Source organism: Apilactobacillus waqarii, assembly GCF_019061205.1.
Taxonomy (GTDB): Bacteria; Bacillota; Bacilli; order Lactobacillales; family Lactobacillaceae; genus Apilactobacillus; species Apilactobacillus waqarii.
Map to the genome: position 1 here is coordinate 1 of NZ_JAHQYH010000006.1, position 98,577 is coordinate 98,577.

Consider the following 98,577-nt stretch of genomic DNA (forward strand, 5'->3'; position numbering starts at 1 on the left):
GTTAGTTTTAGCAATGCCAATATTATTTTAGCATTCATATACTGTATTGAGTTGCCATTAATTATATTAACCATCATTTCATGGTACGAACTTGTAAAAATTGGTGAAGAAATATCAAATAAAAAAAGACGCCTATAGAGGCGTCTTTTTGTAGATATAAATATCGATTGAATAAACCGGCTAAGATCTTAGTACCAACCGTGTTGTAACCAGAATGACTTAGCGTTATCCCATGAACCGTAACGGGCAGCAACATATTGGTCAGCAACTCTTTCTTGGTTAGCAGCTGAGTAGTCACCGTGTAGCATAGCAGCACCTAGTTGGTACTTACCATAGTATTGACCGTTTGAGGCAGTGTATGAACCACCAGATTCACGGTTAGCAATCCAAGCTTTAGCAGAACTGCTTGAGCCAGTGTAGCTTGAGCTTTGTGATTGGCTGTAGTTAGTTGTGCTTTGTGTTTGAGCTTGTGGTTGACTGTAGTTGGTTGTGCTTTGTGTTTGTTGTTGCACTTGAGGTTGTGCTTGTTGTTGAGTTTGAGCTACTGATTGTTGGTTAGTAGTACTTTGGTTAGTTGTTGCTGAAGCAACAGTCTTTTGATCAGTAGATACAGTTGCACTTGAAGGTAAAGTTAGTTTTTCACCTACGTAGATTAAATCTGTGTTAACACGGTCGTTAACTGCTCTAAGTGAACTTAATGAAACGTTGTATTTTTGTGATAATCCCCATAGAGTATCACCACTTTGAACAGTCACAGTCTTCTTAACTGTTGCCTTAGCTTGTTGTTGTGGTTGTTGTGCAGATGCGTTAGCAGTTTGATCTGCGTTAGCACTTGCGCCACCAGCTACAAATAATCCAGCTACTGCGGCAGTAGCAAATAACATTGACTTCATACTATTTAATTTAACGATAATAATTCACTCCTATAAAAAATCTATAATTCTGTATTTCTGTATCGTCGAAAGTGTTAATCGATTTGATTAACTGTGATATATACTACATCGTATCCATTACATGCCTATATCATGCACGTTAAAAGATTTGGCTTTTTCGTAACATTGTCGTTACGCTGTAACAATATGACATCAAAAGCAACATATTCCCCATGGTTGAGCCTTTTTGAACGTTACATACAGCTTAAATTATTCTAAAATTGTTTCTAATCTGGCCAAAAAAGTGCTAAAAAATTTTGAAAAAAGCCTTGCAAATCTCAAATTGATCAAAAAATGGATAAAAAAAAGGCGTTGAAAGTAAAACTTTCAACGTCTCTTTTTAATACCAGTTATTGGAAACCCAATGTTGTTTGGCGTTTACCCAAGAACCATATCGGTTAGCAACATATTGTTCTGCGACACGTTCTTGATTAGCTGGTGAGTAATCACCGTTAAGGTAACTACTATCTAATTGATATCTACCATAGTAACGACCGTTTTGTGCGGTGTATGAATTAGTAGACTCATGGAAAGAAATCCATGCCTTTGCTTCGGCATTTGCTTTGTTCCATTCTGATTGAGCACTGGTTTGTGATTGATTTTGTTTCTTAGAAGTAGAATGATGTTTGTTTGACTTAGTCGAGTGTTGCTTTTGAACCTTCTTATCGTCTTTTGCATCATTATTATTATCTGGAATCACGATTTGATCGCCAGCTAATAAATCATCATCACTATACTTGCCATTAGCATGCTCTAAAACAGACATGAAAACATTGTACTTATCTGACAAGTTTTCTAGTGTATCGCCAGACTTCACAGTCACTACTGTATTCGCGTTGGTATCTACAGTAGCATTTCGGTAAATAGAAAGTAATCCCGCGAACGAGATTGCGATTACAAGAAATAAAACATGAAATTTATATCTAATAACTGAAACACTCCTATATAAAATTAAAGAATAAAAAATTGCGTTTGTTGTCTTTCAACAACGAATGCATATTCTATCTACTTAATATTACATGAGCGTTACATAAACGTTACGTTCGTTCTTTATTTTGTAATATAGTAACATTACTGTAACGTATTGAAATATAAATGAACACAATGACTAATAACACGGCTTTCTAGTTTTAATAATCGTGTACAATATATAGGCATTTTTTGATCAATTTTCGCAAAAAAATTTCGAATTTTTTTCAAAACTACTCAAATATGTTTCATTTAAAGTGATGTGCAACGTAAAAATCACAAACAAAAAACCTACCACAAATCGCTTTATGATAGGCTTTTTAACTTTTTCTTAATAGTATTAAATTATTCTAAGCATTAGTTAATCTTTATCGTGTTTAATAGCAATTCCTGTGACTGCACTTAGAATTGAGAACACTGGTGACAAGATACTTAGGAATAGGAATGGTGCAAAGTGACTTGCTGGCACACCCAATGTTGCTGAGATAAATGCTCCGGCAACACCCCATGGAATCAAGTAGTTAATTACGGTACCACCATCTTCAATCGCACGACTTAGTGCAACTGGTGCTAATCCAGCTTGGTGGAAGACCTTCTTAAATGCGTTTGCAGGTAGGATTTCTGATAGAAATTGTTCACCAACGAAGACGTTTACCCCGATGGCAGTGAAGATTACGGCGATGATTAACTTAGCATCACTGTTTAGATGCTTAGTAAGTGGTTGCACAACGGCATCGATGATACCTAGGTGCATCAATAGGCCACCAAAGGCCAAGGCAATCATGATCAATGCTAGTGTACCCATCATTGAACTGATACCCCCTCTTGATAGAAGCAGGTCAACAGACTTGTTACCAGTCTTTGATACGAAACCACTAGTGATTAGGTCGTTAATCTTTAGTAGTGAAATCTTGTGATCTTGAATTCCCATCAATCCGATTGAAACAATGATGTTAATGAATAATGTCGGAATTGTTGGAATATGACTCCATGCACAGATAAGTAGTAGTGCGATTGGAATAATTGCTAGAAATGAAATGTGGAAGTTGCTGTTCAATACGTTAACTGTCTTGTCGACGTTTGCTAGGTTGGCTTTACCATCACTGTGGTTTAAGAACACGAAGATGATGAATGAACCAATCATGGCAGGAATGGTTGACCACATCAAGTTCTTGATATGAGCAATCAAGTCGGCACCTGATACAGCAGCGGCTAGGTTAACAGTTGCTGATAGTGGTGATGACTTATCACCGAAGACAGCACCTGAGATAACGGCACCGGCAATCATGGCTGGGTTCATACCCATTGTGATACCGATTCCCATAAAGGCAATCCCTAAAGTAGAGATAACGGTGAATGCACTACCGATGAATGTACCAACTAGCGCACAAACTAGAAAGATTGATGGTAAGAACCAATTGATGTTAATCAAGTGGAAACCAAAAACCATTAGTGAAGGAATAACACCTGAGGCAATCCAAACACCAATTAATGAACCAATTAATAGGAAGATAAATAATGGAACAATTCCATTTTTGATTCCAGTGACGAATCCTTCATCGATGTCATCCCATTTGAAACCTTTAAAACGACCCCAGAATACCAAAAGCATAATTCCTGTTAGGATTGGCACTTCTGGTGAAATCCCTAAACCAATAACACCGAATGACATAATTGCCATCATTACAATTAAAATAATAATTCCCTCAGCCAGACTGACTGTCGGTTTCTTTTCTTCTTGCATAATATCTCTCCTCAAAATAACGTAATTTTTTTTCTATAATATATGTAGTCTTTTATTCATTTTGATATCGGATTAATCCTCCGCAGTTAGCAATTCTCATCTGTTCGTCTTCTTTCCATAAAAAAAGTCCCTGTTGTCTAAAACAACAGGGACGACTTATTATTATTTTTACCGTGGTACCACCCAAATTAGTAACCACACGTAGCGGTCACTCACTCTCTAGAAATAACGGCTCTAGTTACCGTTCTTGGGTAGACACTATCCAATGTATTTCATCGAGATTAGCCTGATCGGTTCGCAGCAACCACCGACTTCCTGACACCCAGCTAATTCGTTACTTAGTTTGGAATAATTGTTTTGCTTTATTTGATTAAATTAAGATTAGCACTACAGATTTAATCCGTCAACTAAAATTTACATTTCTTCTAGTTTACGGTTTAGATAATGCGCCATTTTTTCTTTTGGATATACTCCAGTTACCTTTTCGACTGCCTTACCATTTTTAAATAAAACGATGCTTGGTAATCCCATCACCTTGTATTGTTTTGCCACGTCTTCATTATTGTCGACGTTCATCTTGCCAAAGTGAATGCGGTCACCGAATTCTTCTTCCATTGCTTCAAGCACTGGATCCATAATTTTACAAGGACCACACCATGGTGCCCAGAAGTCAATGACGGTCATCTTGTTATCTGTTTCTTGTGCAAGGTTTTCCCTTGTAATTGTTGTTGCCATTAGATTACCTCTTTGATTTGCGAATAAAATGAATGATGAAGGTTACGATGAATGTAACCAATACGATTAAACCAAAGTGAAGTGGTTCAATTTCAATATCAATCATTGGAATTGAAAGGATTAGCTTCAAAGCAATCACTGCGATTAAGAAGTATGCCATTGTCTTTAACTCTGGGACCTTCTTCATCACTAACATGATAACTTCGGCGATTCCTCTCATACATAGGATTCCGATTAAACCACCCATTAAAACAATTACTGGATTTTCAGAAATTGCTAAAGCAGCTAGTACGGAATCAACGGAGAAGACAATATCCATAAATTCAATTTGTAATACTGTCATCCAAAAACGTTTACGGTTAGATTGGTTGGCAGATTGTTTGAACATGGATTTTTTCTGTTTGTCGGAATGAGCAAAGTGCGCATAGACTAAGTAGAAAAGATATAATCCACCAACAACCTTTAATTCCCAGATATGAATTAGGAATACCCCTAATCCAATAATGATAAATCTAAAGATATAAGAACCCCAAAGACCATAGAATAATGATTCTTCTTGTTCCTTCTTAGTTGGTAAAGCTTGAGCCTGCGTGGCTAACACCACCGCATTATCAACTGACAGCAAACATTCGATTAATACTAAGGATAAAATAACAATCCATGCATCCTCCGAAAAAATTACGTTATGCCAGTTATTCAAATCGAAAAACGGACCATATAATTTACTTAATAATGGTATCACCTAAAGTCTCCTCTTCTATTTTTCTACTATTATATAAGATAAATTTTTGAAAATATAGTTTTAACTATTAAATTTTTTATTTACTAATTTGATCGTCGTACTTAGCTAAATTGTATTGTTTGATTAAAGCAATTAAGTTCTTGGCATAATTAGGATCGGTTGCGTAACCGTTCTTTTGTAGCATCTTAGCTTGTTGTTCATAGCTCATAACGTTCTTTTGCTTAATGAAGTTAAGTGCTGTCACAGTACTGTGGTTTTCAACTGCATCGTAGACGCTTGGGTACTTTCTGAAAGTAGCAGGAATTGAAATCTTCTTCTTGTCACCTTCACGAACCACCTTAACACCCTTACCGACTGGAGTGTCGTTACTTACGTATTCGTCAGTGTAATATTGGATTGATTGCCCTTTGTATGTTCCTTTTACACCAAAGATATTGTATGCCTTCTTGTATAGCTCTGATTGACCCCAGTTAGATTCTTGGATAGCTTGGGCAATCACAACACTTGGTAACACAACGTGTTGTTTGTTCCATACTTGAACAGCTGGTTTGGCGATTATTTCAGCAAACTCATGGCGCTTCTTTGCCGCTTGCTCTTGTGCTTCTTCAATTCTTTGTTGATCAGATTTTTGAATTTGGTTTTCTCGGATTGTACTGTGAACTTGTTTTGCAACCTTGTATCCACCAAATAATACAATCACAATTACAACTAACCAGACAATCTTCTTGGTTAAACTCATTTTCTTTTTTCTCATCATTTATCCTTCTTTTTTATATCGACAACACGATATTTTATTTCGTCATTCTCATCAACTGAGGCATATAATATGGAAGTTTTTTCTTCATTAAAGTAACCCAAGTTGACAACTGGTTGCCCATCGATTGTCTCAACATCTTCGAAGGCATTCATCATAAACCTTCTTAGATAGCGCATCTTAGCGATGTTTTCAGAAGCTGTCGCGTTTGCAGCTGTAAGGGTGAATCCCTTATCCAAGTAATGCTTAATTAATGTTACTTTATTTAAATTTTCCATATTAAAAACACGAGATCTACTCTTATCGTCTCTAATTGAGGTAATGTAACCTTTTTGTTCCCAGTAACGAAGCTGACGTGTTGACACGTCCATCATTTTGCTGACTTCCCCGATTTTAAAAATTAGACGATTTAAATCTATTTTTTCGGGAAATAATTTCTTTAAGCCCGACATTTCAACGGTTCCTTTCGTGTAATCTACATAATAAATTTACCACAAATTTGGAACCCTTTCATTACTTTAATTGGGTACAGTAAATATTAAACACTAAAATTATAAAGATTACATTAAAATTGGAAAGTTTTAATTAATTTGAAACTACTTTGTTACATTCTTGAAATATTAATCCCTTATCATATGAAATATATTGAGATAGAGAAAAAACGAGAGAGATTTTTTATAAGAGAGAGGATTTTGAGAGATGAAAAAAATGATTACTAAAATTGCTATAACCGCAGCCGCGTTTACTTCACTACTGTTTGCAGGTGCTACTGCAAGTAACAACAACACTGCCCATGCTGATACTAATAACCAATTTACTTCAGTATACCGTGTTGCTAAGTCAAAACTAGGTGACCGTTACGTTTACGGTTCAGAAGGTTCACGTACTTTTGACTGTTCTGGTTTTACAAAATACATATACAGACACGGTCTAGGTGTTAACTTACCTAGAACTGCGCAACAACAATACCACTACTCAAAAAAGGTTGCTAAAAAACATCTTAAAAAGGGTGATTTAGTATTTATCGGTTCTTCTAAGAATAGTATTTACCACGTTGGTATGTACATCGGTGGCGGTAAGATGATTGACGCTCAAAACCGTGGTGTTATCCGTGAAAGCATCCATGCTCCATGGTGGCACGTAGTAGCTTACGGTCGAGTAGCTTAATCCTATCTCTTAAAATCCAAAAAAGACGATTACTAAACGTAATCGTCTTTTTTTATGTTCTTTTATTGAACGTTATAATCTGTAACCTTGACTTGATCATCGCTTACTTCTAGCTTAGTAAGGCTACCATTGGCAGGTGGTTCGGTGACATCGTACTTGCCTTCACCAAAACGTTCGACCAACCCCAATACAGCATTGGCATGACTGATTAGCAGAACATCATCTCCATCATGAATGTTCTTATCTTTTCTGATTAGGTCTAATCCTTGATCCCAACGTTTCCAGTATTCTTCGTTACTTTCAGCTTGGTGGAAAGGATCGGCTTCCTTTAAAAAGTCCATAGCCTTCCCCAAAGAATACTTAGATACGATATCCTTAAATGTTGGTAATCCGTGTGGAGCACCAGCTGCATACCATGATTGCTCTAAATCGCTTCCTTCATAATAACCATAAAATTCTCCTCTAAGATAACTAGATACAGTTGGTTCTTTGACTGAATCAGCGGTGTTTTTATCCAAAATAATCTTAGCAGTTTTCATAGCTCTGGTAGTATCGCTACAGTATGCAGCTGTGAAATGCATATTAGCCAATTTCTCTGCAGTTTTCTCAGCACCTGATATGCCCTTATCTGTCAAAGGTGCATCACTCCACCCTTGTAATCGATTGTAAACGTTAAAGTATGTTTGTCCGTGACGGACAACGTATAGATTAAAAGTGATAACATCCATCCCCTTTCTAATCTGATTATAATAGAATATCACTAATAAAAAAAGTTAGACAACATTCTGCCTAACTTAATTCAGTATTATAGTATTTAGACGCAATCTTGTGGTAGCGCAATTTATCTAGCGTCTTATAAATTATCATTTGTAGTTCGTGTAGTTTAATGATAGTGTAGGAACTCAATTGGACTAAGATTAATCTTTCAGTACGATTGATAATCTCTTGGTTACTAGTCAAAGCTAGCAAGTCGCTATGGACCATCTCTGGCATGAATTCAATTATTTGTCCATCACTTAACTGAACATTTAATTTTTTAGTATTACCTTTTAGCAATGCCGTCATCCTCCTACTGATTTAACTTTATTTTACAACATTTGTATAATTTTGCAACTATATATGGTGATTACCATTTTTTATTTCGCCACATATTGTGGTGATGGTTTTATGATACGAAAAAAACATGCCTTTTTGACTTCGGTCTGTTAATATTAAATATGAATTATATCAAAGGAGCTCTTCATTTTGAAAGCGATAAATTATCTGCGCTCTAAAATGTCCACTAGGTTAGGATTCTTCATTCTACTAGTTGTTTTATTTTGGGCTAAAACTATATACGCATATTTCACTGATTTCCAACTAGGACTTGCAAACCCGTTTGAATACTTCATAGCATTCATTAATCCAATCGCAACGACCATGCTATTGTTTGGACTTGCAATGTACATTAAATCAAGTCGATTGTTTTACCCTATCATTCTATTGATTGATGGGTTAAACACTTTACTACTATATTTGAACGTTATTTATTACCGTGAATTTACCGACTTCATGACAGTAAGTACCATGACCGGTTACTCAAAGGTTAACCAAGGACTTAGCGGATCATCACTAGCACTTACCATGCCACATGATGTCTTCTACTGGTTAGATATCGTTTTAGTATTACTTCTACTATTATTTAGAGTAATTCGCATCGATAACAAAAAGTTCGGTGGTAAGGGTGCATTCGCCATTACTTCGGTTGCTGTGTTAATCTTCACCGCCAACCTATCATTTGGTGAAATGGCCAGACCACAACTTCTAACTAGAACTTTCGACCGTACATACATCGTTAAGTATCTTGGTGTCGATTCATTTACAGTCTATGACGCCATCTCAACTCAACACACTAAGGACTTGCGTGCAATGGCTACCAAGTCAGAAATGAATGACGTTAGAAAGTTCATCAACAAGCATTACACTGCTCCTGAAAGATCCATGTTTGGTTTAGCCAAGGGTAAAAACGTAATCATCATTCACTTAGAAAGTTTCCAACAATTCCTAATCGATAAGAAGGTCAACGGACAAGAAGTAACTCCATTCTTGAACAGTCTCTACCATAGTAAGTCGACGATTGCCTTTTCTAATTTCTTCCATCAAGTGGGACAAGGAAAGACATCTGATGCTGAAAACATGCTAGAAACAAGTACCTATGGATTACCTCAAGGGTCAATGTTTACCCAATTTGGAAGCGACAACGTCTTCCAAGCAGCTCCTGCTATTTTGAAACAAGATAAGGGATACACTTCAGCGGTATTCCACGGAAACGTTGCTAGTTTCTGGAACCGAAACAATGTTTACAAGAACATGGGTTACCAATACTTCTTTGACGAAAGTTACTACGATACTTCCGGCGATAAAGCACTTGGTTACGGTTTGAAGGATAAACTATTATTCAGAGATTCCGTTAAATACCTTGAGAGATTACAACAACCTTTCTACGCTAAGTACATCACTGTTACTAACCACTTCCCTTACTCAATCGAAAGCGAAGATAGTAACTTTAAGACTACTAACACAGGTGACACCAAGGTTGATAACTACTTCAAGACTGCTCATTACCTAGATCAAGCCATCCAAGAGTTTTACGCATACCTACAAAAATCAGGATTGTTGAATAAATCAATCATCATGCTATATGGGGATCACTATGGTATTTCTAACTCTGAAAACTTAAGTCTTGCCAGAGCATTGGGTAAGAACCCTAATGACTGGACCGACTTTGATAACGCTCAACTTCAACGTGTTCCATTGATGTTTAACATTCCTGGCATGAAAAAGGGATACATTGACAATACCTACGGTGGTGAAATTGATGTTTTACCTACTCTACTTCACCTTTTGGGTGTCAACACCAAACAATACATTCAATTCGGGACCGATTTATTCTCCAAGAAACATGATACTATCGTTGCATTTAGAAACCGTGATTGGGTAAGTACTAAGTACACTTCAATCAGTGGTACTATTTATAGCAACAAGACCGGTAAGGTAATTCACCCTACCCCTCATCAAAGAAAAGTCTTCAATAAGATGCAAGCTCGCGTTAACACCGAGTTATCATTCTCTGATGAACTAAACGAACAAAACTTACTTCGTTTCTACACCCCTAGCGGTTTCACTCCAGTAAATCCTAAGGATTACAATTACCAAAATGGCTTTCAAAAGGAACTTGGAGCTGAAACGGAATTAGGTAAGAAGTCTACTAGTTTGTACGACAAACTTAAGAAGAAATCTACTCAATCCCTATACAAGACTGATGCACCAGAATTAAACCATTCAGGTGGATCATCTCGGATCTCCAAGAACAATAACGAAGATAACTAAAAGAAAACGACCAATCGAAAGATTGGTCGTTTTTTATTTGCTTTAAACTAACTTAAAGGTAAAATGATTATAATTGGATTAAGAGATAGAGAAAAAGTGAGTTGAAATAATGAAACAATTTAAAAATAAAACCGTCGAATTGATTTATAGTCTGTTTATTATTTTCATCGCCGTTGCATCCGTTGTGATGGTTGGTCTAGACTACTTTGGCGTCATCAACATCTACCATGGTGTTTTAGGGAATATCTACTATGGTATCTGGATCTTTTACATTATTGATTACATATCCGGCTTTCTATTGGCCAAGAACCACAAGCAATTCTTATTAGAAACATCGTTGGACTTGATTTCACTAATTCCAGCCCATCCGATTTTCGTCGTATTTCGTCTATACCGTGTGATTAGAATCGTCCGTCACTACAACCTATTCTGGAAGTTTGGTTGGGACGGTAAAGTGACTGGTGGAATTCACCGTTTCATTTACGACACTGGTTTTATCTACCTATTCTCAATCAGTATCGTGATTTTAATCTTCAGTGCGTTGATTTACTCACACTTCGAACAACATGATTTATCCACCTCATTATGGTGGGCAATTACAACCGCCACTACCGTTGGTTATGGTGATATTTCGCCGCAAACCGCTGGTGGTAAACTAATTGCCGCATTCCTAATGTTCGGTGGAATTGGTTTTATTGGTTTGTTGACATCTACTATTACCGACTTCTTCACCCATGGAGATAAGGACGAAACAGACGATAAAATCGATCAATTAACCAAACAAATCGAAGCTTTGACTAAAGAAGTTCAAAGTCTTGAAAAGACGGTCAAAAAAAATAGCACCCCATCAAAGGATGCTAAGAAAAAATAGTTTTTTATGATAATTGAGTACTGTGAATTGGTGCTCGATTTCCTGGGTATAGGTCGTTCATAATCGCATTGATTGTGATTGGAACTTCACCGAATCCAGTCGCGATGATAGTTTGTTTACCATCGTATTTAGCTTGATCACCCACGGCGTAAATGTTTTTGATATTAGTTTGAAGATTGCCATCAACCTTTGTGGCATGGTGGTCTTCTTCGATATCTACATTCCAGCCTTGCATGTCTTTATTATTAGAAATGAAGCCGTAATTTACCAGAATCTTATCAACATCAATATCGATGAATTCATCATCTGTCTTCATCTTCTTAGCGTGGACTCTAACTTGGTTGTTGTCCACGTTTTCTAATGACTTAATCAAGTAAGGAGTAACTAGTTTGACGCTTGATTGCTTCAATAAGTTAACGGTGTGTTCTAGTCCTCTAAACTCGTTTCTACGGTGCAACAAGTAGACTTCATCGGCAATATCTTCTAGCATTAATGCTTGATCGATTGCTGAATCACCACCACCTGCGACTAAAACTTTTTTATTTTTAAAGGCATCTAGGTCCGAAGCGGTGTATACTAGTTGTTGGTCTGAGATTGTTTCGACACCATCAGCGCTTAGTTTACGTGGGTTAAATGCTCCGTTACCAACCGCCACAACGATGGCTTTAGTTTTGGTAATTCCCTTATTTGTGGTAACCTTGAAAACGTCGTCGTCTTTCTCAACGTTGACTACTGTTTGATTCAACTTAATGTCACCATCCATGGTGGCAAGTTGTTTCTTCAAGTTAGCCACTAAATCACGACCTGAAATCGCAGGATAGGCTGGGATATCTAGAATCGTTTTTTCTGGATATAATGCATTTACTTGTCCCCCTAGTTCTGAAAGACTTTCGATGATTTGGAATTTGGCGGTACGTAGTCCGGCATAAAAACCGGCAAACATTCCAACGGGACCTCCTCCGATTATCGTAATATCATAGATTTCATCTGACATTTTATTTTAACTCCTTTTATTTTGGTGTTATTTAATATATTATGTATCTTATAATTATACTTTAGCAAAGGAAGAACAATTATGCACAGCAAACGCAGAAAAATTATCATTGGGATTGTTTTGATTATTGAAGCAATTGCCCTATTCATCACTACCTCATGGATTTTCAGAGGTCGTGTCCTAAATGATGTGAAGGTAGATAAGACAAGAACTGCAACTATCTTCATCCCCGGTTATGGTGGTAACGCCGTTTCAACCGATGACTTCATTAATCAATTCAACGATCATGGCATTGCTAAGCGTGCTCTTCGTATTCATATTTCTAGTAAGGGTAAGGTTACTACCATGAAGAAATATGTCAAGAAGATTTCAGCTGACAACCCATTAGTTCAATTAATCTTTGAAGACAACACTCATCCAATCAAAGAAGCTAAACAAATGAAAAACGTGATGACTTACCTATACAAGACTTATCACATTAAATCAGTTAACTTCTTAGGACATTCATCAGGTGGTCAAATCGCCTACGAATACATGGTTAGAAACCCTAACCAAAAGAACGCTCCTAAGATTAACAAGTTCGTAAGTATCGCCAACGACTACCCAGCTGGAGACAAACGTGCTAAGAACTTACCACGTAACCTAAAGATTTTTAACATCGCTGGTGAAATTTACAACGTTGGTACCGATGGTGAAGAAGCCGTTGATATCGTTAAACCAATGGGTAAACTAGTTAAGCCTTACGTTAAGAGCTACCAATTCTACCTATACCGTGGAGATCCAATTTCTGCTGAACATTCAATGTTACACGAAAACCCAACATTGGATAAAACAATTGCTGAATTCCTATTTAGAAACTAGCAACCAAATCTCGATTTCGTTTAGAAGTCGAGATTTTTTATTAACAAATTTCTAATTTTTGTTAAATTTGTTCGTATTTATATATCATTTCCTTAAAAACTTCTTAGTATCCCCTTTTATTTTGGACGAAAAGCCCATATAATTAAAGTTAATGAAAAATGTTCACGGACAAAGATCCGTGAGGGGAATTAATATTGGGAGGGTTTTTCATTATGGCAAAGCAAAAAATTATCTTAGACGTTGATACAGGTGTAGATGACGCAATGGCTATCGCCTACGCTGTCGCTGCCCCTAACGCCGATTTAGTAGGTGTTGTTAACTCATACGGAAACGTATTGGTAGAACAAGCCGCTAAGAACTCACTAGAAATTCTAGACCTATTAGGTGCTACTGACGTACCAGTATTTGAAGGTGAACCACATTCACTAGAAACTGACAGTTTCGAAGTAATGGAAGTTTCAGCTCATATTCATGGTGTTAACGGTGTTGGTGAAGTTGAATTACCAGCAAGTAGCCGCCAAGTGGAAGAACAATCTGGTGTCGACTTCATCATCGAAGCCGCTCACAAGTACGGTAAAGATTTAACAATCATCCCTACTGGTCCACTTACCAACCTAGCCTTAGCACTACGTAAGGACCCATCAATTGCCGACTTAATCGGTAACGTTACTCTAATGGGTGGTGCTTTGACTGTTCCTGGTAACGTTTCTGATGCCGCTGAAGCAAACATCAACCAAGATGCAACTGCTGCAAACGAAGTATTCAGAAGCCCACTACACGATACTATGGTTGGTCTAGACGTTACATTAAGAACTCTTCTAACTAAAAAAGAAACTCAACAATGGCGTGACTTAGGTACTGTGGCTGGTGAAAAGTTCGCTGATATCGTTGACTACTACATCGATATTTACGCTGAAATGTACCCACACCTAGGTGGTTGTTCACTACACGACCCATTAGCCGTTGGTGTTGCTTGTGACCCAAGCTTCGTTCAAACATTGGACTTAGACCTATTGGTTCACACTGGTGAATTAAACTACGGACGTACTACCGGTGATACTGCTCACCTAGACGATCCAAATCCTACTGCAAGTGTTGCTATCCAAGTAGATGAAAAGCGTTACCTAAAGACATTTATGGAATACTTGAACTACTTATTCGCAAACAACAAGTAAACAAAAAGGACTTAAACTTCTCGTTTAAGTCCTTTTTTATTTATTCATTAAAGTATTTGTGTAAGAATACTGCGACCCCATCGTCATCATGATCGACGGTCACATCTGTGGCAATCGACTTAATTTCATCGGAGGCGTTACCCATCGCAACCCCGACATTGGCAGCTTCAATCATTTCGTAATCATTTTCCGCATCACCAAATGCCATCAGGTTGGAAAAATCCATGTCTAAGTGCTTTAACAAGATATTTAAACCCGTAGCCTTACTCATGTTTAATGGCAAAAATTCCATGATTTTGGGCTGAGAACGGACGATTTTATAATGGTCAGTAATTTCTGAAGGGAAATTAGCACGCGCATTATCCAATGTCGCAATTTGTTCTGACATGATAGCCTTACTGTATGGTTTATCATCTAATTTCTTGAAATCAATTGGAACGAATTCAAGTGGTGAATTCAAGACTTCCTTATAGGTTGATTTGACCAAGTCGGTTAATTCATAAACCTTTTCAAAGTCTAAGATGTCCAATGGTAAATCGTTATCCAATGCGTATTGATGAATCAATGAAAAGTCATCTAAGGTTAGTCCCTTTTGATTTAGCACCTTTTGATCATGGTTTCTAATTACCATGCCGCCGTTGAAAGTGATCGTGTAGTCATTTTCTTCAGTTAGCCCCAGTTGTTTTACATATGGCCAAACCGCATTAATAGGACGACCGGTACATAGGACAACGGCGATTCCTTTTTTATGTAATTTTTGTAGTGTTGAAACATTTTCATCACTAATTTCTTTTGCTGAATTCAATAGTGTATTGTCTAAGTCCAGTGCAATCATTTTTATCATAATGTGACTCCTTTTGAGTGAATAAAAAAACGACATTACAAAGTAATGCCGTCACTCTAAAATATTAAGCTTCCAACTGTGATTCTAATTCTTTTAGTTCAGTTTCACGAATGGAACGGGGTAAGAAACGACGAATTTCTTCCTCATTGTACCCAACTTCCAAACGTTTGTCATCAAACACAATAGGACGTTTGATAAGGTCTGGATACTTGACAACTAAATCTACCAAATCTGATAGTGACAAGCTATCAAAATCGATGTTTAGCTTCTTGAAAATTTTGGATCTTGTTGAAATGATGTCCTCGCTCCCATTTTCAGTAAGACGTAAGATTTGTTTTACTTCGTCCGCATTCAATGGGTTAGAATTGATATTTCTTTCGCGGAAAGCAATATCGTGGCCTTTTAACCAGGCTCTGGCTTTACGACTGGATGCACTACTTGGTGCTACGTAAAGATTCAACATTTATATCACCCCTTAATCGCTTAATTTTTATAAAAACAATTATGGTTAGGTTAGTAGCACTTACTAAATGTAAATACAATTAACTGTAATTATCTTAACATACCTATAAGATAAATCAATTTAAATTTTTATTAAGAAAAGGTAAATGTTAATCAAATCTTAATTTTCCATTTTTAAAAAAGTGATAAAATATACACAACAAAAGAAACGGAAGAATCATAACAATTTAAAACGGGGGTGGCACGATGAAAATAAATCTTTTAGAGACAAGTGATACGCACGGCTTTTTGTTCCCCACTAACTATGTGAACTTAAAGGACGATAAACCCTTTGGGGTGCTTCGTTGCGCTACAGCAATCAAGGATCTTAGAACAAAGCTGGATAACGTCGTATCTATCGATAACGGAGATTTCTTGCAAGGTTCAGCATTGGCCTATTACATTGCTGAAATCAAAAAACAATCTGCCCCAAAACAAATTGACGAAGTGTTTAATGTCGTTAATTACGACTTTGGAGTATTAGGAAATCATGAGTTTAATTACGGACTATCATACTTACACAACACCATAAATGAGAGCACTCGCCATTTTCTTTGTGCCAACATTATCGATCAAGACGGTAACCACCCATTTGGTAACCCATATGAAATTAAAGATATTAATGGTGTGAAAGTCGGATTCTTAGGTCTAACCACCCAAGGCACCACTAAATGGGAAAAGAACTCCCATTTAGCCGGTCTAACCTTTCTTTCTGCCAAGGACACCGCAGCCAAATACATCCCTGAAATAGCCGAAAAAACCGATTTAAACGTCATCGTTTATCATGGCGGAATCGAACGAGATGAAGAAGGTGTCCCAACCGAAGTCTTAAACGGTGAAAACGAAACATACGACATCCTAGCGCACGTTAAAGGTGTCGATGCCATTATCACCGGTCACCAACACAGAAAGATTGCCGGTCACCTATTGGGTGTGCCAATCATTCAACCAGGTCATCGAGGCCAATACATCGGTCACATTGAATTAGATGTTCAACAAGATGACAACGGTAAATACTTTGTGCAATCAAGTGAATCTGAATTAATTCCGACTAAGAAGTACCCTGTTGATCATGAAATCGCCGATAAGTTGAACGACATTCAAGAACAAATCAACAAGTGGTTAGATGAACCAATGGCTCATATCGAGGGTTCAATGGACTTTGATAACGCCTTTGAAGCCCGTCTACACAAGACTAGTTTCATCCAGTTCATTCAAAACATTCAGATGCAAACTATGGGAGTCGATATTTCGGCAACCGCCCTATTTAATGATGAAGCTCACGGTTTTGAAAATCCGATTACAATGAGAAATATCATCACTAACTACGTTTACCCTAACAGTCTATCCGTGCTAAAGATTACCGGTGCCGAATTAAAGGCAGCCATGGAAACTAGCGCGAAGTACTTTGATTATCAAAACGGTAAGATTGGTGTGAACCATGACTACATCTTCCCTAAGCTAAAACACTATAACTACGATATGTATGAAGGTGTCGACTACGTGATTAACGTCGCTAAACCAGTTGGTCATCGCATCGAAGACTTAACCTACCATGGCAAGCCAATTGATGACGATGCCGAATTAAAAATCGTGTTAAACATCTATCGTGCCGTCGGTGGTGGAAACTACCAAATGTTCTCTCAAGATAAGATTATCAAATCTGATGATCGTATGATGAGCCAATTAATTGCTGATTACTTAAGAGAACACAAGACCATTAAGGCAGAAAACAATCATAACTTCAAGGTCATCTACAGACCATAAAAAAGAGTCCCAAAACTTCATGTTTTGGGACTCTTTTTAGTTTAACAATAATAGCATTAAGCTTCCTTAACTGTATTATGATTGCGTTTCTTATTCTTACCAACGTATTGAACAGCTTTTAGTTCACGAATGGTGGTAACCTTAATCTTACCTGGATAAGTCAATTCATCTTGAATTTGATCCTTAACGTGCTTAGTCAATAACTTACTGTTATCATCATTTAGCATTTCAGGATTTACAATAATTCTGATTTCACGTCCAGCTTGGATTGCATAACTATCACGAACACCCTTGTGTTGGTTAGCAATGTTTTCTAGGTTACGTAAACGACTGACGTATTCTTCAATTGATTCACTTCTAGCTCCCGGACGAGCACCGGAAATGGCGTCGGCAGTGGCAACTAGAATGGCGATTGGGTCAGTTGGTTCAACGTCACCGTGGTGAGAAGCAATTGAGTTAACTACGACTTCATTTTCACCAAAGGCCTCAGTTAGTTTCACCCCTAGTTCAACGTGGGTACCACCAACTTCGTGGTCAATGGCTTTACCAATATCGTGAAGTAATCCAGCGCGCTTGGCTAATTGGGTATTCAAACCTAATTCGGCAGCCAAAGCACCGGTCAATTGAGCAGTTTCAATTGAGTGGTATAAAACGTTTTGACCATAACTAGTTCTAAACTTCAACTTACCAATAATTTTCATCAAGTCAGGATGAACACGTCCAACGTGTAATGAGTGAACGACTGTTTCACCAGTTTCACGTAAAGCCGCGTTAACCTTTTGGGTAGTTGTATTAACCAGATACTCGATGTTGCTGTTGGTAAAGTGACGAGAAATGATTAAGCTTTCAATGGTTGTACGAGCAATTTCTCTTCTAATTGGATCATGAGTAACAATGTGAAGTAATAATGGGTAGTCTTCATCAAAGATTAAATCAGTTCCAGTTAGTGTTTGTAGTAGACGAACATGTTGTTCATCCTTACCAATTAACTTGGATTTGATGTCGCTACTTGGCAAGGCGATGTTTCTTTCAATGTGACTTCTAGGTTCATCCCTAGGGCCTCTTTGAATGGCTTCGATTACTAAGTCATTAGCAATCTTGTTAGCGGCAACCTTGCTTTCGGACAAGTTGTACTTAACTTCGATGTCTTTTTCACGACGAAGAGCGTTTTCGGTATGATTCAACACAGCATGACGAGCGTAGTTCTTGTCGATATGACTGATTGATTGAAGCGTCAATTCACGTTGTTGCCAAATGTCTTCGGCTTGGTGCATGACGTCATCGATATCATCTTGGACCTTAGCTTGTTCATCGCTGCGTTCATTTAAATCATTAGTATATTTAGTTAGGCGGTTCTTCATTTGTTCCAAGTACTTTTCGTGTTGGTTCAAACGGTTTTCACGAGTGATGTTTTCTTCTTTTTGAGACTCAATTTCATCGTCAGCAATCTTTTGATATTGCATGATGTCTTCTTTGTCATCGGCAATGATTTGCTTAGCCTTGATGGCAGTCTCATCAGCGGTCTTTTGAAGATGTTGTGCAGCCTTACTTTTGGCAGCGTCAACTTGACCCTTGATGCGCATATCACTAACCCAAAAACCTAATAAAGCACCAGCGATTAAAAATACTAATGCGGCTAGTTCAATCAAAAAGCGTCCTCCTTTCTGATTTTTTAGTTATTTTTTTAACGAATATTAAACGTATTGTTTGATGGTGTTATTACACACTATCTATAATAACATTTAACCCCCTATTTGATACACTGAAAGTTTTTAAAATTACGAAAAAGGCGCTAGATTCAACATCTAACGCCCTTAATATTATTTAAAATATTTGTTCAAAAATCCCTTAATTGTATCAACATACAACTTTGGATTAGTTTCATATGAAGCTGCATGGGCTGCATTTTTAACAACTAGTAGTTGTTTTGGTCCCTTACTAGCCTTGTATAGTGGGTAAACCATGCGAGTTGGTACAAACTCATCGTCAGCTCCATGGATGAATAGCATTGGACGATGGTTCTTCTTCACTTGATTTAGTGACGAAGCTTCGTACATGCTGTATCCGGCTCTAATGTGGGTAATTCCACTTAGAATTGGAACCAACGGCCAACGTGGAAATGCTGGCATGTGGTAAAGTTGACCGGCTTCATAGTTAATTTCATCAGAAACACTGGTGTAACCACAGTCTTCAATAAATGCCTTAACTTGGTGTGGAACGTCTTTTTCACCTGATACCATCATGGTAGTAGCTCCCCCCATGCTGACACCAAACATCACAATCTCTGTCTTTGGTCCTTGGTACTTGATGACTTTTTTCATCCATTTAATGTAATCTAAACGATCAGGCCAACCGTAACCAACGTAGTTACCCTCACTTTGGCCTTGGCCTCTATCATCGGGAGTTAAAACGTTGTAACCCATTTGATGGAAGATGTAGGCATAAGGAGCCATCTTTTCCTTACTTCCCATGTAACCGTGAGCAATGACTACGGTCTTGTTGGTCTTCTTATCGGCTGGAATGTAGTTAGCTACCAGCTTTAAGTTACCGGTCGCAGACTTTTGGGTCCAGTGAATCTTTTTGACGTTGTAGTACCACTTGGTACCCGCATATAGTGGTGAATTCTTCTTAATTTTATCGTTACTTAAAAATGTCTTGTGTGAAGGAACCACGGCGACGTTGTAGAAGTACATCCCCGCACTCACAAAACCAACGACCGTTAATACGATTAAAGTAATCACGGTCGCTAATAAAATTTTGGTTTTCTTTTTCAAGATAGTGCTCTCCATTTCAGTATTTAATAATTCGAGTATAGAGTTTAAATAAATAAAAAGCAACTACCCGCCAATTTGACGCATTTTCGGTTATAATATGCGTAGAGGTGTTGTAAATGTTTCCGATTCGATTAAGAGCTCTTCGTAAAGGGCAACATATCAGTATGAACCAACTTGCAAACAATCTAAACGAAAGATTTCCAGAAGATGAACACAAAAATACCCCATCACAAATTGGTAATTGGGAACGCGGGATTCGTTCACCTTCCTATGTCGAAATCAAAAAACTGGCATTGTACTTCAACGTCAGCATGGATTATTTGACAGGAAGAACTTCTGTTGAACATTTTAATCTAGGTAGCGTCTTGATGGAAAAAAATGAACTAACCTTTGGTAACCACACTTTGGATCAACAAGATCGATACGAAGTATATCAACTTATCAATGGTTATCTTCATGGCAAGGACAGTCAATACTTAGAAGACGGTGAACAACCAGAAGCATACCAAGAAGAACTTAATTTAAATTTTGATGATTATAAAATGTAAAAAACTCCAGAATATTTTCTGGAGTTTTTTGTATCTATTATTTATGAGAGTTAATCTTTTGGTAGATTTGGATTGTCTAAGTGGTTAATTTGCCCCTTAAACTCGTCTGCGTTAACTTCGATATCCTTGCTGTGATCCTTGCCAGTTTCACCATATGAAACCATGTAATCGGCAGCTTCACCATGTTCTACGATATCTAGTCCAGCCTTTTCTTCTTCTTCAGTTACACGCATTGGCATTACTAGTTTTAGTAGTGAAATAATAATGGCACAAGCAACTGCAACGAAGATGACTGTTACTAATGTAGCGATGATTTGAGTTAGGAATAACTTGAAACCACCCCCATATAATAGACCGTTATCTACAACTGAGCTGTTTACTGTCTTTGTAGCCAATAAACCAGTCATGATACTTCCGACCATTCCTGATACACCATGACAACCAAAGGCATCTAGTGTGTCATCGGCACCAACCTTGGCCTTTAGGACATTTACGTAGAAGTAACTTACTAGCGTAGCAACGATACCGATTACAAAAGCACCGGCAATAGTTACGAAACCAGCTGCTGGTGTGATACCAACAAGTCCACAAAGTGTACCAGTACAGATACCACCTAATTGTGGCTTACCAACGAAGTGCATGTCTAATAGCATCCATACCATCATTGAAGTTGCGGCAGCAACAGTTGATGTCATGGTAGCTTGCATTGCAACATTGTTCACACCTAGAGCTGATCCGGCGTTGAAACCATACCAACCAATCCAAAGAATGGTAGTACCTAGTAATACCCATGAAAGGTTGTAGTGCTTAGTTTCTTTACCGAAGTTTAGACGCTTACCTAAGTAAATTGATAATACCAACGCAGTAACCCCTGCATTAATATGTACGACAGTTCCACCAGCAAAGTCTAAAGTACCTAGCTTTGCTAAGAATCCAGTTGGTGTCCATACCATGTGTACCATTGGGTAGTAAATGATAATGGACCATAGGATTACAAACCATAATAAGAACTTGAAACGAATACGACCAACAATCGCACCAACGAATAGCGCTGGTGTAATAACCGCAAACATCATTTCAAAGATTGAGTAAATGCTTACTGGAATCTTAGTTGGCGTTAGTGATGTAAGATCAATTCCATTCATAAATGGATGAGCTAGATTTCCAATAAATCCGCCTAAATCACCTGAGAATGATAGGCTGTAACCAAAAGCCACCCAAAGAATAACTGCTAGTCCAGTCATAATGAAAACTGACATGGTAGTGTTAACAACGTTTTTCTTTGAAACTAGTCCCCCATAGAAGAATGCTAGACCTGGTGTCATAAACAGAACTAAAATACTTGAAATAAAAACAAATCCCGTACTTGCTAAATCCATCGATATCTACCTTCATTTCCTTATAATGTTATATCATGTAACATATTATAGCATTAAAATTAAATAAGTACAGGGTTAATTGTCTTTAATTTGAATTCAAATCCAAAATAACGGCATATTATGTTACATGATATAACATAATACCCACTTTTTGCATTCATATCGGTTTTCCCATAAAATAATAATTAACCATCTCAAGGGAGTTAGACAATGGATAAAAAGAAACTACTCAAGAAAATGAAGAAAAATAAAAAAATCACCCGTAAACCTTCATACATCGAAAGAATGAAGAAGTACTATGACCTATTCAGTGATTTTTCTGATATTAAATATTTAATCAATAACGTTTTAGAAGCGGACCGTTTATTGCAACAAAACCAATTACCACAGGACTTACCAGTATTATTATTACCTGACGATATTCAAGACACCATCCTCTCCTACGTGAACGAAAAATACCCAATGGGCGATCCTAAGGGAGATGCCGTCTGGAATCAATTTGTCGATCAATTACCTAAACTAGATCAAGACCTGCGCGAATTCCGTGATTATCTCGAAGAACAATACGGTATGTGGGCATACATCTCCGCCCCATTTACCAATGATATCGCCAAGTTCTTAAAGGGTAAAAAGGCGCTTGAAGTAATGGCCGGAAATGGATACATCTCAAAGGGATTACGTGAAAACGGCGCTGATGTTATTTGTACCGACAACCTGGCATGGAAAAAGGAAAATGAAACCGGAAAGCATTTAGTTACCGATGTTGAATCCTTAGACGCAATCGATGCATTCAATAAGTACAAGAACGACATCGACTACATCATCATGTGCTGGTCACCTGATGGTGTCGATATTGACTGGAAGTTACTATCAGCCATCCGTGAATCTAGCAAGGACATTCCACTAATCATCATTGGTGAAAAGTACGGTGCCACCGATTCTAAGCAATTCTGGGACAACGCTGAATTCATCGAAAACGATGATGTTAAGAACTTAAACCGTCACCACAAACCATTTGATTTAATTGAAGATGAACTATACTTAGTTAAATAAAAAAAGAGCGTAACTTCAAATGAAGTTACGCTCTTTTTGGCATCTACTAAGTAGACGGATAAGTGGTGTTCACATCACCAACATATCAGACACGCGAATTACGTCCGCATAATGTGTCCCCTTCGAAAATATCGCTTAATCACATCTTGTGAATACAACCATAGTTGCGCGATCTTCTCGACTCATCGCAACAAGTAGTATAACACATAAGAGTAATTTAGACTATTTTTTCTTAGTAGTCTTTTTAGTAGTTTTCTTCTTAGCAGCTGGATTTTTCTTATCTGTCTGTTCAGCAGCTTCTTGTTCAATCTTTTGGTTTTCTTCGATTGCAGCAAGTTGGTCATTTGCCCACGCACCTAATTTAGCGCTTAAATCAGTGTTCACCGCAAAGTCGTCTTGTGATGATAATTCATCAATACGCATTTTTGAACGGTTCACATCAGGTGATTCTACGAACATGTAGACGTTTAGTGGGCAGTTAGTTTCGTCACTCATCATCTTTGAGATATTCTTGATGTATCTGTATGGTAAGTTCACGATGTTGTTTTGTAGGTAAAAACTAATGTCTTCGCCCTTCACTTGTAGTAAAGCAGAAGCCAAACGACCGCTGTTTACTTGTTCTTCTATGAATTCCATCACTGGTTGAAACGCCTTGGCAGTATCCTTTTTTAGGTCTGCCAAAGATACTTCAGCTGAGTATGTTTCAAAGCTTTCAGCAGTTACATCATCGATAAATTTTTGTGCATCCATTTCCATATTATTAAAACACCTATCTTATTTTTTTACGTTCTTTTTCACGATTCTTACGTAGTCGCTTTTAATTTGTTTTGCGGCGATTCGATACCACAATAAGTTCACAATAATTCCTAGTACCGCAAATACAACTGCCAGTACTGAAACACCACTATGGCTTTGGGTCGCAAAGATAAATACAATTCTAATCATTGCTAAAGTATAGATACCCACAACGAATAATAGGAAGTGATAAGCTAGACGCCACTTAAGTAAACCACCTATAATTAGAAGTAGATATAATACTGTGGCAACGATAATTGTCTTGATTAGATCTTGGGCATTTTCGCCCATTAAAAAATCACATATAATAAACATTACTAGTGATAAGAGACTCCAAAGGCTGATAATCTTTTTATCCATAATGCCCTCCGGTTTAAAATTACTATTTACACCTTATCACAACTCGACTAAATATAGTAACACATTTGACTAAAAGAGGTGAAAAAATGCAAAAATGGGAATATAAACTAACCGTTTCAAGCAGTAAAGAGGAAATATCTTTGCGAGAATACCTACAGAAGCAATTATTAATCCCTAAGCACCTCATCTTTGCCTTGAGGACCAATGAACGTGTCTTGGTCAACAACAAGTATCTACCCATGAATTTCGCGATTAAAAACGGCGATGAAATCCACCTCACATTTGTTGAAGACGATTTCTCGCTACCGGTACAGAACCTAATCCCGGATAATTCAATCAAACCGGAAATCTTATATGAAGATGCAGATTTATTGGTGGTCAATAAACCCCGTGGTTTCAAAACCCATCCTAATCAACCCGGTGAAACCAACACACTATTAAACTTCTGCGAGTCCTACCTAAACCAAACCAATCAACATGCATTTATGATTCATCGCTTGGATCAATTCACGTCAGGAGCTATCATCGTCGGTAAGAATCCTGCTGTCGTCCCTATCTTAGTTCGTCTAATCAAGGATAAGATTATTCATCGAAACTACCTGGCATGGACAGATGGCATCATCACTCCACCCACTGGAACAATTGATAAACCAATTGGTTTTGACCCAGACGATAAACGCAAACGAAAAATTGATGGTATCAAACCACTTCAAGCTAAAACCGACTACATGGTGCAATCTACCACTGACAACCAATCTTTGGTCGAATTATCGCTGCATACTGGGCGCACCCATCAACTTAGGGTCCATTTAGCATCCATTGGCCACCCAATTGTGGGCGACCCTTTGTATAACCCTAATTCAGACAATGATGATATGCTACTTCATTCCTGGAAGTTAACGCTAATTAGACCTTATTATATGGATCAAATCGAGATTAAGTCGCCACTTCCCGATTCGTTTAGAAAATTTATGTAAACAAAAAGAACCGTGTCAAAAGATACGGTTCTTTTCTTTATGGTTTGACCATAAGTAAATCAGATAAATTATCTAATTACTTTAATGGTTTCCATTGCCATTCGTTAACTTCTGGTAAGTCAGTACCAACTTCACGGATGTAAGCGTTGTGCTTGTCAACCATGTCGTTCATACGTTGTACGAATGATGCACCCTTAACAGAGTATTCTGGAATGTCGTTTACAACTTCCTTAGCTAGGTCGTAACGATCTAGTTGGTTCAATACACGCATGTCGAATGGTGTAGTGATATCACCGTTTTCACGGTAACCGTGAACGTGAACGTTGTGGTTGTGACGATCGAAGAATACATCCTTAACAAGACCTTCGAATCCGTGGAATGCGAATACAACTGGCTTGTCAGTAGTGAATAGACGGTCAAATTCTTCATCAGTTAAACCACGAGGGTCAACCTTAGGTGAACGTAGTTTCAAGAAGTCAACAACGTTGATGAATCTGATCTTCATTTCTGGGAATTCGTCATGTAGTAATGAGATAGCAGCTAGTGATTCCCAAGTTGGTTCAGTACCAGCAGCAGCAATAACTACGTCAGGTTCTTGACCTTGGTCAGTTGAAGCCCAGTCGATGTAACCTAAACCATTGTTTACAAGGTTAGTAGCTTCTTCAATTGAGAACCATTGTGGACGTGGGTGTTTTGAAGTAATGATTAAGTTAATCTTTTCTTGGCTGGCGAAAGCAACGTTACCAACAGCTAATAATGTGTTAGCATCAGCTGGTAAATATTCACGAATGAATTCTGGTTTCTTTTCAGCTAAGTGAGTTAACATACCTGGATCTTGGTGAGTGTAACCATTGTGATCTTGTTGGAATACAGTTGAAGTATCAACAAAGTTCAATGATGGGTACTTCTTTCTCCATGGTTGGTCAGCAGCTTTACGTAACCACTTGAAGTGTTGAGTTAACATTGAGTCAACAACACGACCGAATGATTCGTAAGTTGCGAAGAAACCATGACGACCAGTTAATACGTAACCTTCTAGCCAACCTTCAGCTTGGTGTTCTGAAAGTTGTGAATCGATTAAACGACCTTCTGGTGCTACGTATTGGTCATTTGGTTCCATGATGTCTTCCATCCATTGACGGTTAGTTTCAGCAAACACACCGAATAAACGGTTTGACATTGATTCATCAGGACCAAATGCACGGAAGTTATCTGGGTTAGCCTTCATAACGGCACCTAACCAGTTACTCCATACAGCCATATCTTGGGCTACAGTTTCACCTGGAGTCTTAACGTCAACAGCAAATTCTTTAACGTCTGGTAAGATAAGTGGCTTAGGATCGATACCACCGTTAGTAATAGGGTTAACTGACATTCTTCTGTCACCCTTAGGTGCTAGAGCCTTAATGTCATCCTTGATAGTACCATCATCGTTAAATAGTTCTTCTGGTTTGTATGACTTCAACCAGTTAACGATTAAGTCAGCGTGTTCCATCTTGTCTGATGAAACATCAACTGGGATTTGGTGAGCACGGAATGAGTTTTCAATTGGGTTACCGTCTAAGTCAAACTTAGGACCAGTCCAACCCTTTGGAGTTCTAACAACGATAACTGGCCATACTGGTTCTTTAGCAGTGTCAGCAGTTTCGTTTTCACGTGCATTCTTTTGTACGTCTTTAATTTCTTGAACAGCTTCGTCCATAACCTTAGCCATCTTTTCGTGGTAAGCCATGTGATCATCGAAGTCTTGTTCGTTTTCAACGAAGTAAGCTTTCCAGCCCATACCCTTGAAGTAGTCAGTAATTTCTTGGTCTGACATACGAGCCATGATAGTTGGGTTAGAAATCTTGAAACCGTTTAAGTTAATGATTGGTAGAACGGCACCATCTTTAACTGGGTTGATAAACTTGTCTGAGAACCAACTTGCAGCTAGAGGACCAGTTTCTAATTCACCATCACCAATTTCAACAGCGGCAATTACATCAGGGTTATCAAAGATAGCACCAACACCGTGGGCTAGTGAGTAACCTAATTCTCCACCTTCATGAATTGAACCTGGAGTTTCAGGGGCAGCATGTGATGCAACTCCACCAGGGAATGAGAATTGTTTGAATAATTTAGCCATACCCTTTTCATCTTGTGAGATGTTTGGGTAAATGTCTGAGTAACTACCATCAATGTATGAGTTAGATACCATAACTTGGCCACCGTGACCTGAACCTTCAATGTAGAACATGTTTAGGTCATACTTGTTAATAACACGGTTTAAATGTGCGTAAATAAAGTTTTGAGATACGATAGTACCCCAGTGACCGATAGGCTTAACTTTAACATCACTTGATGTTAATTCTCTCTTTAATAATGGGTTATCTTTTAGATATAGTTGACCTACTGATAAGTAGTTAGCAGTACGCCAGTATTTATCTAATTCTTCCAAGTATTGCTTGGAATCGAAATCTTGAGCCATTAATTAACACTCCTTTTAAAATAAAAACTATTGAAATTAATAATGGAAAAATCATCAGACTACGCCCGATAATTTTAATTACAATGAATATAATAAAGACTTTTCACAAAAAGTCAACCTTTTTGCAAATTGATACGGTCCAATTTCTTCATTGCAATCAAACCATTATTACATCGTCATTATTATGAACGATTTTTTGATAATAGTCCAATGATTTTCATAACTTTTTTGTATTAAATTTCTACACCATAACGAAAGTATTGTAACGCAAATATTGATAGTGCAGACGCATGTTTGAGACCTCAAATGGAGTCCCGTCATCTAGGAAGAAAATCCCTTCCATGACACCAACTGGTTCGGTTGGTTTTAGATTAAGTAGTTCTTGATCTTGTTCATTCGATGGACTAGCCAAGATTGATAAGAATGAACGTGTGACACTCTTGTTGATCGTGTCTTCAACATAGTTAAAGATGGACTTTTCAACAATCTCTTGTGTTAGTTCAGGAGCAATCTTAATTGGAATGTATCCTGTTTCTATCATGAACGGTTTGTCATCAAACAAACGAAGTCGTTGAATTTCGTACACGAAATCTCCGTCGGCTAAGAATAAGTCTTGTTGAATTTCTTTGCTGGCAGGCACAACCTTGAAACTCAATAGCTTAATCTTTGGAACTTTTCCCTGACTCTTCATACTGTCAGTAATCCCTAGGTTAGAACCTTCATAATGAAAAATAGTCTTATTCTTCATAAATAGTGGATTAATAAAAGTCCCTGAACCACGTTTTTTGAAAATAATGCCGTCATCAGCTAACACTTTCAACGCCCGTTTCACTGAACTGCGGCTTACGTGGTATGTCTCACTTAATGTTCGCTCGTCGGGCAAGCGCTTGTTAGGAAATTTGTTATCGACTATCTTTTGCTTTAAGTCGGATGACACTCTCCTGTAAACTAAATCAGCCATTTTCTACTCCTTGCGATTAATTTTCTAAAAATCAGTATAACAGATTTATCACGTTAACTTTGCAAAATTAAAATAAATTCTTTGGATGTGGTTTACCCACCATCTCATGTTTAACGTGTTGAATCATGTCCGAAATCATCTCTACGACGTGCGGATCGTCGACACCGTATAACACGCTGGTCCCAACTTTTTCCTTACAAACAATTTGATACTTATATAGGATACCAAGTTGTTTTGAAACCACCGGTTGATCGAGTTTAGTCTCCTCACAAATCTGATTTACGCTTAATGATTTGTCCGCATCCATCAAGGAAGTAATGATTAAAATTCTGCGTTCATTACTCAATACTTTGTAGATGGCTGCGACTTCCTCAATAATTTTCATTTTATCCTGCATTTAAACATCCCCTAGAACCAAGAAATTACGTGGGCAATCAAACCACTGTCAATCAATACATAGATTCCGACACCGATGTAGACTACCTTGGTCAAAATCTCACCGTATTTTTCCATCAAATCATTAATTGGTTTGATATTACCAATCCACTTGATAATCAAAATCACTAGAATTGATAAAACGGTTAATACAGCAATCACTTCTAATATTTGAATCGCACTAATAGTAGATAGCACCGGTAAGAACAACGCTAAATTACATCCCGCACATACTGATAGGTAGGTAATTAGTGTAATCACGACTGGTGATTTGTGGTTCACCTCTTTGTCATCTTCGTCTTCATCCTTTAATGCCACGTAAATAGGTAGAATTCCTAGCAAACCTAATACCCATTCTGGTAGAAAACGGTCTAGGATTTGGCCAACACTGAAACTTAGGATTAGTAGTGTCCATAATCCAATTAGGTATCCCATCATAACTGAAGCTAATTTATGTTTCTTCAACAATAGAAGCAAAATGAAAAAGAAGTCTAGATTAACTCCTAAAAACGTAATTAAAATTAATAACCAATTCATATTATATTCCCCTTTTATCAATATACCTTTGTAGATATATATCATTTTTGGTATATAATACATTAACGTTAATCGGTTGTCAATTCTATGCTAAAATGATTACCGAGGTGATTTTGAAATGGGAAAAAAGAAGAAAAATAAAGTTCATAAGACATTAGTCGAACAAATTCTTGATAAAAATAACATTTCTTATATCCAACACCAATTCGCAACACACGACGAAAATAACGTCGCTCAACTAGAAGTCGAAGAAGACATGGATCAACACCGCATCTACAAGACATTAGTGCTTGAAGGTAAGGAAACTGGTCCAGTTGTTGGCGTGGTGCCCTTGGATCAACATTTAGACGAAAAGAGACTTGCCAAAGAATCTGGCAACAAGAAGGTCAACATGGTTCCACTAAAGGACCTATTGAAGACCACTGGGTATGTCCATGGTGCAAACACACCAGTTGGAATCTACGAAAAGTTCCACTACCCTATCTACATTGATAACGAAGCTAAGCGCCAGGGTCAAATCCTAGTATCATCTGGACAAGTTGGTCGCTCCGTTGAACTAGACGCAACTGATTTAGTTAACTTAGTTCATGGACACTTCGTTGATATCGTAAAGTAATTACGTATCTAATTAGTGAATGCCTTGCCATTCATCCTTAAATTCCCTCACAAAATCGTGCATATATTGATTACGTCTTTCTGCCATTTCTTTGGCAGCTGGCGTATTCATTAAATCAGGTAATTTGAATAACTTTTCATAAAAATGATTAATAACCGTTGTATGCTCACGATATTGACTTTTGTCCATATCATTGCGAGGCATTTGTTCGGGGTCATAGATGGTATCACCAAAATGACCTCCGAAGTACATAGCTCTAGCAACGCCAATTGCGCCAATCGCATCTAATCGATCGGCGTCTTGGACGATTTGCCCATTAATCGATAGTTCATAGTGACGTTTGAGGTTCGCACTGTAAGACATCTGCGTGATAATATCCATCACTTCATCAATTTGTGCTAAGGTGTAATCCAGTTCTTCTAACTGAGATTGCACCTCTTTTTGTTTATCGTATGTATCGTCGACTAACTTGTCGTCAATCACGTCGTGCAAGTATGCGGCAGTTAAGACAATTAATAAATCAGCGTTTTTCGTTTGTTCTCCAATAGTCTTAGCCAATGCAACTACTCTTTGAATGTGGGTGTAGTCGTGTCCAGTAGTGTCGTCACCCAGTTGTTGTTCGACGTATTCTTTTAGCTTATCGATAGTTTCCATGCCAAGTCCCCCGTTTTTTCTTATTATTATAATCTAAATAAAAAACATCCTACAAACGTAGGATGCTTTTTATTATTCATAAATCATATCTTCGAAGATTTCGTTGGCAATCAAACGGTTAACAATGGTGTCAGCGATTGAACTTAATAGTTGTTCAATTTCTGAATCGTTGTTAGCGACTGACTTACCGTCTGCGATATGGTGTAGCTTTTGAACCAACATTTCAATGAATTCATCATAGGCTTGTTTAGGAAATTGTTGCTTAGTAATTTCGTCAATTCCACGTCTGATGTCCTTAATTGAAAAGACTGGTTTCAATAAACTGATAATTATAATGTCTGCCACGTGGACAGTTTGATATTTCTTTTTAACTGGCGCAAATGTCGCCTTGTTTTTTACGTAATTATTAACCATGGACTTAGTTACTGTATCCATCCCTAGTGGTCCAATCGCCTCGTTGACAACGGCCACTAGCTGATCCATGTATAAATCAAACTTAGGAAGTTCTTCCCATTTTGGCAAAGTAACTTCTTTCATTTGGTCCTGCCACTTGGTATATTTGCTGTTCATTAGATCACCTCAATATCATTATTATACCACATCAAGTAGTTTTATATACTAGCTTAAATGGAGTCGTCGAATTTTTCTGGATTAATCTTAATCAAGATTCGACGAACAACTGATGACATCACGATAAATACTGGTACAGCGGTCACAACAACTAGTGCTGCTGGAATGAAGATTGGCATCTTGAATACATCCACCAGTGAGAATACCGATGGGAAGAATAAGAAGATGGCCGCAAATATCACGATTGATGGCACAATGATGGATAACTTCACCTTGTTGAGTGGACGCGATGCCTTAAATAAGGCAATCCAGTAAATGAATCCGGTAACCAAGACACTGATTGTCGCTCTTTGAACAAAGTTAAAGTCAAAAGCTTTTCCGATGTAGATAATCAACACGACGTAACCGACAATCGTCATCGCTGCCGGCAACGCAATGTTGTATATCTTGGTACTAAACTGATTAGTAACTCTTTGATAGTTAGGTGCTAATGCCAATAGGAACGATGGTAAACCAACCATAAAGGTGTTGATTGGTGTCAATTGAATTGGTTGGAATGGATAGCTGTGAATGCTAAACATAAACAAGATGGTTAATGACAATGAGAACATTGTCTTAATCAAGTAAAGCGAAGCCACACTTCCGATGTTATTGATAACACGGCGTCCTTCGGCTAGAACGTCGATCATTGCTGAGAAGTTTGAGTTAATCAAGACGAAGTCGGCAATTCCCTTGGTGCTTTCACTACCGGAAGCCATCGCAATTCCACAGTTAGCTTGTTTCATTGCCAACATGTCGTTAACCCCGTCTCCGGTCATTGCAACGGTATTACCGTTTAATTGATATGAACGAATGAGGCGTTTCTTTTGTTGTGGAGTCACACGACCAAAGACCGCGTTAACCTTAACCAATTCTTGGTAGTCAGCATCAAACGGAACTTCAGTCATGTCGACAATCTTGTCACTGTCCTTTAGTCCAACTCGTTTAGCAATTGCGCTAACGGTCTTAGGATCGTCACCTGAAATCACCTTCAAACTAACTCCCTGTTCAACGAAGTATTGAAGAGTACTCTTAGCGTCCGGTCTGATTTCATCACTAATAAGGATTAATCCTAGTAGTTCCGCATCGTCTAGATCTTCGGTTAAGTCTTTGTGACTTTGTAGCAATGCCAAGACACGGTAACCCTGGTTAGCATAATCGCTAATCATGTCAGAAACTTCTTGGCTCATGTTTTTGATAATAAATTGAGGCGCCCCCATGATGAAATTACCATCACTGGTGTCTACCCCACTCCATTTTTTATCGGAAGAAAAAGGAAAACTCTTAATAATCTTTGCATTCGGATTTTCGATTGCTTGTTTGATAGCAGAAGATGTTTCGTTATCATCTTCAAACGCATATACCAAGCTACCTAAGACGTGCTTTAATTCGTCTTTGGAGTGATTGTTGAAAGGCAATACATCTTCAAACTTGAGTTTACCGGATGTAATTGTCCCAGTCTTATCCAAGCAGATAGTATCAACACGTGCCAAGGTTTCAATCGCTGGTAGTTCACGTACTAAGACCTTGTGGCGTGCCAACTTCGCAGCTGAAACCGCCAATGTCACTGATGACAATAGAACAAGTCCTTCTGGAATCATTCCAATCATCGCAGCAACGGTCCCCAGCATCGCTTGGTCGATGTCATCCCCACGCATAATCTTGGTGTACAACAACAAAGCACCCAGTGGCACAATCACAAATGTTAGCCACTTAATGATCTTGTTAATGGTCTTTAACATCTTGCTGTCGGAGTCCTTCTTGGTACGACTAACTTCGAATTCCATTCTATTAACGAATGTGTCTTCACCTACTTCAGTAGCCACAATTCTGGCACTCCCACTTAAAACAACACTTCCGGATGTAACGGAGTCACCGTGATTCTTTTCAATCGAATTGGTTTCACCGGTGATTTGTGATTCATCGACTTGAAGTGAATCTGAGGTTAAGACCTTACCATCGATTGGAATTTGGTCCCCATGTCCGATTAACAAGACATCCCCTAAGACGATGTGGTCATCTTCGACTTTTTTAATTTCGCCGTCGCGCACGACTCTAATCAAACCTTGAGACAAGATTGCCATCTTATCTAGCTGGCGTTTAGATCTGATTTCTTGGATACTTCCGATGATGGTGTTAGAAACAGCAATCACTAAAAACAATAGGTTTTTATAGTCGCCGGTGTAGAAAACCATTGCTGCCAAAACGATATTTATAAAGTTAAATAATGTGAATGCATTCCCCTGTAAAATTTGTGGAATGGTCTTGGTGAAACCCTTCCGTTTGGTGTTATGCAAGCCTTGATCATATAGACGTTTGGCTTGTTTGGTAGTCAGTCCCTTTTGACTGTCAATTCGTGATTGCAAAAAGACACCCCTAACATGTAAAAAATTTGATTTATCTAGTTTTTATGGACTATCATGGTTTTGGTACTTAAATAATCAAAGGAGGCCATTATTATGCCTAACTCAATTAAAGATACCGTCAAGCTAAGAGATGGAAACCAAATGCCTGTAGAAGGATTTGGAACCTACAAACTAGCTGATCAAGATAGTATGGATGCAGCAATTAAGTCCGCATATGAAGCTGGATATCAATTATTCGATACTGCACAATTCTATAATAATGAAGAACTACTAGGTAATTCAATTAAAAAGCTACAAATTAACAGAAATGAAATATTTATCACCACTAAAATACCAGAACCAAAGCAAGGTTACCAATCAACTTTAAACGCGATTGATGAATCACTTGCAAAGCTACAAACTGACTATATCGACTTATTACTAGTTCACTGGCCAGTTCGTTCACACTTCTTTGAAACTTGGCGTGCATTTGAAGATGCTAAGAAAGATGGAAAGGTTAAGTCAATTGGGGTAAGTAACTATCACCAAACTCACTTAGATTTACTAAAGACCAAGGCAAACGAAATGCCAGTTGTAAACCAAATCGAAGTTCACCCTTACCTAAGCCAAAAATCAATGCTAAAGGCAAACGAAGACGAAGGCATCGTAACTCAAGCATGGAGTCCAATGGGCCGTGGTGCCACTCTAAACGATGACACCATCCAAGAAATCGCTAAGGCTCATGGTAAGTCCAGTGCTCAAATTATCTTGAGATGGCACTTACAAAACGGTGTCACAATCATTCCTAAGTCCAGCACTCCACAAAGAGTTGCTGAAAATGCTGACTTATATGACTTTGAATTATCAGACCACGAAATGAAGTTAATTGACGACTTAAATCAAGACTTCCGTACCGGTGACGATCCAGAGGTAGTTTACGAAATCGAACACCAATACCCTCGTCACAAGTAAAAAAATTTAGTAAGTAATTGTACTAAGTGTATAATTACTTACTAACAATACATATTAAGGAGTTTTGGTTATGGGTTATATAATTGTCGCTTTGCTAGCAATGGGAGTTTTCCTAGGATTCGGTTACGTGATTGTCTATGGTTGCCTATTCATCGTTTGGCTAATCAGCTTGTTCTTCGATCGTGATGAACGCAGAAGAGCAAATGAAGAAACAAAAAGAAGCACTGAAAGGTTTCGGCAAATGACTCAACAACTTAAAGCTGAGAACGAAGAAATGCGACAAAGAACGGAACTACTAAAAGCAGAAAACCAACGCAAACGAGAAGAAATTGCTCGCAATCAAAATAAAAATCAATAACCAACACATACACAAAAAAAGACGCCCAAATGGCGCCTTTTTTCTTTGCAATTAACTCCCCTTGATACGAACATTTTTTTGGTACTGGTTGAAAAAAGTTCAAATTTTATTGTTGACAGTCAAATTTTTTTGGTCTATTCTTAAAAGCAACTTGAAAGTAGTAATTCAAATCGACATGTTAAGCGAGTATCTGATTCAGTGAAACGAGATACCTTGTCCTTGAATGAAGGCAGTCAAGATTTATCAATTGAATCGAAATCTTAATGCGCATTAAGAACCAGAGGTATCAAGTGTGAGCTTGATATAAAACTAAGGTGGAACAGTGTTACGACGCCCTTGTACGAAAGTACAAGGGCGTTTTTTATTTACCAAAAGGAGAATGAATTATGTACGATTTTTCAAAAGAAGATCCAGAAATTTTTAAAGCGATTGAACATGAAAACAATCGCCAAGATAACGTAATTGAATTAATTGCATCAGAAAACATTGCATCCAAAGCTGTTTGCGCGGCTCAAGGTTCTGTATTAACTAATAAATACGCAGTTGGATATCCCGGCAAACGTGTCTACACCGGGAACGAAGCAATCGATGAAATCGACAAGATTGCCAAGAAACGTGCGGAAGAATTATTCCATGCAGAATATGCAAATGTTCACCCTCACTCAGGAAGCCAAGCTAACCAAGCTGTCTATGCAGCCTTCTTACAACCAGGCGATAGAATTCTTGCAATGAGCGAACATGCTGGTGGCCATTTCACTCACGGTCAAAAACATAACTTCTCCGGTCAACTTTATGAATCACATTTCTACGGCGTTGATCCTAAAACAGAATTACTAGATTTTGAAAACATTCGACAAATTGCTCTAGAAGTAAAACCAAAACTAATCATTGCTGGTGCCTCAGCATACAGTCACATCATTTACTGGGACGAATTCAGAAAGATTGCTGATGAAGTCGATGCCATCCTAATGGTCGACATGGCTCACATTGCCGGACTAGTCGCTGCTGGTGTTCACCCTAACCCTGTCGAAGTTGCTGATGTTGTCACTACCACTACCCACAAGACATTGCGTGGACCACGTGGTGGTATGATTTTAGCCAAAGCCAAGTATGCAGACAAATTAGACTATGCAGTCTTTCCTATATCACAAAGCGGTGCTTTAGAACATGTTATTGCAGCTAAAGCCGTTGCATTAGGTGAAGCATTAAAACCAGAATTCCATTACTACGCAAAAAACGTAATCAAAAACGCTAAGGCCATGGCTAAGGTATTCAATCAAGACGAAAAGATTCGTGTGGTATCTGGTGATACCGAAAACCACGAAATGACATTGGACTTAAATGCCGTTGGTCTTACCGGTGATCAAGCAGCTGAACTACTTTACTCAGTTGGTATCGCCACTAACAAAGAACTACTGCCTCTAGAAGATGGTGATACTATGGAAGGAATCCGTATCGGTACCCCTACTATCACTAGTCGAGACTTTAATGAAGAAGAAGCTGCTAAGGTAGCAACCATCATTGTGGATGTGTTAAACCACCCTGGTCATCAAAATATCTTAGACGATGCTAAGCAACAAGTGCATGACCTAGTCGTTAAACATCCCGTTACCAGATAAATATGTAAAATAAAAAAAGACCTTCTTGAGAGAGAGCGGTCTTTTTTGAGAGAGATAAGAAAATATAAATGTATTAACGAGATGAGAGGTCTCATTAATATAATAAATATGAGTTAACTGATCGCCTTTATGCGAACAACTGTTCTTATTATATATGACGATCTAAAAAAACACAAGAATTAATATAAAATAAAAATAAGGTATAAGCAAGGGTATATAACATATTTGTATAATTTTTAATTAGATATTAATTATTTACAAATATATCTCTCTTTTAAATCCAATCTAATATAAACCTAGAATAACGGTAAATCGTTGATGTCATCAATGATTTGATCACTATATTGTTCAATGCCACCGTTTTCTAATTTAACATCTTCGTCAGAAAGTAAATCAGAATCAATCCACCAGGATTTTAGTTTATCAATATCGTGTGGTTGAATTTTTTGTTCGTTATACTTCACTGTTTGTTCAAACGAATCGTTAAAATAATAAACTAATTGTTGGCTACCGAAGTCTTCAATCAATTCATGTAGCATTTCTCCATATGAATCTTTGGGTAATACCCCGTCTAAGATGACATAATGGAAATGTTTTTTACCATAGTTGACCAACTTTTGAATCATTTGAATTTGCATGTCGACATGTTCTTCAGATATATCTTGTTGGACCAACATTACGTCCGTGGTTCCTAATCTTTCTTGTAGAGATGATGCAACACTGGTCTTACCAGTCACCGCGTTTCCCCTAAGCACAATTAATACGGGATCCATGTCTTCCTCCGTTTTTAATAATTAATGTATCTATTATAAACTTTTTTCTACTATATTAATATGTAAAAAAGCAGCAGGCATTTCGCCTACTGCTTTTATTTATTTTCATATTTAGCTAAAACTTTTTTCCATTCAGCTACGTGTTCTGGTGTATCGGGCTTTGGCATTAACATGTAGTTAAACTTGATATCTTCAATATCATCAGTTGAAGTTACTTGTTCAACAAGTGGACGTAACTTCCAACCTAACATAGGATTAATCATTTTTGATGTATCCATGAAAACATCCCCCTTTGCTTTTGTCACCATTATATACGTCAAAACGTGAAAGAAAAAATATTAAGCATTCTTATTAATGATTGGTAATAATCGTTTGGCAACAAACGCAGCAATAACTGCCTTGATGACGTCTCCTGGAATAAATACCATGTTAGCAAGTAATGATTGCTTCAATGTGATGTGCATTTGCACACTGATCCATAAAATCGCAATTACGTATGAAATGATAATACTTACTATAATGGTAGATATTAAAACATTCCAGAAACTATTTTTGTCAATCACCTTGTTAAGTAGTCGGTTAAATAGTGCCATTAGCGAAGGCATTAATAACCATGATATTAGGTATCCTCCTGTAGGTCCAACGAAAGTGACGGCACCACCGTGACCACCAGTTAAAACTGGCAAACCAACAGCGACCATCACAATTAGAATGGCTACTGAAATAGTCCCCTTCTTACCACCTAATAATAATCCAGCTAACATGATTCCAAAATTTTGTAACACGATTGGCACCGGAATAATTGCAACCGGAATTGCTGGTACAAATGCCAATGCGATAATTAGCGCTGTCATAAGCGCGATTTGTGTAACATCTCTCGTTTTCATATCCCTCTCCTTATTGTTAACCATTCATTTATAATAAGTTAACAATTAAATATATTATCGATTGTTAACCAATATGTCAAATTAAGTTGTTAATAAAAACATACAAAAAAAGACGCTATCGTTGGATAGCGTCTTTTTAGATTACTTAGTTAACTTACGAACAGCTTTTCTTAGTTGAGCACGCTTAGCGATTAGGCTACGTCTGTGCTTCTTAGTTAAGTGCTTTGACTTTAATTTCTTGTTCAACTTAGCAATTGCCTTTTTGTTGGCCTTTACTTTTTTAGCAGCACGTTTTGTTAACTTCTTTTGGTGCTTTTTAGCTTTTTTAGCGACTTTCTTTGACTTCTTAGCATTTTTGTGAGACTTCTTTGAAGCTTTCTTTGACTTCTTAGTTGTCTTCTTGCTCTTCTTTGTAGACTTCTTAACAGTCTTTTTAACAGCCTTCTTCTTAGCAGGTTTTACATGGTTCTTCTTAATTTCTTTATGAAGAGCTGTTGCTTGCTTGTGAAGACGTTTTCTAGTCTTCTTAGAAATTTTCTTGCTGTGTAACTTCTTGTTAATCTTAGCAAGTTTCTTCTTGTCACGTTTTACGATGGCACGCTTAATCTTGTTCTTTAATGCGTGAATCTTCTTTAGAAGCGCCTTCTTAGCACGTTTTGTCATCTTTTTGTGCTTTAGCTTCTTGTTTAGCTTAGCAAGTGACTTCTTTGACTTCTTAATTGAAACTTTCTTAGCCTTTGAAGCCTTCTTAGCAGGTTTCTTGCCTGGCTTCTTAGGTTGACCAGCATTATTCTTGTTTGATGGGTTAACTGAAGGTTGATCAGGTTTTACATCAGGTGTAATAGTTGAATCATTGCCCTTGTCACCATCAATCTTAGTAGATGAAGCAGTATTGTCATCATTGTTCTTTTGATTGTCTGATGGTTTCTTATCATCGTTGGTCTTTTGATCATCTGATGGCTTCTTATCATCGTTGGCCTTTTGATTGTCTGATGGCTTCTTATCATCGTTGGCCTTTTGGTCGTCTGATGCCTTCTTGTCATCATTAGCCTTTTGGTCGTCTGATGCCTTCTTGTCATCATTAGCCTTTTGGTTCATATTATCTTGTAATTCAGCAATAGCTAGTGAATAATTATTTTTTAATTCCTTAAGCAATGAATTAATTTCTGAAAGTTTTTGAACATCACTAATGTCAGAATTATCATCTTTATTTGCATCATTGATTAAGTCATAAATTCCATTCAAATTATTATTCAATTCTGATGAGTTACTAAAGCTATCACTAGCACTTTGAATTAGGTCATTAGTTTCTGATCTCATTTCATTAATAATTGATAGATTCTTATTAAGTTCATCAATCTTACCGTTAACTATGCCTGATTTAGATAAAATATCGATCAAATGTTGTAGATACTTATCTTGATAATTTTCTGGAATATCTAGTTTTTGTTCAAAGATTGAATCAGATTCAGTATCAGTATTATCACCAATTCTAAATGAAAGTCCATCATTTAATGAATCATTAGTACTCTTGTTTTCTTGTTGTTCATTAATAATTCCGTTTAAGAATTGATCAAATTTTTTGTAGTTAGCTGATTTTTTCTTCTTAGATGTTGATTTTTGGGCTTTTTTAGCTGCTTTTCTAGCTGCTTTTTCAGTTTTTGCTTTGGCTTTTGCTTTTTTAGCAGCATTTTTCTTAGCTACTTTTTGTGCTTTACTTGAAGCTTTTGACAATTCATCTTGTAACTTATCTGAATTAATCATGTCTGTTACTTCTGAATTTTGTTCTTTTTCGTGGTTAAGACTATCCTTGAAGGCTTTATCTACTTCTGCCATCTTGGAGTTGGCAGCTTGTTCACTCTTATCAAATGCTGCATCTTCTGCTAATTGATCCTTCATGTTATCTGAATCAATTAGGTCCTTAACTTCTGAATTTTGTTCCTTTTCTTGCTTAAGGGCAGCATTGTAGGCTTTATCAACTTCTGCCATCTTGGCGTTGGCAGCTTGTTCACTCTTTTCAATTTCAGCATCTTCTGCCAATTGGTCCTTCATGTTGTCTGAAGCAATTAGGTCCTTAACTTCTTCGTTTTGTTCCTTTTCATGGTTAAGGGCGGCATTGTAGGCTTTGTCAACTTCGGACATTTTGGCATCGGCAGCTTGTTCACTCTTTTCGATTTCAGCGTCTTCTGCCAATTGATCCTTCATGTTGTCTGAATCAATTAAGTCCTCAACTTCTGAATTTTGTTCCTTTTCTTGTTTAAGGGCGGCATTGAAGGATTTATCTACTTCTGCCATTTTGGCATCGGCAGCCTTTTCACTCTTTTCGATTTCAGCGTCTTCTGCTAATTGATCCTTCATGTTGTCTGAATCAATTAAGTCCTTAACTTCTGAATTTTGTTCCTTTTCTTGTTTAAGGGCGGCATTGAAGGATTTATCTACTTCTGCCATTTTGGCATCGGCAGCCTTTTCACTCTTTTCGATTTCAGCATCTTCTGCCAATTGATCCTTCATGTTATCTGAAGCAATTAAGTCCTTAACTTCTGAATTTTGTTCCTTTTCTTGTTTAAGGGCGGCATTGTAAGCTTTATCTACTTCTGCCATCTTGGCATCGGCTGCCTTTTCACTCTTTTCGATTTCAGCATCTTCTGCTAATTGATCCTTCATGTTGTCTGAAGCAATTAGGTCCTTAACTTCTGAATTTTGTTCCTTTTCTTGCTTAAGGGCAGCATTGTAAGCTTTATCAACTTCCGCCATCTTGGTGTTGGCAGCTTGTTCACTCTTTTCGATTTTGGCGTCTTCTGCCAATTGATCCTTCATGTTATCTGAAGCAATTAGGTCCTTAACTTCTGAATTTTGTTCTTTTTCGTGATTAAGACTATCCTTGAAGGCTTTATCTACTTCCGCCATCTTGGCATCAGCAGCCTTTTCACTCTTTTCGATTTGAGCGTCTTCTGCCAATTTATCTTTCATGTTATCTGAAGCAATTAATTCTTTAACTTCTGAATTTTGTTCCTTTTCTTGTTTAAGAGCGGCATTGTAAGCTTTGTCAACTTCGGCCATTTTGGCGTCATTTTCTTCTTCGCTCTTATCAAATGCAGCATCTTCTTTTTCTTGCTTTAGAGCATCATTGAAAGCTTTATCTACTTCTGCCATCTTGGCATCGGCAGCCTTTTCACTCTTTTCGATTTGAGCGTCTTCTGCCAATTTATCTTTCATGTTATCTGAAGCAATTAAGTCCTTAACTTCTCCGTTTTGTTCCTTTTCGTGATTAAGAAGATCGTTTAGAACCTTTTCTGCTTTTGCATACTTGGAATTATTTTCCTTTTCACTATTTTCAAAAGCTGCTTTTTCTGCTTTTGCTTTAGCTTTTTCTTTTTGTTCTTCAGCTTTTTTAGCTGCTTTTTCTGCTTTTGCCTTTGCTTTTTCTTTTTGTTCTTCAGCTTTTTTAGCTGCTTTTTCTGCTTTTGCCTTTGCTTTTTCTTTTTGTTCTTCAGCTTTTTTTGCTGCTTTTTCTTTCTTATCCGCTACTTTTTCTTCCGCATCTTGCTTCTTTTCAGCATTAATCATGTCATTGAATTTAGAATTATTTTCTTTTTCATGTTTAATTGCTTTAGATAAACTATCATTAGCAATATTATATGAATCGTCCATCATATGTGACATTTCATTCATGGCTTCTGCTTCGTATCCATGATGATTATAAGAATCAATATTTGCTTTAGTAGACTTCACTTCATTTTTTAGTTCATTTAAATACATGTCTGTATTTTGAACATGATTATCATCATTAAGTGATTTGTTTAAACTATTCAAATCGCTTTCAACAGATGATTTTAATTTTTTAAAACTATCATTACTGTTATTTTTTAAAATTGATGAAGCCTCATTTAAAGCCTTATCAATATATTCTAAATAATTTGCTTCATTAGAAATCTCTTTTTTTAATTCATTCGTATTTTTAATATCCTTGTTTTTATCACTTAAGGTTTGTACTTTGGCTTGATTTATTTCTTTTGAAAATTCTTTTTGAACATCCACATCATAAAGAGATGCCTTTGCCAATTCTTCGATATAAGAACCTTTTACATAACCAATTGATTCATTGTAATAATCGTACAAGTAGTTTTGAATTTTATTTGCCGCTTCTAGTAAATCACGATCAGTTATTTTTTTACCCTTATCACTATCGTTGATTTTACTATTTGAAATACTAACATCAGCTTTAGAAATTGCACCAGTTGTTGTTGATAACAACATTACTGAAAGTGGAATAATGGCTAATGTCATATTTTTGAACTTTTTGTTCATTATAAAAAATCCTCCCTGAAAATATAAATGAAAATAATACGAATGATTTCATGTTAGCATGTTCCTTTTAAAAAAAATTAAGTATGTTAAATGTTTTATTATCTTTTAATAATGCTTAATTTATAATTAATACAAATAAGATTATTCGTTAATTTTCTTCTCAAACAATAAAAGATTTTTTATATAAACATAAATATTTGAAATTTCAGCCATAAAAATGAGAATAAAAAAATAACCGGCTCCATACCGGTTATCAATCCATATTATTGTTTATTTTTTCATAATTATTCCGTAATTTACGAAAGTTATTGGAATACTTGTTTAGCAACATTAAACGCTGACCATGCTTTGGGCCAACCAACATAAAAAGATAAATGTGTAATCATTTCAGAAATTTCATCTTTTGTAATGCCGTTTTGTTGTCCCATTTTAAGGTGGGCTTCCAATTGTTCAAAGTTGCCGGCCGCAATTAAACTGCTGATGGTAATCATGCTTCGTTGCTTTAAAGATAACTTGGATTCTCTGCTCCAGATTTGTCCGAATAAAACATCGTCGTTAATTTCGGCAAACTTAGAAGCGAATTCGCCTAAATTATCCCTTCCTGCTGTTTGTTTCTTCATATTAATCACGCTTTCCTTCATTATTAGCTTGGCTGTATTGTTCATCACTGACAGCTTCTAGCCATTCTGGAGTTCCTGCAGTGATTGCGACGTGTGAGAACCAACTGTCAGCAGTAGCACCATGCCAGTGTTTGACACCATCATGAGTTACCACGACATCCCCTGGTTGTAATAATCTAGCTGGTTTACCTTCTTCTTGGTACAAGCCCATTCCACCGGTCACCAATAGTAGTTGGTATCCGTCATGGTGAATGTGCCAATTGTTACGACAACCTGGTTCAAAGGTGACGTTTCCCACACCAACATTGACTTCTGATTCCGGACTAATCAATCCTTGTAGGTAGCTTTGACCAGTGAAGTATTTTGCATATGCATCATTCTTAGGTCCGCGATCAAAAATAATTCCGTTCTTTACTTCTTCGTTCATCAGCGATAACTCCTATCTAAATCGTTTAAGATATTCTTCGAAGCTTTCGTCGACCTTATGATTTAGTTTTCCATCATACCAATCGATTTTATGAGATAACACATTTAGGTGGGACTTTCGTTCGTTAATTTCCGCCAAACTTCTCTTCTTAACGAATTGCAGTAACTGCTTTCTTTGGTCAATGGTGGAATCACCCTGTTTTCGCAACTCTACATATTCTTGAATCTCAGTCATTAACATGCCAGTTCCCTTAAGGTGCAAAATGAACCCAATCCACTTTACATCATCATCGTCATAATAACGACGATCATTTACATCGCGTTTAGGGATAATTAACTTTTGTTTCTCGTAGTATCTCAATGTGTATGTGGTCAAACCGACTTTGTTGGCAAAGTCACCAATGCTGTATTTACTCATAAAAAAGTCCTTTCTACTAACTTCAAGAATAAATGTACTATTTAGAGTTAACTCTAAGTCAAGTATATAAAAAAAGGATCATCATTTCGATGATCCTTTTTGATTATGACTATTCTTTGTGAGCAGCCTTTTTGTGTGAAGATTTCTTTTCAGCCTTCTTGTGTGAAGCCTTCTTAGCATGCTTCTTAGTTGCTTTCTTTGAGTGCTTCTTTGAAGCTTTCTTTTCTGATTCTTTCTTTGAATGCTTCTTTGCATGTTTCTTAGCAGCAGCCTTCTTATGTGAAGTCTTCTTTACATGCTTCTTAGTTGCTTTCTTTGAGTGCTTCTTGGTAGCTTTCTTAGCAGCTTTCTTTTCTGCGGCCTTCTTTGCAGCAGCTTTCTTTGCAGCCTTTTTAGCTTCTTTCTTAGTTGTCTTCTTTACAACTTTCTTTGAAGCCTTCTTTGATGATTTCTTAGCTACATGTTTTTTAGCAGCTTTCTTTGCTTCTGGTTTAGCTTCTGATTTTTTAGTTTCAGTAGTTGTAGCAGTCTTGGTTGCTTCTGGTTTAGCTTCTGACTTAGTTGCTTCTGTTGAAGTAGTCTTAGTTGCTTCCGGTTTAGCTTCTGACTTAGTTGCTTCTGTTGAAGTAGTCTTAGTTGCTTCTGGTTTGGCTTCTGACTTAGTTGCTTCTGTTGAAGTAGTCTTAGTTGCTTCTGGTTTGGCTTCTGACTTAGTTGCTTCTGTTGAAGCTGTGGTTGTGTCTTTCTTAGTGTCTGTTGTTGTAGTGGTTGCATCCTTCTTTGCATCAGTTGATGTTGTGGTTGCATCCTTCTTTGTGTCAGTTGATGTAGTGGTTGCGTCCTTCTTTGCATCTGTTGATGTTGTGGTTGCATCCTTCTTTGTGTCAGTTGATGTAGCAGTCTTATCATCTGATTTTGCTGCAGTTGTGTCTGATGATTTAGCATCTGAACTCTTACTTGAATCTGATTCAGATTTTGAACTATTCTTGTTTGTATCAGTTGAATTTGATTCAGTTGTACCTTTTGATGTACCTTCTGAATTATCCTTGTTTGTATCTGATGAAGGTTGTGCTGATGCTGGTGTTGATTGAGTAGCAGCAAATGCACTTACACCAGTTGAGAAAAATAGAGTTGCGGCAGGTACTAGAGCTAGTACGGCCTTTTTAAAGTTCTTTTTCATAATAAAATCCCCCTTGGAATCCTTATTCAAGATTCATTTTTAATTTAAAAATTTCGGTAATGACGTTGTCATCATCGTGAAACAGTAAATCTAAAAACTGTATAGATGCATCATATATGTACTATACAATCAGGTGATCATTTCGGTTAAAATGAAAAATTCTAATCAAAAAATCATCTTTATTGATACAAAAAAACTAAGAATACGGTTTCCCGTATTTCAGTAAAAACAACAGACAAGGCACATATTGCAAACCAGACTAGATTATAGGTTCATAATCTATGTTTAATATATCACTAATCTTTAAAAATAGATGAATAAAATAGCGCCATATATTAGACACTGTGTATATATAGTCTTAATAAACATTGATAATATCACGTTTGAAAGTCTTAAATTTTTTTAAAGGTAATTATATATATTTCAACAATGTGTTGAATTGGTGAAAAAAAGACACCTTGTACAAGGTGTCTTTTAAAAATTCACTTTTACGACTTCACCATTATTAATTGTCGTCGATTTTCCATCAACATCTAATAACAAATGACCTTCTTTATCAATTCCGGTGACAGTTCCATCAACTGTTTCCTTGGTAGTATCAACACTGACCTGTTTACCATTTAAGAATGACATCTTTTGGTAGTCTTCGATGAAGTTAGCTTCCAAGTAGTGTGGGAACTCTTCATCAAAGCCATTCACGATATCGGCGACTAACTTATTCTTATCAATTTGTTTATCGCTGATCCATCCGACCTTATCCTTCATTTCTTCAGGAATTTCTTTGGCAGATAAACTAATGCCAACCCCGACAACGATTGCTGAAGGTTGCATTAATTCAGCATCCATCACCAATTCGGTTAGGATTCCGACTACCTTCTTGTTGTTTACATAGATATCATTGATCCATTTAACCAAGAAGTCCTCTTCTGGATAGCTCTTCTTCAATGCCTTAGCAACCACCACGGCGGTCATGGTAGTTAGCAGACCCGGGTTTAGATGTTTAGCATCATGGAATGGCACTACCATACTCATGTAGATTCCACTCTTGGCAGGAGAATAGAAACTTCTTCCCCTTCTACCGTGTCCTTGCGTTTGCTTTTCAGCAATCACTAAACGATGTTTGCCATCTGGGTTTTGATCATTAATTTGTTTGGCATATGAATTCGTAGATGTGATTTCCTTTTTGAAGATGATTTCGTAATCATTGTTTAAGTCAGATTCGATTAGTTGTGGATTGAGTTCGTCGTTTCCTATGTACTTGTAGCCTTGATTAGTCTTGCTGTCAATTTGGTGACCTTGTTCTTTAAGCTGATTAATCAATTTCCAAATCATGGTACGACTATTGTTCATTTCATTTGCTAATTGATTACCTGACACCCATTCATCTTTGTGTTCGATAAACAATTGCAATAATTGGTCTTTTTTCATCGTGAACTTCCTTTCATTACTATGTAAATCATATCATAATAAAAAAATTTTCAAAAAAGTATTTGCTTTTTTAAATTACCTGATATAGAATAATTTCCGTTAAGTAAGTTAGTACTCACTCACCTAATTATTAGGAGGCATTATTATGACAGAAAAAATCATCTCAATTAACAATTTAAAGAAAAAATACGGACAACAAGTCGTTTTAAACGACGTATCATTTGAAGTCGATTACGGGCAAATCGTTGGCCTAATCGGGCCTTCCGGAGCCGGAAAATCTACCATTATCAAGTTAACCCTAGGAATGGAAAAGGCCGACAGCGGTAACTCCGAAGTGTTCGGCATTCACATGCCTAACCGTAAAATTCTAAACAAGATGGGCTACATGGCTCAATCAGATTCACTATACAGTTCCCTATCAGCAAGAGAAAATCTAATTTTCTTTGCCAAGATGCGTGAAGTTAAGAAGGAAGATTTAGCAAGTGAAATTGACCGCGTATCTCAAGTCGTTGACTTAAAAGATCAATTAGATAAAAAGGTCGATAACTTCTCTGGTGGTATGAAACGAAGATTATCATTAGCAATCGCTTTGTTAGGTAATCCCCAACTACTAATTCTAGACGAACCAACCGTTGGAATTGACCCTGCCCTTAGAAAAAACATCTGGACTGAACTTGGTAAGCTAAGGGACAAAGGTTGCTCTATTCTAGTAACTACCCACGTTATGGATGAAGCAGAACTAACCGATCGTGTTGCTTTGCTAATTGATGGAAACATCATTGCAGACGACACTCCAAGTAACCTAAAACAACAATATGATGTAGATAGCATTGAAAATGTATTTATGAAAGCCGAAGGTGATATGTAATGAAGACACTATCAATCTCAAGTCGTATATTAAAAGAAATTTTCCGTGATAAGAAAACACTAGCAATGATTTTTATCGTACCTATCATTGTGATGGCATTGATGTCATACGTTTTTAAGTCATACAACAATACAGACATCAACATCGGTACTGTGAATGTCTCTCAACAAGTTGAAACTAACCTTACTAAGGTTAAGAACGTCAATATTAAAGAATACAAGTCAGAAAAAGATGCCGAAAACGCATTGCACGATGACCACATCGATTCCTTTATCGTATACAAAAATAATGACTACAAGATGGTTCACGCTAACATTGATGCTTCAAAGACTAGCATGACAAAAGCTGCATTATCATCTGCATTGACTCAATCAAGCATCAAGAACATGTCTTCTGCACTATCCAAGGTTTCACCAGTAAAACAAGCTCAACCTAAGATTCACCTATCCAACGAATACAAGTACGGTAGCAGCAAGACTAACTTCTTCGATAAGATGATGCCTACTCTAATGGCATTCTTTGTCTTCTTCTTCGTGTTCCTAACTTCTGGAATGGCCCTTCTAAAAGAAAGAACTTCTGGTACATTGGACCGCCTACTAGCTACCCCAGTTAAGAGATCTGAAATCATCTTTGGATACTCACTAAGCTACGGTTTAATGGCGGTATTTCAAACTGTGCTAATCGTATTATTTACCATCAAGGTATTAAACATCGAAGTTGTTGGATCCATTTGGCTAATTCTATTAACCACATTCCTACTATCACTAGTCGCAATTGCAGCTGGTCTACTTCTATCAACTTTCGTTAAATCAGAATTCCAACTAATGCAATTCATCCCACTAGTGGTAATTCCACAAATCTTCTTCTCAGGACTAATTCCACTAGATTCTCTTGATACTTGGGCAAAGGCATTATCATTTATCTTCCCAATCAAGTACGCATCAGAAGCAATTAGCAATGTCATGATGAGAGGCTTTACATTCACCGGGATTGGTATAGACTTGGTAGTAATCATATTATTCATTGTCGTTTTGACTTCCGTAAACATTATCGGATTAAAACGTTACAGAAAGGTATAATCAATGGAACAATCTAATTACACCAGTTTTAATGATTGGCTTGAAAATAGCAAGATGCCAAACGGTAAACGTAAGGTATTAAAGTCCGCTATAAAGCTATTCTCACAGAATGGATATCAATCAACTTCGACTTCATCTATCGCCAAAGATTGCGATTTAAGTGAAGCCACTGTATTCAAACACTTTAAAAACAAAAAAGAATTACTAGACACCATCATCACCCCGATTATTAACACCCTGGCACCAAGTTTCAGTCAACAATTTGTTGAATCAGTGAGTCACCACACCTTCACAATTGATGAAATGATTGAATACATTATTACCGATCGTTTCCACTTCATTGAAGAAAACCATCAAATGATTAGTATCATGGTCAGCCAATTATTGATTGATGATGAGTTAAAGGATCAACTTGAAAAAATCATGTTACCAAAACTATCCTTTGTCATCGACAAGGCTAACGAGTTAATGAAACAAGATGACAGTGTTGCCGACGATGTTTCTGCTGAAGAATTATTCAGAACCATTAGCGGACAATTGTTGGTATCAACAGTGCTTGAATTCAAGTTTCCATCAGACAACTGGGATACTGAAAAACAAATTCAATCGATGATTAAAGTCTGCAAAAAAGTAATTCATAAATAGAAAAAAGGCATCCTGAATGGATGCTTTTTTTGTTGCTATATCAACGTTGCAAAGAAACTTAGCTAACTATTTTGAATAAACTTTTATATAATACTGGTAATGAATCAAACGAAAGGAAACGATAAAAAATGAAATTTGGTGATCGTTTAAAACAACAACGCAAAATTAAAAACTTAACTCAAGACGATGTAGCAGCAAAACTCAATGTTTCTCGTCAGACCATCTCAAGTTGGGAAAATGAAAAAAGCTATCCTGACATTAAGAGTCTAACTGCTCTAAGTGATATGTACGATATTTCATTAGACACGATGCTAAAGGAAGACAGCGGGATGAAGGAATTCATCGAAAAAAATGATTTACGCAAAAATTTGGTTGGTCTACGCTGTACCACTTATTCTTTCGACATTATTATAATTTTGTTGAATCTTATTAGCTTTCACCACCATGTTTTTACAGACAACTATCAGATTATTTTATCGATACTAACCTTGTCATTCCTTTGGATTATGAATTCTTTTAATAATTTCACTGAAAAGATTGGATTTAAAAAATTCAATATCTTCCAAGAAATCTTTCATGTAAATAAAACTGGTGAAATAATTTTTGCTATTATCTTGATTGCGATGTATACCTTATCCTTAGTTATCAATAATTTAATTCCAGGAATTTTAATTTCAGTTTTGCTTGAAATTGTTATCATCATCTATTATTTCCGTAACAAATAAAAAGTTATCACAAAAAAAGTGATAACTTTTTTTGTTTTTTCTTGCATTGGAGTTAACTCCAAGGTTTATACTTTTCAATAATCAAGTCTGGAGGTAATCATATGAACATTAATGAAGTCAGCAAGAAACTAGGTATATCAAAGGATACCCTTCGTTACTGGGAGAAAATTGGCCTACTTCCTCCTGTCAAAAGAAATGCGAGTGGCTATCGTGATTACTCAGAGCGAGACGCCAACTGGGTATATTACATCAAGGCATTGCGCAATGCTGGTATGTCGATTGAAAGATTGCTGGAATTCGTTCATCTATATCTAAAAGACATTGATGATTTAGATCGTCGTAAGGAGCTATTAATCGAACAACGCAAGGAATTATTAGCTGAGATTGCCAAACGACAAGAGACTGTCGATTATCTAACCTTTAAAATCGACCATTTCGAAGAACACGTAATGAATCAAAAAGACGAAAACAAAGGAGAATAAGTATGAACAAAAGAACTTTAGCAAACAACGTTACTATCCCTACCCTCGGTTTTGGTGTTTTCCAAGTACCTAATCAAGGTGCTGCCAAACAAGCTGTCTTTGACGCCATCAAAACCGGTTACCGTTTAATCGACACCGCCGCTAGTTACGGAAATGAACGCGAAGTCGGTGAAGGAATCAAAGCAGTGATTGAAGAAGGTATCGTCAAACGCGAAGACCTATTCATCACTTCAAAACTATGGGTGCATGATGTGACTGCCACAAAGGCACCTAGTGCAATCCAAGATTCACTTGACCGCCTTCAACTAGACTACCTAGACCTATTGTTAATTCACCAACCATACAACGATGTGTTTGGGGCATGGAAAGCAATGGAAGCCGCTTATGAAAAAGGATTAGTTAAGTCAATTGGTGTTTCCAACTTCGACAATGCTCAAATTACTAACCTATCTGAATTCAATGACATCAAACCAATGGTTGCTCAAATCGAAGTGAACCCATTCTGCCAAAATATTGAAAAGGTTCAATACATGCAAGACTATGGTGTCCAAATCGAAGCATGGGCTCCTTTCGCCGAAGGTCAACATGACCTATTCAAGAATGAATTACTTCAATCAATCGGTGACAAGTACAACAAGTCTGTCGCTCAAATTGTGCTTAGATGGTTGTACCAAAGAGATATCATCCCTTTGGCCAAGTCAGTTAAGCCAGAAAGAATGCAACAAAACATCGATGTCTTAGACTTCGAACTATCAGACGAAGATATGGAACAAATCAAGACACTAGATACCAATCAAAGCCAATTCTTTGATCACCATGATCCAAAGATGATTAAATGGATGGCTGGACGTACAATCGAATACTAAAATAAAAGACCTGACGTTTGTCAGGCCTTTTTTTATTATTCATTGTCAATTGTAGAATTCTAACCGATTCATCCGTAAAAAATCAGATAATCTTAAATACTTCGGCAAATTGAGTTCTTTTTAAATTTGATATATCATGTCTAGGTAATGTTTTAACTAAGAACGGATGTGAAAACGAAATGGGATTCATTATTTTTCTACTAGTCCTTGCTGCACTTTACCTACTAGAGGTGTACGTACTAACCGATACTAAGTACTTTTGGGTTGGTGGAATTCTACCACTAATAATTGATATCTTAACCATTTTCTTAATGGTTGCTTCAAAGAGTTATTCCTTCCATGACTTCGCAATGGTATTTCTTGTCTTCTTTGGAACCCTATGTATCTGGGGATACGGTGACGATCGACACAAGAAGAAAAACGGTATTAAAAATGATAAATAAAGGACCTGACGTTTGTCAGGTCCTTTTTATTATTCTTTAGTTTCTTTCTTTTCGTTGTTTTGCTTTAGTAGTTTTGCAAAAGTAGTCATTTGACCGTATGAGTCTGCACCATCATTTGGTACAACCACCATGTTGGTGTCTGAATTAGCTAGATTACTGAATGCTTCGATGCTTTGAGCATTGAAGTACTTATCATCTGCACCTTGCAAAGCTTCTTGAATCTTGTCGATTCTGTACTTTTCAGCATCGGCCTTAGTCTTGGTAGCTTGAGCATTAGCTTCAGCAGTCGCAACTAGAGCTTCGTTTTGCGCCTTTGTACGTAATTCAACTGACTTGGCATCCCCTTCAGCACGTGAAATTTCAGCTTGGCGTTCACGGTCAGCAGTAAGTTGAGTGTTCATGGCTTCTTGAATGGCCTTACTTGGAGTTAATTCATCGATGTTAATACGATCAACGTTAATTCCATAGATATCGGTTAAATCACCGATTGCATCGGCTAGTTCTTTATTGATTTCCTTAGTAGAACCCAATACTTCGTTTAAATCCATACGACCGATGATATCTCTTAAATGACCACGAACTAATTGGACCATGGACATTACTGAATCGGTATTTTCGTATTGGTACTTAACGGGTTCAGTCACGTGGTAGTTCAGACTGACACTACCTAATACTTCAGCATTATCCTTAGTAATCAATGAATACTTTGGTAATAACTTAGGTTGCATTGCAAGACTAACGGTTCTAACGCGTTGAATTAATGGAATGTAGAAGTGCAAACCAGAACTTAAAGTGTGGCTGTACTTTCCTAATGTTTCAACTAATCCTTCGTTATTTTGACGAATGACTTTAACTCCAAATGGCATAACAAATACCTCACTTAATTTTTTGTAAATGAAGAGTATTACCTGTGTTATTCACGACCGAGTATTGCGCTTGATCATCATAGGTAGAATTGTCGGATAAATCATAACGATACCAAATACCACCAACCTGAACCAATGATTTGTCAGTCGAGAAATCGTCACTTGTAACGACCCTGCCTAAAAACATTCGATGTTCTAAATTGTCAGTCATGAAAAACACCTCCCCCTTTATTCACGTCCCATTATCCCATTGTTGTATTTACTAGTCGATATATTTTGTACAAAAATATTTTTCTTTTAAAACGTTGATATATCAACATGTCCAAGAAACTTGGCTACCAAAAATAGTATTTTTTATATAAAATAAAGTCATTATCTTAAGAGAAAAGAGACGATACATAATGCAATTTGGTGAACGTATCAAAGAACAACGTAAAATCAAAAATATGACCCAAGAAGATGTCGCAAAACACTTACATGTTTCTCGAAAAACCATCTCAAGTTGGGAAAACGAAAACAGCTATCCAGACATCAAGAGCCTAGTGAAAATTAGTGATCTCTATCAAATTTCACTAGACACCCTTTTAAACGAGGATTCAGGACTAAAAGAATATCTACAAAAGGACAAGGTACAAGATAACTTTGTAGAATTAAAATACGTAATTAATGCATTGTTTTACTTAGCAGTATTACTGGTCGTAATCCTTAAAAACTATTCATCACTATTCTTCCTTTTGGGTGTTTTCCTTCTTCGTTTAGCTTGTGATCATTTTATGAAGGAATCCAGATTATTAAACATAGACTATGATTTACCATTTCGTAATTGGAATCGAAGCTTACCGGTTAAGATATTTTTTATATCCAGTTTTGTCTTCATATTTGGTTTTGCAGGATGGGGAATCTATGCAGACTTCAATAATCTAAACACCAACTTACCTTTAATTGCGATGGGAATCTCCCTACAAGTTATGAATTTGATCTTATATATCATAGATAAATTTCACATCAGATAAAAAAAGACGCCACATAAGTGACGTCTTTTTGTTTAGTCTTGTTTTCTTCTCTTCTTAATTGCATATACTACCAATCCGATAACGATCCATAGAATGACTGCGTATGGATATAGGTTTCCAGGGAAATCCGGGATTGGGTATAGGTTAGTCCACATTGGGTAAACTAACACTAAAATTCCAAGAACTGGAATCAAGATATGTTTGATAAATGAACGCTTGATGGTATCTCTGTGTTTGTTGAAGTATAGAATTGTTCCGACACAGGCCAAAGCATATACGGTCAACATACTTAAGACACCAAGTGTTGATGAATTTGCATAGATTACTTTAGGACCATAAGGAACACCAAAAATCAGGTATGCTACTGCCATGATTAAAGTTAGTAACCAGATAGCACGAGTTGGACTGTTTAGTTTTTCGTTAAATTCACCGAAGTATTTTGGTAAATACTTCTTAACACCCATTGCATAAATCATATATGCACCAGCATTCATGATACCAAGGACTGAGCCAAAGCTACTGATTAGGATGGCAAAGTCCATGATAAGCGCCATTGGGCGACCCATGTACATCAATGAAAGGTCATTCAATGGTGATGAAGAACGCGCGAAGTCCGAAACGTGATGAATACCAAATCCGATAACTTGCATGTAACTTGCGATAACAAAGAAAATTCCAGCAAAAATAATTGTAACAATAATAGATAATGGCACTGAACGTTTTGGATTCTTTGTTCTAACAGCTACAGTGGTAACACCTTCAAAACCACAGAATGATAGGATGGCAAATACCATTCCTTGACCAATTCCAGATACACTACTGTGAGTTGGGACGAATGGTTGGGCACTGATTCCATCACGACCACCCTTGGCAAAGATGATAATGGTCAATACGACTAGGATCGCAATCGCTAAGAATTCAATCGCAATTGCTGATTTACTGGTAAGTTTCAAACCAAAGGTAAGAACTAATGCAGCAGCAATCAATAATACATAAGCAATAATCGTATCGTTAAAGTTAAATCCTAACTGAGCAAAAAATACGTGGGCAAAGTTAGCATTGGCAGCCATACATGAGACGGCCAAGTTAACGTAGGCAAACGTCAAAGTCCACCCACTGACTAATCCTAGTCGTTCACCTAAAGCTTGTTGGTTGTATGCATATACTGAACCAACATCTGAGATATGTTTTGATAATTCGGCGAAACTAATTCCAACAAATAATAATCCAATCGCACCAAGTAAGAATGCAATCGGTACGTTAATTCCAGCGAATGGAACTGCTGGCACGGCATTGAACGCAATTGAACCAGTTGGGGCAACAGCGGCAACGGCTAATGCGAACGTCTCAAATTTAGTAATCTTTTTTGACTCATCTAAATCCATTATTCATTTCACTTCCTAAGTATTATGATGTGATGTATATTCTCTCCTCCAAACAAAAAAGCCGCTGATCCCATCACTATAGGTCAGCAGCTCTTCTCAGATTAATCGTATGTATCACGACGCGATTAAATAACCAGAGGAGAAGCCGCCGGTTTACAACAATCGCACATGTACATGTTCATAAAGTTATCCATTTGTGTCTCCTCCTCCGATATATTTTCTAACGATTATATCGTATACTAAACGTTTAATTATGATAAGTCAATTAAAAATACCTAATGATTTTCTAATTCAAATTATGAAGGAATAAAAAAAGACCGACATCAGTCGATCTTTTAAATATTAATCATTAACAACAGTAGCCTTGATAGTGTTTCTTTCAGCCATGTCTTTGTATGCTTGGTTAATGTCTTCTAGTTTGTATTTACCAGTGAAAACTTTACCTGGGTGAATGGCACCAGATAATACGGCATCCAATAGTTCTTGTCTGTCGTAAGTAGTAACTGAAGCGATACCACCAGCAAGTGCAATGTTCTTACCGAATGGAGTCACAACATCTAAATTACCTGAGTGTGGTAAACCAACACGACCAACTTTAGCACCCGGACGAGCAACATCTAAAGCAGTTTGAGTTGATAGTTCAGTACCAACACATTCTAAGACAGCATCTGCACCGTTGCCGTGAGTTAGTTCCATAACCTTCTTCACAGCTTCGTCACCACGTTCAGCGATGATGTCGGTAGCACCAAATTCCTTGGCTAGCTTTTGTCTGTCTTCGTGTCTACTCATTGCGATGATTTGTTTTGCACCACGTAGTTTTGCAGAAATTACACCACATAGACCAACGGCACCATCACCGATAACTACGGCAGTGTCACCTTTTTGCACATCAGCAGTACGAGCTGCATGGTATCCAGTAGCCATAACATCTGATAGAGCTAATAGTGAATCTAACATTTCATCACTGTAGTCTTCTGGTTTACCAGGAACCTTAACTAGTGACCATTCACCGTGTTGAGCTCTTAGGTATTCAGCTTGGGCACTTTGGGTAAAGTTATCTGAATGGTTTAGACAACTTCCATCGTAACCAGCTAAACAAGCAGCACAGTGACCACAACCGTGAGTAAATGGTACGATTACGAAATCACCAGGTTGTAAAGTAGTGATGTCCTTACCGACAGTTTCAACAACACCCAATGCTTCGTGACCATTGTTGTAAGTTTTCTTTTTGTATTCGTCTAATCCACGGTATGACCATAGGTCTGATCCACAGACACAGGTACGAACTACCTTTAGGATAACGTCGTCATCTTTTTCAATCTTTGGCATGTCGACATCTTGCACTTCGACCTTACCAGGTTCAATAAATACTGCACTTTTCATAATTGAAGCCTCCCATATTTTCGATAAGTACAATTATTCCATATAAAGTGCACTTTAAGTCAAATGATAAGGCTCAAAATTTTCGATGTAAAACATTTGCATTATACGAACAAATGTTCTATTATAATTACAACATACATTTATCCATGAATTCATTCAAAAAAGACATCTTACAACGCTGCGTAAGATGTCTTTTTTATTCCCCTTCGAATCTAAGTCTAACCTGATTAACGACTAAAATTGATTCTAAAATATTTAAGAATCCTTGTCCGTAGATGATGATCGTGTATCGGTGTATATTAATCGTTAATATTACGGTTAGAAGTACAACAATCAAAGGGATTATTAACCCTGCTAATACGAAGTGTTTTCCAAATCTAACATAGTAGTGTGTGCAACATAGACCTAAAAAAAAGATAAAAAATAGTGTTTCTAACATTAAGTACTTCTCTCCTCTTGAAGTACACTTTACACCCGTTATTCTAAAAAGTCTTTAATAAATTTTCTCATAATTAAACTTTTTTTAAATTTCAGCATTTTATAAGTAATAAAAATGTTACAAAACCGCATTTTATATACAAAAAAGAAGACTCGTTTGAGTCTTCTTTTTTTAATGTTACTTGTTCTTTCTTCTTAATCCAAAGATTGCCATGATGAATCCTAATACCATTGAGATTAGACCGAAACCGAATAAGTTACGTTGGTTAGTTTCATCACCAGTTTGAGGTAACTTACCTGCTTCTTTCTTGTCAGTAACTTGGCCAAGATGACCGTTTACTTCCTTAGCTGAAGCATTCTTTTCAGTTTCTTTGTGTGATGTCTTAGTAGTCTTCTTAGAAGCAGCCTTCTTAGCGACAACCTTGATATCGCCAAGTGACTTAGTTAAGTCAATTGTTGATGGTAATTGTGATTCGTCTGCTACCTTGTAACCCTTAGAAGCCAAGTACTTAACAAATTCTGCCTTAGTCATTGTCTTCTTTGAGCTTTCTACCTTAATAGTCTTGTTTGATCCAGCAACCTTAACGTTTTGAACGTAAACTTTGTTTGCTTGGTTCTTGTCTGCATCGTTGTTGTTTGATACTTGGTTCTTATCAGCATCAGTGTTGCTTACTGATTGATCCTTGTTTGATACAAGTTCGATGTCACTTAATGGCTTAGTTAAATCAATTGTTGCTGATAGTTTTGATTCGTCTGCTACCTTGTAGCCTTTGGCAGCCAAGTACTTAACAAATTCGTCTTTTGTCATAGTCTTGTTTGCACTTTCTACCTTAACAGCATCGTTTGAGCCAGCAACCTTAACGTCTTGTGCGTAAGTTTGTGCTGCTTGATTCTTGTCAGCATCGTTGTTGTTTGATACTTGGTTCTTATCAGCATTAATGTTGCTTGCTGATTGATCCTTGTTTGATACAAGTTCGATGTCACTTAATGGCTTAGTTAAATCAATTGTTTCTGGTAGTTTTGATTCGTCTGCTACCTTGTAGCCCTTGTTGTTCAAATACTTAACAAATTCGTCTTTTGTCATAGTCTTGTTTGAGCTTTCAACCTTAACAGTATCGTTTGAACCGGCAACCTTTGCATCTTGTGCGTAAGTTTGTGCTGCTTGGTTCTTTTCAGCATCCTTGTTGTTTGCTGATTGATCCTTGTTTGATACTAGTTCGATGTCATTAAGTGGCTTAGTTAGGTCGATTGTATCTGGTAGTTTTGATTCGTCAGCTGGTTTGTAGCCCTTAGCATCCAAGTACTTAACAAATTCGTCTTTTGTCATAGTCTTGTTTTTACTTTCAACCTTAACACTATCGTTTAAACCGGAAACCTTAGCGTCTTGTGAGTAGCTAGTGTTGCTTTCATCCCTATTGCCATCAACGTTTCCGGCCTTAGCAATGATTAGTCCCTTGAAGTCGTCTGGGTTAGTCAAGTCTAGGGTATCCTTCAAAGCATCTGGGTTCATTAGCTTGTAACCATCTGCTTCAACCTTGTTGATGAAGTCTTGTTTTGAGATAGTCTTGCTGTTACCGCTCACTGAAATAGTGTCACCAGTACCAACAACACCGACGTTCATCTTGTAAGTTGTGAAACCTTCAATTAATGAAGCAACCTTCTTCATGTCATCTGAGTTAGTTAAGTTCAATACATCATTTAACTTACCAGTATCAGAAACTTCTAGTCCTTGATCCTTTAATTGCTTGATTAAATCTTGCTTAGTGATAAGTGGAGTGTCATGTTTAACTACTGCTGACTTAGTACCATCACTACTGTTTAGTGTGTTAGTGTAGCTTGATGCGTTTGGTGTAGCATCGTAAGTCTTGCCAGCACTTAGGTCAACTGATGCTGGTAGTGAATCCATATCTGAAATTGTGTAACCTTGTGCTGAAACATCATTAACAAAGTCAGACTTGTTTAGGTATGAATTTTGTGAACCAACATTTACAGTGATTTCCTTAGTAGTACCATCACTTTGTTTAACGTTTAGTTTGACAGCATGAGCAGAAGCATTTGGAATAACCACTGGGTTAACGTTATCAACTGCAACACTTAGTGGGTCGCTTAATGCTGATGGGTTAGCAACAGTGTAACCATTGTCTAGCATTGCCTTTACATATTCTGATGCTGAAAGTGTATCGTTAGCTGAAGGAACGAATACAGTCTTGTTAGTGAATGTTCCATCTTCATTTGCTACCTTCACAGTTTGTGGGTAGTTAGTAACAGCTTGTGCATTTGGTTTTACATTAATTGAGTTGTCCTTAGTTAAATCAAGTGGGTAAGTAACATCAGTGTTATCAGATAAAGCGTAACCTTGGTCTGCCAATTCCTTAGCAAGGTCGTCTTTATCGACAGTTGATGACTTAGAGTTAATGTTAACCTTAGCCTTTGTACCATCAGGAAGCACAACAGTTTGTTGGTAACTAGTTGGTGCATCAGTTGGTTGGTTTACCTTGTATGCGTTGTTAGCGTTTGTAAGATCAACAGTTGCTGGAATGTTTTCACTATTTTGAACATCATAGCCTAAAGCATTTAATGCCTTAACATAGTCGTCCTTACTCATTGTTGGAGTAGCACTTGTAATTGAAACAGTTGTTGGCTTGTAGCTACCGTCTGCTTGTTTTACATTTACAGTTTGTGGATATGCAGTTGCTTTGTTAGCATCTGCTGAAGTAGTTACTGTATAATCTGGTTTTTCATCACTTAAATCAACTGGGTTGTTACCAATAGCTTTATCAGAATCTGCTGATAAAGTAACACCTTGTGCTGCTAGTTGTTTTTTGTAATCGTCAGCACTGATTTGTTGTTTTTCACTGTTAATGTGAACAGTTACGTCGTTACCCTTGTCATCCTTTAGTGTTTGAGTGTAACTAGTTTGTGCATTAGGGTTGGCAATTACTAATGGAATAGTACTTGCACTCAAGTCTACTGGATCTGATAACTTGTTCTTTTGGTCATCAGTTAGTGTGTAGCCCTTGTCTTCTAATGCCTTAACGTAGTCATCTTTAGGCATTGTTGGGGTCTTACTGTTGATGCTTACTGATACATCATGAGTTTGGCCATTTCCATCAGTGTAAGTTAATGATTGTGGGTAACTCTTAGTTGTTGATGCGTCAGCATTTGGAGTAACTTCAATTGGGTCAGTTGAACCTAAGTTAGCGTTTTGACCTAATTTAGCTTTTTCAGCATCTGTCAAAGTGTATCCTTGGTCTGCTAAAGCTTTAGCTAAATCGTTAATGTTCATAGTTGGACTGTCACTCTTGATGTTTACAGTAGCAGTCTTAGCATTTCCATGAGCGTCAGTAAAACTAACGGTCTTAGGATATACGTTGTTTGAAGTAGTGTTAGGAGCAATTGTCAAACCAGTGTCACCATTGTTCTTAGTCAAATCAACTGGAGTGTCCCCCAACTTGTTAATATCATCTTGTGATAGTGTGTAACCTTGATCTGCTAAAGCCTTTTGTAGTTCCTTTGGAGCAATTGTTGGGTTAGCACTGTTAACAGTTAATGAGATTGGGTTGCCGTTAGCATCCTTGAACTTCATTGCGTAGCCTTCACCAGTCTTGTTCGTGTTGGCTGGTGTTGCAACTGTGCTATCAACGTAGATAGTAGCAACATGGTTACCATTACCATCATCTTGAATAGCTGGGTTTAACACGTATTGTGCTTGGAAGTTATCGTAAGTTTGTGAGTTGAATTGACTTGATAATTCTGAAAGTTCTGGAGCGTAGTTTTGGCTCTTTAATGAGTTAATCTTGTCAGCGATTGAGATGTTGTCAAAATCTGTCACGTTATCTTTTTGAAGTGAGTCAACAATCTTACCAGTACTCTTATCAACAAAGTTAATTTTTAAGTTTGAAACTGGAGCAGTAACGTTAATCTTAACTGATTGATCCTTGTAAAATGCAGGAACAGCTTGGTTTTTAACGATTGAGTTACTTGAATCTGGAGTAACACCCTTATTGGTTACAGTGTCCAAAGCATCCTTAATTGAAACCGGTTGGTTAATTGCTGAAGAAGGTAAGTTAGTTGAGTAAACAACGTTTCCATGTTGATCAACAAATGAAATTGGTAAAGAGTTCTTGATTAACTTGATGTTGTAACCAACACCGTTAGTGAAATCTACATTTCCTGAAACGTCATCAGGATTTACAAGTTGGAACCCTTGACCAGTCAAAAGCGATTTAAGACTATCCGAACTCATTGTTGAGGACTTACTAATTAATTTAGCTGATTGTCCAGTAGGTTTGTTGTTGTCATCAACGATGGTCAATACCTTTGGATAGTAAACATTGAATGTGTATACTTGACCCTCTTTTTCAGAGTTAACACCTTTAGGAACAATTCCATTTACGTAGTATGAGTAGATATCTGACTTTGAATCAACAACTGCATTTGGTGATGCTTGTTTAAATGCATTAATTGCAGATTGGATATTCATTTCATGGTCATCGGCACCTTGAAGTACAGTACTTGATACTACGTTTCCGTTACCATCATTATCAACAAATTTAATAGTCTTGTTGTATAACTTATGTGAGTCGGTAAAGTCAACAGTTGGCTGAGTTAGATCAATTGTATCAGGTAGACTACTTGCATCTGCGTTCCATGAACCCGTTAAGAATTGTAAAATAGATTGGCCACCCAAAGTAGATTCTGGAGTGTTGTCAGACAATTTTACAGAACTTCTCCCATTTGGATTAATGTAGAATGCTGCAGCATCATTATTATTGTATTTACTATGAACTGTTACTGTTACTTGCTTATTTGTATTAGCAGTGACTGGAGTTGTTACACCGCTGTTGCTATTTGATGAACTACTTTGGTCTGATGAAGCACTTGATGCGCTGCTTTGAGCTGATGAGCTGCTTGATGCACTACTTTGTGAACTTGAAGCGCTGTTTTGTTGTGCTGCTTGAGATTTTTGAGCTGCAGCAGCGGATTGTTGTTCTCTTGTTATATTTTTAACCATAAAAGTGTAACTACCTTGGGTTCCATCAATTGAAGGATTACTAATCTCTTGATTGATACTGCTTGTATCAAACTGAGAATTCAATCCGTTTAGCCTGGAAATAACACTTTGTAAGTTATAGCTTTTCTTATCACTGTTAAGATCTACAGTCCAACCTGTAACTGTAAAATCAGTACCATATTGGTCAACGACATGAACTGTAATTGTTTGAGGATACTTCTTAACAGTTGTAGTCTTTGATGCAGCCTTAGCGTCAATAGAACCATTGTCAGTATTTTGCGCTGCTTTAGCACCAGTGATTAAAACACCTGTGACGGCAGCAGCATAAATCCATTTCTTGGAAATTTTTGATTTACTTGAATATTTATTATTTCTGTCAAAATATTGTTTCATATTTTCCAACGTCCTCTCTCTTAAACAACAAAATTTAAACAATCTGTATCATTACAAATTAGATTATAAGACCAAAAATATTTAATTTGCACCCGATTTGATTGCTTTTAAATCATTCTTAAGCAACTTAATATTTAGATAAGTATTTTAATACTTTTATAAGAAAATTAAGGAAAAGTTTAGATAAATTAGAAAAGTAACTTTGATGACTTTCGTATCAATGTTTTTAAGGTTTTTTTTGCAAAATAACATTTTAAAACCAATATGCTGTAAACGTTGTTATATAAATGTTTTAGATAGGAAGTATAATTAAGCTTTCTGCTTAATTTTTTTGTATAAAAATTTAAGCACTTTTAGAAAATTACAGCTAAATACGGCATTTTTACTGGCAAAAAATGAGTTTGTGGTGAGATTTTTTTGGATAAAAAGTACAATTAATTAAATAAACTTATTGCCAATTTTAGATAATTGTTAGATGTTTTTGCCCAAAAATGCAAAAAAGACGACGAAATTACATACGTAATTTCATCGTCTTAATATTTATATAAAATTGAAACAGTTAATCTATTTGTTCTTTCTTCTTAGCCCGAAGTAAGCAAGTCCTAGACCAATTGCAATGGTAGCAACACCTAATGCGATTGCTCTAGCTTGGTTAGTGTTATCACCAGTTTGCGGTAATTTAGCACGAACGTCCTTCTTTTCTGCAACTGGAGTTTGTTTAGTTTCCTTTGCAGCAGCCTTCTTTTCTTCACCCTTGTTTGCAGGATCAGCAATGACCATTGTCTTTTCATCACTCTTCGGAGCTTGTGATGCTAATGATGAAGAATTTGATGATTGTGCTGAACTTTCAGTTGAAGTAGCAGCAGTTGATGATACATTTTCTGATGAAGCAACTGAAGAAGCAGCTTCTGATTTTACGTTTTGAGTTGCTGAGCTTGATTCCTTAGTTGATTCACTTGATTGGGCAGATGGGTTAGTAGCTTCGCTAGATTGTTCAACTGGTTTAGTTGTTTCACTAGTTGAAGCTGATGATGCACTTTCCTTCTTGTCATCACTTGATGAAGATGATTGAGCTGATGAGCTCTTTTCTGCTTCACTTGATGTGCTTGATTGTGCTGAACTCTTTACAGTTTCGTCTGAAGCACTTGATTGAACTGTAGTATCTCCAGAAGTTTGAGTGGTAGTTTCAGTAGTTGTGTTGTTTTGTTGAGTGTTTTGGTTAACAACTGTGGTAGTTGGTGCTTGTACTGGTAATGTAAAACTAGTTTGAGCTGCACTTGTGTTTAGTCCCTTTGTATCATATCCATAATTACTTGGAACATGACTAACTAAATCGTTTAAAAATTGAGAATAATCAGTTACTGTATAGTCTTTTTCGAAAATCTTATTGTGGTTTTGATCTACGATTTCAGCATGTAATGTATGAGTAGGTGCATCAGCAGTAACGGTACTATCTCCCTTACTGATATCAACTGACTTTTGGTTACTGGTTACATTTAATTGAGATAAAATACCTGTAATATCGTATTGAGCATCACTACTACTTAAATTATATGCTGCAATATCATCACCATTTTGATCTTTAAAATCAACTTTAGCACTATATTTTGCTTGTGCAGTTTCATCCGCGTGCGCTGTGTATGTAGATGCGAATTGACCTGCTTGTGTTCCAGTCAACAATACCCCTGTAATTGCTGAAACGTAAACGAACTTTTTAGTGTTCTTGAATAGTTTTGAATCTCTCTTATCGAACTTCATAATTAACCGTCTCTTTTCAATATAAAATTTTAATTACAATAAAATTAACTTCCTTTAATCATTATATATTTTTTTATGTACTTTTTGTCTTATTTTGCCTAAAAAAAGAAGACCCCACCGGGTCTTCTTTTCATATATATAGATAGATTATCTATCCTTTCTTCTTACCAAAGAATCCAAGAACAGCACCAACAATCATAGCGATGATGCCAACGCCAGCAACTGCTTGTTGATTAGTCTTATCACCAGTTTGTGGTAACTTGTTAGCTTCAGTCTTTGCGGGTTCACCGGCATTGTTACCGGCCTTTTCTTCACCTGGGTTTACAGGATCATAAATAACTGATGTCTTTTCGTTATCCTTGTTAGCTTCTGACTTCTTTTCAGCCATTGATGTTGCTACAGATGAAGCAACTGATGATTCAGCTGATGAAGTGTTAGCGGCTTCAGAGCTTTGGTTTTTAGATTGTGATGAGTTAGTTGCTTCACTTGAAGCTTCACTGCTTTGGATAGCCTTTGATGATTCCGCTGAGCTTTGTGTTGAGCTTTCTGCGCTTGATGCGTTTGAACTTTCAGCACTTGAAGCTTCGCTGGATTGACTTGAACTAGCTGCACTTGATGTTTCAGCTGATGAGCTTTCACTTGAAGTAGAACTTTCATTAGTGTTAGTTCCAGTTGAAGCAGCGGCTGATGATGTGGTAGTTGAAGCACTTTGTTTGCCTTCGTTATCGTAAGATGCGGAAGCTTGACCATGAATAGTAGTGCCACTGGCACTTGATACGTTAGCCTTTGATACTTCAACGTTGTATTGGTCTTCATAGTTGAATGGATCTGAGTAACTATAGCTGTAATCATTTGAGAATGGTTCAACTAAGTCCTTAATGTCAGTTGTACCAAAGTCGGTTACAGTATAACCCTTGGTAGCAAGAACAGCATGAGTATCCTTATCAATGACATTAACTGTCAAAGTGTGAGTTGGTTGATTCAAGGTGTAGTTGTATTCTGACTTGCTTAAATCAATGGTGTCGGGAATATCCTTGTCGTTCTTGATTTGGTCAGTAAAGTCATATGTCTTATTGTTGTAGTGCAAAGTGTATGAAAGACGTGACTTTTGGAAGTTATTGCTATCACTTGAAGCAGTCACACCACCAAGTGAGTTCTTGTTTTGATCTTGGAAGTTAATTGTTGAATTGTATTTGTATTGATGTTGAGACGTATTGTTTGTGGTATCCGCCTTAGCTAAATAGTTACTGGATGAATTAGCATATTGGGCTCCAGCAAATAATACCCCAGTCATGGCTGCGGCATATACCCATTTCTTAGTATTATTGAATTTAGTCATAATACACAGCTTCTTTCCTATTTCTTTTTACAACTCCATTTTAAGAGTTCTTTGAACGATGTGTATATTAATGCCGCGATTTTTACCATTTCTTAAAAAAAGTAACAAAATTTTTAAAGGCAAACTAAAAAGCAGGCCTATTCAGGTCTGCTTTAGTGATTATTTGTAATTTTTTACAAACTTAGTAGCTGCTTTCAATGATTTGTTAGCTTTCTTTAAAGCCTTTTGCACTTTAGCGGCATTCTTCTTGTTTGCCTTTGAATGCTTTTTCTTTAACTTCTTCATTTGTGCAGTTAATGACTTAATTTGTTTCTTATCACGGTTGATAGTTGAAATGCTCTTGAAGTACTTAGTAACCTTTTCTTCCTGTGCTTTTACTGATTTAAGTGCTTTCTTTTCAACGGCTAATTTTGTTTGAAGTTTCTTGTAAGTCGTCTTTTGTTCTTTGGTAACATGTTTTTTCATCTTTTTCTTCAAAGATTTCAATTTAGCTGTATCAGTCTTAACAGCATGTTCACTTCGTTTGTATGTCTTAGTAATCGTTTTTAATTGTGCTTTGGTTGGTTTGGCATTCTCAGTCTTAGCTTTAACAACTGGTTTGGCAGGTTGTTGCGCTGGTTTAGCTACCGGTTGTGGTGTTTTCTTTGTTTCGGGTTCTGGTGTTGATTTCGCTGTAGAAGCAACTGGAGCAGCGGTTGAGTGTGATTGAACAGCTGGATCAGCATGTTGTTCAGCTGGTACAGATGATGGTTGTGCACTACTTTTTGCTGGTTCAATTGATGGTTGTGATGCAGATGAAACTACTGCGCTGCTCTTTGCAGATTCTACAGTTGGTTGTGATGCAGATGATTGCGGATCTGCTTGTTGTGGTTGATTTGATTGTGAAGGCTGAGCAGATGAAGATGCTTGTTGTTCTGCAGCTGCTTGACTCTTTGCTGCTACACTTGATGCTTGTAGACCTGATAATGTATCCGTACTGTGGAAGGTGTATGGACCCTTGGTTAAATCAAGGAATGATGGCATATCAGTTACATTATCAAAGTCCACAAGTGAGTCATAATCATTATCATCTGGACCTAGGTCGTTAGTACTAACAAATTGAGAATCATTACTACCTAATATCAAAGAAACAATATTTTTGTTATCCGAACCAACAATATTAACAGTTGTATAGTAGGCATTCTGACTTGGATTTTGAGATCCGTTTGCGTCACTTACGCTACTTACAGTTGGACCTGAATAATCATAATTATAGGTACTAACATCATTTGGATTAGAAGGTACATTGAATGTATCAGCTGTTGTAACGTTAATAGTTGCTGATTCTTGATTATTGGCAACATAAGGTTGTCCTGGATTAATTGATATTTGTCCATCACTAAAATAATTTGAATCACTGTAAAAATTAGTGTGACCGTAGTCCGTAACTTGTCTGATTGTTTTGAATACTGTTACATTGTGTTTATTTACATAATTAATTGTCAATGAGTGTGTAGGAGCTGTAACACTGATGGTAAAAATATTATCACCATTATGTAACTCAGCAATATCATCATCATTTGTATTAGTACTTTGAGGATTAGATGTATTTGCATTAGAGCTTGAACCATATAACCTAAACTTATCTTGTTCTTGATTTAAATCACCAATAATTTTTGCATAATCCGCATTTGAATTTGGATTTAAGTCATATTCACTGCTATCAGTACTTGAATATTTAGATTCAATGTAGTTATTATTTTGATCTCTAATTTGGAATATTAATTTATTTTTACCATTAAGGTTGTTTGGCTTATTTGTTGCACCAATTGGATTCACATAAAAAGTGTTAGCATCTTGATTATCTTCTGTATTTGATGTGTTTGGTGTATATGTATCTGGAATATTTGATACATCATATCCTAAATCTTGAAGCTTAGTCTTAGTACTAATTAAATTTGATGATTGTCCAACATAACCACTAATAGTGCTAGGAAGTGCCTCACTGTGATCATTCGTATTGATAAAAGTGATTTGTACTTGATTAGATTGATTTGAGTTTTGTGTAGTATCTGCATTTGCGTGAACTGTACTTATATATTGTCCACCAACAAAAATCGCTCCAAGTACAACTGATGAGTACAGTGCTTTCTTCCAGTAGTTATAACCTTTTAAACTAGTATCCTTTGATTCCTTCATGCATACTCCCCCTAAATGTAAACCTTAAGAATTTATTAAACTATAATTGCATTATAATACATCTAATCATTTTTTAACAATTGGGTTATATTAAGGTTATTATTTTAGTATAAACATACAAAAAGCAGACCTATTTAGATCTGCTTTTTTATTACTTGTAATTCTTTACAAACTTATTTGCTGCTTTCAATGATTTGTTAGCTTTCTTTAAGGCTTTCAAGTCTTTTTTGTACAATTTCTTACTTGACTTAGAATGCTTTTTCTTTAGCTTTTTAATTTGAGCAGTTAATGACTTAATTTGTTTACTTTCGTGATTGATAGTTGAAACACTCTTGAAGTACTTAGCTAGTTTTCTTTCTTTAGTTTTTACTGAATTAAATGCTTTCTTTTCAGCGGATAATTTTGTTTGAAGTTTCTTGTAAGTCGATTTTTGTTTCTTAGTTGCACGCTTCTTCATCTTTTTCTTCAAAGTTTTAAGCTTGGCGGTATCAGTCTTAACAGATTTTTTATCTGCATTTATGGCCAAAATAAGGGATTTCCATTGTAATTTAGTTGGTTTTTGACTTCCAACTAATTTTCGCTTATCAGGTTTATTATCAACTTTTTTAACAGTTGATTTTGAATTAACCTTATCAATATCAGTGGATGTATTATCTGGCTTCAAGCTCTTTATTACAAAAGTTTGCATTCCCAATGATAAATCAATATATTCCGGTAAAGAAGAAAGATCATAATCAGCCTTATTTTCGTCGCTTAAATAATCAAATTTAACAAGATTCCATTGGTAACCATCAATTCTATCAGCTCTTACAATTTTTCCATATTGATTTTTTAGAATGATAATTGCTGAATATCCCAAGTATGTAATACCGCTAGTATCATCACTATCTAAATAATCAATTGACACGGGATTCACTTGTGAAAAGCTATCATAATTTAATGTCAAATCGCTCATTTTTTGATATGGTGTTTGTTTCAAGTCTTCGGTAACATAAACATTTTGTTCAGGCTTATTATCTATATAATTATTATCGTCAAGGTCAAGGATAGTTCCTCTAGGCATTCGGTATAAATCATTACTTACATCAATTTTAAAATCTTTACTAGATGCGAGATGATATGAACTAAATATTAATTGATTATCTTGATTAATATAGTTTACTTTGTCAATCTGATAAGGAGCAATAACATTAACATCCATGTTATATGTTCCATCTGGTACATATTCATTCGATAAAGCAGGATTATTATGAAGTATCATTTTTTCCTGTTTTAATCGATCTGCTAATTCAATAGTTTTAAGTTTTTTTCTATAAGTGTTAAATGTTAGGTATTCAACAAAGTTCCCATGTTGATCAATTATTTTAAACACTACTTTATCATTATTACCAATTGGCTTATTGTCCTCATCCACATTATGACTATTCACTGTAAATATCTGATTTCCTTGTGTTAAATCAACATACTTAGGCAAACCACTTGTATCATAATCCTTATTATAATTTTCTATTATCTCGTCAAACGAAACAATGTTAGAATCTTCATTGCTAAGAACATATGATCCTAAACGCTTCCCCGTTTGATCTTGGATAGTTATATTTGCGTTGTATGTATAACTATTTCCAGATTGGGTAGATAAATCATTTGATGAATATACTTCATTTACTGCTGGAGTATCTGTAAATATATCGTTTTCTTTTTGTTGAAAAGAATCATTTATTCCATCTTTTGCTGTAACTTTAACGGTGTAATTCGTATTAGAATTATTAACAGATTTTTGATCATTATCAACTGTATAATTATCGCTTAGGTTTTTCTGTACATCGGTCTGACCATAATTTGTTACAGCGTGTTTTTCAACATATACTGTTTTACCGTTTTGATCAACATAATTTAAAGTGAGAATATGTTTCGGAGCAATTACAGAAACATCGGTAAATGGAGAATTATAATAGTTATCAATATTAGACTTGGAGTCAACGATAAAACCCTCTTGTCTTAATTCTTCTTTCAATTGATTTCCAGTCCAATCATCATACTCGTTAGATAAATTCTTATTTTCAATAAAATTACCACTGCGATCAAAAATTACGAAGGTATGGCTACTACTATCGTCCGCATGTGCATTTAACCCCCCCGAAATAAATGCTCCAAACGAAACTGCAGCAACCGTTACCGAAGCCTTTATAATTAACTTTTTTAACGAGTTATGTTGATTTTTACTTTTATTATTGATAAGTAACCCCCCCTAAAATTAAATAAAATCTAATAAACATTTTAGGCTTTTAATACATTTTTAACAATGTATTTATTTTTCATTAACTAATCACCTATACATACGCATAAAAAAAGACCGACTCAATCGAGTCGGTCTAATTCTTTAAATATTCCACTTACCGTCTACCTTTTTGAACTTAGGTGCACGGTGTTTTTTAATATCTTCTTCAGCTTCACTTACAGCTTGTTCACGAATGTCTTCTGAGTATTCGGAAATCATATCAATGAAGTCGTCGTCGGTGATATTTTGATCATTTTGGCTGTTGTATTCTTCCTTACTATTCTTTAATAGCACTTGGCCAATTTCTTCGACGTCAGCGTCACTTAAGTCTGAGTAGACAGCTACCCATAAATTATACATGTAATTAAAAACGATTTTATCGTTAAACACGTTATTGTCCCTCCTGATATGATTTACATTATTATACTTATAATTTTACTATATTTGCTAATAAATTTATATGCTATATCGTAAAATGATTATTCTAACACTGTAATTGTTCCTGTATTGGACTTGAATCGATATTGTTTGTCAGTGTTAACCGCCTTAGTTGCTGTTTTCACCGTTGGCTTTGGTCCAGATGTCTTCACATCTAATTGCGCATCTTCTGATTTCTTTAATTGTGCGAAGATGTTACCAGTGTCGGTAGTAACTGACATATGACTTTCAATTGTCGGTCTGTCGATGTTAACATCCCCATTAGTTGCCCTGACTGCCAATGACTTAAAACTACTATTGTGTAGGTCAACGTAGTTATCACCTGCATCGATTTGGCTAGCATCCCCATTGAATGTACTATCAACGACTGAGACACGGTCTTCGATGCCGCGCACACGAATTGACTTGGCGTTAACGTCCTTTAATTTGACGTTACCCCATCCGGTAATGTCCATTGGCAATTTATTACTGTAGTGTTTTAGCTTTAGACTGAAACGATTATCGAGCCCATCAACCTTAGTCAATTGGTGACTTGGCACTGTCACGGTCACAAATGATAGTCGTGATAATTCACCCATTTGGAAGTTGGTTGAGAAGCTACTTTCGTTATTATCTTGGCGTAGTTCCAAGGTATTGTTTTGCACCTTATATGCCAGTGGATGATCCTTGGAATCTGTTGAGGTAATGGTAAACTTGCTACCGGATTTAATTGTTAGATTGATATTTCCATACGCACTAATTTTGTCGTATGCCTTTACCTGTTTGGTGTATGTCTTATCCATGTTACGACTAAAGAAAATATCGGTGATGCTTTGGTCGGCCTTAGCGTATCCAATTGAGAAGACGATTCCTCCAGCAACGATTAGACCTAATCCGATTAGACTAAATTTCTTCATTGTTGACTCTCCCTTCAGCATTGCCATATCTTAGGCACTTCTTGTATGTCCAGATTGTGACGTGTTGAATCCAGTTGGCCAACTTTCTCACTAACCATTTTGATAATGGATATAGTTCCATGGAAAGTCCTAGGGAGAATAGCGCCACCCCTAATACCATGATACTTTCAAACAAGTGACCGGTAATGTTAGTCACGCCCCATACCGTTGTACATAGGAAAACGATAAAGGTCAAAATTAATACTAATACCACAGCAAGTACCATTAAGCTGGCTGCTAAAACGGTAGCAAAAATTACTAGAATTAGACTGATTACGACTGGCACTAGTAGTGGGCTGGCAAACAATGCCAAGATCACAATTGATGGTAGTTCCCAGAATTTTTGTGGTGTTGAACTATCTGAATTGTTGATAGAAATATCGGCACGAATTTGTAGTGCTAAACGGTTTGGTGTACCTAATTCCTTAACACATTCCTCGTATGTATTTAAGTTTCCATCCGTTAGATAGTCGGTGTAATAGCTGATAGCATCCATCGCGTCTTGTTCGCTAAGTTTCTTTAAGTGTTGAGTCAGTTCCTCGATATACTGATTCAAATTTATCCCCCCATTAAGTCATCGATGCCGGTCTTAAACGTCATCCATTCCGTCTTTACTTCTTCTAGCTGTGTCTTCCCTGCTTCAGTAATTCGGTAGTATCTGCGGTTTCTTCCTTCAAACGATTCGTCGTATGTGTCGACCAATCCCTCTGATTTTAAACGGCGCATGACCGGATACATTGTCGAATTAGAAACATTAATGGATTCTTGAACTCGCTTAGTAAGTTCATATCCATACATCTCTTCTTGTTCCAATAGACCCAAGACACAACCATCTAATAGCTTTGTTGCTACTTTAATGGCCATTTGAACATCTCCAATTATATTTCAAATTATATTATACGACATATAATATTATACAAAAATAAAAAAAGCAACTAGAAATTTAAACTAGCTGCTTTTTGTTTAAAATCGGTCTGAGTATTTATCGGCTAATCTCTCTGATCTAAAGAAGCCAACCTTCTCACCGGTATTATTGTTTAGCATCACTAATGTTTCATGTCCTCTGTATTCGCCATAACCATAAGTCGTCTCTGGATTGGTCGACTTGCTGGTCCCCCATGGCTTTGAGAAATATTCATTGTGACCGTTTTGTCTGTAGTATCCGCTGTAGACCGGAGTAAAAAACGCTCCTTTACGAGCTTTGACGTGTTTTTCGTAAATACTATGAATCTCGCTTCCGGTTTCAGATTCGTAACCATCCACGAAAACGGCCTTCTTTTTATCAAAGGAAATCGACATGTGGTAATCTTGACCATCAATTTCTTTTTCACCATACCAAGTTCCACGAATACTCTTTGGATTTGAGCTGATGTAGTGGATCTGTGCTGAGGCTTTGGTGGTGGAGAAACTAACGGCAATGAAAGCAAACATTACTAACACTATCAATTTGATAATGTTTTCGAACCTCATATGTGTATCCCCCGTGAAATGTTTGTATTATCTTTAGTTAACGTTATTCACAAATTCTTTTGCTAACTTTGGAGTTCTAAAGAATCCAAAGTCATTATTATCATCTGCATCATAAATAACTAACATTTGATGCCCCTTAAATTTTGTATAGGATAGAAGAGAATTTGGTTTTGAACTTTTCTTTGCATTCCATGGCTTTACAAAATAAACTTTTTTACCATCGTCACCTATATAGTATCCGGCATACTTAGGTTTAAAGAAAGCTTTTTTGTGATCTTTAACGTGTTTTTCGTTCACATTATGTAATACGATACCATATTTGCTACCGTCACTGTCTTCTTGATACACTTTTTTCTTAGTGATTTCGAGAGCCTCTGCACCTTTTTGACCTTTATACTTAACTACTTCGTACCAAATTCCACGCATTTGCTTTGGAAAACTATCAACATAGTGAACCCTAGTTGATGCCGATGCCCTATTAGTTGAAAAACTAACGGCAACAAATGCGAATGCTACTAATACTAGTAGCTTGATCATGTTCTTAAACTTCATAAATGTATCCCCCGAATATAATTATTACGTTTCAATTATAATTATATTATTAAATTTTAATTAAGTCGATAGCAAATAAAAAAGGCAACCAGAATCAATCTAGTTGCCTTTTGTTTTACATGTTGTTTATCAAAGTAATCATCTATCTGATATTTATAAATAAATAACATGACTTATACAAGTTAAATATTAAATGAGTTATATAAACATTACTTTTTTATTTAAAAAAACATTATAAAATACATAAAAATTATGATGATATAATTTATGCGAAAGAAGGATTGATAATTATGGTCAATAAAAGAATTTTAAGTAGCGTATTGGGATCTTTGGGAGTTTTGGCAGTAGCATCAACTATCACAGTTAATGCAAAAGCATCCACATATGAAACAACTCCTATGCTCTCGTATAGATACTCTAAAAAAACGGCAAACTACCATGATAAATCTACCTCAGTTCACTATAAATATGTTTGGAAAAAGGCTGTGGAAGCATGGAAACAAAAAGGCTTTAAATGGACCTCAAAAGAATCATCAAAAACCAACTTGACATCATATAACGACTCTTCTAAAAAAGGTCTAACAATAGCTGGATATGATGCAGTAAGATACAATCCTAGCAACGGTTATATTATTAGGAATAATGTTATGATTAATAGAGCCGTTTTTGAAAAGTATGGGTACTCTACTGATGATCAAATCCATGTAGCTGAACATGAATTAGGCCATGCTTTAGGATTGGCTCACAATAAAGTTAATAGCAAGTCTGTTATGAATCCAGCTAATAGATTCTATAGCATTCAACCTTGTGATGTTAGAGGAATGAATAAAAGATATTCAACAGCTATTGATAACGATTCAGTTAATCCAAATCAATATGTAGATGTAATAGAATACATGAAAGTAAAACCTAGAGTATCGAGGGTTTCTTATAAATACAACGCAACCAATAAACAACTTCTAATTAAAGGTCAAGCTGAGGGATTCAGTAAAATCGCCGTTAAGTATGGGCATAATAAAGTTCGTATATTTAAGGTCGATAAACATTCAGCATTCAATGTAAAGTACCACTTTAAAGGATACGGAACTTTTACTGTATATGGAGTAAACCGTAAAGGTAAGATTGTTTCTAACAAATATAAAATTGGTTCAAACAAATACGCCACTGAAAAGACTGTAGTTTATAAAAACACAAGAAACAAAAATGGTGAAAAAATTTATCTTAGCAATGTAGCCCCATCTACCATCAGAGTTTTTAACAGAGGAAAGTTAGTTAAGGAATTCGTAGCAGATTCTAGTGGAAATACAATTTTTATTAGTCAAAAGAAATTAAGAAAATCAAATTTAATCACAATTGATCAAAAGGAATTTAATAAAAAGACAAGTGTTAGAGTAAAAGTTCCGAAGTTACAAATTGGAGAAAACAATGTGATTAACTACTAAGTCGATAGCAAATAAAAAAGGCAACTAGCCATCAAACTAGTTGCCTTTTGTTTTACATATTACTGATTTTATTTTGTTTTACACTCATATTTTCACTATTCACCCTGACTTCATTACCGTCGTGGAAGAATTGTCCGCTCATGGTAATCTTGCCACCTAGAATGTAGATTTCAAATACAGTGTTGTCTAAATAGAAGTCAATTGATGAAGCTTCACCATTGAATGTGCGAATTGAAACGTCTTCACCGACATTTTTACGTTTCAATGTCCATTCTTGGTCACTTTCATCGTATGACAAACGAAGATAGCTATCTTCTGATTCCAAATTCAAATTGAAGTGTTCATCAAATGGTACGGCTTCAATGTGTTTTTGCAAATCAGTGTCACTTGCTTCGTCTTCTTCGATTAATTGTTTGAATTCTTGGACTGGTCGTTGGTTCAAGTTGCCGTTTTCAATGTGTAATTCTCTTACCATTGAAAGTTCACCTTCCCAACCTTCTTGATCAGATAGGTATTCGGTATCAGGTAAACCAATCCAGCCAACTGATAGCAAACGACCATCTGGAGCATTCAATACTTGAGTCGCGTAGTAGTCAAAGCCTTCATCTAATTGTTTCATTTTAGAAGGATTGATTAACTTCATTGATTCAAAGTCCAAGTCATCCGCTACGATATATGCGTTTGGATGAACGTTGTCATAATGGAATTCGTGTTTATCAGCACCCTGTGGGCAGAAAATCACAACGACCTTGCCATCAACGAAACCAACGTTTGGACATTCGGCCATGTATCCCAAGTTGTCAGTCCCTAGGTCTAACTTTTTGTATAGTTCCCAGCCGTTTTCAATGTCTTTTGAGCGGTAGGTTAGAATTTCACCAGCATTATCGACGGTTTGGGCACCCAAGAATGCGTAGTAGTAGTCACCATGTTTGATGACTTGGGGGTCTCTAAAGTGACCGGTAACTCCTTCCGGTTCACTTTCAATCAATGGGTGATCTAGTTTTGAAATATTATTATCGGCATCCATCCACGCACCTAATTGGTAAGGATGTCTGGCCATCTCTTCACCCTCAAAAGTGTTTCCGGTGTACATCAAGAATAGCTTACCGTCGACATTAATGGCACTACCGGAATAACATCCATTACGGTCAGAATATATGTCCGGCACCATTGGTTTGTCGATGAACTTCCAGTGGACTAAGTCGTCTGACACCATGTGTTGCCAACTCTTTAAACCGTGCACAGCACCGTATGGGAATGCTTGGTAGAACAAGTGCCATTGATTGTTGAAATATGAAAAACCGTTGGGGTCATTCAACAAACCGGTCTGAGTAGTAATGTGATATCCAGGACGCCAGTGGGATTTAGCAATCTTTGTTGCCAATTTCTTTAACACTTCTGGGTCCCAATCTTTGTATAGTCGACCTAATCGATCGATATTCCAGTACTTTGTATCCATTTTTCTAGCCTCACTTTTTTCGTATTATTGTGTCTAATTGTATCAGGTTTGAAGGATTAATGAAATCGTTTACATAACCTTTATAAAATCTTTAAAAAGCCCGTCATTATAGTTATATATCCATGATAACCAATTTTTCAATTCTTAACCTTTTTTTAACTATTTTTCCCTTGTATTTAGAAAAATCGGGTCCATAATAAAAATTGGGAGCGCATTCAAAAACTAATACTCCCCAAAGAAAAAGGTTAAAGGAGATTCAACTATGAAATTTGGTAGCATTGAAGCAGGCGGAACGAAATTTGTTTGCGCCGTAGGTAATGAAAACTATGAAATTCTTGACAGTGTGAGAATTCCTACCACCACTCCTGATGAAACATTAAGCAAATGTATTGAATACTTTGAAAAATTCGACGATTTAACAGCCATGAGTATTGCGTCATTTGGTCCCATCGAAGTGCGCACAGACTCACCAAAATATGGTTATATAACAGACACACCAAAACCAAACTGGTCCAACACTAACTTCTTAGGAACAATGAAGAAACACTTCGATATTCCTATCTTTTGGACTACTGATGTTAATGGTTCCGCTTATGGTGAATACATTACATCAATTAGAAATCATAATCCATTACAAACACTGGTATACTATACTTTCGGTACTGGTGTTGGAGCCGGAATTATCAATGAAGGTTCATTCATTGGTTCTCTAGGTCACCCTGAAGCTGGACACATTTATCTAAAACGCCATCCAGACGATTTAGACTTCAAAGGATTATGTCCATACCACCATAGCTGTCTAGAAGGTCTAGCAGCTGGTCCTACTTTTGACGTTCGTTGCGGTAAGAAAGGTAAAGATGTTCCTATGGATGATCCTGTCTGGGACATCATGGCTTACTACATTGCCCAAGCGGTAATGCAAGCTACCCTATTCATTCGTCCACAAAAAGTTATTTTAGGTGGTGGAGTAATTTCAGAACCAGTTATCAAGAAAGTTCGTGAACAATTTAAGGAAATGTTCAACGACTACGTTGAAGTTGGCGACTTAGACTACTACATCACCATGCCCGCATGTGAAGACAACGGTTCAGCTACAATCGGTAACTTCGCACTAGCATCAAGACAATACTACAAAGAAAACATCGTTAAGATTGATTAATCGATGGAGGAACATAAAATGAAACGAGTTGAATTAGACACCAAAGGTCTAAAGTCCTTTGTGCAATCAAATGAATTAAAGGAAATCGCCCCAATGGTACAAACCGCCCGTGACCTACTAGTTCACGGAACCGGTGTTGAAGCCAAAATGGGTGACTGGGTCAACCTACCAGAAGAATACGATCCCGTTGAATTCGATCGTATTAAAGACGCTGCCAGAGACATTCAAGAAAACTCTGATGTCCTAGTTGTTATCGGTATCGGTGGTTCATACCTAGGTGCCAAGATGGCATTAGATTTTCTACACGGAAGTTTCTTCAACTTAGAAGGTACTGACAAGCACCCTCAAATCTTCTTCGCAGGAAACACAATTAGCCCTGCTTACACTGCCGACTTACTACGTGTAATCGGTGACCGTGACTTCTCAGTTAACGTAATTTCTAAGTCAGGTACCACTACTGAACCAGCAATGGCATTTAGAATCTTCAAGGAAAAGTTAATTGAAAAATACGGTGAAGAAGAAGCTAACAAGCGCATTTACGTAACTACTGACGCTAAGAAAGGTGCTTTACACGATGAAGCAATCGATCAAGGCTACACTAGTTTCGTTATCCCTGATGGAATCGGTGGAAGATACTCAGTCCTAACTCCAGTTGGTCTACTTCCAATTGCCGCATCAGGTGCTAACATCGATGATTTAATGGACGGTGCACACGAAGCTCAAGTTGCATTAAAGGACGCTCCTTTATATGAAAACGACTCACTTCTATACGCTGCTTTCCGAAACATCTTGTACCGTAAGGGCTACACTAACGAAATCCTTGAAAGTTACGAACCACATCTTCGTTTCCTAGCCGAATGGTGGAAACAACTTGCGGGTGAAACTGAAGGAAAGAACTACAAGGGTATCTACCCTAGCTCAGCAATCTTCAGTACTGATTTACACTCATTGGGTCAATACATCCAAGAAGGGATGCGTAACCTAATGGAAACAGTTGTTGAAATCAAACAACCTGCTTCAAACCTAGGTATTCCTGCCAACGAAGAAAACTTAGATGGTCTAAAGTACTTGGAGAACACTACAATGGACGAAGTTAACAAGACTGCTAGAGAAGCCGTTGTTATCGCCCACACAAACGGTGGCGTACCAAACATGTTGGTAACCGCTGAAGACAACAGCGAGGCTACTTTAGGTTACTTAATCTACTTCTTCGAATTTGCAATTGCAGTTTCAGGTTACCTAAACGGTATCAACCCATTCAACCAACCAGGCGTTGAAGACTACAAGCAAAACATGTTTGCCCTACTTGGTAAACCAGGATACGAAGAAAGACGTAAGGAAATTCAAGAACAAGATAACGAAAAATTTCACTAAAAAGAGGCGTTGAATATGTTATTAGGAAGTCTCTGTACCACTGATCACAACCAAATGGTTTGTGCCGTTGGTGACGGTAAGTGCAACATCTCAGACTGGATTGTAATTGATTTAACTGAACCTCAAGAAACTTTGAAAAAAGCTATCGACTACTTCAAAGGTTTTGACGATTTAGCAGCTATTGGTATCTCATCATTCGGTCCTTTGGAACTCCGTACTTACTCTTCTCAATACGGTTATATTAAAGAATCCTCCCGCCCTAACTGGCAAAATATCAACCTATTGGGCACATTCAAACATCATTTCAATATTCCAATCTCATTTACAACTGATGTTAACAGTCGTGCCTATGGAGAGTACATTAGCTCGATTCTAAACGATGATCCTATCTTGAGTCTGGCATACATCACAATCAGTGATGGTGTCGGTGTCGGAATTGTAAACGATGGAAAGTTTGTTGGACATATGGGAAGTCCTGAAATTGGTCATATAATCCCCCAAAGAAACGTTAACGACCAAGACTTCAAAGGAACCTGTCCATATCAAGGTGACTGTCTAGAAGGACTTGTATCAACCAAGGCCATCGAAGCCAGAACTCACCAACGCCCACAAGAAATCTCAATGTTTAACCCCCTATGGGATACTGTAGCGTTCTACATCGCACAATCCGTAATTCAAACCACTGTCTTCATTAGACCACAAAAGGTTATCTTAGGTGGTAGTATCTTAAACGAAATAGAATTAGGTAAGATTAAGGAACAATTCAAGAAGCTATTCGATGGCTATCTTGATGTCGTTGATATCGATCAATACATCACACTTCCTAGTCAAGACGCTGACAAGTTATCAATCATTGGTAACCTTGCTTTAGCAAAACAACAATTCTACTCAGAAGACATTAGATAAATAAAAAAGACGCCATAATGGCGTCTTTTTTATTATGTTTACTTGTTTTCGTTTTCACGTTGGCTACGGCGTTCTTCCGACTTACGACGAGCTTCATCGAAACTGTCCTTAGCCTTACCGAAGAAGTTTTGTGCCTTACCCTTTAATTCATCTAACTTGCTACCAGTAGCCTTACCTTTTAATTCGGTTGCTTTACCTACAACTTTATCTTTTGTATTTTCCAAATTCATAATATCACCTCAAGATATAGATTGGATAAATTACTTTATCTGCCCCTATCATAGAACATTTTTCCTGTAATAGTGGTAAAGATTTTACTAAGATTATGTTACAGTTTTAAAGTTATCAAATTAAAGATATAATAAAGTCAAATATTTCGGAGGTTTCACCAATGAAAAACATCTACACAATCCTGATGATTGTACTATTATTAATCAACTTAGCGCTAATTAGTAACGATATCTTACCGCATACTACTGTTGGTACTATCTTTCATTTAATAGTAATTATCGCTTTATTCATCACAGTTATCATGTGGATTAAAGATCGTCATAAAAAATAAAAAGGCTGCTCGTTTGAGCAGTCTTTTTTATTTAGCTAAATCATTTTAAAGCAAATGTTATTTGATTTTTTGAACTAAGTTCTTGTTAGCACTGATGTAACTACCATTAGTTAATTGCAATCTGTAAGTAGTACCAACCTTCTTCACTGATTTAACGTTCAAAACAGTGCCGCGTTTGTATGACTTCACAGACTTAGTTAACTTAATGTTCTTGTAGGCACGGATTCTAGAACCGATTACGCGAACAGAACGAACCTTGCTGCTGTAGTACAAAGGTTTTACGTATGAAGGCTTAGTGGTGATGTAACCCCACTTCTTGTGATCTACTCTGAATAGACCCTTCTTGTTACGTACGATTTGGTATACCTTGTATCTCTTTAGTCCATTCTTGTTGGTAGTTTCACCAACAATTCTGAACATCACAGCGTTTGGACGTGCTTGCTTCTTGTAACCTTTGATTCTGTTCTTGTGATTGAAGTTGACACTTGAGTATCTGTAGAATCCTTTAACCATGTAAATGTTACGTGGTGTTGTTTGCTTACGAACCAAGTTCTTGTTGGCAGTAATGTAGTAACCGTTAGTTAATTGTAATCTGTAAGTACTACCATACTTCTTGACTGCTTTAACATTCAATACAGTTCCGTGCTTGTAGCCCTTCACAGCCTTACTTAACTTAACGTTCTTGTATTCACGGATTCCCTTACCAATAACCTTGATTTGTTGAACGTTGCTACGGTAGTACAAAGGTCTCATGTAAGAAGGTTTAGCAGTGATGTAACCCCACTTCTTACGGTCCACTTTGAATGAACCATTCTTCTTAACAACGATTTGGTATACCTTGTATCTCTTTACACCGTTCTTGTTGGTAGTTTCACCGATGATTCTAAACATCACAGCGTTTGGACGGGATGTAGACTTGTAACCTTGAACACGGTTCTTCTTAGTGAAGTTGGTGCTTAGGTATCTGTAGAAGTTCTTAACCATGTAAATATTACGTGGAATAGTTTGTTCTGGGCCACTTCCGTTGTTTTGCTTCTTGACGTGTTGAGCATCAATGATTTGGATTTGTTGAGCAATTGCTGAGTTAATGTCATCGGCATTAGGCAAACCATCAATGGTTGCTTGTGCGGCAGCTTGAGCACGATCAACGTTGTTCTTTTGACGTTGCTTTTCAGCCTTGATTAATGTCTTATCGGCATCAATAGCGGCCTTAATCTTGTTGGCTTCATTATTGATGGCATCCTTAGCAGCAACCTTTTGATCATCAACTGATTGACTGGAAACATGGTCTGCATCAATCTTTGCGTTGGTGTCGCTGATGATTTGGTTAATGCTATCGGCATCAGTAGCGTTAACAATTACTTGTTCTCCAGCAGACTTATCTGCATCAACCTTGGCCATTTGAGCATCCTTTTCAGATTGAGTCAATGTAGCATCGTTTGCGATGTCATTCTTAACCTTAGCGGCCTTGGCATCTAGGTCAGACTTAGCAGCACTCTTTTGGTCATCAACTGGTTTGCCTGGAACATAGTCAGAAGCAATCTTAGTATTACCATTGCTGATAGATTGGTTAATGCCGTCAGCGTCTGGTGCGTTGTCGATGGCTTGTTCAGCGGCAGCTTTATCAGCATCTACTTGAGCCATTTGAGCATCCTTTTCTGATTGGGTTAGAGTGGCATCATTTGCGATGTCATTCTTAACCTTAGCAGCTTTAGCGTCTAATTGAGCCTTTGCGTTGCTCTTTTGGTCTGGTAATGAAGTCTTGCCTGGAACGTAATCGGCGTCCATCTTGGCATTGCTGTCACTGACTGCTTGGTTAATACCATCAGCATCTAAGGCATCATCGATAGCCTTTTCACCAGCGGCCTTATCAGCATCAACATTAGAAATCTGGGCATCCTTTTCAGCCTTAGTTAATGTGGCGTCATTTAAGATGTCATTCTTAACCTTAGTAGCTTCTTCTTCCAGTTTAGCCTTGGCATTAGTCTTTTGATCACTCAATGAAACCTTACCTGGGACATATTGAGCATCAATTTCTTCGACACCTTGAGCAGTTAATTTATTGACGTTGTCAGCGTTAGTTTGAGCATCAACATTATCTTGGGATGCCTTGTCCTTGGCATCCACATTAGCCTTTTGTTGTGCCTTTTCAGCACTAGTTAATGTCTTGTCAGCATCAATGGTTGCCTTAGTCTTTTCGGCTTCAGCATCTAGTTGCTTCTTAGCAGCGTCCTTTTGGTCACTTAATGACTTACCTGGGACGTGATCAGCACTGATTTGCTTGTTACAATCAACCAATGCTTGGTTAATTGTGTCAGCATCTGTGGCATCATCAATTGCCTTTTCTCCAGCAGTCTTGTCAGCTTCAACCTTAGCAATTTGGGCATCTTTTTCTGATTGAGTCAATGTGGCGTCATTTGTAATGCCTTGCTTAGTCTTAGTAGCTTGGTCTTCCAATTGTTTTTTAGCAACATATTTTTGACTATCTACCGGTGTGCCTGATACGTGTTTCTTATCAACTTGAGCGTTAGTATCACTAACTGCCTTGTTGATGTTATCAGCTTCTGTGGAATTGTCGATAGCTTCTTTACCGGCTTTGACATCGGCATCGACCTTAGCCTTTTGAACATCTTTTTCATCACTGGTTAAGGTGTTATCTGCGTCGATATCATTCTTAACATTGGTTGCTTCGGCATCTAGTTGAGCTTTGGCGTTGCTCTTTTGAGTATCTACTGAAGTTCCTTTAACGTGGTCGGAAGTAATCTTATTATTTCCATCGGCAATTGCCTTGTTAATTGAATCAGCATCTGTGGCAGCATCAACCGCATTTTCAGCAGCAAACTTGTTAGCATCTACCTTGGCAATTTGAGCATCCCTTTGTGCTTGAGTTAATGTTACATCATTTTGGATGTCTTTCTTAACTTTAGTAGCTTGTGCTTCTAATTGTTTCTTAGCATCGGACTTTTGGTCATCTACTGATTTTCCTGAATTGTGGTCGCTAGAAATATTCTTGTTACCATTATCAGTTGCTTCCTTAACGCCTTCCGCATCTGAAGCGTTATCGATTGCCTTTTCTGCAGCTGTCTTATCAGCTTCTACTTGAGCAGTTTGGGCATCTTTTTCTGCCTTAGTTAACGTTACATCGTTTGCGATGTCGTTCTTAACCTTAGTTGCTTGGTCATCTAGTTGATTTTTAGCATTACTCTTTTGATCTTGTAATGATACTTTACTTGGAACGTGTTCACTAGCAATTTTTCCTTTATCTTCGTTATCGCTATTACCCCCGTTATATTCTTTAACCAAGCCGTTAATACTATCTGCGTCTGCAGAATTTTCAATAGCATCTTTACCAGACTTTACATCATCATCAACCTTAGCTTTTTGAGCAGATTTTTCATCATTAGTTAGGGTGTTGTCATCATCGATATCTTTCTTTATCTTTGCCGCTTGTTCATCCAGTTTATATTTTGCAGTCTTCTTTTGGTCTGACAATGGTGTTCCTGGTACGTGTGCACCATCAATATCCTTGTTAGCATCACTAAGTGCTTTGTTGATGCTATCTGCATCCGTTGCGTTGTTAATGGCTTGCTTACCAGAGGCAACATCTGCATCAACCTTAGCACTTTGTGCTTTCTTTTGGTCGGAAGTTAACGTTGTATCATTTGCGATATCTTGCTTCTTCTTTTCAGCTTCAGTATCTAATTGAGAAGTTGCATTACTCTTTTGTGTATCTACAGAGTCTTTTGGTTGGTGGTCATTTTCAATCCTACTATTGGCATCACTCAATGCATCATTAATGCCGTCAGCGTCGGTTGCACTATTAATAGCATTCATACCGTTTGTAACATCTTGGTCAACCTTATCAATTTGTGCTTTCTTTTGGTCGGAAGTTAATGTTGCATCATTTGCGATGACTTGCTTAGTTTGATTTGCTTGTGCATTTAATTTATCTTGCGCAGCAGTCTTTTGGTCTGACAATGGGGTACCGGAAACATGTTCACCATCAATAGCCTTTTTGGCATCAGCGATTGATTGGTTGATGTCATCGGCATTTGATTGCTTGTCAATGGCATCCTTACCAGCTTGGACATCATTATCAACCTTGGCCTTTTGAGCATCTTTGTCAGATTTACTCAAAGTTGGGTCATTATCGATATCTTGTTTAATCTTGTTAGCTTCAGCGTCTAATTGATTCTTAGCGGCATCTTGTTGGTCCTTAACTGATGTACCTAATTTGTGTTGGCCATCAATATTAGTATTACCATCTTTGATTGCATTGTTGATTTCATCTGCATTTGAAGCATCATCAATCTTAGCTTGGGCAGCTTTATTTGCATCATCAACATTCTTCTTTTGTTGTGCTTTTTCAGCACTAGTCAAAGTGTCATCAGAGTCAATAGCTGCCTTAATCTTGTTGGCTTCTGCATCCATTTGTGACTTAGCATCAGACTTTTGGTCAGCCACAGACTTACCTGATTTGTGTTCACCATCAATCTTTTGGTTACTACTTTCGACAGTTTGTTTGATACCTTCTGCATCGGAGGATGCATCAATAGCCTTCTTACCAGCGTCAACATCGGCATCAATGGCTGCCTTTTGATCATCTTTTTCTGCTTGACCTAAGGTGTTGTCAGCATCAATTTGCCCCTTAATCTTGTTGGCTTCGTTGTCTAGGTCATTCTTCTTGGCAGCCTTTTGATCAGCCAAGGATTTGCCTGAAGTGTGGTCACCATTGATTTTAGTTGTAGTGTCACTGATTAACTTGTTGATATCATCAGCGTCTTTTGCACCATCAATAGCCTTTTCGCCGGCGTCTCTATCAGCTTCAACCTTGGCACTTTGGGCATCCTTTTCAGCTTGAGTCAATGTCGCATCGTTTGCGATATCTTGTTTAGTTTTAGCTGCTTGGTCGTCCAATTGTTTCTTAGCAGCAGCCTTTTGGTCATCAACTAATTTACCTGGAACATGGTCAGCATTGATTTGATTGTTACCAGCATCAATAGCTTTCTTGACACCTTCAGCGTCAGAGGCAGAATCGATTGTCTTTTCAGCCGCTTCCCTATCAGCATCTACCTTGGCAGTTTGAGCGTCCTTTTCAGATTGGGTCAATGTGTTATCGTTTGCGATATCTTGTTTTACCTTAGCTGCTTGGTCGTCCAATACCTTCTTATTACTTGCCTTTTGATCATCTACAGATGCATGTGAAACGTGGTCGACAGAAATCTTATCTTTGTTCTCTTTAATTAAACCGTTAATGCTATCAGCATCAGCTGCGTTGTCGATTGCTTGTTTGCCGGCATTTGTATCAGCATCAACCTTGGCCCTTTGCGCATCCTTATCAGCTTGAGTTAATGTGGCATCGTTTGCGATGTCTTGTTTAATCTTAGCTGCTTGAGCATCCAATTGTGACTTAGCGTCAGACTTTTGGTCGTCTAAACTCTTGTCTGATTGGTGTACATCATCAATGTCTTTCACACTTTGAGTGATTTGGTTATGGATGTCATCCACATTTGTTAGGCCATCAATCTTATCTTGGTAAGCAGCGCTCACACTATCAACCTTGCTCTTTTGTTGAGCCTTTTCTTCACTGGTTAATGTTGGGTCTGCATCAATTTCAGACTTAATCTTAGTAGCTTCAGCTTGAATAGATGCCTTAGCGTCAGCTTTTTGTTCGTCAATTGACTTACCAGGTTTGTGGTCTGATGCAATCTTGCTGTTACCATCACTGATTGCTTGGTTAACAGCATCGGCATCCTTAGCGTTATCAATGGCTGTTTCAGCTGAGTCTTTGTCAGCATCAACCATTGCGCTTTGTTCATTCTTTTCAGCTTGAGTTAATGTGGCATCGTTTGCGATGTCTTGTTTAATCTTGGCAGCTTGGGCATCTAATTGAGCTTTGGCATTAGCCTTTTGATCAGGTAATGAAGTCTTACCTGGAACGTATTGGGCATCAATGTCTTTAACACCTTGGTCGTATGCAGACTTAATACCATCAGCATTGGTTGCGGCATTAATCTTATCTTCGGCGGCTGCCTTAACACTTTCCACATTACTCTTTTGTTGGTCTTTTTCTTTACCAGTTAATGAAACATCAGCATCGATTTGGTTCTTAACCTTGGTTGCTTCAGCATCCAAGTTAGTGTTGTTAGAATCCTTTTGATTATCAACTGAGCTTCCTGGTTGGTGGTCGTTAGCGATTTTGCCACTGTTATCACTTAATGCTTTATTGATGCTATCAGCATCAGTAGCGTTTTGGATTGCTTGTTTACCAGCAGATGCGTCAGCATCTACCTTGGCAGTTTGAACATCCTTTTGAGCTTGAGTTAATGTTGAATCGTTTGCGATAGCTTGCTTAACCTTAGCTGCTTGAGCATCTAATTGATTTAAAGCATCTGATCTTTGGCTATCCACTGGTGCCTTTGAAACGTGATCATTATCAATGTTGCTTGTTCCAACACTAATTGCTTTATTAACACTGTCGGCATCACTTGCATTATCAATTGCCTTTGAAGCGGCATCTGCGTCGGCATTTACCTTAGCAGTTTGAGCGTTTTTTTCAGCTTGAGTTAATGTCGTATCGTTTACGATAGCTTGCTTAATCTTGTTGGCTTCATTAGTAATTTGTGACTTAGCAGTAGATTTTTGCGTATCTAATGGTGTACCTGATACGTGTTTACCATCAACGTCTTGGATACCATGATTCTTTGCTGCATTGATATCGTCGGCGTTTGTTAAACCATCAATATTAGCTTGGTCGGCATTAGCTGCTGAATCGACAGCATTCTTTTGTTGATCTTTTTCAGCGCTAGTCAAACTAGTATCAGCATCGATTGCTGCCTTAACCTTATTGGCTTCGTCTTGAATGGCTTGCTTAGCAGATGATTTTTGAGATTCAATTGAGTCTCCTGCTTGATGATCCTTAGCCATCTTAGTATTACCATCACTGATTGCTTGGTTAACGGCATCAGCATTTTGCGCGTTATCAATAGCTTGTTCTGCCGCAGCTTTATCTGTGGCTAACTGAGCCATTTGAGCGCTCTTTTGGTCTTGAGTTAGTGTTGAATCATTTTCGATGGCTTGCTTAATCTTAGCTGCATCATCATTTAGTTGTGACTTTGCACTAGATTTTCGAGAATCAACTGATTGTCCAGGTTGATGGTCTGCATCCATATTCAAAATACCGTCGCTGATTGATTTACTAATACCATCAACGTCTTGGGCATTATCAATAGCTTGTTCTGCTGTAGATTTATCTTCCGTCAACTGATCAATTTGGTCATTCTTCTGTTCTTGCGTTAACGTAGCATCATTTTCGATATCATTCCTAATCTTAGTTGCTTCGGCGTCTAATTGAGCTTTGGCTTTAGACTTTTTATCAGCTAAGGTTGTAGTACTTGTCGCATGAGCTGAATCAATATCTCTCTTACCTTGATTTAATGCATCATTTATACCATCTGCTGTAGTTGCTGCATCAATTTTGGCTTGAGCAGCTGCATTGACATCATCCACTTTTTTCTTTTGACTAGTCTTTTCGTTGCTGGTCAATGTATTATCAGAATCGATAGCTGCTTTAATCTTGTTGGCTTCATCATTTAGTTGTGATTTAGCAGTGGTTTTTTGACTACTTATAGCTGGACCAGGTACGTATTCACTACTAATTTTATTTACACCTTGATTACGAATATCCGCTATATTTGCTGCATCACTAGCAGCTTGTAGTTGACTAGTGTAGTTATTCTTATCTGCGACAACGTTTTGCACTTGTTGACTGACTTTATCTTTATCTAATGTATTGTCAGATTGAATTCTATTAGTAGTATCTGTAGCAGCATTATTAATATCATTAATAGCCGACTTAATAGTAGCCTGCAATTCAATTTTTTTAATAGAATTAATTCCGTCTGATAAAATACCAGATATTTGGCTCGATTGAGAAATACCCATTAAATTCGATTGTGATGTTTGAAAAGCACTCATAATCGAATTATTAGCAGATTGCTTATCATTAGAAGATAAACTTGCAAGATTTGAAACGTTGTTTGTTGATGTTGTTGATTGATTGTTTAATTGTGTAATAGCGTTAGATAATGAACTATTATCCGCTCTATATGAATTTTGAATAGAATTCAATTGAGAAATAAAGTCTCCATCTGTCGTAATTGCATTAATTTGTGACGTGTAGTTATTGATAAGTTGAGTGGTTTGATTCAATGGAGATGTTTGGTTTAAATCGTATAATTCATTGAATCGCAATTGGGATAACAATTGCGAATTAAAATCGTTACCGAATTGGTTATAAGTCAAACTTCTAGTGGATGAAAAGGCTATTTCAGTACTATAATTCCAAAGACTTCCATCAGAATGTTCTCTATGAGTTGACATAAATGCAGAAATCCAGTCACCAGGGGTTACCTTAACAGGATTCACATATACAGCGATATCAATATTTCCACCAACGACTTTACCAGTAGAATACTTAACATAGTATTGACCATTATTGTTAGTCAACATTCTTGTACCATCAGCATTGGTAACTGTTACTTGATTAACCTTATTAGATAGGTTAGGACTTGTATTTATAGCGAATTCTAGAACCCGATTGGCTCCACCGGTTTTTGTAATTACTTTGGAACCAAATTGAAAGTTAATAACATAATTACCAGTTGTGTAATCGTATGTGACACCTGTATATTTCAATTTTGTATTTGCAGTTGCATCCGAATAATCTTTTTTAGGTCCACTAATATAGGTATCACTATCTTGAGGAGCATCTGAACTTCCATCTCTAAATGATAGTCCTGAATTACTATCGTCTGAGCTAGATGAAGAACTTGTTAAAGCATCGTCTGATGATGTTGATGAAGCGCCTGATTGTTGTGATGGGTTATCACCTGAGCTTTGAGCACTTTGATCAGCACTTGAACTAGCATTGCTGGGTGCATTTGAATCAGTGCTGTTTTGACCTGCAACGTGGCTTGCATCAATGTTGTTCTTACCATCACTTAGTGCTTGGTTAATGCTGTTAACATCTGTGGCACTATCAATTGATTGTTCACCAACGACCTTGTATGAATCTACTTCGGCTTTCTGACTATCTTTGTCAGATTGAGACAAAGAAGAATCGTTATTGATATCATCCTTGATTTTACTTGCTTCGGCGTCTAATTGAGACTTTGCATCACTTTTTTGATTATCGATTGTTGAATTATTTTGATTAGTATTTGAATTTGCGGAAACCTGAGTTTCACTAGCATATGCCAGGTTTTGATTGGATTGTATTATAGCAGTTGCTCCAATTAATGAAAATGAAGCAACAGATAATATAACCCAATTTTTCTTTACTTTTCTCATAATTTTCTTGTCAGAATTTTTTCTGAACTGTTTGTGATTATATAGCATTTTATAAGCCTCCCCCTGTTAAAACATCTTCAATTTATGTGAGTATAAACCTAAAATTAACTAAATTAAAGGAACGTGAAACGTACATAAGAACCGCATCTCCCTATATTTTATAATTTTTCTTTAATGATATTTATTTTAAAGTTGATTTGAAGGCATCAGCAGGATAGAAAACATTAGAAAATAAAATGTTTAAGTTTTTTTAAAGTTTGTCCAGACATACTATTTTTAGAAAAATATCTAATTTTTTGAAATAAAAAGACCGCCCAAATGAGCAGTCTTTTTTATTTGCGATGAAGTCGTTTGATATTAATTGCCATAATTAATGGAACTAACATCAATAGCGACATTAATAGTGTTTGATAGTGATAAGCGGTAATCACATTGGCGATGCCGGCTGTCAAAGTCACCACTAGTGACAATAGAATGGAACTCCCTAGTTGATGGAAAACGTTAACCGCACTGGATGTCGCCCCACCCAATTCCTTCGGCGTATTGGCAACTCCTGATACTGTCAGTGGACCAAAGGAGAAGCCTTGACCGATTCCAATCACAATCATTGGTAGTGCCACTGAAATCATATAGCCGTGTTTTAAATCTAAACCGAATAGCATTAAGACACCCATTAAGGTCACTATGGTCCCAAACAACAATAGGTTTTCGTTTTTATACTTACTTGATAGCTTGGATTGAAGCATCCCAAACAAGAATTGCGGAATCGTTTCTGGCATGAAACCAAATGCGGAAAGTAGCGGCGTGAAGCCATAGTACTTTTGTAGTACTTGTGGGACTAAAAAGAAGAATGAAAACATTGATCCGATATAAAAGAATCTAGCGATATATGCGGATACACGTTCTTGGTCCTTGAAGATGGCCATTGGCATGATTGGATTATCAATCTTGACCTCACGGAATAAGAAGATGACCAATAACACGATAAAAATGGCGATAAATAGTCCCTTGTGTCCTGTACCGTTAATTGCATTAACCAATGATAAGATGGCTAGTACGGACAAAATTGAGCCGATGTAGTCCAAATGAGCATGCACTTGGGCGTTTACCTTTGGCACGAAGAAAATGGTCAATAGAATCAATAAAATGCCCAGTGGCACGTTGATCAGAAAACCTAGTCGCCAGGAATAAAACGTGGTCACTAATCCCCCAATGATTAGTCCAACACTGGCACCCAATCCGGCGGTCACACCGTAAAATGAAATGGCCTTTTCTCGTTTCTTACCTTCATAGGTATCAAGTAGCAACGCCAATGATGTTGGTGCTAGAATTGCGGAACCAATTCCTTGAAAAGCACGCATAACGATAATGAATAAGCCGTTTGGTGCGAGACCGACTAGTAGTGAGAATAACGTAAAGATGACCAGACCTATTAAGAAGATTGGCTTTCTGCCGTACAAATCACCCAAACGACCACCTAGTAACAACAGACTACCAAAGACCAATGCATAGATATTAGTAATCCATGCAATACTTTGACTAGTCATGTGCAAACTACTGGCGATTTGAACCGTACTAGTAAATACGACAGAATTATCCAATAAAATCAAAAAATAGCTAATTAAAATAATTGGCAAAATAATGCCAAATTTATACTTCATGCTTGTATCCCCCTAAAAATATGATAAAGTAATCATATTACTTAAAGCCTACTTTAAGGCAAGACATTGAGGTGAAAAAATTTGAACATTAAAGAAGCCAGTCAAATTACCGGTGTGCCAGCATCTACCATCCGTTATTACGAAAAAGAAAGCATTATCCCTACCGTCGACAGAAACGAATCCGGTGTCCGCGACTTCGATGATCATGCGATTAGACGAATTAGTTTTGCGAAGAAAATGCGTGATGCCGGAATGGAAATCAGCGCTTTAAAGCAATACATTAACCTATTCGACAACGTCGAAAATAGTGAAGATGAACAATTAGCCCTACTAGTCGAACAAAAGCGTCTAATGGAAGAAAAACGCGATAAAATGCAAGATGCCATCGACCACTTAGCACATAAAATTAAAAACTTTGACACCCACATGTTAAGAATCGAAGACGAATTAAGAACAATGAAGGCAAATAAAAAAGAACGACTATAACAGTCGTTCTTTTGTTATGCTTGTTTTTCTTTTGCAGCTACGAAATAGTAGAAGATGTAGCTAACAGTCCAAACGAAGATGAACACGAAAAAGATTAGGAGTGCTTTTACATCTAATTCGATGTTGAAGTTCAAGAATCCCTTTATATTGATAATGTTAAAACCTAATAATGATTCCCAGGCACCCTTTGCGTGCACCAAAAGTTCTACAAAACTATCAAGTAAAATTAGAAATAAATACAAGATGGTACCATATGAGAACCAATTAAATGTTTTTTTTAACATATTCTTCCTCCCAAATATCGGTTACTATCATTATACACAAAAAGCAATCCATTGTCGGATTGCTTTTTTGTTTTACCTTGGCTAATTCTATGAATGCGAGGCCTAACAGCACTGTAAGTAAAGGATGAGGTAAAGGATTAAATTCCTCATGGCGTGATGTTAATTATTAATAGTGATTACGGAAACTATAATCGATCAATTAATCTTTTCGGCTGGAGATAAACGACAATTACCTACCATAATCACCATGCATCCAGTCGACGAATTAGCCAAGTTTTGGCATTTCTTCATATTATTCGTTCAAAATACAAGTCACTTAATTATTTTTCGTAATCAACTTTCATGCTAGCTGATTCCTTGACCTTGTGGCTTTGTAGATACTTAGCACCCTTTTGGGCGTAACTTAGATCACCAATCTTTCCAAATGTAACCTTACCGGTCTTTACGTTGTAGTAGACTTTGGTAACGCCTGAGTTAGGAATTGAACCAGTGCTTAGTAATTGTTTATCTGCTTTACTTAAGTTGTGGTCGTACTTCGATAGGTAAGCAGCAATAACGTATCCTGAACTTACCACTAGAGCATTTTTACCATCTTTATTCTTAGTTAATTTAGCAACCCTCTTAATTCCGGCTGCTTCTCTTTTAATTACTTGGTTTGCAGATTCAGCTCGGTCAGCCTTTGGAAGTGAATCGCTATCTTTATCGATTTCATAAATAGCTTGGATTGTCTTTGGTACAAATTGAGTACCAAACTTCTTTGATAGTGATGCATCGTCTTTAACATGATAATAATCATTCACAAGTTTGTCGCTTTGATCACCATTGTATAATTCGTACTTACCACTACCAGCCTCTCTAAACTGAGGACTTTCTAACACTGTTAGTTTACTATTACCTGAATAGTCCAACATGTCCTTGATGGTGTTCAAATGGCGAACCAGTTTACCACATGCTGCTTCTGTGAAGTGAACTCCACGAAGTCCTGCTCCCACCTGTTTAGCAACTAAGTCACCCCGTGGTGTTAATGGATAGTCATCCCATCCTTCGTTTAAAGTTAAAACATTCCCGGTGGTCTGCCCATGTCGAGCAAGATATAACGTCACGACGTCGCCACTCTTCTTGGCACTTGATACTTTACTCTTGGCTGAAGCGGCCACCCCAGTACTTGAAAGTGTTAAAAATAGCAATAAGCCACTCATTAATTTGGCTTTGGAAATCATTAGTGTCATCTCCTGATGAATTATTTATGGAACATCTTTAATATATTCCTGCCATGTAAATTCGCTATAAAAATTATGTAAAAGTTATGTAAATATAAACAGTGCATTTTTAGATACCTTAGGGTATACTGAAATCAAAATGCTAGGAAGTGATAATTATGAATAATATCGCTGAATTTAAGCTAGATAGACAAAATTATGGTCTAGCGTTAGTCGAAGAATTTATGTCCACCGAAATTTACGACATCATTAATAAAGACCGCGAAGAATTAGCCAAGTGGCTACCATGGTCTAAGGACATGCGATCAATTGATGACGAAGCAAAATTCATTCGCTATGCTAAGGAAAACAATATATTTGTTCTAGCAATTTTAAATGGCGCAAAACCAGTCGGTATGATTGATCTACACAATGTGGATGAAGTGAACCATACCGCTGAAATTGGCTACTGGTTATCCAGTGAATATCAAGGTAAAGGGATCATGTACAACAGTGTGCAATCACTTGTTAGTTATGCATTTAACTTCTTTGATATGGAAAAGCTAATTATTAAAGCTGAAGTTGAAAATGAATCAAGCAGACACGTTGCTGAACGTGCTGGATTCACATTCCAAAAAACAGAAGAACCATTTGCGATTTATGCAAAACAAAAGAACGGCTAGGAATAGCCGTTCTTTTTATTTACACTAAGTATAATTTGACCATTTAAATAAATAACAAAAGTATTATAATATAATTATAAAAATTTAATCAAGGCGGTAAGATAATGGACACTGAAGAATTAATTAATCAATATAAAGACCTAATGGAAGAAAAAAAAGGCATAAACACATTGGAAAAACTTTTAGATAAAGCAATGTCACAATTAAATGACTATAAAGACCTAGAAAATAAGCTTTTCGATGAGGCTGAAAAATTTGATGACTTGGAAGGAATGAAAAAGATTCATAGAGAACTAAATGGAATTCGTGATGAAATTGTTTCCACTGCAGGACAACAAGACGACTTACAAGCTCATAAAGAAAACTTCCAACAAAGAATGGATATATTTAAAAAACTTGTTAAGTCATCTGGTACAACTTTAACTGAACTTAAAAGCTTAATTAAAGAAAGAAAATAGGAGATAGTTCTATGGATGAATTTAGAGATAAGATTGATAGATTAAACGAAGCTAATCATGAATACGAATTATCTATTCGCAACTTAAAAAGAGCAATGAAACGAAAAGATAAAGCCGAAAAAGCTGTATTAGAATTACAAAAAGAAGTAGACGGCGTTCAAAACAAATTAGACATAGTTGAAAATGCATTAGACGGAATGCGAGATGTCCAAGGATATACCATTGCAGATTTATTCAATCCAGATTTTTTAGGCAAACACACAGACTACACGGATTGTGATGAATTCTTTGGAGATTCTGGCATTACACCTGAGCAATTACTTCACTACCAAAAATATCCAAAAATTGCTAGCAAAATAGCTAAAGATATGACAGATTTCGATAACTTTGATGATTTTGTTAAAGAAGCTGTATTGGAATATAACTTAAAAAATCATGGTATTAATGAAATTCCAGACTTTGTTAGAAAAGGAACAGATCTTAAATTTAAAAAATAAAAAGCTGTTAAACAGGCGTTAAATCGATGTTAAAATGTCATAGTAAATATATATTAGGAGATTACTATGAGCGATTACAAAACTATGAACTCAACTATTTCATCATTACAAAATAGATTAGTTCTGCCAAAATTTCAAAGAGGATACGTATGGACTGAAACAAAACAGTTAGAATTAATTGAAAGCCTACATAAGGGATATCCATTTGGCGCCTTATTAACTTACGCTCCTATGGGAAGCGATGAAGAAAAACTATTAGATGGTCAACAAAGATGGACAACCATTATGGATTTTAAATACAATAAAGCAAAGTATTTCAAGAAGTTACAAAAAGAATCATATAACAAAACTTTTGATAAATTAAATAGCTTTATTGAAGACGGAAAATTAGTAACTAAAGAAGATTTTGACAGGCTACTTTCCTCTTCTAGCGATTACAGTACTGATAAAGAAGATTTATCAGATCTCGTCGATGATTATAAGATAAAGTACCAGTTCTCAAATGTATCATCTAAAGATATTAGACATACCATTAAAAGATTACAGGACGAGATGAATGAATACTTAAACGTTGACAGTTTGGAAGTTCCTATTATCCATTACTTTGGAAGTGAGGATAATATAGCAAATGTTTTCGAAAGTTTAAATAAAGGTGGTATAAAATTAACAAAGTACGAAATATATGCTGCCGCTTGGGACCATACTGAAATAAAGCTAAACAAGTCTAAACTACAAGAAGAATTGTTAAAAAATGTTGTTAATTTTTATATTGAGAAAAAAGAAGATACTGAAAATAGAGGATTAACTTTAGATAATTTTTCAAGCCAAGAATTCGCTGAAAATCGAGTTATTAACCTTTACGACCTCGGTGTTGGGTTAGGAAGAATGATTCAATCAAGACTACCCTCTCTCGTGGATGACACTGACACTGAAAAGATTCAAATTGGATTTGGTATTCTTGGTATTTATTCCAGTGTTGATCCAAAGACTTTAAATAAAATCGTTTCACACATAGATGATATTACCAATAATATTGAAGAAATATTGCAAAAGTCTACAGAAATTAGCATTTTACTTTCTAACATTTTCGATAAATTAATAAAACAAAATAGTAAAATAGACGCTTCAAAAATCGGTTACGAACGCGGATTAAGTACTGCGTACAAAACACTATCATATTTCGCTTCACTATGGGATTTAGAAAAGAATTCAAGTGAATATATAAAAACTGTTAACAATATACCTATTTACTATGTATATGACTTCGTTAGACGTGCTTGGACTAGTGCCGGTGATACACGTCTTTATGAATTTTATCCATCAAGAAAAGAGAGAATATACTCAGCAAGTGTAGAAAAGGAATCATTCGAAAACAGCTTTAAATCATGGATATTAGATGAAAATACCCAACAAATGAACTTCACAAACCGTGTAAGATCATTAGCAACTATCCATGCAAATCTAACATACTTATCAGATTTTATTAGTTTTGGAGAAAATTTACAGGTAGAACACATCTATCCAAAGCAAAGAGTTATTGATAATGATACTAACCATGAAATAATGTTAGGAAGAATAGGTAATGCTATGTATCTTCCTCAAAAAATGAATGTTAAGAAGAAAACAAAAACTCTGTATGAATATAAACCGGGTGAATATGAAACTGTTATGAAATTATCTTCTTACCCATCTAAAGAAGATTTTGAAAAAGCATTTTCAGAATTGGAAGACGGGAATCCAAATATTATGAATGACCTTATTATCGAAAGATCATTTTTAGTAGCGCAAAGTATCATTGAAAAATTAATGAATAAAAAGTTTTAAATAAAAAGAACGGCTAAATTTAGCCGTTCTTTTTATTTACCTTTAGCATGTAGTCCATGAATCCATATAAAGCCATCCAGATTAGCATGATGACAACAAAGTAAATCAATGTCTTCCATGTAATCAATAGGCTAAAGTTGAATTCTCCGGGGTTAAAATTCTTAACGACTCTTACGCCCATTAGAGTGCGCCAAGTAGATGGTGATTGATAGTAGAATCCTTCCAAAAATCCATCAATAATAGTTAAGATTACATATACCCCAATGCCAAGTGAAAACCATTTTCTCATCTTCATTTGCATAATGTAACCCACCTTTGCTATGTACTAACCACATAATAGCACAGCAATTCTTTCAGTTGTATTAAAAAATGCTATAAAAAGCATGTTATATCAACGTTTTAACGAGTTAATACAAAATGATGACAATAGTTTGTCATTTTCATTAAGTTTATAAAGTGGTATATTTTTATTACTACAAAAATCAAAGGAGGTGCCATGATGAAGGCAATCAGAAACATTATTATTTTAGTATTCCTTGCTGTGCTTATTTTTGTTGTCCTACCTGTGGGAAAAGATTTCTACATCCAAACATCTTTAAGCAAACAAGCTAGTTCAGCCATCAGCAACCAACAAGAACTAAAGAAAGTTGCCTCTAACGAGTCAACTTACGTGTACTTAACTCAACACAATAGTGATCGTATCTACAATTCAGACTCAGATACTGGTAAAGGAGATACCTACCGTTACTCCGCCAAATATGGTGACAAGAACATCACACTTACTGGTACCCTATCCAACGCTGGATTTAAGGTAAAACTAGATAAAGTTGAAATCACACAATAATAAAAAGCTCTCCGTTTGGGAGGGCTTTTTTTATTTTAATTTTTATCGAACTAAATACTGAACACTTCACATCTATGGTGCTACTATATAGTTGGATTCAGATATAAATTGAATTGATAGAGGCGATTAATATGACTGAATCAGAAATTATAGATGGAATTAAGCAAGTAAAGACAACACCAGGTATGATTGATTACCTAAGAACATTATTGAAGAAGGGTCGTAAAGAAGACCCTACTGATGTTCACACATTCCATGATTTTGAAAAGGCATTGTATGATTACAACAATCATCAATACCAAACTCATAACCAAGCAGACAATTCACTATAATCTTATTAAGCCAAAGAGGGTCTTATGATGATGAAGAGATTTCGAATTCATGATTGCACTACTTTGTTACTTGATAGATTTTCAATATAATGTAGAGACATTCTAAATAAAAAAGACGCCCAGTGGTGATGTGCACCCCAAAAGTTGTACATTATTATATTGTTTTTCCTAGGCGGAAAGTTTCCGGTATTGAACCGGTGACTTTCCGCCTAGTTTTGTTTTAATACGATGATTATTGTAATAATCAATCCATATTTTCATTGATGAAATTAAATCCTCTTTAAAGTCATAATTACAGTCCATGATTTCAGCTTTCATAATATGGAAAAATGATTCCATAGGTGAGTTATCAATACAATTTCCCTTACGGGACATGCTTTGAAATATTTTATTCTTCTTAAGCTCTTTTTGCCAGATGTGACTTTGATACTGAGCTCCCTGATCACTATGAATGGTCGTTCTGTATGGTAAACCCTTAACTAATTGAATAACTTCTTTCAGCGGCTTCATAACACAGTTCATATTTGGATGGCTGCTAATGTTATAGGATATTATTTCACCAGAAAATAAATCCATAATAGGTG

General features: G+C 36.8%; 89 protein-coding genes. 33 read left to right on the forward strand and 56 right to left on the reverse strand.

The annotated features are described in order from the left end of the window. Positions 1–188: 188 nt before the first annotated feature. The 7 genes from apf (KTJ72_RS04835) to KTJ72_RS04865 all read right to left on the reverse strand — a co-directional run bounded on the left by apf (KTJ72_RS04835) (position 189) and on the right by KTJ72_RS04865 (position 6,328). On the reverse strand, positions 189–893 hold the full coding sequence (gene apf / locus KTJ72_RS04835) for an aggregation-promoting factor (protein WP_232347954.1): 705 nt from the start codon (positions 891–893) through the stop codon (positions 189–191). A gap of 379 nt (positions 894–1,272) precedes the next feature. Further along, positions 1,273–1,899 carry an aggregation-promoting factor gene (gene apf / locus KTJ72_RS04840; RefSeq protein WP_080768522.1) on the reverse strand — a complete coding sequence of 209 codons (627 nt, stop codon included), beginning with the start codon at positions 1,897–1,899 and terminating at the stop codon, positions 1,273–1,275. A gap of 363 nt (positions 1,900–2,262) precedes the next feature. Beyond that, positions 2,263–3,645 carry a Na+/H+ antiporter NhaC gene (nhaC, locus tag KTJ72_RS04845; protein ID WP_217304243.1) on the reverse strand — a complete coding sequence of 461 codons (1,383 nt, stop codon included), beginning with the start codon at positions 3,643–3,645 and terminating at the stop codon, positions 2,263–2,265. Between the two features lie 414 nt (positions 3,646–4,059). Further along, the gene (gene trxA, locus KTJ72_RS04850) at positions 4,060–4,380 is read right to left on the reverse strand and encodes a thioredoxin (protein WP_041152823.1); all 321 of its coding nucleotides are present in this window, start codon (positions 4,378–4,380) and stop codon (positions 4,060–4,062) included. A gap of 4 nt (positions 4,381–4,384) precedes the next feature. Further along, on the reverse strand, positions 4,385–5,119 hold the full coding sequence (locus tag KTJ72_RS04855; RefSeq protein WP_217304303.1) for a DUF475 domain-containing protein: 735 nt from the start codon (positions 5,117–5,119) through the stop codon (positions 4,385–4,387). Positions 5,120–5,198: 79 nt separating this feature from the next. Then, positions 5,199–5,876 carry a glycoside hydrolase family 73 protein gene (locus KTJ72_RS04860; RefSeq protein WP_217304244.1) on the reverse strand — a complete coding sequence of 226 codons (678 nt, stop codon included), beginning with the start codon at positions 5,874–5,876 and terminating at the stop codon, positions 5,199–5,201. Continuing rightward, complete coding sequence (locus KTJ72_RS04865; RefSeq protein ID WP_258924614.1) at positions 5,876–6,328, reverse strand: MerR family transcriptional regulator; 453 nt, start codon at positions 6,326–6,328, stop codon at positions 5,876–5,878. The genes KTJ72_RS04860 and KTJ72_RS04865 overlap by 1 nt, the downstream gene beginning before the upstream one ends. 247 nt (positions 6,329–6,575) lie before the next feature. Between KTJ72_RS04865 and KTJ72_RS04870 the strand changes: the two genes are divergently transcribed. Then, positions 6,576–7,043, forward strand: coding sequence for a C40 family peptidase (locus KTJ72_RS04870; protein WP_057197381.1), 468 nt, complete (start codon positions 6,576–6,578; stop codon positions 7,041–7,043). Between the two features lie 62 nt (positions 7,044–7,105). Here the strand turns inward: KTJ72_RS04870 and KTJ72_RS04875 are convergent, their stop codons facing one another. Beyond that, complete coding sequence (locus KTJ72_RS04875; protein ID WP_217304246.1) at positions 7,106–7,771, reverse strand: histidine phosphatase family protein; 666 nt, start codon at positions 7,769–7,771, stop codon at positions 7,106–7,108. 61 nt (positions 7,772–7,832) lie between these two features. After that, positions 7,833–8,099, reverse strand: a complete 267-nt coding sequence (locus KTJ72_RS04880) for a hypothetical protein (protein ID WP_034530962.1) — start codon at positions 8,097–8,099, stop codon at positions 7,833–7,835. 219 nt (positions 8,100–8,318) lie between these two features. Here KTJ72_RS04880 and KTJ72_RS04885 point away from each other — a divergent pair, with 219 nt between their 5' ends. After that, positions 8,319–10,412, forward strand: coding sequence for an LTA synthase family protein (locus tag KTJ72_RS04885; protein WP_217304247.1), 2,094 nt, complete (start codon positions 8,319–8,321; stop codon positions 10,410–10,412). Between the two features lie 109 nt (positions 10,413–10,521). Next, positions 10,522–11,283, forward strand: coding sequence for a potassium channel family protein (locus tag KTJ72_RS04890; protein WP_217304248.1), 762 nt, complete (start codon positions 10,522–10,524; stop codon positions 11,281–11,283). 4 nt (positions 11,284–11,287) lie between these two features. Here KTJ72_RS04890 and KTJ72_RS04895 read toward each other — a convergent pair whose 3' ends face one another. After that, a complete protein-coding gene (locus KTJ72_RS04895) occupies positions 11,288–12,277 on the reverse strand; it encodes an NAD(P)/FAD-dependent oxidoreductase (RefSeq protein ID WP_041152830.1) in 990 nt (329 codons plus the stop codon). An 81-nt stretch (positions 12,278–12,358) separates the two neighbouring features. Between KTJ72_RS04895 and KTJ72_RS04900 the strand changes: the two genes are divergently transcribed. Further along, positions 12,359–13,138: an alpha/beta hydrolase gene (locus KTJ72_RS04900; RefSeq protein WP_051592184.1), complete on the forward strand. Its 780-nt coding sequence runs from the start codon at positions 12,359–12,361 to the stop codon at positions 13,136–13,138. 212 nt (positions 13,139–13,350) lie between these two features. Further along, on the forward strand, positions 13,351–14,313 hold the full coding sequence (locus KTJ72_RS04905; RefSeq protein ID WP_041152831.1) for a nucleoside hydrolase: 963 nt from the start codon (positions 13,351–13,353) through the stop codon (positions 14,311–14,313). Between the two features lie 40 nt (positions 14,314–14,353). Here KTJ72_RS04905 and KTJ72_RS04910 read toward each other — a convergent pair whose 3' ends face one another. Both KTJ72_RS04910 and spx read right to left on the reverse strand, forming a co-directional pair. Next, entirely contained in the window at positions 14,354–15,157 is an 804-nt protein-coding gene (locus KTJ72_RS04910) for a Cof-type HAD-IIB family hydrolase (RefSeq protein WP_217304249.1), read from the reverse strand. A gap of 64 nt (positions 15,158–15,221) precedes the next feature. Beyond that, positions 15,222–15,620: a transcriptional regulator Spx gene (gene spx, locus KTJ72_RS04915; protein ID WP_034534086.1), complete on the reverse strand. Its 399-nt coding sequence runs from the start codon at positions 15,618–15,620 to the stop codon at positions 15,222–15,224. Positions 15,621–15,865: 245 nt separating this feature from the next. On the opposite strand from spx, the gene KTJ72_RS04920 reads away from it, so the two are divergent. After that, the gene (locus KTJ72_RS04920; RefSeq protein ID WP_217304250.1) at positions 15,866–17,425 is read left to right on the forward strand and encodes a bifunctional metallophosphatase/5'-nucleotidase; all 1,560 of its coding nucleotides are present in this window, start codon (positions 15,866–15,868) and stop codon (positions 17,423–17,425) included. A 56-nt stretch (positions 17,426–17,481) separates the two neighbouring features. On the opposite strand, the gene rny is transcribed toward KTJ72_RS04920, so the two are convergent. Both rny and KTJ72_RS04930 read right to left on the reverse strand, forming a co-directional pair. After that, entirely contained in the window at positions 17,482–19,074 is a 1,593-nt protein-coding gene (rny, locus tag KTJ72_RS04925; RefSeq protein ID WP_217304251.1) for a ribonuclease Y, read from the reverse strand. A gap of 171 nt (positions 19,075–19,245) precedes the next feature. Next, complete coding sequence (locus KTJ72_RS04930) at positions 19,246–20,199, reverse strand: alpha/beta hydrolase (RefSeq protein WP_249419565.1); 954 nt, start codon at positions 20,197–20,199, stop codon at positions 19,246–19,248. 116 nt (positions 20,200–20,315) lie between these two features. Here KTJ72_RS04930 and KTJ72_RS04935 point away from each other — a divergent pair, with 116 nt between their 5' ends. Next, on the forward strand, positions 20,316–20,747 hold the full coding sequence (locus KTJ72_RS04935; RefSeq protein ID WP_217304253.1) for a helix-turn-helix domain-containing protein: 432 nt from the start codon (positions 20,316–20,318) through the stop codon (positions 20,745–20,747). Between the two features lie 50 nt (positions 20,748–20,797). On the opposite strand, the gene KTJ72_RS04940 is transcribed toward KTJ72_RS04935, so the two are convergent. Beyond that, the gene (locus KTJ72_RS04940; RefSeq protein ID WP_217304254.1) at positions 20,798–22,126 is read right to left on the reverse strand and encodes an ammonium transporter; all 1,329 of its coding nucleotides are present in this window, start codon (positions 22,124–22,126) and stop codon (positions 20,798–20,800) included. Between the two features lie 210 nt (positions 22,127–22,336). On the opposite strand from KTJ72_RS04940, the gene KTJ72_RS04945 reads away from it, so the two are divergent. Beyond that, the gene (locus tag KTJ72_RS04945; RefSeq protein ID WP_217304255.1) at positions 22,337–23,179 is read left to right on the forward strand and encodes a class I SAM-dependent methyltransferase; all 843 of its coding nucleotides are present in this window, start codon (positions 22,337–22,339) and stop codon (positions 23,177–23,179) included. A 222-nt stretch (positions 23,180–23,401) separates the two neighbouring features. On the opposite strand, the gene KTJ72_RS04950 is transcribed toward KTJ72_RS04945, so the two are convergent. Then, on the reverse strand, positions 23,402–23,935 hold the full coding sequence (locus tag KTJ72_RS04950; protein WP_217304256.1) for a hypothetical protein: 534 nt from the start codon (positions 23,933–23,935) through the stop codon (positions 23,402–23,404). Between the two features lie 18 nt (positions 23,936–23,953). Next, positions 23,954–24,334 (reverse strand): hypothetical protein, encoded by a 381-nt coding sequence (locus KTJ72_RS04955; protein WP_057197362.1) that lies wholly within the window; start codon positions 24,332–24,334, stop codon positions 23,954–23,956. An 86-nt stretch (positions 24,335–24,420) separates the two neighbouring features. Here KTJ72_RS04955 and KTJ72_RS04960 point away from each other — a divergent pair, with 86 nt between their 5' ends. After that, entirely contained in the window at positions 24,421–25,311 is an 891-nt protein-coding gene (locus KTJ72_RS04960; RefSeq protein WP_217304257.1) for an RluA family pseudouridine synthase, read from the forward strand. Positions 25,312–25,387: 76 nt separating this feature from the next. Here KTJ72_RS04960 and KTJ72_RS04965 read toward each other — a convergent pair whose 3' ends face one another. The 4 genes from KTJ72_RS04965 to KTJ72_RS04980 all read right to left on the reverse strand — a co-directional run bounded on the left by KTJ72_RS04965 (position 25,388) and on the right by KTJ72_RS04980 (position 29,711). Then, entirely contained in the window at positions 25,388–27,778 is a 2,391-nt protein-coding gene (locus tag KTJ72_RS04965) for a phosphoketolase family protein (protein WP_041152843.1), read from the reverse strand. 241 nt (positions 27,779–28,019) lie between these two features. Next, complete coding sequence (locus KTJ72_RS04970; protein ID WP_041152844.1) at positions 28,020–28,739, reverse strand: GntR family transcriptional regulator; 720 nt, start codon at positions 28,737–28,739, stop codon at positions 28,020–28,022. Between the two features lie 67 nt (positions 28,740–28,806). Beyond that, on the reverse strand, positions 28,807–29,136 hold the full coding sequence (locus tag KTJ72_RS04975; RefSeq protein ID WP_034534118.1) for an ArsR/SmtB family transcription factor: 330 nt from the start codon (positions 29,134–29,136) through the stop codon (positions 28,807–28,809). An 11-nt stretch (positions 29,137–29,147) separates the two neighbouring features. After that, a complete protein-coding gene (locus KTJ72_RS04980) occupies positions 29,148–29,711 on the reverse strand; it encodes a cadmium resistance transporter (protein WP_217304258.1) in 564 nt (187 codons plus the stop codon). A 118-nt stretch (positions 29,712–29,829) separates the two neighbouring features. Between KTJ72_RS04980 and KTJ72_RS04985 the strand changes: the two genes are divergently transcribed. Beyond that, a complete protein-coding gene (locus KTJ72_RS04985; protein WP_034530987.1) occupies positions 29,830–30,327 on the forward strand; it encodes an aminoacyl-tRNA deacylase in 498 nt (165 codons plus the stop codon). Between the two features lie 12 nt (positions 30,328–30,339). On the opposite strand, the gene KTJ72_RS04990 is transcribed toward KTJ72_RS04985, so the two are convergent. The 3 genes from KTJ72_RS04990 to KTJ72_RS05000 all read right to left on the reverse strand — a co-directional run bounded on the left by KTJ72_RS04990 (position 30,340) and on the right by KTJ72_RS05000 (position 33,956). Continuing rightward, positions 30,340–30,981, reverse strand: coding sequence for an HD domain-containing protein (locus tag KTJ72_RS04990; RefSeq protein ID WP_217304259.1), 642 nt, complete (start codon positions 30,979–30,981; stop codon positions 30,340–30,342). A gap of 72 nt (positions 30,982–31,053) precedes the next feature. Next, positions 31,054–31,551 carry a DUF1836 domain-containing protein gene (locus tag KTJ72_RS04995; RefSeq protein WP_034530989.1) on the reverse strand — a complete coding sequence of 166 codons (498 nt, stop codon included), beginning with the start codon at positions 31,549–31,551 and terminating at the stop codon, positions 31,054–31,056. 53 nt (positions 31,552–31,604) lie between these two features. Beyond that, positions 31,605–33,956, reverse strand: a complete 2,352-nt coding sequence (locus KTJ72_RS05000; RefSeq protein WP_217304260.1) for an HAD-IC family P-type ATPase — start codon at positions 33,954–33,956, stop codon at positions 31,605–31,607. Positions 33,957–34,049: 93 nt separating this feature from the next. On the opposite strand from KTJ72_RS05000, the gene KTJ72_RS05005 reads away from it, so the two are divergent. From KTJ72_RS05005 to KTJ72_RS05015, 3 genes are all read left to right on the forward strand, one after another. Then, a complete protein-coding gene (locus tag KTJ72_RS05005) occupies positions 34,050–34,907 on the forward strand; it encodes an aldo/keto reductase (protein WP_217304261.1) in 858 nt (285 codons plus the stop codon). A 100-nt stretch (positions 34,908–35,007) separates the two neighbouring features. After that, complete coding sequence (locus tag KTJ72_RS05010; protein ID WP_217304262.1) at positions 35,008–35,265, forward strand: hypothetical protein; 258 nt, start codon at positions 35,008–35,010, stop codon at positions 35,263–35,265. 386 nt (positions 35,266–35,651) lie between these two features. Continuing rightward, a complete protein-coding gene (locus KTJ72_RS05015) occupies positions 35,652–36,884 on the forward strand; it encodes a serine hydroxymethyltransferase (protein ID WP_217304263.1) in 1,233 nt (410 codons plus the stop codon). Between the two features lie 296 nt (positions 36,885–37,180). On the opposite strand, the gene KTJ72_RS05020 is transcribed toward KTJ72_RS05015, so the two are convergent. The 9 genes from KTJ72_RS05020 to KTJ72_RS05060 form a co-directional block, all read right to left on the reverse strand. After that, entirely contained in the window at positions 37,181–37,657 is a 477-nt protein-coding gene (locus tag KTJ72_RS05020) for a P-loop NTPase family protein (RefSeq protein ID WP_094750625.1), read from the reverse strand. A 95-nt stretch (positions 37,658–37,752) separates the two neighbouring features. Beyond that, entirely contained in the window at positions 37,753–37,935 is a 183-nt protein-coding gene (locus tag KTJ72_RS05025) for a hypothetical protein (protein WP_217304264.1), read from the reverse strand. A gap of 60 nt (positions 37,936–37,995) precedes the next feature. After that, on the reverse strand, positions 37,996–38,544 hold the full coding sequence (locus tag KTJ72_RS05030) for a biotin transporter BioY (protein ID WP_217304265.1): 549 nt from the start codon (positions 38,542–38,544) through the stop codon (positions 37,996–37,998). Between the two features lie 141 nt (positions 38,545–38,685). Further along, positions 38,686–42,852, reverse strand: coding sequence for a hypothetical protein (locus KTJ72_RS05035; protein ID WP_217304266.1), 4,167 nt, complete (start codon positions 42,850–42,852; stop codon positions 38,686–38,688). A gap of 305 nt (positions 42,853–43,157) precedes the next feature. Beyond that, entirely contained in the window at positions 43,158–43,472 is a 315-nt protein-coding gene (locus KTJ72_RS05040) for a carboxymuconolactone decarboxylase family protein (RefSeq protein WP_217304267.1), read from the reverse strand. 1 nt (position 43,473) lies between these two features. Next, on the reverse strand, positions 43,474–43,899 hold the full coding sequence (locus KTJ72_RS05045) for a cupin domain-containing protein (protein ID WP_217304268.1): 426 nt from the start codon (positions 43,897–43,899) through the stop codon (positions 43,474–43,476). 12 nt (positions 43,900–43,911) lie between these two features. After that, the gene (locus KTJ72_RS05050) at positions 43,912–44,316 is read right to left on the reverse strand and encodes a MerR family transcriptional regulator (RefSeq protein ID WP_041152854.1); all 405 of its coding nucleotides are present in this window, start codon (positions 44,314–44,316) and stop codon (positions 43,912–43,914) included. A gap of 109 nt (positions 44,317–44,425) precedes the next feature. Further along, positions 44,426–45,496: a hypothetical protein gene (locus tag KTJ72_RS05055; protein WP_217304269.1), complete on the reverse strand. Its 1,071-nt coding sequence runs from the start codon at positions 45,494–45,496 to the stop codon at positions 44,426–44,428. A 474-nt stretch (positions 45,497–45,970) separates the two neighbouring features. Further along, a complete protein-coding gene (locus KTJ72_RS05060) occupies positions 45,971–46,924 on the reverse strand; it encodes a biotin--[acetyl-CoA-carboxylase] ligase (RefSeq protein WP_217304270.1) in 954 nt (317 codons plus the stop codon). Positions 46,925–47,069: 145 nt separating this feature from the next. Here KTJ72_RS05060 and KTJ72_RS05065 point away from each other — a divergent pair, with 145 nt between their 5' ends. The 7 genes from KTJ72_RS05065 to KTJ72_RS05095 all read left to right on the forward strand — a co-directional run bounded on the left by KTJ72_RS05065 (position 47,070) and on the right by KTJ72_RS05095 (position 52,032). After that, positions 47,070–47,792 carry an ABC transporter ATP-binding protein gene (locus tag KTJ72_RS05065; RefSeq protein ID WP_217304271.1) on the forward strand — a complete coding sequence of 241 codons (723 nt, stop codon included), beginning with the start codon at positions 47,070–47,072 and terminating at the stop codon, positions 47,790–47,792. Then, entirely contained in the window at positions 47,792–48,871 is a 1,080-nt protein-coding gene (locus KTJ72_RS05070; protein ID WP_217304272.1) for an ABC transporter permease, read from the forward strand. Before KTJ72_RS05065 ends, KTJ72_RS05070 begins: the two co-directional genes overlap by 1 nt. A gap of 3 nt (positions 48,872–48,874) precedes the next feature. Beyond that, on the forward strand, positions 48,875–49,516 hold the full coding sequence (locus tag KTJ72_RS05075; protein ID WP_217304273.1) for a TetR/AcrR family transcriptional regulator: 642 nt from the start codon (positions 48,875–48,877) through the stop codon (positions 49,514–49,516). Between the two features lie 128 nt (positions 49,517–49,644). Then, positions 49,645–50,241 (forward strand): helix-turn-helix domain-containing protein, encoded by a 597-nt coding sequence (locus tag KTJ72_RS05080; protein ID WP_217304274.1) that lies wholly within the window; start codon positions 49,645–49,647, stop codon positions 50,239–50,241. A 101-nt stretch (positions 50,242–50,342) separates the two neighbouring features. Next, complete coding sequence (locus KTJ72_RS05085; RefSeq protein WP_057197326.1) at positions 50,343–50,723, forward strand: MerR family transcriptional regulator; 381 nt, start codon at positions 50,343–50,345, stop codon at positions 50,721–50,723. Positions 50,724–50,725: 2 nt separating this feature from the next. Continuing rightward, positions 50,726–51,589, forward strand: coding sequence for an aldo/keto reductase (locus tag KTJ72_RS05090; RefSeq protein WP_217304275.1), 864 nt, complete (start codon positions 50,726–50,728; stop codon positions 51,587–51,589). A 179-nt stretch (positions 51,590–51,768) separates the two neighbouring features. Then, entirely contained in the window at positions 51,769–52,032 is a 264-nt protein-coding gene (locus tag KTJ72_RS05095; protein ID WP_217304276.1) for a hypothetical protein, read from the forward strand. 29 nt (positions 52,033–52,061) lie between these two features. Here the strand turns inward: KTJ72_RS05095 and KTJ72_RS05100 are convergent, their stop codons facing one another. Next, positions 52,062–52,898 carry an SPFH domain-containing protein gene (locus KTJ72_RS05100; RefSeq protein WP_034530737.1) on the reverse strand — a complete coding sequence of 279 codons (837 nt, stop codon included), beginning with the start codon at positions 52,896–52,898 and terminating at the stop codon, positions 52,062–52,064. A gap of 10 nt (positions 52,899–52,908) precedes the next feature. Continuing rightward, entirely contained in the window at positions 52,909–53,109 is a 201-nt protein-coding gene (locus KTJ72_RS05105; RefSeq protein WP_053796181.1) for a hypothetical protein, read from the reverse strand. 190 nt (positions 53,110–53,299) lie between these two features. On the opposite strand from KTJ72_RS05105, the gene KTJ72_RS05110 reads away from it, so the two are divergent. After that, positions 53,300–53,911: a helix-turn-helix domain-containing protein gene (locus KTJ72_RS05110; protein ID WP_217304277.1), complete on the forward strand. Its 612-nt coding sequence runs from the start codon at positions 53,300–53,302 to the stop codon at positions 53,909–53,911. A 32-nt stretch (positions 53,912–53,943) separates the two neighbouring features. On the opposite strand, the gene KTJ72_RS05115 is transcribed toward KTJ72_RS05110, so the two are convergent. From KTJ72_RS05115 to KTJ72_RS05175, 13 genes are all read right to left on the reverse strand, one after another. Further along, positions 53,944–55,296 carry an APC family permease gene (locus KTJ72_RS05115; protein WP_217304278.1) on the reverse strand — a complete coding sequence of 451 codons (1,353 nt, stop codon included), beginning with the start codon at positions 55,294–55,296 and terminating at the stop codon, positions 53,944–53,946. A 342-nt stretch (positions 55,297–55,638) separates the two neighbouring features. Continuing rightward, on the reverse strand, positions 55,639–56,679 hold the full coding sequence (locus tag KTJ72_RS05120; RefSeq protein ID WP_094750641.1) for a zinc-dependent alcohol dehydrogenase family protein: 1,041 nt from the start codon (positions 56,677–56,679) through the stop codon (positions 55,639–55,641). A gap of 616 nt (positions 56,680–57,295) precedes the next feature. Beyond that, entirely contained in the window at positions 57,296–62,524 is a 5,229-nt protein-coding gene (locus KTJ72_RS05125) for an LPXTG cell wall anchor domain-containing protein (protein WP_217304279.1), read from the reverse strand. Positions 62,525–63,088: 564 nt separating this feature from the next. Further along, on the reverse strand, positions 63,089–64,282 hold the full coding sequence (locus tag KTJ72_RS05130) for an LPXTG cell wall anchor domain-containing protein (protein ID WP_217304280.1): 1,194 nt from the start codon (positions 64,280–64,282) through the stop codon (positions 63,089–63,091). 151 nt (positions 64,283–64,433) lie between these two features. Beyond that, positions 64,434–65,621, reverse strand: a complete 1,188-nt coding sequence (locus KTJ72_RS05135) for an LPXTG cell wall anchor domain-containing protein (RefSeq protein WP_217304281.1) — start codon at positions 65,619–65,621, stop codon at positions 64,434–64,436. A gap of 159 nt (positions 65,622–65,780) precedes the next feature. Next, on the reverse strand, positions 65,781–67,799 hold the full coding sequence (locus KTJ72_RS05140; protein WP_217304282.1) for a hypothetical protein: 2,019 nt from the start codon (positions 67,797–67,799) through the stop codon (positions 65,781–65,783). A 151-nt stretch (positions 67,800–67,950) separates the two neighbouring features. Next, on the reverse strand, positions 67,951–69,813 hold the full coding sequence (locus KTJ72_RS05145; protein WP_217304283.1) for a hypothetical protein: 1,863 nt from the start codon (positions 69,811–69,813) through the stop codon (positions 67,951–67,953). A 366-nt stretch (positions 69,814–70,179) separates the two neighbouring features. Next, positions 70,180–70,467, reverse strand: coding sequence for a hypothetical protein (locus tag KTJ72_RS05150; protein WP_034530871.1), 288 nt, complete (start codon positions 70,465–70,467; stop codon positions 70,180–70,182). 89 nt (positions 70,468–70,556) lie between these two features. Then, positions 70,557–71,411 (reverse strand): DUF4097 family beta strand repeat-containing protein, encoded by an 855-nt coding sequence (locus tag KTJ72_RS05155; RefSeq protein ID WP_217304284.1) that lies wholly within the window; start codon positions 71,409–71,411, stop codon positions 70,557–70,559. Further along, positions 71,398–72,006, reverse strand: a complete 609-nt coding sequence (locus tag KTJ72_RS05160) for an HAAS signaling domain-containing protein (protein ID WP_217304285.1) — start codon at positions 72,004–72,006, stop codon at positions 71,398–71,400. The genes KTJ72_RS05155 and KTJ72_RS05160 overlap by 14 nt, the downstream gene beginning before the upstream one ends. Before the next feature lie 2 nt (positions 72,007–72,008). Beyond that, the gene (locus KTJ72_RS05165; protein WP_034530877.1) at positions 72,009–72,314 is read right to left on the reverse strand and encodes a PadR family transcriptional regulator; all 306 of its coding nucleotides are present in this window, start codon (positions 72,312–72,314) and stop codon (positions 72,009–72,011) included. 99 nt (positions 72,315–72,413) lie between these two features. After that, positions 72,414–72,920, reverse strand: a complete 507-nt coding sequence (locus KTJ72_RS05170) for a hypothetical protein (RefSeq protein WP_217304286.1) — start codon at positions 72,918–72,920, stop codon at positions 72,414–72,416. Positions 72,921–72,953: 33 nt separating this feature from the next. After that, positions 72,954–73,472 carry a hypothetical protein gene (locus KTJ72_RS05175; protein ID WP_217304287.1) on the reverse strand — a complete coding sequence of 173 codons (519 nt, stop codon included), beginning with the start codon at positions 73,470–73,472 and terminating at the stop codon, positions 72,954–72,956. A gap of 290 nt (positions 73,473–73,762) precedes the next feature. On the opposite strand from KTJ72_RS05175, the gene KTJ72_RS05180 reads away from it, so the two are divergent. Then, positions 73,763–74,914, forward strand: a complete 1,152-nt coding sequence (locus tag KTJ72_RS05180; RefSeq protein WP_217304288.1) for a matrixin family metalloprotease — start codon at positions 73,763–73,765, stop codon at positions 74,912–74,914. 52 nt (positions 74,915–74,966) lie between these two features. On the opposite strand, the gene KTJ72_RS05185 is transcribed toward KTJ72_RS05180, so the two are convergent. Continuing rightward, the gene (locus KTJ72_RS05185) at positions 74,967–76,373 is read right to left on the reverse strand and encodes a sucrose-6-phosphate hydrolase (RefSeq protein WP_217304289.1); all 1,407 of its coding nucleotides are present in this window, start codon (positions 76,371–76,373) and stop codon (positions 74,967–74,969) included. 262 nt (positions 76,374–76,635) lie between these two features. Here KTJ72_RS05185 and scrK point away from each other — a divergent pair, with 262 nt between their 5' ends. The 3 genes from scrK to KTJ72_RS05200 are packed head-to-tail and all read left to right on the forward strand — an operon-like array spanning position 76,636 to position 79,812. Then, positions 76,636–77,532: a fructokinase ScrK gene (gene scrK, locus KTJ72_RS05190; RefSeq protein WP_053792353.1), complete on the forward strand. Its 897-nt coding sequence runs from the start codon at positions 76,636–76,638 to the stop codon at positions 77,530–77,532. 18 nt (positions 77,533–77,550) lie between these two features. After that, on the forward strand, positions 77,551–78,906 hold the full coding sequence (locus KTJ72_RS05195; RefSeq protein WP_041152612.1) for a glucose-6-phosphate isomerase: 1,356 nt from the start codon (positions 77,551–77,553) through the stop codon (positions 78,904–78,906). Positions 78,907–78,921: 15 nt separating this feature from the next. Beyond that, a complete protein-coding gene (locus KTJ72_RS05200) occupies positions 78,922–79,812 on the forward strand; it encodes an ROK family protein (protein WP_217304290.1) in 891 nt (296 codons plus the stop codon). Positions 79,813–79,850: 38 nt separating this feature from the next. Here the strand turns inward: KTJ72_RS05200 and KTJ72_RS05205 are convergent, their stop codons facing one another. Beyond that, a complete protein-coding gene (locus tag KTJ72_RS05205; RefSeq protein ID WP_053791361.1) occupies positions 79,851–80,042 on the reverse strand; it encodes a CsbD family protein in 192 nt (63 codons plus the stop codon). A gap of 161 nt (positions 80,043–80,203) precedes the next feature. Here KTJ72_RS05205 and KTJ72_RS05210 point away from each other — a divergent pair, with 161 nt between their 5' ends. Beyond that, positions 80,204–80,374: a hypothetical protein gene (locus tag KTJ72_RS05210; protein ID WP_155368152.1), complete on the forward strand. Its 171-nt coding sequence runs from the start codon at positions 80,204–80,206 to the stop codon at positions 80,372–80,374. 57 nt (positions 80,375–80,431) lie between these two features. Here the strand turns inward: KTJ72_RS05210 and KTJ72_RS05215 are convergent, their stop codons facing one another. Then, positions 80,432–89,773 carry a DUF1542 domain-containing protein gene (locus tag KTJ72_RS05215; protein WP_217304291.1) on the reverse strand — a complete coding sequence of 3,114 codons (9,342 nt, stop codon included), beginning with the start codon at positions 89,771–89,773 and terminating at the stop codon, positions 80,432–80,434. A gap of 284 nt (positions 89,774–90,057) precedes the next feature. Continuing rightward, positions 90,058–91,386, reverse strand: a complete 1,329-nt coding sequence (locus KTJ72_RS05220) for an MFS transporter (RefSeq protein ID WP_217304292.1) — start codon at positions 91,384–91,386, stop codon at positions 90,058–90,060. A gap of 81 nt (positions 91,387–91,467) precedes the next feature. Here KTJ72_RS05220 and KTJ72_RS05225 point away from each other — a divergent pair, with 81 nt between their 5' ends. Then, positions 91,468–91,872 carry a MerR family transcriptional regulator gene (locus tag KTJ72_RS05225; protein ID WP_217304293.1) on the forward strand — a complete coding sequence of 135 codons (405 nt, stop codon included), beginning with the start codon at positions 91,468–91,470 and terminating at the stop codon, positions 91,870–91,872. 14 nt (positions 91,873–91,886) lie between these two features. On the opposite strand, the gene KTJ72_RS05230 is transcribed toward KTJ72_RS05225, so the two are convergent. Together KTJ72_RS05230 and KTJ72_RS05235 are read right to left on the reverse strand one after the other, a co-directional pair. Next, a complete protein-coding gene (locus KTJ72_RS05230; RefSeq protein WP_217304294.1) occupies positions 91,887–92,156 on the reverse strand; it encodes a hypothetical protein in 270 nt (89 codons plus the stop codon). A 320-nt stretch (positions 92,157–92,476) separates the two neighbouring features. Then, a complete protein-coding gene (locus KTJ72_RS05235) occupies positions 92,477–93,376 on the reverse strand; it encodes a histidine phosphatase family protein (RefSeq protein ID WP_217304295.1) in 900 nt (299 codons plus the stop codon). Between the two features lie 158 nt (positions 93,377–93,534). Here KTJ72_RS05235 and KTJ72_RS05240 point away from each other — a divergent pair, with 158 nt between their 5' ends. The 4 genes from KTJ72_RS05240 to KTJ72_RS05255 all read left to right on the forward strand — a co-directional run bounded on the left by KTJ72_RS05240 (position 93,535) and on the right by KTJ72_RS05255 (position 96,817). Further along, on the forward strand, positions 93,535–94,038 hold the full coding sequence (locus KTJ72_RS05240; RefSeq protein WP_217304296.1) for a GNAT family N-acetyltransferase: 504 nt from the start codon (positions 93,535–93,537) through the stop codon (positions 94,036–94,038). A 104-nt stretch (positions 94,039–94,142) separates the two neighbouring features. Next, positions 94,143–94,496 carry a hypothetical protein gene (locus KTJ72_RS05245; protein ID WP_217304297.1) on the forward strand — a complete coding sequence of 118 codons (354 nt, stop codon included), beginning with the start codon at positions 94,143–94,145 and terminating at the stop codon, positions 94,494–94,496. Between the two features lie 11 nt (positions 94,497–94,507). Continuing rightward, entirely contained in the window at positions 94,508–94,993 is a 486-nt protein-coding gene (locus KTJ72_RS05250; protein WP_217304298.1) for a hypothetical protein, read from the forward strand. A gap of 66 nt (positions 94,994–95,059) precedes the next feature. Beyond that, positions 95,060–96,817: a DUF262 domain-containing protein gene (locus tag KTJ72_RS05255; RefSeq protein ID WP_217304299.1), complete on the forward strand. Its 1,758-nt coding sequence runs from the start codon at positions 95,060–95,062 to the stop codon at positions 96,815–96,817. Positions 96,818–96,836: 19 nt separating this feature from the next. Here the strand turns inward: KTJ72_RS05255 and KTJ72_RS05260 are convergent, their stop codons facing one another. Then, a complete protein-coding gene (locus KTJ72_RS05260; protein WP_217304300.1) occupies positions 96,837–97,118 on the reverse strand; it encodes a hypothetical protein in 282 nt (93 codons plus the stop codon). 198 nt (positions 97,119–97,316) lie between these two features. Between KTJ72_RS05260 and KTJ72_RS05265 the strand changes: the two genes are divergently transcribed. Together KTJ72_RS05265 and KTJ72_RS05270 are read left to right on the forward strand one after the other, a co-directional pair. Beyond that, a complete protein-coding gene (locus KTJ72_RS05265; RefSeq protein WP_217304301.1) occupies positions 97,317–97,661 on the forward strand; it encodes a hypothetical protein in 345 nt (114 codons plus the stop codon). 131 nt (positions 97,662–97,792) lie between these two features. Beyond that, positions 97,793–97,993: a hypothetical protein gene (locus tag KTJ72_RS05270; RefSeq protein WP_041152626.1), complete on the forward strand. Its 201-nt coding sequence runs from the start codon at positions 97,793–97,795 to the stop codon at positions 97,991–97,993. A gap of 168 nt (positions 97,994–98,161) precedes the next feature. Here KTJ72_RS05270 and KTJ72_RS05275 read toward each other — a convergent pair whose 3' ends face one another. Further along, positions 98,162–98,569, reverse strand: a complete 408-nt coding sequence (locus tag KTJ72_RS05275; RefSeq protein ID WP_430385413.1) for a DDE-type integrase/transposase/recombinase — start codon at positions 98,567–98,569, stop codon at positions 98,162–98,164. Positions 98,570–98,577 lie beyond the last annotated feature (8 nt).

What these genes read in the sequence shown, in the direction of transcription:
- apf (WP_232347954.1), bottom strand. Translation starts at nt 893, where the DNA reads ATGAAGTCAATGTTATTTGCTACTGCCGCAGTAGCTGGATTATTTGTA.
- nhaC (WP_217304243.1), bottom strand. Translation starts at nt 3,645, where the DNA reads ATGCAAGAAGAAAAGAAACCGACAGTCAGTCTGGCTGAGGGAATTATT.
- trxA (WP_041152823.1), bottom strand. Translation starts at nt 4,380, where the DNA reads ATGGCAACAACAATTACAAGGGAAAACCTTGCACAAGAAACAGATAAC.
- KTJ72_RS04860 (WP_217304244.1), bottom strand. Translation starts at nt 5,876, where the DNA reads ATGAGAAAAAAGAAAATGAGTTTAACCAAGAAGATTGTCTGGTTAGTT.
- KTJ72_RS04865 (WP_258924614.1), bottom strand. Translation starts at nt 6,328, where the DNA reads ATGTCGGGCTTAAAGAAATTATTTCCCGAAAAAATAGATTTAAATCGT.
- KTJ72_RS04870 (WP_057197381.1), top strand. Translation starts at nt 6,576, where the DNA reads ATGAAAAAAATGATTACTAAAATTGCTATAACCGCAGCCGCGTTTACT.
- KTJ72_RS04875 (WP_217304246.1), bottom strand. Translation starts at nt 7,771, where the DNA reads ATGGATGTTATCACTTTTAATCTATACGTTGTCCGTCACGGACAAACA.
- KTJ72_RS04885 (WP_217304247.1), top strand. Translation starts at nt 8,319, where the DNA reads ATGTCCACTAGGTTAGGATTCTTCATTCTACTAGTTGTTTTATTTTGG.
- KTJ72_RS04890 (WP_217304248.1), top strand. Translation starts at nt 10,522, where the DNA reads ATGAAACAATTTAAAAATAAAACCGTCGAATTGATTTATAGTCTGTTT.
- KTJ72_RS04895 (WP_041152830.1), bottom strand. Translation starts at nt 12,277, where the DNA reads ATGTCAGATGAAATCTATGATATTACGATAATCGGAGGAGGTCCCGTT.
- KTJ72_RS04900 (WP_051592184.1), top strand. Translation starts at nt 12,359, where the DNA reads ATGCACAGCAAACGCAGAAAAATTATCATTGGGATTGTTTTGATTATT.
- KTJ72_RS04905 (WP_041152831.1), top strand. Translation starts at nt 13,351, where the DNA reads ATGGCAAAGCAAAAAATTATCTTAGACGTTGATACAGGTGTAGATGAC.
- KTJ72_RS04910 (WP_217304249.1), bottom strand. Translation starts at nt 15,157, where the DNA reads ATGATAAAAATGATTGCACTGGACTTAGACAATACACTATTGAATTCA.
- spx (WP_034534086.1), bottom strand. Translation starts at nt 15,620, where the DNA reads ATGTTGAATCTTTACGTAGCACCAAGTAGTGCATCCAGTCGTAAAGCC.
- KTJ72_RS04920 (WP_217304250.1), top strand. Translation starts at nt 15,866, where the DNA reads ATGAAAATAAATCTTTTAGAGACAAGTGATACGCACGGCTTTTTGTTC.
- KTJ72_RS04935 (WP_217304253.1), top strand. Translation starts at nt 20,316, where the DNA reads ATGTTTCCGATTCGATTAAGAGCTCTTCGTAAAGGGCAACATATCAGT.
- KTJ72_RS04940 (WP_217304254.1), bottom strand. Translation starts at nt 22,126, where the DNA reads ATGGATTTAGCAAGTACGGGATTTGTTTTTATTTCAAGTATTTTAGTT.
- KTJ72_RS04945 (WP_217304255.1), top strand. Translation starts at nt 22,337, where the DNA reads ATGGATAAAAAGAAACTACTCAAGAAAATGAAGAAAAATAAAAAAATC.
- KTJ72_RS04950 (WP_217304256.1), bottom strand. Translation starts at nt 23,935, where the DNA reads ATGGAAATGGATGCACAAAAATTTATCGATGATGTAACTGCTGAAAGC.
- KTJ72_RS04955 (WP_057197362.1), bottom strand. Translation starts at nt 24,334, where the DNA reads ATGGATAAAAAGATTATCAGCCTTTGGAGTCTCTTATCACTAGTAATG.
- KTJ72_RS04960 (WP_217304257.1), top strand. Translation starts at nt 24,421, where the DNA reads ATGCAAAAATGGGAATATAAACTAACCGTTTCAAGCAGTAAAGAGGAA.
- KTJ72_RS04965 (WP_041152843.1), bottom strand. Translation starts at nt 27,778, where the DNA reads ATGGCTCAAGATTTCGATTCCAAGCAATACTTGGAAGAATTAGATAAA.
- KTJ72_RS04970 (WP_041152844.1), bottom strand. Translation starts at nt 28,739, where the DNA reads ATGGCTGATTTAGTTTACAGGAGAGTGTCATCCGACTTAAAGCAAAAG.
- KTJ72_RS04975 (WP_034534118.1), bottom strand. Translation starts at nt 29,136, where the DNA reads ATGCAGGATAAAATGAAAATTATTGAGGAAGTCGCAGCCATCTACAAA.
- KTJ72_RS04980 (WP_217304258.1), bottom strand. Translation starts at nt 29,711, where the DNA reads ATGAATTGGTTATTAATTTTAATTACGTTTTTAGGAGTTAATCTAGAC.
- KTJ72_RS04985 (WP_034530987.1), top strand. Translation starts at nt 29,830, where the DNA reads ATGGGAAAAAAGAAGAAAAATAAAGTTCATAAGACATTAGTCGAACAA.
- KTJ72_RS04990 (WP_217304259.1), bottom strand. Translation starts at nt 30,981, where the DNA reads ATGGAAACTATCGATAAGCTAAAAGAATACGTCGAACAACAACTGGGT.
- KTJ72_RS04995 (WP_034530989.1), bottom strand. Translation starts at nt 31,551, where the DNA reads ATGAACAGCAAATATACCAAGTGGCAGGACCAAATGAAAGAAGTTACT.
- KTJ72_RS05005 (WP_217304261.1), top strand. Translation starts at nt 34,050, where the DNA reads ATGCCTAACTCAATTAAAGATACCGTCAAGCTAAGAGATGGAAACCAA.
- KTJ72_RS05010 (WP_217304262.1), top strand. Translation starts at nt 35,008, where the DNA reads ATGGGAGTTTTCCTAGGATTCGGTTACGTGATTGTCTATGGTTGCCTA.
- KTJ72_RS05015 (WP_217304263.1), top strand. Translation starts at nt 35,652, where the DNA reads ATGTACGATTTTTCAAAAGAAGATCCAGAAATTTTTAAAGCGATTGAA.
- KTJ72_RS05020 (WP_094750625.1), bottom strand. Translation starts at nt 37,657, where the DNA reads ATGGATCCCGTATTAATTGTGCTTAGGGGAAACGCGGTGACTGGTAAG.
- KTJ72_RS05025 (WP_217304264.1), bottom strand. Translation starts at nt 37,935, where the DNA reads ATGGATACATCAAAAATGATTAATCCTATGTTAGGTTGGAAGTTACGT.
- KTJ72_RS05030 (WP_217304265.1), bottom strand. Translation starts at nt 38,544, where the DNA reads ATGAAAACGAGAGATGTTACACAAATCGCGCTTATGACAGCGCTAATT.
- KTJ72_RS05035 (WP_217304266.1), bottom strand. Translation starts at nt 42,852, where the DNA reads ATGAACAAAAAGTTCAAAAATATGACATTAGCCATTATTCCACTTTCA.
- KTJ72_RS05040 (WP_217304267.1), bottom strand. Translation starts at nt 43,472, where the DNA reads ATGAAGAAACAAACAGCAGGAAGGGATAATTTAGGCGAATTCGCTTCT.
- KTJ72_RS05045 (WP_217304268.1), bottom strand. Translation starts at nt 43,899, where the DNA reads ATGAACGAAGAAGTAAAGAACGGAATTATTTTTGATCGCGGACCTAAG.
- KTJ72_RS05050 (WP_041152854.1), bottom strand. Translation starts at nt 44,316, where the DNA reads ATGAGTAAATACAGCATTGGTGACTTTGCCAACAAAGTCGGTTTGACC.
- KTJ72_RS05055 (WP_217304269.1), bottom strand. Translation starts at nt 45,496, where the DNA reads ATGAAAAAGAACTTTAAAAAGGCCGTACTAGCTCTAGTACCTGCCGCA.
- KTJ72_RS05060 (WP_217304270.1), bottom strand. Translation starts at nt 46,924, where the DNA reads ATGAAAAAAGACCAATTATTGCAATTGTTTATCGAACACAAAGATGAA.
- KTJ72_RS05065 (WP_217304271.1), top strand. Translation starts at nt 47,070, where the DNA reads ATGACAGAAAAAATCATCTCAATTAACAATTTAAAGAAAAAATACGGA.
- KTJ72_RS05070 (WP_217304272.1), top strand. Translation starts at nt 47,792, where the DNA reads ATGAAGACACTATCAATCTCAAGTCGTATATTAAAAGAAATTTTCCGT.
- KTJ72_RS05075 (WP_217304273.1), top strand. Translation starts at nt 48,875, where the DNA reads ATGGAACAATCTAATTACACCAGTTTTAATGATTGGCTTGAAAATAGC.
- KTJ72_RS05080 (WP_217304274.1), top strand. Translation starts at nt 49,645, where the DNA reads ATGAAATTTGGTGATCGTTTAAAACAACAACGCAAAATTAAAAACTTA.
- KTJ72_RS05085 (WP_057197326.1), top strand. Translation starts at nt 50,343, where the DNA reads ATGAACATTAATGAAGTCAGCAAGAAACTAGGTATATCAAAGGATACC.
- KTJ72_RS05090 (WP_217304275.1), top strand. Translation starts at nt 50,726, where the DNA reads ATGAACAAAAGAACTTTAGCAAACAACGTTACTATCCCTACCCTCGGT.
- KTJ72_RS05095 (WP_217304276.1), top strand. Translation starts at nt 51,769, where the DNA reads ATGGGATTCATTATTTTTCTACTAGTCCTTGCTGCACTTTACCTACTA.
- KTJ72_RS05100 (WP_034530737.1), bottom strand. Translation starts at nt 52,898, where the DNA reads ATGCCATTTGGAGTTAAAGTCATTCGTCAAAATAACGAAGGATTAGTT.
- KTJ72_RS05105 (WP_053796181.1), bottom strand. Translation starts at nt 53,109, where the DNA reads ATGACTGACAATTTAGAACATCGAATGTTTTTAGGCAGGGTCGTTACA.
- KTJ72_RS05110 (WP_217304277.1), top strand. Translation starts at nt 53,300, where the DNA reads ATGCAATTTGGTGAACGTATCAAAGAACAACGTAAAATCAAAAATATG.
- KTJ72_RS05115 (WP_217304278.1), bottom strand. Translation starts at nt 55,296, where the DNA reads ATGGATTTAGATGAGTCAAAAAAGATTACTAAATTTGAGACGTTCGCA.
- KTJ72_RS05120 (WP_094750641.1), bottom strand. Translation starts at nt 56,679, where the DNA reads ATGAAAAGTGCAGTATTTATTGAACCTGGTAAGGTCGAAGTGCAAGAT.
- KTJ72_RS05125 (WP_217304279.1), bottom strand. Translation starts at nt 62,524, where the DNA reads ATGAAACAATATTTTGACAGAAATAATAAATATTCAAGTAAATCAAAA.
- KTJ72_RS05130 (WP_217304280.1), bottom strand. Translation starts at nt 64,282, where the DNA reads ATGAAGTTCGATAAGAGAGATTCAAAACTATTCAAGAACACTAAAAAG.
- KTJ72_RS05135 (WP_217304281.1), bottom strand. Translation starts at nt 65,621, where the DNA reads ATGACTAAATTCAATAATACTAAGAAATGGGTATATGCCGCAGCCATG.
- KTJ72_RS05140 (WP_217304282.1), bottom strand. Translation starts at nt 67,799, where the DNA reads ATGAAGGAATCAAAGGATACTAGTTTAAAAGGTTATAACTACTGGAAG.
- KTJ72_RS05155 (WP_217304284.1), bottom strand. Translation starts at nt 71,411, where the DNA reads ATGAAGAAATTTAGTCTAATCGGATTAGGTCTAATCGTTGCTGGAGGA.
- KTJ72_RS05165 (WP_034530877.1), bottom strand. Translation starts at nt 72,314, where the DNA reads ATGGCCATTAAAGTAGCAACAAAGCTATTAGATGGTTGTGTCTTGGGT.
- KTJ72_RS05170 (WP_217304286.1), bottom strand. Translation starts at nt 72,920, where the DNA reads ATGAGGTTCGAAAACATTATCAAATTGATAGTGTTAGTAATGTTTGCT.
- KTJ72_RS05175 (WP_217304287.1), bottom strand. Translation starts at nt 73,472, where the DNA reads ATGAAGTTTAAGAACATGATCAAGCTACTAGTATTAGTAGCATTCGCA.
- KTJ72_RS05180 (WP_217304288.1), top strand. Translation starts at nt 73,763, where the DNA reads ATGGTCAATAAAAGAATTTTAAGTAGCGTATTGGGATCTTTGGGAGTT.
- KTJ72_RS05185 (WP_217304289.1), bottom strand. Translation starts at nt 76,373, where the DNA reads ATGGATACAAAGTACTGGAATATCGATCGATTAGGTCGACTATACAAA.
- scrK (WP_053792353.1), top strand. Translation starts at nt 76,636, where the DNA reads ATGAAATTTGGTAGCATTGAAGCAGGCGGAACGAAATTTGTTTGCGCC.
- KTJ72_RS05195 (WP_041152612.1), top strand. Translation starts at nt 77,551, where the DNA reads ATGAAACGAGTTGAATTAGACACCAAAGGTCTAAAGTCCTTTGTGCAA.
- KTJ72_RS05200 (WP_217304290.1), top strand. Translation starts at nt 78,922, where the DNA reads ATGTTATTAGGAAGTCTCTGTACCACTGATCACAACCAAATGGTTTGT.
- KTJ72_RS05205 (WP_053791361.1), bottom strand. Translation starts at nt 80,042, where the DNA reads ATGAATTTGGAAAATACAAAAGATAAAGTTGTAGGTAAAGCAACCGAA.
- KTJ72_RS05210 (WP_155368152.1), top strand. Translation starts at nt 80,204, where the DNA reads ATGAAAAACATCTACACAATCCTGATGATTGTACTATTATTAATCAAC.
- KTJ72_RS05215 (WP_217304291.1), bottom strand. Translation starts at nt 89,773, where the DNA reads ATGCTATATAATCACAAACAGTTCAGAAAAAATTCTGACAAGAAAATT.
- KTJ72_RS05220 (WP_217304292.1), bottom strand. Translation starts at nt 91,386, where the DNA reads ATGAAGTATAAATTTGGCATTATTTTGCCAATTATTTTAATTAGCTAT.
- KTJ72_RS05230 (WP_217304294.1), bottom strand. Translation starts at nt 92,156, where the DNA reads ATGTTAAAAAAAACATTTAATTGGTTCTCATATGGTACCATCTTGTAT.
- KTJ72_RS05235 (WP_217304295.1), bottom strand. Translation starts at nt 93,376, where the DNA reads ATGATTTCCAAAGCCAAATTAATGAGTGGCTTATTGCTATTTTTAACA.
- KTJ72_RS05240 (WP_217304296.1), top strand. Translation starts at nt 93,535, where the DNA reads ATGAATAATATCGCTGAATTTAAGCTAGATAGACAAAATTATGGTCTA.
- KTJ72_RS05245 (WP_217304297.1), top strand. Translation starts at nt 94,143, where the DNA reads ATGGACACTGAAGAATTAATTAATCAATATAAAGACCTAATGGAAGAA.
- KTJ72_RS05250 (WP_217304298.1), top strand. Translation starts at nt 94,508, where the DNA reads ATGGATGAATTTAGAGATAAGATTGATAGATTAAACGAAGCTAATCAT.
- KTJ72_RS05255 (WP_217304299.1), top strand. Translation starts at nt 95,060, where the DNA reads ATGAGCGATTACAAAACTATGAACTCAACTATTTCATCATTACAAAAT.
- KTJ72_RS05260 (WP_217304300.1), bottom strand. Translation starts at nt 97,118, where the DNA reads ATGCAAATGAAGATGAGAAAATGGTTTTCACTTGGCATTGGGGTATAT.
- KTJ72_RS05265 (WP_217304301.1), top strand. Translation starts at nt 97,317, where the DNA reads ATGAAGGCAATCAGAAACATTATTATTTTAGTATTCCTTGCTGTGCTT.
- KTJ72_RS05270 (WP_041152626.1), top strand. Translation starts at nt 97,793, where the DNA reads ATGACTGAATCAGAAATTATAGATGGAATTAAGCAAGTAAAGACAACA.
- KTJ72_RS05275 (WP_430385413.1), bottom strand. Translation starts at nt 98,569, where the DNA reads ATGGATTTATTTTCTGGTGAAATAATATCCTATAACATTAGCAGCCAT.